The following is a 115343-nucleotide window of genomic DNA, read 5'->3' as shown; positions in this document are numbered from 1 at the left end:
ACCATGTATAAAAAATCAGGATATGAAACAACCTCACAGGCTGACGGAGAGCAGTGAAAGCAGAGTGATTCTTAGGTTCATAGTGATTACCCTTATAAAAAAATCTTTTTTAAGAACCTAAAAATCACTTTATACTTTATATTATCATTCGCTGTACCTGATTCTATCGATTATGGATTCCTTTTTTAATCTGCTTTCAATAATGTAGGTTATCAGTATCTCCACTGAAATAAACACTACAATCACTGCAAGTATAGGTATGAGAGGAAATTTATATTCTGCATAATCGGCCCCTGCCTTTTTAAACAGTTTAAAGCAGAAGTATCCAAGACCAGTTCCAAAAATCACCGACAGTAAGGAGCTTATACCAGCATAGTACATGCCCTCTATCTGAAGCATCTGTCTCAGCTGTTTGTTTGACAGCCCCACTGCCTGGAGCATTCCATACTCTCTTTTTCTTGTGAGTATGCTTGTAATCATGGTATTTATGAGATTCAGAATTCCTATGAGGGCTATTATTCCCGTAAAGCTCATTGCTGTTATCTCTATTGCCATAAACTGATTTTCCAGTTCCTTCTTCCAGTCCGTATTTGACTCATACATTATCCTGCTGTCCCTATTTACTATGGCTTTGAGCCTGCTTTTTATGGCCTCAAATTTACTGCTGTCTATATCTATATAAATGTCAGTTAATTTGTTGTCCCTGTTATCTGCCAGGCTGTCTTTAAATTCTTTCTTTGTAAATACATCCTCATGAGTTATAAATTCATACCCTCCCACAATCCAGCCGGAGCCTGCAATATTGTCACTTAATATACCTGCTACGGTAAACTTTTTATTCATGACCTCTCTCAAATTTCCACTGCTGTCCTTTTTCCTGATTGAAACGGAGATTTTGTCCCCCACCTTGTATTTGCAGTTGATACTGCCATCTTCATTTTTTCTGCCCACTATGAGAACTTCATCTCTGTTTTTCAGATTTTCGCTGGATATATTCCCTCTTATCAGATACTTATTTAACCTGTTCAGCATATAATCATCATATCCATATAGAATGCTGCGTGCATTGTCTACAAAAACATTTAATGTATTTTTCTTGATATAGACATTTTTCACTCCATCCATGCTTTTTATATCATCAATCAATTTTTTATTCAATGGACTTCCGTAGGTATTTGTAACCGAAAGATCAAATTCATATTTAAAATCATGCTTGACCATATTGTCTACATTCATGCTTTTTAAAACACTGCACATTATGATAAATAGAACTCCGCTCATGGTCAGAGAAAGCATGGTCATAATCGTACGCTTCTTATTTCTCCACAGATTCAGCCGTGCAATTTTAGCTATGGATATCTTTTTTAATGAAGCCCTCTCCTTTTTACTGGAACTTATTTTTACACCGCTGTATTTCATGGATTCTACAGGAGATATCTTCGAAGACAGCCTCCCTGGTTTTATAAGAGAGATTGCCACTGCAGCCAGACTTATAAATACACATACAATCACAATGTATGGAGAGGACTTCATTCTTATATTAGAAATCTGTGAAAAAAGATATCCAATCATAAAAACAGCAATGTGGGCAAGTATAATCCCCAGTGGAATTCCTACCACAGACAGCAGAAGTCCCTCCCTGAATATTATCTTTCTGATCTGTTTCCTGGTGGCTCCCACTGCTGCAAGCAGCCCGAACTGTTTTATCCTTTCAATAACGGATATATAAAATATATTATATATGACCACCACTGTCGTCAGAACAACAATTACTGCTATCACGGCAAACGCTGCCAGCATCATAGGATCTCCTCCTGAGGCATCTATATACATGGAGTTTTTGATTATATTTTTGTCTTTTATCCCAATACTATGACCTACGTCAGTGATACTCTTTTCCACGTCTCTGTGGCCTTTTACCCTTACAAAGCAGTCCTTTTTTACATTTGGCAAGTTTTCATATACAAATTTTTTTGACACCAGCCCTGTACTCACGTTTTGCTGCTTGTGCATTGTACTGTCCTTCAATATACCGCTTAGTACAAAGTCTGCAGCTGAAGAGGTATTTCCATATTCAATATGTATGGTTTCCCCTAAAGCACTTTTTACATCTAATTTTTCAAGTACCCATTTTTCCAGGGCTATTTCAGTGCTTTTTTGTGGAAGCCTGCCCTTCTCCAGTTTAATATTTGTCATATCCGCTGCTTTGTAATCTGCATAAATTAAGGATATGTCCGGATAATTGAAATTTTTTCTCTTTACACTCTCAAAGGGAATATACTCTCCTGCACTTTCAATTTTTATGTTGTTCTTCAATATTTGAATCTGCCTGTCATTCACGTTTTTATAGATTCCATGATAATTTCCGGATTGTTCTTCTGTGGAAGCTATTACCATATCTTGAATGCTGTAGATCACTATACCGGAGGCTGTTATGAGACATGCAGCCAGTGCTATGGTTATTATGACAAGAATATTTTTAGTCTTTGAGAATTTCAAATTTTTTCTGGCCAGATTTGATATACAGTTCATTTTACATCTCACCTGCCCTTATTTTTCCATCCTCAATTCTAACTATTCTGTCACCCATCTGGGCGATCTTTTCATCATGAGTTATCATTACAAGTGTCTGATTGTATTTTTCCACTGACATTTTAAGCAGCGACATAACTTCCTGGGCAGTTTTAGAATCAAGGTTTCCCGTAGGCTCATCTGCAAGCATTATGGAGGGCTTGCTGGCAAGGGCCCTGCAGATGGCGGTTCTCTGCTGTTGTCCGCCTGAAAGTGTATTGGGAAGTGAATTTCTTTTATCATATATGTTTAGAGTTTCCATAAGTTCTCTTATATAATTTTCATCCACCTTTTTATTGTCAAGGCCTATGGGCAGCGTCACATTTTCCCATACATTTAAGACCGGCACAAGATTGAAGGCCTGAAATACAAAACCTATATTCCTCCTTCTGAATATGGCCAGATCGTCTTCCTTCATTGAAAATATATCTCTTCCCCCAATATACACATTTCCTGAAGTAGGCCTGTCTAGTCCACCCATCATATGAAGCAGTGTACTTTTTCCCGATCCTGAGGTACCTACTATTACAATAAATTCTCCCTCATGTACAGTAAAACTTATATCATCCACAGCTTTGACCAAATTTTCACCTCTACCGTAGTATTTCTTTAAAGACTTTGTTTCCAATACCTTCATGTTATTACCTCTCTTTTACATTTGATACACAGATCATAACATGGCAATATTACATATCACTTTCAAACTCACTTACACTTTTGTAAGAAAAGACTAAACCTGCTTCCTTTCCCCACTTCTGAATCCACCATGACATTTCCCCCCTGCTGCTCCAGTATCCTCCTGGTAAGATACAGTCCAACTCCGGATCCTTCACATTCCTGAACCACCCTGGAATTTCCCCTATAAAATCTTTTGAAAATCTTGTTGAAATCTTTCTTTGGTATACCTATTCCATTATCCTCTATATCAATTCTTATAAAAAAATTCGTTTCAACCATACTGATATTGATCTTTCCACCTGAATCCGTGTATTTTATAGCATTTTCAAGCACATTGATTATGGCCTCCTTGGTCCACCTGGGATCATGAAAAACAAGATACTCATGAATATCTTCAGCATCTATCTCTATATTTCTATGAAGTGCTTTTGAATATACTCCCTTTATGGATTTATATATTGTATCCTTTATGGATTTTTTCTCTTTTTTAAATGTGATCATGCCTGCTTCAAGTCCTGACAGCTTTATAAGAGATCCTGTAAGCCATTCAAGTTTTAACGTTTCTTCTTTTATGGTATATAAAAATTCTTTTCTTTCATCTGTATTTATATTTTCATCCTCTATTAAAATGGAGTTGAAAAGTTTTATGGAGGATAAAGGTGTTTTAATCTGATGTGATATATCTGTAACAAGGGATTTTATATTTTCCTTTTCCCTATCCAGTTTATTTATATTCAGCTCAAGTATTCTGGTCATTTGATAAAACCCTGAATATATTTTAGATAAAATCCCCTCTTTATCATTATCAGCCTTTATGGAAAATTTGCCGTCTATTATTTTATCAACTACATTTAAAATTTCCTCAAGTTCTTCTATAATCCTCAGACTGCAGTATCTGAAAATACATATGAATCCGGCCAGAGCAAATATAAATACAACCAGATCGTCAATTGCCATAGCATATACATTTTTATTAAATGCAGCATCGTTCCAGGCTTTGACTTCATCATCATATCCATATTTTTTTATGATGCTCTCACCATAATTTAAGTCCTCAGAATTGTATTTTTTTAGCAGAATGGTTTTTACAATTTCCACTTCATCTTCTGGATGTGATCTTGCAAGAGATCCCACCAATTGTACTGTGGAATTCATCTGATCTACATAGATCTTGTTTATCATATAATAATGCAAAAAGCAGACAGCTATGGAAATAAGCATTGTACCTAAAGCCACTGTTATAAATGCCCTTTTAAATAATGGGTTTTCTTTTAAATATTCAATCATTTTTTGCACAGCTCTCTGCCCATACGTATCCTATTCCCCTGACATTTTTTATATATTGAGGATTTGAAGGATCATCTTCTACTTTTTCCCTAAGCCTTCTTATATTTACAGCTATAGTATTTTCATCTATAAAGGTACCGTCTATAGAATAAAGTTTATCCAAAAGCTGATCTTTACTTATTATTTGTCCCGAATTATCCATTAAATATTTCAAAAGTTTTACCTCATTCCTGCTCAGGAACAATTCTTTTCCTTTTTTCAATACCTTCATATCATTAACATAGAAGACTATATCCCCAGATATGATTTTACTGTTTCCTCCTTTATCACAGTTTCTTCTAAGCAAGGCATTTATTTTCGACATCAGTACCATGAGGCTGAAAGGTTTGGCGATATAATCATCTGCACCCAGATCAAGTCCTGTTACAATATCCACTTCCTCATCACAGGCAGTTAAAAAAATAATGAGCAAATCACTATTTTTTCTGATTTCACTGCAAAAATCAAATCCATTTCCATCTGGAAGTCCTACATCAAGAATCATAAGATCGATACTCTTACCATATAATATTTTTTTTGCTTCATCTATACTTCTGGCTGAAAATACTCCATAACCCTCTCTGTCCAATTTGAAACTTATTCCTCTATTCAAGGATCTGTCATCTTCTACAAGCAGTATATTTTTCATATCGGCGTCCTCCATATTTTTACTTAACAAGAATACATTAATATTTTATCATAGGGTTATTTAAATTTGATACCATTGTCACTATAAAAATATTATAATAAAATCAATAGAATATAAACACAAGGAGAAAATTATCATGAACATAACAAGCCACGTCATGAAAAAAATGATAACTTATTTTGGAAATGATGCTAAAAGAATAAATCATGCTCTAAAAGTCTACGGCTTCAGTAAAACCATAGGTGAGCTGGAAGAGTTAAATAAAAATGACCTGCTTATACTGGAAACAGCCGCCATACTGCATGATATAGGAATTAAAGAAAGCGAGAGAAAATACAATAGTTCAGCGGGAAACTATCAGGAAATTGAAGGGCCTCCCATAGCCAGAGAATTGCTTAAAGACATTGACATAGATAAAAATGTACTTGACAGAATATGCTTTTTAATAGGCAGTCACCACAGTTACAATAAAATTGATAAAATAGATTTACAGATATTAATCGAAAGTGATTTTCTGGTAAATGCTTATGAAGACAATATTAAAAAATCTGACATAGAATTTATGGATGAAAAATATTTCAAGACCTCCACTGGCAGGCAATTTCTGCATACAATTTACCTTAAAAAATGAAGTGATTCTTATATGGAGTTTATTTAAATTTTTTTATAAATAAAAAAGGAAATACATAATGTACTTCCTTTTTTGGTGGCTCACCGGGGAATCGAACCCCGGACAACATGATTAAAAGTCATGTGCTCTACCAACTGAGCTAGTGAACCATAAAAAACCCGGCAGCTACCTACCCTGCCACAGGGCTACCCCTGCAGTACTCTCGGCACGATGAAGCTTAACCATCCTGTTCGGAATGGGAAGGGGTGTTACCTTCACGTCATAACCACCAGATCAATCATAAATTGCTATTAACTTCGCATATTTTCGTCAAAATCATTCACTCCGGTGCTCATTTACATAAGTAAACTCTGCTCCCCGTTCATATTTTTCCTCAATCTGCTCGTTACTATCAATTTACTTACTGCAGTCTCCCGCAGTATTTCAACAACATATGTATCCCATATGGAATACTATTGTTCTCTGAAAATTGCACAGTAAGATATATTTTGATCAAGCCCTCGACCTATTAGTATCAGTCAGCTCAACATGTTGCCATGCTTACACCCCTGACCTATCAACCTCGTGTTCTCCGAGGGGTCTTACCAGCTTACGCTGTGGGAAATCTAATCTTGAGGTGGGCTTCACGCTTAGATGCTTTCAGCGTTTATCCCTTCCCGACATAGCTACCCAGCAATGCTCCTGGCGGAACAACTGGTGCACCAGAGGTCAGTCCATCCCGGTCCTCTCGTACTAAGGACAGCTCCTCTCAAATTTCCTGCGCCCGCGACGGATAGGGACCGAACTGTCTCACGACGTTCTGAACCCAGCTCGCGTGCCGCTTTAATGGGCGAACAGCCCAACCCTTGGGACCTACTTCAGCCCCAGGATGCGACGAGCCGACATCGAGGTGCCAAACCTCCCCGTCGATGTGAACTCTTGGGGGAGATCAGCCTGTTATCCCCGAGGTAGCTTTTATCCGTTGAGCGATGGCCCTCCCACGAGGTACCACCGGATCACTAAGCCCGACTTTCGTCCCTGCTCCACCTGTATGTGTCGCAGTCAGGCTCCCTTATGCCTTTGCACTCTAAGAAGGATTTCCGACCCTTCTGAGGGAACCTTTGGGCGCCTCCGTTACTTTTTAGGAGGCGACCGCCCCAGTCAAACTGCCTGCCTAACAATGTCCCGTGACCAGTTTCATGGCCGCCGGTTAGAATTCCAGTACTGTCAGGGTGGTATCCCAAGGGTGGCTCCGCCAGGGCTGGCGCCCCGGTTTCCATGCCTCCCACCTATCCTGTACAGACAATACCGAAACTCAATGCTAAACTGCAGTAAAGCTCTACGGGGTCTTTCCGTCCAATCGCGGGTAGCAAGCATCTTCACTTGCACTACAATTTCGCCGGATTTGTTGTCGAGACAGTGCTCAAATCATTACGCCATTCGTGCGGGTCGGAACTTACCCGACAAGGAATTTCGCTACCTTAGGACCGTTATAGTTACGGCCGCCGTTTACTGGGGCTTAAGTTCATACCTTCGCCTTACGGCTTAGTATTCCCCTTAACCTTCCAGCACCGGGCAGGCGTCAGCCCCTATACTTCAGCTTTCGCTTTAGCAGAGACCTGTGTTTTTGATAAACAGTTGCTTGAGCCTATTCTCTGCGGCCCCTTTCGGGGCACTCCTTATCCCTAAGTTACGGAGTTAATTTGCCTAGTTCCTTAACAACAATTCTTCCGATGGTCTTAGGATTCTCTCCTCACCTACCTGTGTCGGTTTGCGGTACGGGCACTAACCTGCTCCATAGAGACTTTTCTCGGCAGTGTGAAATCGGATACTTCTCCATAATTGGATCCCCATAACACCCCGGCATTGACCGGATGGATTTTCCTTTCCGGCCTGCTTCAGTGCTTAGACACACATCCAATAGTGTGCACATCCTATCCTTCTGCGTCATCCCTTCTGTCAAACGCAAGTTTGCGGTATCGGAATATCAACCGATTGTCCATCACCTACGCCTTTCGGCCTCGGCTTAGGTCCCGACTAACCCTGGGCGGACGAACCTTCCCCAGGAAACCTTAGGTCTTCGACCAATAAGATTCTCACTTATTTCTCGCTACTTATGCCAGCATACTCTCTCCTGTACAGTCCACAGCTCCTTCCGGTACTGCTTCTATCCGTACAGGATGCTCCTCTACCACTCTTTCGAGTCCATAGCTTCGGTGGTAAGTTTTAGCCCCGGACATCTTCGGCGCAGGATCTCTCGACTAGTGAGCTGTTACGCACTCTTTGAATGAGTGGCTGCTTCTGAGCCAACATCCTAGTTGTCTTCGAAATCCCACATCCTTTTCCACTTAACTTACACTTTGGGACCTTAGCTGATGATCTGGGCTGTTTCCCTTTTGACCGCGGATCTTATCATTCGCAGTCTGACTGCCGTCATTCAAGTATATGGCATTCGGAGTTTGATAGGGTTCAGTAACTGTTGTCAGCCCCTAGCCCATTCAGTGCTCTACCTCCATTACTCATTGGCGACGCTAGCCCTAAAGCTATTTCGAGGAGAACCAGCTATCTCCGAGTTCGATTGGAATTTCTCCGCTATCCACAGCTCATCCCATGGTTTTTCAACACCAACGTGGTTCGGTCCTCCACGGAATTTTACTTCCGCTTCAACCTGGCCATGGATAGGTCACCCGGTTTCGGGTCTACAGCATGCAACTAGCCGCCCTTTTAAGACTCGGTTTCCCTTCGGCTCCGCACCTTAAGTGCTTAACCTTGCTGCATACCGTAACTCGCTGGCTCGTTCTACAAAAAGCACATCGTCGCACGTAAAAGTGCTTCGATCGGTTGTGGACACACGGTTTCAGGTTCTATTTCACTCCCCTTCCGGGGTTCTTTTCACCTTTCCCTCACGGTACTTCTTCTCTATCGGTCACCAGGTAGTATTTAGCCTTAGGAGGTGGTCCTCCCTCTTTCCCACAAGGTTTCTCGTGTCTCGTGGTACTCTGGTACAGACTAGAACTTTTTCAGCTTTCACTTACAGGGCTTTTACCTTCTGTGGCGGAGCCTTCCAGCTCTCTTCAGTTAACCTATTGTTCACATTGTCTGTCCGAACCCCAGGAACAAGTTCCTGGTTTGGGCTCTTTCCCTTTCGCTCGCCGCTACTTAGAAAATCGATTTTTCTTTCTCTTCCTCCGGGTACTTAGATGTTTCAGTTCCCCGGGTTTACCTCCCCAACCCTATTTATTCAGCTTGGAGTACAGTGCTTCCACTGTGGGTTTCCCCATTCGGAAATCTTCGGTTCACAGACTATTTGCGTCTACCCGAAGCTTATCGCAGCTTATCACGTCCTTCTTCGGCTCCTGGTGCCAAGGCATTCACCATGCGCCCTTTGTAGCTTGACCTTTTAAAAAATTGCTACTGACTTCCTATGACTACGTCAAATACCTCTCTGCGGTGCTCATTTACATAAGTAAACTCCGCTCCTCATTTGGTCTTTTCCTTGTCATACTCGTCATTACCAATTTTTAATCACTTATGCTTGCCGGTAAATATAAAATGTATTATACAGACAAGTATAATCTACAAAGGTTATTTCTAACCTTAGCTTTACTTTAAATATGAAGTCTTTCGACTTCTATTTTTCTTACTGTGCAATTTTCAAAGAACAACAATTTTGAAGGATATAATCCTTCAAAATTAAACAGAATAAAAATTTCTATTAACTTCGCATCTTTTCGTCAAAACCACTCACTGCGGTGCTCATTTACACAGGTAAACTCTGCTCCTCATTCGCGTTTTTCCTCAATCTGCTCGTTACTATCAATTTTTACAAGTTACTAATTCAAACAAACTACCAACATTTTGAAACAGTATTACTGTTTCATTTCTCCTTAGAAAGGAGGTGATCCAGCCGCAGGTTCTCCTACGGCTACCTTGTTACGACTTCACCCCAATCACTAACCCCACCTTCGGCCGCGCCCTCCTAAGTTAGGCTACGGACTTCGGGTGTTGCCAGCTCTCATGGTGTGACGGGCGGTGTGTACAAGGCCCGGGAACGTATTCACCGCGACATGCTGATTCGCGATTACTAGCAACTCCAGCTTCATGCAGGCGGGTTTCAGCCTGCAATCCGAACTGGGAACAGTTTTTGAGTTTCGCTCCACCTCGCGGTATTGCTTCTCTTTGTTCTGCCCATTGTAGCACGTGTGTCGCCCTGGACATAAGGGGCATGATGATTTGACGTCATCCCCACCTTCCTCCGCGTTAACCGCGGCAGTCTCGTTAGAGTGCTCATCTTAATGTTAGCAACTAACAACAAGGGTTGCGCTCGTTGCAGGACTTAACCTAACATCTCACGACACGAGCTGACGACAACCATGCACCACCTGTCTCCCTGCCCCGAAGGGCTTCGCCTGTCTCCAGGCTATGCAGGGGATGTCAAGTCCAGGTAAGGTTCTTCGCGTTGCTTCGAATTAAACCACATGCTCCGCTGCTTGTGCGGGCCCCCGTCAATTCCTTTGAGTTTTAATCTTGCGATCGTACTTCCCAGGCGGAGTACTTATTGTGTTTACTGCGGCACAGAAGGGGTCGATACCTCCTACACCTAGTACTCATCGTTTACGGCGTGGACTACCAGGGTATCTAATCCTGTTTGCTACCCACGCTTTCGTGCCTCAGCGTCAGTTACAGTCCAGAGAACCGCCTTCGCCACTGGTGTTCTTCCTAATCTCTACGCATTTCACCGCTACACTAGGAATTCCGTTCTCCTCTCCTGCACTCCAGATATCCAGTTTGAAATGCAGCACCCAGGTTAAGCCCGGGTATTTCACATCTCACTTAAACATCCGCCTACGCACCCTTTACGCCCAGTAAATCCGGACAACGCTCGCCACCTACGTATTACCGCGGCTGCTGGCACGTAGTTAGCCGTGGCTTCCTCCTCTGGTACCGTCATTATCGTCCCAGAAGACAGGGCTTTACAATCCGAAGACCTTCATCACCCACGCGGCGTTGCTGCATCAGGCTTTCGCCCATTGTGCAATATTCCCCACTGCTGCCTCCCGTAGGAGTCTGGACCGTATCTCAGTTCCAATGTGGCCGATCACCCTCTCAGGTCGGCTACGCATCGTTGCCTTGGTAGGCTTCTACCCCACCAACTAGCTAATGCGCCGCGGGTCCATCTCAAAGCGGATTTCTCCTTTCATCCAGAATTCATGCGATTTCTGGTGTTATGCGGTATTAATCTCCCTTTCGGGAGGCTATCCCCCTCTTTGAGGCAGGTTACCCACGTGTTACTCACCCGTCCGCCGCTAAGTCGCCCCCGAAGGGGTTCCTTCGCTCGACTTGCATGTGTTAGGCACGCCGCCAGCGTTCGTCCTGAGCCAGGATCAAACTCTCAATTTAAAAGTTTGTCTCTACTCATTTACTTCATTGCTGCATCTCTGCAGCCCAAAAGAATTGCTGGTTTATTTCTTCAAGTTTTCACTTGTTTCTATTCTGTTTAATTTTCAAGGATCATTTCTCTTCTTCTGCCGCCCTTTTGGACAGCTTTTACATTGTATCATCTCATCTATTGTTTGTCAACATTTTTTAATACATTGCAACAACAGATTGAAATAACTAGCTTCTGTTGCCTTTTGTGGACAACGAATGTTATTATATCACAGGTTATTATTCTACAATTTATTCATTCTTCCATATTATAAGCTTATTTTGTCCTTATCTCTTTTTTTCTATTCATTTCTAACTTTTTTATATATAGATACACACGGTTATGTTTATATTAATAACTATAATATTTCAGAATTAATCTTATAAAATGTTATGTGATCCCTCCATTTTCCATTTATAAATAAATAGCTATTATTTATACCCAGTTTACTAAAGCCACATGCTTTAAGTACTCTCTGAGATTTCAGATTATCTACAAGAGTAGATGCCTCTAACCTATGGAGACCAATTTCTTCAAAAGCATATTTTATAACAAGATTCACAGCTTCTTTCATATAGCCTTTTCCTTGTTCGTCTTCATCTATAGAATATCCTACAAAAGCACTTTTAAATACTCCTATTATTATATTTGATATTTGTATTTTACCTATTAATTCCAAATTTTTATATATACCAAAATTTATATTTTTACCATTTAAAAAATCTTTATAACTTTCAATAAGATTCTTCTTTTGCATGTCCAATGTATAAAAATTTTTTTCACGATCAGGCTCAAATTTTTTCAAATAGTCCTTATTTTTTAAATAATAATCGAGAACGTTCTTTGCATCTCTTGGTGTAAGTACTTTAATATTTATGTTCTCCCCACTTATATGTAAACTTCTATCTATACTTATACTTTTAAATCTATTAAAATCCAATCCAAATAATATTTCATTCTTATATTTCGTTCCATTTTTTATACTATTTGATATTATACCCTCAATTTCAAAGCCTAAATCAACGAATGTGTCTATGCTTACATCTTCATCTGTTAATATATTTATCTTATTCAAATTCATATTCTGAAATAACATTTCTACAAGCATACTAAGAGAATCCCTCAACAACTTATAACCTGTATCACCAGATTTATAAAATCTCATTCTAAGCAATCCATATTTATTTGACCTAGAAAAATCAATTATAAATACTCTACCTATGGTTATACCCAAATTATCTCTTATGATATATTCTCTATTGCTGTCATTAACTGAATCAATAGCCACAAATCGTTTCTTTAGCATTTCTACCTCTCCTAATTATAAACTACGTATATTATAGCATAAAAAATGTGGAGTAAAGCGTATACTCTATTCCACATTCAATAAAACTTTATTTTAATTTATGAACAAACAACCCACTTCTAAGCTTAGGTTCAAACCACGTAGATTTAGGTGGCATTACTTTTCCCTCATCTGCAATTTTCATCAATTCTTCCAAGGTAACTGGATACATAGAAAATGCTAATTTATACTCTCCACTGTCTACTTTGTTTTCCAGTTCTTTAAGCCCCCTTATTCCACCTACAAAATCTATTCTGCTATCCTGCCTTGGATCCCTTATTCCCAAAATAGGATCAAGTAAATTGTTTTGAAGAATAGCTACATCTAAACTTGAAACCACATCCTTATTTAAATAAACATCCTGTTTCGCAATAAGTTTATACCATATACCATCCAAATACATTCCATAAGTATGTTTCTCACAAGGTTTATATTGCCCCTCACCCTTATAAATAATTACTTCAAATTTTTCACTTACCTTATTTATATAATTTTCAACTGTAAGTCCATTCAAATCTTTAACTACTCTATTATAGTCTATAATATGCAAATCGGAATCCGGAAAAACTACAGACATGAAAAAGTTGAATTCTTCATCTACAGAATAACTTTTATTTTCTTCTCTTCTTTTAATACCAACTTTTACAGCAGATGCAGCTCTATGATGTCCATCTGCTATATAAAGACTATCTATAGTTTTGAATATATTTTGTATATCCGAGATTGTATTATCATTATCTATAATCCATACTGTATGAATTACCCCATCTTCAGCAGTAAAATTATATATAGGTTTTTTTTGTGTCCATTTTTTTATTATATTATCAATATCCTTATTATATCTGTAAGTCATGAATATAGGTCCTGTATTTGCATCACAATAATCAACATGGTTTATCCTGTCTATCTCTTTGTCCTGTCTTGTATATTCGTGTTTTTTTATATTATTATTTATATAATCATCAATAGAGGTACATCCTACTATTCCTGTCTGACTTTTTCCATTCATAGTTAGTCTATATATATACAAATATGGTTTTTTATCTTGCACAAATACACCTTGAGAAATCAAATTTTGAAGGTTTTCTCTTGCTTTTTCATATACTTTTGTATCATATATATCTATATCCTCATTCAAATCAACCTCAGCCTTGTCTACGTGAAGAAAAGAATATTTATTTCCTTTTACCTCTTCCCTCGCTTCATCACTGCTCATAACATCATAAGGAAGAGCAGCAACTTTTCGAGCCAGATCTTCCCTTGGCCTTACAGCTTTAAATGCCTTTACAATAGCCATCTTATCCTCCAATTAATTCCTATAAACAATAAATTCTATTCATTTATAACTTTTTTACGTACAACATTAAAAAAATTTTCAACTATATTTACTATCTCAATACCAATTCTTTGCTGGGCCTCTTTTGTTGAACCTGCTATATGAGGTGTTACGGATACTCTATCATTATTTATAAGTTCCTGATTTGCTTCCGGTTCATCGCAAAATACATCAATTCCAGCCCCAGCTACTTTTCCAGAGTTGAGTGCATCAATAAGTTCAGCTTCATCTATTACTCCACCTCTAGCACAATTTATTATATATACTCCATCTTTCATTATATTGAACTGTTCCTTTCCAATTATAGCCCTGTTATTTTTACTAAATGGAATATGGACTGATATATAATCTGCCTTTTTTAACAAATCATTTAGCTGATAAAAAGCATAATCATTATATCCCTTAGCTTTCCCTAGCTTATCATAATATATTACTTTCATTCCCATTGCATATGCTCTTTTTGCAACCTCTTTTGCTATTCTTCCAAATCCTACAAGTCCAAGTATCTTACCATATAATTCTACACCTTTGTATTTTTTCTTCTCCCATTTTCCTTGCCTCATGGTAATATTTGAATTATTCACATACCTTGATATTGTAAGCATATGTGCCAAAGTCATCTCTGCTACTGATACACTGCTTGCATTTGGAGTATTATTTACTTGAATTCCATTTTCTCTTGCATATTCCACATCTATATTATCAAGTCCTACTCCTCCCCTTATTACAAGTTTCAGTCTTCCACCTTTTGCAATATCTATAAGAGGTTTTCTTATCTTAGTAGCGGATCTGACTACTATTACATCAAAATTCTTTATCTGCTCTTTCATTTCCTCTTCATCATAATGTTTATCTACAACTTCAAATCCATCCTCTATAAGTTTATCTACAGCTACTTTCTCCATCCCATCACTGACCAATATTCTTATCAATTTAAAACCCTCCCTAAATGATTAAATATTTTTAAAATTACAAATAAATAAATTTCATAATAATTTTATAACTTCAAGATGTCATTTATATTATCTAGCAGTTCCTTTATATCATCCAAAGTAAAATCAGCCATATGTGCTATTCTAAAAGCTTTCCCTTTTAATTTTCCATAACCATTCGATATTTGGAACCCTCTTTCTCCAAGTTGCTTATTCAAATTTCCAATATCAATATCTCTAGTATTTTTTATATTTGTTACGGTATTTGATAAATATCTTTCATCTGAATAAAGCGCAAAATATTTTCTTGCCCATTCTCTTACATATTCGGCCATCTCTAAATGCCTCTTGTATCTATTTTCAAGACCTTCTTCTAGTATTTTGTCTAACTGATAGTCCATAGCAAACATATGTGAAAGTGAAGGAGTTGACGGATATTGATAATCCTTTTTATGGATATAATCATATAATGATAACAAATCGAGATAATATCCCCTAAATTTTATTTTTTTTGCTCTTTCCACTGCTTTTTGTGAAAAAGAACATATAGACATTCCCGGTGGAAGACCCATAGCTTTTTGTGTAGAGGTAAGACATATATCTATTCCTAATTTGTCGACTTCTATCTTTGTGCCTCCCATTGAGCTAACCGTATCAACACACCAAATTACTTCTGGGTATTTTTTTAATACCTCTGCTATTTCCTCAACAGGATTCATAACACCCGTAGAGGTCTCATTGTGAGTTACACACAGAACATCATATTTACCTGTAGAAAGTGCTTTGTCTATTCTATCAACATCTACTCCCTTACCCCATTCTTCTTCAAATAAATCAGATGGTACATTATTGCATTCAGCAATTTTATGCCATCTACTTCCAAATGCTCCTACCGAAAATACAGCAGCTCTTTTCAACGTACTACATCTTATAGCACCTTCCATAAGGCCTGTACCTGAGGAAGTAGAAAGCAAAATTTCCTCTTTAGTGTAAAATATTTTTCTTAATTTGTCACTAATACGTCTTTGAAGTTCTGATGCTTCTTTGCTTCTATGTCCTATCATAGGTGTAGCCATCTTTTCTAATACGTCCTGTTTTACCTCTACTGGTCCTGGAATAAATAATTTTTTATGCATTCTTCTCCCTCCAAAATAAGATTACTTTACTAATGCAAAGTTATATATTGTTAAAGTGATAATATTAAAACTATCTACTATTTTATAGCCTTTATATTCAAAACTATAAATATAAAACAAAACGCGAGTCAATCCTCCCCATAGGGACGATTGACTCGCGTTGCCACCCTTATTGATTACATTAAAATTCAATATAATCCTCTCTTATAAATAACGGATATCTCCCGTACTTACTCATCGTAATAATCCTCTAAGGTGGATTCACTTAAAATAAAAGTATCAGTTTACACCAAATACTGACTCTCTCAAACTTTATCCAAGTTACTTTTCTTGTCATAGGATATAATATATCTTCTAATTTTAGATCTCAAATTTTATTTATGAGATTGTAACTATTATAGAATTTCAAATTTTATATGTCAATACTTTTTTAATATTTTTTTATACATATTTATTATTTGATTTAATTTATATATATGAGTTTCCTAGATATAAGGTGCATAAAATCTATTTATTTATCTCCAATGAACGTAAAATACTTTTTTGAGTTTGATTTATTTTCTTATGTTTATATCTTATTGCATTTATAGGGCAAATATGTATACATCTCATACACAAAATACATTTGCTATTAAATACTGCCCGTCCATTTTCAAATGTTATATTATTTTTAGGACAATTCATAAGGCAGATCCCACATTTACCACATTGTTCTGTAGATGATATATTTTTAGATAGTTTTGGAATAGTCCTTCTAAACACTTTATTAAAAAATTTACTAAAATAAACTCTAATCTCATTATTTGATTCAATTAAAATCTTATTATTCATAAAATTTTTTACAACATAGCTGATTTTTGTTTCTGCTTCCGAAAGTAAACTTTCAATATTATTTTTATCCGGTTCTTTTCCTGCACTAAAATAATAATTGTTTGGCATTTTTATATATATCTGTATCGAAATTTCATATCCTTTTTTTTTAATACATTTTGACATAAAGCATGGTGCGGAAGACGACTTTGTAGCTTGTGTAGAATATACTATTGCTTTAATTTTTCTATGCTGTGGTTTAATTTTATCCAAAAAATCACATACAATTTTAGGTGGAAATTCAGCATGGACTGGAGATCCTACAATTATAAAGTCATTCTTTTTAAAACATTCACTTTGAATTTTATCTTCATCTTCTATATTTACTAATTTTAAATCTACTCCGTAAGTTTTAAAATTATCTCTGAATTTATCTGCTACCCATTTAGTATTGCCAGTGCCGCTAAAGTAATATAAAACACCTTTCATATTAACTCCTTCTAAAATATTAAATTTAATTTTTTCTGTCATGTTTATACTTTTCTTCATATTTTTCTCTATATTTCACCATGATTTCACTTAATATATCACTTGCAGTAGGAGGAGTAAAAGTTATTGCATTGGCTCCAGCTTTTATAGTCTCCCTTATACTTTCATCTGTAAGTCCCCCTGTGGCTATTATAGGAAAAGTAGGATACCGCTCTCTTATATTTCTGACTATTTTATCTGTCTTATCTGCACCAGCTACATTTATTATTGTAGCACCTGCCTCTATTCTTTCTTTAACATTCTCATATTCTGATATCAAAGTTACTATTATAGGTATATCTATTGTATTTCTTATCTCCTGTATAACATTATTTGATGTATTACTATTTACAACGACTCCCATAACGCCTTTAAATTCCGCATCTAATGCTAGATTTACAACTCTTCTTCCGGGTGCAATTCCACCACCTACTCCACAAAATACTGGAATATCAGCAGCTGAAACTATAGCATGAGTTATAAGCGGTTGTGGAGTAAAAGGATAAACTGCAATAACGGCATCAGCATTTGTATTTTTTATAACTGCTACATCTGTACTAAATACAAAAGATTTTAATCTTTTTCCAAATATCCTTATTCCGCTTGCTTCTCTTATAACCTCTGGTAACTGAATAGCATGTCTCTTTAAAATACCTTTGATCTCTGGTACATACTTAGCCATTTGTATACCCCCTTATAACTCTTTATCCGAATTATTTTCTATATCCTCACTTTCATTATCCAATATTCTCAGAACCTTTTTTACTATTTTTTTACCTATAACGTCTTCACTCATCTCATAAATAGCATCCTCAACGTTAGCCCATTTTAATCCTTCAACTTCCGAAGATTTTCTAATCTCTCCTCCATCATATTTAGCCATAAATGTGAGCATAACTATTTCCTTATTGCTTACATATTCGCTTCCAAGATACCTAAGTTCTTTAACCTTAAGCCCTGATTCCTCAAATACTTCTCTATGAACAGTTTCCTCAACTGTTTCACCAGTTGTAACATACCCTGAAAGCAGTACTTTAGAATTCTTATATATATAACTCTGTTTAAGTAGTAATATTTTATCCTTATTTAATACTGCAACTATAATACACGGTTTGGGAGTGTCAAAGTAAAATATATCATCTTTTGGACAATAAGGTACTCCACCTTCATCCCAACTATATCTTTCTTCTAATTTTTTCCCACATATGGGACAATACTTAAATTTCATAATTTTACTGCTATATAAGCAGCTTACACCCCCCTTAAAATAGTGTAACAATTATTTAAAACATACTTTATTATATTATAATAATATATGTAATATTTTTCAAACATAAACTACTTGTTTAATACATGTCTAATAAAGTTTTTTCTATATTTTATAATTTAACCTCTATTTCATCCTTTAAAGTTATTGATCTTTCTCCTACAATACAATTGTAAGCCATTACCTTAACTCCTTTTTTATAGGCTAATCTAAGAGCTTGTCCAAATTCTTTATCTGTTTTATCCTGAGGCGTAAAATAAATAACATCCTGCATTTGAATTAAAAATAAAATAGCAGCTTCTCTTCCAGATCTTTTTACATCTATGAGTTCAAATACATGTTTTCTTCCCCTTTCCGTAGGAGCATCAGGAAATTTAGTTACACCATTTTCTTCAAGAGTGACTCCTTTTACCTCCAAATAGCACTCCTTCATTCCATTTCCTGAAAGTCTAAAATCAAATCTACTGTTACCAAAAGTTTTTTCTCTCTCAATTTTTTCATATTTCACAAAATTATTTATCTTCTTTTTCATTAAAGCTTCGGCAACTACTTTATTTGGTGCCTGTGAATCTATATTTATAAGACTATTATTTTTATACGCTCCTATTAGATCATATTTCGTTTTTCTCTTAAGGTTACTTTCTTCCCTCAATATTACAGATACTCCAGGAATCAAAATTTTCTTACATCTTCCTGTATTTGGAACATGAACAATAGTTTCAAAACCATCTACATCTACATATGCCTCAAATCTATTAGTCCTTTTTATAAATTTGGCTTTTACTATGTTTTTATTGAAATTCAACTTATCATCTCCACAAAAGGTGCTTCAATCAAATATTTTTATCTACAATTATACATCTATATATCAGAAAAACAATTTAAAAACAATTAAGAATATAACTCCTGGTATTCCAAAAAATCCTGCTATAATCGCAGTTATCGCATTTATTCCTATATAAAACCCAAAATAACTTCCTATAAAATTTACAAGTATAAGTAAAAGCGCACCTAACACAGCATTTACAAGTAATTTAAATAATATTTTTATAGGCCATGCAAACACCTTTACCAATATATACAAACCTAAAATAGCAATTAAGAAATACCCTATATATTCAAACTGAAACATTTTCACATCCCCCATATTGTATTGATTCAACTTCTCTATTATTTTTAATTATATGACTATCTATTATTAATTTATATTCTATCAATAAAAAAGTATTAATACAAAATGAGATATGTTAATTTTCTTTTAAGAAGATTTTTTTACAACTTCAGAATTTTTAAACATACTTTCCGTATTTACTTTAATTCCATTTTTCTTGGCTTCATTCAATAAATACATGTACTTAGCTTTTGCAGCCTCCTCCATGTGTATAGCATAATCTACAAGATGCGGTTCTTTTACTGTATCAAAATAAATACTGCATCTTTTTATTTCCTCTCTTGCTCTTTCTATGTCATTTAGTAATTTTCTCTGATTTTTTGTATATTTTGAACTTTTTGAAAGCAAAAATCTAAATATATTTTTTTTATTCATAAAAATCCTCCTAATTTATGTTATGTTTAAATAATTGACATAAATTAGGAGTATTATACAATTTCAATTATATTTCCGTTCTTCCTTCCATAGCCTTTGAAAGTGTAACTTCATCTGAATATTCCAGATCTCCGCCAACAGGAATTCCATGAGCAATTCTAGTAACTTTTACACCAAGAGGCTTTAATATCTTGGATATATACATAGCAGTAGCTTCACCTTCCACATTTGGATTAGTAGCCACTATCACTTCTTTTACTTCTCCGTTCATTCTTCTTACAAGTTCCTTTAATTTTATATCTTCAGGCCCTCTTCCGGCCATAGGAGATATATTTCCATGAAGTACATGATAAACTCCATTATATTCTTTAATTCTTTCTATAGCCATTATATCCTTAGGCTGCTCTACTACACATATTGTTTCTTTATCTCTATTAGGATTAGAACATATATCACATGGATCTGCATCTGTAAAATTTCCACACACAGAACAATATCTTATAGTTCCTCTGGCCTTAACCAATGCATCTGCAAATTCTTTAACTTCGTCTTCCGGTAAATTTAATACATAAAGTGTAAGTCTTTGTGCAGTTTTATAACCTATACCCGGAAGTTTTGCAAATTCTTCAATTAATTTTTCTATAGCTACTGGATAAAAATCCATTATATCCACCTACCTCAATTTAAAACCCCATCTTAAAAGATGGGGATAGTTTAAAACATTCCTGGAATATTGAGTCCTCCTGTTAACTTTTTCATTTCAGAAGCAGTCTGTTCATCTGCATTTTTCAATGCCTCATTGCAAGCAGTAAGCACCAAATCCTCAATCATTTCCACATCATCCGGATCAACTACCTCAGGCTTTATCTTTATACTCTTTATATACTTTTTCCCATTTACTACTGCTGTTACTGCACCGCCGCCAACGGTAGCCGTAAATTCTTTATTTTCAAGCTCTTCCTGCATATCTTTCATCTGCTTTTGCATCTTTTGAGCCTGCTTCATCAAATTATTCATATTTCCCCCACCACCAAAGTTAGGGAATCCGCCTTTTGCCATATAATTTCCTCCTTAAATGAACTAATATTGAACTTAATTATATCATAATTTTAGTTTATCTATAAATCTGTCATTCATCAAGTATTTCCACCATATCTTCTCCAAATGTATCTTTTAGTATTTTTTCTTTAGACATAGGCTCATTTTTCATGTTTTGTCCTTCAATAATATAGTTCACCTTAACTTTTTCTTTCAATACGTCTGAAAATACTAATTCTACAATTTTCTGATTCTCACTTTTTTCAAGTCTTTGCTTATGAAAAGCATAATTTTTGCTATACTTTATAGTTATAATGCCATTTATACATTTTTCCAATTCTCCCGTAGTAAGTGCTGCAAAAATTACCATCTGATGTCTTGCCTTAAAAGATTCAAGTATATCCTTCCATTTCTTCTTTACAATATCCAGAGTTATTTTAGAATGAATATTACCTTCATCTATATTGTTTTCATCATTAATAGTATTCTCATCCTCTAATTCAACATTATTTGTATTATCCTTCTGTTTTGAGTTAATATCACATACAGGATTTGATTGTACCTTTTTATCAGATATTTTTATATTTTTGCTTTTAATATATTCCTCCAATTTATTTAATCTTGATAGTATAATTTCTTTTGAAGTATCATATTCTATCTTGCACATTTTTATAACTGAAAGCTCAAGATAAATTCTACTCTGCTTTACCCATTTGGATTGTTCCTCCGCATCTTGAAGTATTCTTATATTCCTCATTATCTCTTCTACCCTTATTTTTTGGGATTGATCCTTAATCAATTTTACATTTTCCTCGGACATATCTAACACATCTTCAGGATTTTGCGATACCTTAACCATTAAAAGATTCCTAAAGTGAGTTATCATATCTCTTATAAAATTATATATATCCTTTCCACTTAGAACTATATCGTCAATTATCTTCATACAGTCTTCTATATTTCTCTCTATCAGACTATCTACAAGCCTGAATAAATTATCATTTGTAACCAGTCCAAGCATATCAACTACATTTTCATACTTGACTCTACTGTCCCCCATTGATATTGCTTGATCAAGTATACTAAGTGCATCTCTCATAGCTCCGTCACAAATTCTAGATATTAAATTCAAACTTCTATCATCTGCCAGTACACCTTCACTGTCTACAATATATCTAAGCCTTTTAAATATATCAATGCTCTTTATTCTTCTAAAATCAAATTTCTGGCATCTTGATAATATAGTAACTGGAAGCTTTTGAGGATCTGTAGTTGCAAGTATAAATATAACATTTTTAGGAGGTTCCTCTAATGTCTTCAGAAAAGCATTGACTGCTTCCTGAGTAAGCATATGTACCTCGTCCATTATATAGACCTTATATTTTCCTTCCTGTGGCGGATATTTTACATTTTCTATTACATCTTTTATATCTTCAAGCCGCCTTTTTGATGCAGCATCCATCTCAATCACATCAATTGCAGTCCCAGAATTTATTTTCTTACACATATCACATTCATTACAAGGTTCACCTTCTTGTAAATTTCTACAGTTCACTGCTTTGGCTAGAATTTTTGCTGTCGAAGTCTTTCCTGTACCCCTTGTTCCTGAAAATAAATAGGCATGCGCTATTCTATTATTAAGTATCTGATTTTTCAACGTTATAGTTATATGCCCCTGACCTACTACATCATTAAATGTTTTAGGTCTCCATTCTCTATATAGTGCGGTATAAGCCATATTATCACCTTCTTCTATATATTATAATAGCCTTGAGCATAACTCTAAGGCACTCATTTCTCTAGCCCGATAAGGGCTATTTTTTTCTATCACTAAAATTTATATCATAGGATTTCCTCAACTTTTGTCGAATTTTTAAAATATCACATAATAAAAACACTAAAAGGAGGAAATCTCTATGTACCAACGTCAAGAAATCTTTAATATAATTGAGCTTTTCACTTCACAAAACACAATAAACTTCTACACAGATATTTTTGAAAATATTAATTTATCTTCATTACCCGATAGGGTTCCTTCCAAATACGGACCTGTCGGTTTCTCAAGACACGCTCTTTTCAGAGCTTTTATAGTCATGAAATGTGAGAAGTTTGCTCAAATTACTGATCTTAAAGATTTTTTAGAAAATAATTTAATCATTGCACAACTTTGTGGCTTTGACATTCTTAAACCACTTCCTTCATACAGGACCTTTCAAAGGTTCATAAAGAATATCGAAAACTCTTGTTTGAAAGAAATTATGAAACATCAGGTAAATACTCTCAAGAAACTTGGCTTTATAGACAACAACTTTATATCTGTTGATACAACTCCAGTTAAAGCAAACACTAAACTTAATAACCCTAAATGCTTCGCATCAAACAAATTTTCAAAGAAGAATAATCCAAAGTCTGATAAAGATTGTAAACTTGGAGTACATACTGCAAATAATTCCATGAACGTTAAAATCAATGATAACTCCAATAAATCAAGTAAGAAATATGAATTTTACTGGGGTTATAAAAACCACGTTATCTGTGATGCAATATCCGGACTCCCTATAGATGAATATACAAGTACTGCTGATATCAATGAAATTTCTACCTTGACTAAATTTCTTTCAGGTACAAATAGCTGGTTTTCACTTAATGGAAGTTATGTTGTCGCAGATAAAGGCTATGATTCAAAGTTAAATCATAATTTTATAAAAAACAACTTGAAAGGTCTTGCCTTTATTGCCATTAACAAAAGAGGGAAAAAAAATCCTAAATTAACTTCCACTGGCAACATTATTTGTCAAGGCGGTCTAGCCATGCATAAAGATGGACGACAGTATTTTGATTCATACATCAAGCAAAAATTTTGCTGCCCATTTAAAAAATCTAAAGATGATTCACTGTGTCCCTGCAAACATGAAAAATATTTCAATGGCAGGAAAAACAGAGGATGTATCCGTTATATCAGCAAAGGTACTGACTACAGGGCTTCAATTAATCATGAGTCTAAATTTTTTAAAACCATCTACAGCCTGAGGACAGAATCTGAAAGATATAATTCCAGATGGAAAAAGCTTAATAACGAAAGAGCTTATGTCAGAAATATAAATTCTGTATCAAACTTAAATACTGTAGGACATATATGCCTTCTGACAACTGCGATAGCAGCTATAAAATCTGGTAACTCTGATAAAACCAGATCCCTATCGGGATTAAAAAGAATAGCTTAATTTAAAACCTATTATTTTTTAGCATCAACTTTTACCCTAGGGATACTCTGCCAATTTTTATATTGTAATTAATTGTAAAGTATATTTTTCATAAAAAGCTGTAATTTTTATTCTTCAATCAATAATATTTCCTTTTTCTTGTATTTAATTTTTTAGTTATGTTCATGTCTATATATTATAACCTATAAAATTACAGTAGTTAATATACATTTCTAATTATATTAGACCTGAATCTGTAAAACAAAAAGACACCCTAAGGTATCTTTAAAATCAGTTATTTTCAGTTATTTATTAAAGTCGTGCACCTTGCTTCGTCTAACAAATCATAAGCGTTACCCATACAGTTAACTCAAACCAGGTTTTTCCACGGCACACGAAAATTATCACTTACCGCTGCTTCCTTCCGGACCTGACGGGGTTCATGAGTTTCCGTTGCGTAGGGCCCAGTTCTCAACGCCACTTTTATGGGCCAGACCCCACAATTTGTAGCCTAGGCAAGGAATTAAATCCTGCTATAGCGGATTGCAGGTACAGGGCACCGCTAACTCCCCATCTAGCACGACAAAGTTTAAATGGCGGAGAGAGGGGGATTCGAACCCCCGGTAGAGTTTCCCCTACACACGCTTTCCAGGCGTGCTCCTTCAACCTCTCGGACATCTCTCCATAGGTTTACTCATGAAATAACATTTTAAATTATATCTACACTACAACACGAACAACCAATATTATACTAGACAAATAATAATATTTCAATAGGTTAAAAAAATTTTTTCATTGCTATTATTAAATATATATTAAAAATTACTGCTGTTTCAGCTCAAATGCCCTACTTCTTTGTACTTAATATAAATCTTTGATGGACTTATATCCAATTTTAATCCAATGACTTTCCTGAAATGAGTTCTAGGATTTTACCCAGCTTATCTTTTATTATCTTTACATTAACCCTCATTTGAATACAGGGCATAATCATTTCTCGGAATAATTAATATCTTACCTATAAAATTATTTTATAATGGCAAAACTCAAATATCAAAATACATTTGTAGTATAAAAGCCAATTGCCAATATAATTATTGAAGATGTATACTTTTTATAGATCAAAAATTATTGAAACTTTACAACAGGAGGAATCAAACTTGAAAAATCATAGTGAACTTCAGAAAATATTATATTCAATAGATGGAAGTGGATATTCTTCTTATAAAAAAATAAAAGGGGCATATGATTTAGGAGATTATGTACTGTTTATAGATCATGTTCAATCCGATCCATTTGCGCCACCCTCCAAATGTCACGTAAATATTTCCCGGAAAACAGCTGGTTTTCCTGATGAACTTATAAACTCAAAGCATAAGATAACAGCAGTATGCGACTTTTTAACAAGAACTTTTGAAAACAGCATAAAGTATTCAAATAATAGAAAAAATGGAACTGGGAAAAGTGGCTTGATCATTATAGATAGTTGTGGTCAGGAGATGCTTGAAAGAACATCGATAATAATAAAAAAGGACTACATTGATGCCAGGTTCGAAATAGGTCTTCCTGCTGCCGGAAGAAGGGTTTTAGGGAAAACAGCAGACAATATTTTTTCTAATATCATACCTAAAATAGTTGATAATTCACTTATCTACAAAAATATCAACCATAAACCCCTGAAAGATCAGGTAACCTTAATTCTGGATCAGGAATATATAAGAGATGAATTAATAAAAAGAAAACTTGTAGCTTTCATATCCAATGGATCTATTCTGCCCCGTGAAAGTGGTGTATCGGATAAACCATTGTTGAGTAAAGCGGTACCATTTAAGAGTCCCAAAAACTTTGAAACAGAAATGCTACTTCCAAGCAAAAAAACAGTCAGGGGAATGGGAATTCCGGAGGGAATAACCTTGATTGTCGGTGGTGGTTACCATGGAAAATCCACTTTATTGAGGGCACTTGAGTTGGGAGTATACAATCATATACCAGAAGACGGCCGTGAACTCGTCATTACAAGAAATGATGCAGTTAAAATACGTGCGGAGGACGGACGTAGTATTGAAAAAGTAAATATAAGTCCTTTTATAAACCATCTTCCAAACAACAAGGATACCCTTCAATTTTCTACGGAAAATGCAAGCGGAAGCACTTCCCAGGCTGCAAATGTAATGGAAGCTCTTGAAGCAGGCACAAAACTTCTTCTGATAGATGAAGACACTTCTGCAACAAATTTCATGATAAGAGATGGAAGAATGCAGAAGCTTGTATCTAAAGACAAGGAACCTATCACTCCTTTTATTGATAAAATAAGACCATTATACAAAGATTATGGAGTTTCAACTATCTTGATTGTAGGAGGATCTGGTGACTATTTTGATGAAGCAGATCATGTTGTAATGATGGATGAGTACATTCCAAAAGATGTTACAAAAATAGCAAGGGAAATTACAAAGGCAGAAGGTTACAAAAGAGAAAAGTCAGGAGAAAGTAACTTTGGAGATATTACACAAAGAGTGATTGCCAAATATGGATCAATTCAAAAAGAAACCCATAACAAAATCAAAGCCAAAGGCAAACATCTTATTATATACAATAAATCTGCAATTGATTTAAGCGGACTGGAACAACTTGTAGATGACAGCCAGACAAATTGCATTGCGGCAATGCTGGAATTTCTCGAAAAGAAAATAGTGGATGACAAGATAACAATTTCCCAAGCTGTAGATAAACTATTTAAACAGATAGATGATTTCGGAATGGAATCCATTTTTCCATATCAGAATTGTCCGGGTAATCTGGCATTACCAAGGAAATATGAAGTCCATGGGGCAATAAATCGATACAGAGAACTCAATATTAAATAACCTGCAGCAAAAACTGCAGGTAAAATTATATCTTTTAAAGCAATGCTGGTAGCCATCAATCGTGTCTAAAATACTATGATATGCTTCACAATCGGCGCTCTTATCCTCGCCGAAGAAAAAATACACTATCAATACCTCAAGTTTAAGCATAGAAAAAACGTCCTGTTAAGGACGTCTAGAAAAATGTAAAATCGCACATACCTATTTCTTCTCAATTCAACGTGACATTCTACCTGTTCTTCTCACTCCTTGCATAGAAGAACGTACCGACTACAAGACAAACAACAGATACTATAACAGTAGCAGCTATGCTCACAGCAGGACTAAACATCACAACGGCACTGTATTCTTGCGTTCCTGCATACACCACAGCACGGGTAAGATCGAGACTGTATGTCATAGGCAGAATCCTGCTAATCAACCATAGGATTCCACTTGAATGGTTAATCGGGATAATCGCACCACACAGGAACATTTGTGGCATCGTAATCAGCATAGTCACCATATTGGCTATCTTGCGGTCTTTTATCAAGCCGATAGGAACAATTGCCATTGCGCCGGCCGACAGGCACATAAGAGGTGACAGAGCAAGTATGCTAAGAAATTGTGACAATGTGAGCGAAATGCCCATAAGCCCACCAACTATCATCGCACCCAACATACTCGTGGCCGCTGGCAACCAGGAACCAAGGATTTTGCCAATAACGATGGCATACCGCGAAACAGGAGCAACCAGGAGTTCCTCGGAAAAATTACTGTCGTGGTCGTCAACAAGTGAAGCGACACCGTTTGACGTAAAGGTATAGAGCATATTGACCATCATTCCGACAAGCATAAACAAACCGAAGTTGAAACCCAAACCACCCGCCATATTCTGTGTGAGATTGCCACCTATCATACCCATCATGATAATCGGCATTGCAAAGCTCATAACGAGCATACCCGGCGACTTAAACGCCGAGGTGATTTCACGACAGATAAGCGCCCATACAGCACTGATTTCACGGGCAGCACGTGATTGTTTTTTTATAATGACTGCTTCCATATTTACACAACCTCCTTATTCTTATTTAGGAACTCTATATATGCATCCTCAAGTGATGGCATACACACACGCGGCGTAGGGTCAAAGGCAATCTGACGCTTCATTGCGTTTGGTGTACCACAAAATGCGATTTTCCCATTATTAATAAGACAGACATTTGTGGCGTTCTCTGCCTCGTCAATGTAGTGTGTGGTAAGGAAAACTGTTGTACCAAATCTCTCACGCACGGTGTCGATGTAATCCCACAATCCCCTGCGGCTCACTGCGTCAAGCCCTTGCGTCGGCTCATCAAGGAACATCACGTCAGGAGTGTGCATTAAAGTGCGGATTATCTCGAACTTACGCTGCATACCACCGGACAGTTTGCTGACGCGCTTAAAAAGTGAATCCGATATGCCAACGATTTCCGCTAGCTGCCCAACCTGTTCTCGATAGGCCTTTGGCATAAGCTTAAAACTTGGAGAATAAGCGTACATTCCATATAAAGCGGCGTGAAAACGGATATTCTCCTCAGCAGTAAGATTGGTGTCAAGGCTCGGCTTTTGCGAAATAATCCCTATATGCTCACGAACTTGTCGTGCCTGTCTGTCAACATCAAACCCCGCAATTATTACCTGGCCGCTTGTTTTAGCAAGCGTGGTTGTAAGAATTGATATTGTTGTGGTTTTGCCCGCCCCATTGGGTCCGAGGAAGGCAAAAAATTCTCCCTCATCCACGTTGAAACTTATGCCGTTCACAGACGGCGATTTTGCGCCATTATACTGTTTGACAAGATCTTTAACCTCTATGACATTACTCATAAAATTACCTCCATTTGATTTGATGAGTCAATTCTACGTCTTCAAATTAAACGGAGGTTAAACGGAATTGATTATTTTTTGGAAAGCGTTATCGTGAAGGTCGTACCTTTGCCAAGTTCACTTTCTACGTCAATCAACCAACCGTGCAAATCAAGGACTTTCTTAACTATCGAAAGCCCCAACCCATTGCCGCCAAAACTGCGGTCGCGGGCTTTGTCTACCTTATAGAACCGTTCGAATATATGTGGCAGTTCTTCTTGCGGGATACCGCACCCCGTATCGGCAATTTTTATAGATCCGTCTTTCAGTGACACATATAGAATCCCGTCTTGCGGCGTGAATTTAATCGCATTGTGGAGCAAGTTCATCCATACTTGTGAAAGCAGTTCTTCATCACCATTGACCGTGGTTTTCTCTAAATTCACTTCGAGAGTGATATTCTTAGCAGACCAATGCGGTTCAAGCACGAGTATAATATTTTGTAGTTGTTTGTCAAGCCGGAAATCGTGTGGGGTTATTGTTTTGTTATCAAGACTCGACAGTTTCATTAGGTTGTCACTCAGTCCTGACAATCGCTTGCCTTCGGTTTCGATTATTTCGGCATAGCGGCGGCGTTCCTCCTCGGGCAAATCGGTTTTGAGAAGTGCTGCGAACCCACTTATGGATGTGAGCGGCGACTGTATCTCATGGGACACATTTGAAATGAAGTCCGAACGCATTTTGTCGAGGTCACCAAGATTTCTTGCCATATCATTTACGGCTTTCGTAAGCTCATTGAAGTGGATATCTTCGTTTTCGGGGAGTAAAACGGAAAAGTTCCCGTGACTGATTTGTTCCAATGCAGTCAAAGTATTTTCCCAGTAGCCTTGCCGATGGTTATCGTCTTGGTGAATTAAATACATAATCTTCGCCAGCAATGCAAACAGCAAAAAACCTACCCATAGCGAAGCGATAATATCCACGATAACAGGTAAGGTCACCATTAACAGCAGCAGAAAGTGTCCCGCAACAGCACACAGAGTCAGCACCACCGTAAAACCAAGTATACCGAAAATGATTTTCAGCTTGTTGTTCACGCCGTCACCTCCAACCGATAGCCTAAACCTCGCACGGTGACAATCCTGAAACCACTTGTTTCAGCTGGGAAACGCTCGCGCAGCCTCCCGATATGCACATCAAGGGTACGCTCGTTGCCGTCGAAGTTATATCCCCACACATCTTCAATCAGACTGTCGCGGCTAAATGTCCTTCCCGGAAAGCCTGCCAATTTGAAGAGCAGTTCAAACTCCTTCCGAGGAATATCCTCGCCATCGACGGTAAAGCTGTTGCGATTGATGGCCACAGTTCCGATTTGGATAAGCTGCGAACTCTCAATTTTGTAACGTCGCAACAACGCCTTAACACGCATTACAAGTTCCTCGCCCTCGAAAGGCTTTATGAGATAATCGTCTGTACCGACTTCAAAACCTTTTGCCTTGGAACCTAAGTCACCCTTTGCCGTCAGCATAAGGACTGGCATGTCATAATACTTGCGGAGTTCCTTGCACAGCTCATAGCCATTCATTTTGGGCATCATAAGGTCGATAACCGCAAGGTCGGGAGAGGAATCCATTTTTTCGAGCGCGTCGCGCCCGTCTTTGGCTTCAACCACATCAAAGCCATTATTCTTTAAGTGAACACGAACGAGTTCACGGATATTCGGGTCATCGTCCGCGATTAAGATTTTGCTCATATTCATCACTTCACCACCTTGAGAATATTTTACTGCGGCAATGTAAATAGAAGTTAAATAGAACCTTTGTGAAAAGATTCTACAGGTATCTTGTTAATAGTATAATTTAAGTTTTTCACAACATTATTTTAAAAATGTGACAGCATCCTTAGCTTCACATTGAAAACCCCTGTGGTAATTTACAATACTTCTATCCATTAATACTACATTACTATAGATTATAACATGCCGCCAAATGAAGTAACTTATTTATATTATGTGCCATTGCCAATAAAATACTTTCAGATAAAACATTATTCTTACCTTTGCTTAGAAATCTGCGAAATCCCATAGTTCTTGATGAGTAATTGTGATTCATGTAAGAGTAAAGTACAATCTTCAGCATCTGATATGGTGTTGCCTGATTCTGCCTTATACGTAAGTAAGTCGAATACAAATTTATTAAATCCTTCACTCTTCCGAGTGGGAGACTTATTTTTTACGCAAAAAAACTGCCTCACTAGTTTTTTTAGTACGACAGCCTTTTTTGACTCATTAATATTGTATCAATATTAACGTTTGTTTTTGGTGGAGACAGGGGGGCTCGAACCCTCGACCTTACGGATGTGAACCGTACACTCTAACCAGCTGAGCTATACCTCCAAATACATCAATTTATCTCTTATTAATCAGCACTGGGTTTTACATCTGGCGGAAGCGGTGGGATTCGAACCCACGAGACGTTGCCGTCTACCTGATTTCGAGTCAGGCCCGTTATGACCACTTCGATACGCTTCCATATTTAATTTATTACATAATCGGTAATCCTCTATTCATAATCATATGATTCAGAGTCAATCACCTTAGAACTCTCGGAGATCTCTCCAAAATCCCACTAGTTTATTATACAAAAGTAAAATAAATAAATCAAACTAATTATTCTATCTTTTGGATTTAAAAAATTTTTCTAAAATATTACTGCAGCAGTCGTTATAAACCCACTTAACATCTACAAAACTATTAATACTGTTATTTTGAACCAAATTTAAAACAGATCCGCAAGAGCCAAAAGTAGGATTGAAAGTTCCTATATAAAGTTTGTTCATTCTGCATTGGACTATAGCTCCTGCACACATGGGACACGGTTCTAAAGTTACATACATACTGCATCCACTTAACCTCCAATTTCCTATTTTTTCAGAAGCAGCTTTTATGGCAAGTATTTCAGCATGACAGGTAACATCCTTTAATGTCTCCTTAAGATTATGGGCTTTTGCTATTATCTTTTTATCCCTAACTATCACAGCACCTACGGGTACTTCTCCTAGTTTTAATGCATAATTAGCTTCTTTTATTGCTTCCTGCATAAAATCCATTTTATCTCCATATATTATTATAATGTTAACTTTCTATATATTATATTGAAACTTCTACCATTTTCATTTAAACTTAAGCTATAAAAACTATTAATTTTCATATAAAAAATCCTGCAAATCCAATTTACAGGAATACATTAGTTGCTTATATCTGGTGCACCCGAGAGGAGTCGAACCTCCGGCACGCGGTTTAGGAAACCGCTGCTCTATCCTACTGAGCTACGAGTGCATAAATTGCTTTTACTTTAACATTCTATTATATATTACTATCGTTGTCAATTTTTTTGTAAATTTTATAGATACCAATATAAATAAGGAGGTATGAACTATGTTAAATGAATTAAAAAATTTATTCCTAGCTGGAGTCGGTTCTGCAGCATATACCTATGAAAAAGCGGTAAAATTAATTGATGAAATGGTACAAAAAGGAAAAATTACTGTAGAAGAAGGAAAACAGTTATCTGAAGAACTGAAGAAAAATGTTTCTGCAAAAAAAGATCAAATTAAACCTTTAAATAGAGAAGAACTTCTTTCTATACTAAACACCTTAAATTTTGCTTCAAAAGAAGACATAGCATCTATAAATGAGAGATTAAAAAAGATAGAGGAAAAAGTAAATAATAACTAGAGTCCATTTGGACTTTAGTTATTATTCTATAAAATGCAAGAAAAATCATCCAAACGTTTTAAAGAAATTGTGAAGGTATTAGGAAAATATGGATTTAAATTCGTAAGTACCAGGGGAAAAAAATCACCTGAAAACTTGAGAATGGCTTTTGAAGAACTTGGTCCTACTTTTATTAAAATAGGCCAAATTCTTAGTTCAAGACCAGATATACTACCTTCAAAATTCATTGATCAACTCTCAAAACTTCAAGATGACGTGCCGCCGGAAAAATTTGAAGATATAAATAAGGTTTTTTTCAGTGACTTCAATAAAAATATAGAGGAATGTTTTTTTAAATTTGATGAACATCCTTTTGCTTCTGCATCTATTGCACAAGTTCATAATGCCATTTTAAATGATGGTAGACATGTAATAGTAAAAATTCAGAGACCTAACATTAAAGAAAAGATGGAAACTGATATATCCATACTTTATAAAATAATAAAACTCACCAAGAATAAATTTAAAAATTTAATAATTGATCCAGAAGAAGCTATTGATGAATTAAAATTTTCTACAAGCCAAGAACTCAATTTTGATTTGGAAGTAAAAAACATGATAAAATTCAAAAGATTAAATAGCAATGTTGCATTTTGTCATGTACCGTATTTAGTAGAAAATTTATGTAAAAGCAAAGTGATAACTATGGAAAAAATTAATGGCTTTAAAATAAATAATATAGAATTACTAAATAAAGGTGGTTATGACTTAGATGATCTTGGGAAAAAACTTGCGACTTCTTTTTTTAAACAAGTTTTTACTGATGGCTTTTTTCATGCCGATCCACATCCAGGCAATCTATTAATACAGAAAAATAAAATATGTTTTTTGGACTTTGGAATAATGGGCAATATATCTCATTATCTAAAAAAATGTTTAAATAAAATAATTATTTCAATAGTATATAAGGACCTAGACACACTTGTATCAACAATTATGTCCATAGGCATAAAGAAAGGCATTGTAGATAAAAACAGATTGTACGATGATATAAACACGCTTCTTGACAATTATTTATCTACTTCACTTGAAAATATAAAAATTTCTGCTTTAATGACACAGATTTTTGAATGTGCCAAAAATAATAATATAAAATTGCCTAAAGATTTAATACTCTTGGTAAAAAGTTTTATTATAGTAGAAGGAATAGTAAGTGAAATAGCCCCTGAAATTCAGATTCTGGATATTGCCATACCTTTTGTCAAAAGCAGTAACAAATCCTATTTTTTAAATAGCTTTAATTTGGATGATACGTTGATAAACTATTATAATTTTGCTAAAAACTCAGTAAGGATTCCTAAAAAAATAGTAGAATTAATTGATGGTATTTTAAATGGAAGAGCTAAACTTGAGCTTAAGTTTAGTAAAATAGACAATTCTATAAAACAACTGAATAAAATGACAAATAGGCTATCAATATCACTTATATCATGTTCCATGCTAATAAGTTCATCTTTAATTTTAAATTCTAACATAAATCCTAAAATTTATAATGTACCCTTATTAGGATTTACAGGAATGATAATCTCCCTTGCTCTAAGTTTAATAATAATAATATCAATAATAAAATCTGGTAAATTATAAAGTAAAAGAATGCTAATAAATTCTTTTACTCTATAATGATCACTTTATTATACCATTTAATACATAATTTATAATATTATCAACCATATCATTATAATTTTTTTTGTCACTATTTAAATGTTCTTTACTACTATTCGTAAGTTCATATACAGAAAGAGAACATATTGTACCAAATAATGCATATGCCATAGAATAAGTATCACCATTTTTTATAAATCCTTCCTTTATAGCATCATCCAAATATTTTTGTATGTATAGAATATAACTATTTATAGCATCTCTTAGTTCATACTGTCTTGTTTCCTGACCCCAAAGTTGGCTCATTATTACTCTAAAAAAATCCTTTATTTCATATACTAATCCAAGCTGAGTCTTACACAAAACTTTAAGTTTAGAAAGAGAATCTTGCTCATTATTGGCTATATCCTCTATTTCATTCTTTACAATATTCATTCCTTCCTGTATTATATATTTAAATATCTCCTCTTTACTTTTGAAATGATAATATAGAGTTCCTTTAGCAACACCAGCATCAGCAGCTATTGCATCCATTGTAGCTCCATTGTAACCATTTTTAGAAAATATCCTTATAGCTGATTTAAAAATTAAAGTCTTAGTATTACTCATAGATACCACTCCAGATTTTATTATATATTGATTCACCAGTCAGTATAACTACTTAATTATATTACAATATTCAAATACTACAATGACTTATTTATCTTATTTCAATAATAATTTTAATATAAACAGCAATTAAAATCTATAGTTATAAATAAATTAATCATATTATACATAAAAATTACTATAATATCAGAGGTTATCTATAATGATAAAATACTATAATAGAAAATCAAAAAAATATGAAATAGAACAAATTGCAGGTGATAGATATTTAAAATGGACCTATTCTTCTCCTGTTGGAATGAAACTTTTAAATATTATAATTAAGAAAAAAATTTTTTCCAAATTATATGGATACTTTTGCAATAGTATATTTAGCAAAAAAAGAATAAATAGATTTATTACGGATTTCAATATAGACATGAATGAATCTATTAAAAATCAAAATGAATTTAAAAACTTTAATGACTTCTTTACACGAAAGCTAAAGAAAATTGCAAGGCCTATTGATCAAAATAGTAATAATTTGATTTCTCCAGGGGATGGCAGACTTTTAGCCTATTCAAACGTAGATTTAAACAAAATACTACAAATAAAAGGACTTACATACAAACTATACGACTTGATTAAAGATAAAAACAATACTGAAAAATTTAATTCTGGAAGTTTAATCGTATTAAGACTTGCTCCTACTGATTATCACAGATTTCATTTTATAGATAATGGTATATGCGATACTATAAAAAAAATTAATGGTTATTATTATTCAGTAAATCCTTTAGCGTTGAAAAAAATTCCAAATTTATTCTGTCAAAATGAAAGACAGTGGAGTATTTTTCATTCTTATAATTTTGGGGATATACTTTATGTAGAAATAGGTGCAACTTGTGTAGGTTCCATAATACAAACTTATCATCCTTATAAAAAAATTTGCAAAGGTGACGAAAAAGGATATTTCAAATTTGGTGGATCAACTTTAATTTTATTATTTGAAAAAAACAAAATCCTAATTGATAGGGATATACTCAAACAGACAGAAATTGGTTATGAAACAAAAGTGTTAATAGGAGAGAAGATTGGAATAAGGTATATATAACTTAAAAATTAATTTATGATTTTCTTTATATGCTTTTATAAATCCACCATGATGTTTAACTATTTCTCTTACAATGGACAATCCAAGACCACTGCCTTCTTTTTTTCTGGACAAATCATTTTTATACAGTCTTTCAAAAAAATTCTCTATATTTTCATCACTAACTGGAACTTCAGGAATATTTGACACTGAAATCACTGTATAAAAATTGTCATTATATTCTTCCTTACCTATATTGAATTCAACAATTGTACCACCTTTGGAATACTTAAGCGCATTATTTAAAAGATTATTTACTGCCCTTAAAAACAAATTGGGATCTACTTTGATACCAATGGATTCCTGAGGTAATTTGAGGTAAAGCTTCAAACCTCTCTGTATAAATTCCTCTTCCTCTTCTTCAGCCACCTGCCTTGCCAGTTCATTTAACTGCAGCTGTTGTTTTTCCAGTATTATGTCATTAGAAGCCAGTTTTGAATATTCAAAAAAATCATCCAGCATATTCTTTAAATACAATCCTTTTTTGTGTATTATATCTATATAATTATTGAACTCATTCTCTGAATCATATTTACCACTTTTAATCATATCTATATATCCCAGTATAGTGGTTAAAGGCGTTCTCAGATCATGAGATATATTGGTAAAAAATTCATTCCTGTTTTTCTCTTCCTTTTCTATTTTTGAAGCCATATAATTTATGTTTTCAGACAATTCCCTAAGTTCATTTTTATATTTAAGTGGGACTCTATTGGATAAATTACCCTCAGCAATACCACTAACTGTTGATTTTATTTCAGATATATAAGATATACGTCTCCATATGAGTAGGAAAAATACAATTATGAAGATTAAAATTGCCATTGTACCTACAATATTGCTATTATCCAATTTACCATAACCGGTATATATATAATACAGATAATACCCGTCTTTTAGATAATCGCATCTGGTTATTTTTACCAAATTATCCCTATTGACATTTAAAAATTTAAATGATCTTTTTCCATTTTCAATCTGATTATTATCTATATTTTTAATTTCTCTATTGTTCGAAGCTATCACCTTTCCATCTTTTCTCACTATAAAAATAAAATAGGTCATACTATACTCTTTATTCATATATTTCTGTAGTTTTCCTAAATCATTAATATTCATACCTTTCAAATTCCGTTCTACTGGAGCAATCATATTCTCATACACATATTCAGGGGTATCATTATAATTGTTCAAAAAAGAGCCAAGCACAAACTCCCTCAAAAAAACTGCAAGTATAATAGATATAATTACTGAAATAACTGCAGAAAAAGCCAGCTCACTCCTTAATTTAAATATTCTTTTCAATCTTATAACCTACTCCCCATATAGTTTTTATATATTTACCCTGCTTTACACTGTCACCCAGTTTTTCTCTCAGATTCTTAATATGCATGGTTACAGTGTTGTCATTTTCCAAAAAGGTATCCTTCCAAATTATCTCATAGAGCATTCTTGTGGAATATACCCATCCTCTATTTGATGCTAGTGTGTATAAAATCTCATATTCCTTTGGAGTAAGCACAATCTCCACATTATCTTTTTTTACTGTATGTTCCATAGTATTTATTTCTATATCCCTAATTTTCAATATGTGGTTTTGCATGTCATTACCGATTTTAGATCTTCTAAGTATAGCTAACACCCTTAATGAAAGTTCTGTAAAATCAAAGGGCTTTACTATATAATCATCACATCCAGCTATAAATCCCTTTATCTTGTCCATTTGCTGGCCTTTTGCAGTGAGAAGTATAACAGGCAGATTTGAGAATTCTCTGAGTTCAGACAGCATGGTATATCCATCCATTTTAGGCATCATAATGTCCAAAATTATCAAGGAAACTGACTTGGACTTTAAAATTTGCAGCCCTTTCTCTCCGTCAGAAGCATTATATACCGGATAACCTTCCTTTTGAAAATAATTTACAAGCATATTCCTTATGTCATTGTCATCATCTATTATCAATATATTTTCCTTCAAAACAATCACCCAACTTAAAATTATAGCACTTTGGATTTTCAATCAAAATCCCTTTTACCAAAAACATAGCTGCTTAAAAACAGCATGACTAAAGTCCATACCAAACAGATCATCAATACGAAAAACACATTTATACTGCTGGTAAGTTGAACAGAAATATCACCGCCTAAAGTCCCTACTGCATCAACTATATATGGAACAGGTAGAAATTTTACAAAGATCCCGTATTTTGCTGATACAACATATCTGCCTGCAAAACCAAAAATGTACCAGACAGCCGTTCCTCCAACTAACATAAAACTTACAAGGGAGGAAACAAGTGAATTTCTACAGAAAACCGATATGAACAGAATTATCGATATAATAGCCGCTGAAACAATTATTATAATAAACACCAATTCAACAATTGCAGTCCAGAGGGGAATAATTGATCTGCTTCCATTTACATATCTCATCTGTGAAGCCATTGGACTTAACGTAAGAGAACTGTCAAAAACATACTTTGCACCTACATCAAAAGGCAATCTATAATCTGAAAATCCCAGATGAATTCCAGCTTCCAGTATAAATATTATGACACTTATAATCAAAGTACCTGCACTTAAAATCATGGAAGCAACAAATTTGGATATAATAATTTTCTTCCTTGAAATAGGTTTCGTAACCAAATTTTTAATTGTATTTGGGGAATAATCTCCAGACACTATGTCCGACAAAAATACAATGAGAATAAGTAAAAAAAACACCGGTATAAAATATGCCAGAATTTCCATAGCTGAATACATGCCCTTTGGTATAAGCTCACTTTTTTCTATATTATGATTTTTTTCATATTTCAATTGAAGTATCCTATATTCATTTTCATAGTTATTTTCCATTTCCAATTTTTGAATTTGTCCATCCAATTTTGATCTATCATAATTTTTTATTTCATTCAGCTGTTCTTCTTTATCTTTTATTTCCTTCTGAGTACTTACTATATCTCTGGAAAATTCTGCTTTTTTCAATTTTGAATCAGCTTTATCCATGCCAATTTTTTGGTTCACAAGAAGAGCTTTATATTTTTGAATCTGCACTTCCAATGTATTTGTTTTCAAAGTACTTCCCAGCCCAAATATAACTATAAACATAAGAATAAAAGCAATCCAGATTTTCTTTTTAATGACTATTCTTTTTAGCTCCTCCCATACATATTTATTCATCACCACTTTTCTCCATCATCTTTATAAATTTATCTTCAAGATTTTGCTTTAAATCAGAGCAACTTTCAGCTTTGCTGCCTATCTTTTCAACGCCCACAATTTTACCTTTATCTATAAAAACAACCTTTGTACATATACTTTCTATTTCACTTAAAATATGTGAGGATATAAAAACACTTACTCCCTTCTTTTTAGCTAAAGTATTTATGGTATTTTTAAGTTCCACAACCCCGATAGGATCCAAACCATTTGTTGGTTCATCCAATATCAAAAGGGATATGTGTCCCATAAGAGCCTGGGCAATACCAAGTCTCTGTTTCATTCCCAGAGAATATGTTTTTACTTTTTTGTCAATTTTAGCACCTAATTTAGAATATTTTATAACCTCTTCTATCTTATCTTTTGTAACATTTACCATTATGCTGGCTATATAATTTAAGTTTTGTCTTCCTGTCATGTAGCCATAAAACTCCGGTGTTTCCACTATAGCTCCCACCTTCTGAAGTGCTTCTTCTCTTTTAGTTTTAAGATCTTCCCCGCATATTATAATTTCACCTTCATCTGGAAACAACATGCCGGTTATTATTTTAATCAAAGTAGTCTTTCCAGCACCATTTCTTCCCACAAGTCCACAAATTTCACCTGCATCTATAGAAAAAGAATTGTCTTTTAACACTTGCATTTTCCCTCTTCTTTTAAAAATGCCTTTTACTTCAAGTACTTTTTGCACCAATGTAATCTCCTCCTCAAAACAATCTATTTGCTATATTTATTTAAAATTGTAAAATATAAAAGTGTAATTAAAATATATTAAAAATAAATAAAAAATAAATTTTATACTTAACATGAAATAACTCTCGCCTAAAGCTTTGAAAGGAAAATTGAGGAAAAACTCTAAAATTGAATAAAATAATAACCGCTGAAACTTAGTGTTTTCAACGGTTTATGGTGCGCTAGAGAGGATTCGAACCCCCGGCACGCTGGTTCGTAGCCAACTGCTCTATCCAACTGAGCTACTAGCGCACATCAAAACAGGAAATCTAATTTGATATCAGATATCCTAACTATTTAATTATATATTATATAAATTATACAGTCAAATCATTTTAGTATTACTATAGTTTTAGTAGAAACTATATCCACTTTTGTATTAAGTATATTTTTACAAATTATATCACCTACACTTATAGGTGCCCCCACATGAATTCTACTTAACGCTTTAGAACATTCTATCCATAAATTTTTATTTATAGGTTCAGTACTTTTAACCGGAACTACATTACAATTAGCTCCTTTTATCCTAACAATACTTGTAAATATATCACTCTTATCATTAAACATATCTCTATCCACCTACCAACATTAAATTTCATCAAATTCCTTTATCCTGCTTAGTATTATTTTTGAGTCTTTTGAATCTTTAACTATATCTGTCATATTTTTATTAGTTTCCCTTGCTAATATAGAGGCTATCTTATAAAGGCACTGTGACCCCATACAATTTCCAAAAGTAGCTCCTGTTCTCCTCTTTATACCTTCTATAGTACGTGCACCGAGAGGTCTTCTTATTGAATCTACAATCTCACCTTCCGTAACCTCTTGGCAATAGCATATTATTTTACCATATTTTCTATTTAATTTTATTATCTGATTTCTTTCCTCATTTGACATATTCTTAAATCTATAAAATTCTCTTCTTTTATCTACAAAATCCTTTTTAAGGATACAATTTAAATTATTAACTATAGTTTCACATACTATTCTTGCAATTGATGGAGACATAGTTATTTGTCCCCAATTTTTCTCAACAACCTTTATATAGCCTTTATCAACCAAGCTGTCATCTATAATAAGATCATCATTATAGTATTTAGATTTATAAAATACACTTATCTTATTTTCATCTATTTTTCCAAAATATTTTTCTATTATTTTTAACCCTTGAACATAACCTATTTCATTATTTGTAGTTACTCCTAACATTAATGAATTATTATTAGTTGAAATAACATATACTCTTTCACCATTTTTCCCTAAACTAGATAAAACATTATCATATTTATTCCCAATATTTTCTATTAAAAAATAATTTATGTATCCCACTTTTCTTTTCATATTAATTCCACTTTCTATACTATATCCATCTCTTGGAATAGTATTTAATACCATACTACATGTAAACTTATTTTTATTTGTTAAAACTCTAAATCCCTTAGACATAAATTGTATATCCAATACCTCTTCCCCTAATTTAAAATTAACCCCATTATCAGATGCAACTTCTCCATAAGATATGGCAAGATCATACGGTGATATAATACCCGTATTTTTAGAATATATAGCTCTTTTTACTTTTATATTTAAATTAGGCTCAATTTGTGAAATCTGATTTTCATCCAATAAATATATATCTTTAATTCCTCTTTTTAATGCTCTATGATACATTTTTATCAATTTTTCTTCATCTTTTTTATTATCTGCAATTATAAGGTAACCTTTTTTTATAAAATTTATATTAAATTTAGGTGCAATTTCCTTTATAATGCTGTTTCCTATAGATTCCAATCTTGACAACAAAGCAGTTTTAGACTCAATTCCATCATATACAACAGATGAATTTATAAAAGCTACATCATCTGCTATATCATAATCTTTTTCTATTAAAGCTATATTTAAACTATACTTTGAAAGCTCATAGGCAACTGCACATCCCATTATACCTCCACCTAAGATAAGTACATCATAATCCATAGTATACATTCCTTTCAAAGAAACAAATATAATTATACCTTAGTTACTAATATAACAATTATATTATATTACCTTTTACTAACTAAGCATAGATATATTTACAATTTATACTAATTTAAAAAGCCGCCATAAAATTTCTACAGGCAGCTTCTTAGCAACATTCTATTTATTCAATTCATCTATCAATTTTCCAAGTTGATTTATATAATCACCATATTTAGCCCAATCTCCGCTTTTTTGTGAATCTAAAGCCTTATTATATAAATCTTTCACTTCCTTTAATTTTGAAGATTTATCATTTATATCTTTTACGTCCGATTTATTTTGATCCAATTTATTTTGATTATCTTCCTGATTGATATTAAACATCTCTGATATTGCAGTATCTATATTTTGAGATAATAACATTTTATCCCCATAGGAAACTATTACCCTTTTCATCTCTGGTATACTGTCCTTACCACTTGCCCTTAAATATACTGGCTCTATATATAAAAGAGAGGTGTTTATTGGCACTATTATAGTATCACCAAATTGTACTTTAGAACCATCTTTATTCCAAAGAGATAATTCCTGTGATATTGTAGTATCCTGATTCAACCTTTGCTTAAATAAATAAGGACTATATACGGTTTTCTCAGGTGGAAATTTATATAACACCATCTTTCCATAATTATCTCCATCCATCCTAGCTCCAAATAAAGCTGCCATATTATCTTTATTTCTTATATTCAAATATTGGAGTAAAATCATTTCTTCTTTTTCATTACCAGGAAGTTTCATCACTACATATGGCGATTCCATAGAATCTTTATTTCCATTAACCTGTTTCTGATTCTTAGCAACTTCCCATACATCCTCACCATTATAAAATACACTAGGATCTGTAACATGATATTTTCCAATAACATTACATTGTATATTAAACATATCTTCCGGATACTTAAAGTGTTCCTTTATATCAGGTGATAAGCTATTTAAATCTTTAAACAGTTTGGGAAATATCTTGGAATAGCTTTGAACTATAGGGTCACTTTTATCCACAATATAGAAATTAGTAGTCCCATCCAAAGCACTTACCACTACTTTAAATGAATTTCTTATATAATTTATTCCATTATTTTGAGGTTGTGAATATGGGTATCTATCTGAAACAGTATATCCATCTAATACCCAATACAATTTTCCACCACTCATAACTATATAAGGATCTGAATCATAATTTAAAAATGGAGCTATTTTTTTAACTCTATCTTTAATATTTCTATTTATTAATATCTTACTTTGACTATTTATATCTCTTGAAAGTAAAAAATTTACACTCTTTTGGTTCAGTGAAAATAATATTCTATTTAAAAAATTCATTTTTATTCCAGCATTACCTTCATATTTGTTAGTAGCATTATTACTACCTTTGGGATAATCAAATTCATTTATTTTCGTATTTACTATAGCATAATTATCAGTACTCTCCCCAAAATATATTCTTGGATTATCAATCTTTATATCTGTAGAATTTTGAGGTGGCATATCCTTTATGACAAAATTAGGTTGACCAGACGAAGTTACAGAATTAACTTTATTCATTACTATACCATATCCATGTGTATAAATAAGATGTTTGTTCTGCCATGTATTAGGATCTATAGAATTGCTATTTATTTCTCTAGCTCCTAAAAAAACCTGTGTAAACTTTCCATTTATATTATATCTATCTATATCTATATTATTAAAGTTATAATAATATCTTATAATTTGAACTTGATTGTAAAACTCAAGAGTTGGAGCATATGAATTTACCCTAATATTGTTTATAGTATCCATATTATTTTTTACATCATTTTCTGTAAGAGTATCTTTAACAGGAAAAAATTTAGAATCTACATTTTCAATATTAAATGCTTTTCTCGTATAATCAATATTACGCTTTATATATGGCTGCTCTAAAGTTTTTTGATTTGATTTAACTATAAAATTCTGAAATACAACAGAAGATACATTTTCAATGATAACCAAAGCTACAATAATTGATATAGATATTACAATAGGCTTAATTTTTAATTTGATTACACTCACAAATATTACAATTGCAGAAATTATTGATACTAAACATATAATTATATAAAAGAAAAAACTTATATGTATATCTGTATAACCAGCTCCAAAAGTTACTCCTCTATTACTGTAAACAAGATTCACTGACTTTAAAAAATATCCTACTGATACACATACCATTATAAGCGCTGCTAAAACCGCCAATTGTTTTCCAGCAAACCTAGTAATACCACTCTTAATGTCGAAATTATTAAACTTATTTTTAAAATTTTTTCTAAAATCTTTTTGTGATACAAATCTATCATTTAAATTTAAAGCCATATAAATCAAGAAAGTCAATATTCCAAGAAAAATAAGTAGACTTACTAAAGCGCTATAGATAGATTGTATAAGAGGTAATTTAAATACATAAAAAGATACATCTAAATGTAAGATTGGATCTTTAACATTAAATGGAACTGAATTTGTAAATTGTAGAATTCTATACCAATAAATGGATGAAAAAAAATAAGAAATAAAAAGTGATACAATAATATTCAAAAATATAACTATTTTTCTTTGAATATTATCTTTATTTTTATTAACTTCAATAACCCTTTTATACTTCATTATACTAAGTCTTATGCTTTTATAATAAAACCATATACATAAAAAACATATTATAAAAGCTGGTATCATTAATTTTAATGTAGCTTTTATTTGTGTAAAATAAATAGATAAATATCCTACTTCTTTAAACCATTCAATGTTTACTATAAAATTTACAATTCTATCTAAAAATACTACAATTAATCCTAAAACTCCAAATAAAATTATCGAACCTATAATTCCTCTTTTTTTCATAAATAATTCACCTCTTTTAAATTTTATTTTAGACTATTTTATTAAAAAGCATAATTTAGTTAGAAATTAAATATTTTTTATTTTTCAATTCTCTTTTGATATTATCAATAATAAAAGGACTTTCTGCAGAAATAGTATGAAGATGTACTCCACCTGTGAGTACTAGGAGCGGTTCTGAATTTGTTTCCTTAACCTTTGAAATAAAACTTTTAACATCATATATGGATTTTATCATAAGCATTCCTTTAATTTCACCATATATTGAATGTTCTATTATTACATCCTCAACAACTCCACCAAACTTAACAATTGTAGTTAGTTCATCCTCCATTTCATATGATTTATGTGAAACTGCAATCACCTGTTTAATTCTATTATCCTCACTTTTAGGAATTAAATATCCTTCTGGTGTTGCTATAATATTCTTACCTTCTGCCCTTAAAATAGCTATATCCTTAACTATAACCTGTCTTGTAACCCCTAATTCTTCTGCTAAAACATGTCCCTTTTGAGGCTTATTATTACTTTTTAATATATTTTCTATATGTATTCTTCTTTTTTCAGAATTCATAATTACCTCCAATTACTGCTATTTAAAACATATACCAGTTATAATTATATCACAAAACTTAAAATATACTCCGTAAAATTACCATAAAATTACCATAATAATATTCTAATTAATATCATCACAATATCTAAGTATATTAAGTTCAATATTATAATATGTATTTTTATTGTCGTGATTTCTCACTAGATAAATTATGTATTCATTATAACCAAGTTTATGTAATAAATTTGCTCCAAGCTCAGCATGATTATAGTATACACTTATTTTAGACATTTTAGATAAATTACAAATTTTCTTTATCCTACTTCTCGTAATTTTATCTAGTAAAACCATTATAGATTTATCAATAATATTAAACCTTTTAAATATTTTACCTATATCATGTAAAAGTGCTGCTTTTAAAAGCAATTCTGAATTTATATTTCTCTCACTGCAGATTTTTTCTACATCATAAGCTACTTTAATAGAATGTTTTTGTTCTGAAATTGACAATCTATTAAACAATCTTAAGTCATTATCATTTAAGATATTATTCAAAAAAATCATATCATGTTCATTTATATTAGAGCATAAATTCCAATAAAATTGCTTCAACCTATAAAAAAGCAACTTAACACCCCTTTATAATTATTTTTAATTTATTATATCATATATAAATACAACTTAAAAAGCGACTAACAAATATTTGCTAGTCGCTTATGGTGGAGATAAAGAGATTCGAACTCTTGACCCTCTGCGTGCAAGGCAGATGCTCTCCCAGCTGAGCTATACCCCCATATGGTGGACCTTCAGGGACTCGAACCCCAGACCTACCGGTTATGAGCCGGTTGCTCTAACCAACTGAGCTAAAGATCCTAATTTAAAACCCGGCAGCTACCTACCCTGCCACAGGGCTACCCCTGCAGTACTCTCGGCACGATGAAGCTTAACCATCCTGTTCGGAATGGGAAGGGGTGTTACCTTCACGTCATAACCACCAGATATTTGACATAAATCATTAAATATGGAAAACATATGTATACCATATGGAATACTATTGTTCTCTGAAAATTGCACAGTAAGATATATTTTGATCAAGCCCTCGACCTATTAGTATCAGTCAGCTCAACATGTTGCCATGCTTACACCCCTGACCTATCAACCTCGTGTTCTCCGAGGGGTCTTACCAGCTTACGCTGTGGGAAATCTAATCTTGAGGTGGGCTTCACGCTTAGATGCTTTCAGCGTTTATCCCTTCCCGACATAGCTACCCAGCAATGCTCCTGGCGGAACAACTGGTGCACCAGAGGTCAGTCCATCCCGGTCCTCTCGTACTAAGGACAGCTCCTCTCAAATTTCCTGCGCCCGCGACGGATAGGGACCGAACTGTCTCACGACGTTCTGAACCCAGCTCGCGTGCCGCTTTAATGGGCGAACAGCCCAACCCTTGGGACCTACTTCAGCCCCAGGATGCGACGAGCCGACATCGAGGTGCCAAACCTCCCCGTCGATGTGAACTCTTGGGGGAGATCAGCCTGTTATCCCCGAGGTAGCTTTTATCCGTTGAGCGATGGCCCTCCCACGAGGTACCACCGGATCACTAAGCCCGACTTTCGTCCCTGCTCCACCTGTATGTGTCGCAGTCAGGCTCCCTTATGCCTTTGCACTCTAAGAAGGATTTCCGACCCTTCTGAGGGAACCTTTGGGCGCCTCCGTTACTTTTTAGGAGGCGACCGCCCCAGTCAAACTGCCTGCCTAACAATGTCCCGTGACCAGTTTCATGGCCGCCGGTTAGAATTCCAGTACTGTCAGGGTGGTATCCCAAGGGTGGCTCCGCCAGGGCTGGCGCCCCGGTTTCCATACCTCCCACCTATCCTGTACAGACAATACCGAAACTCAATGCTAAACTGCAGTAAAGCTCTACGGGGTCTTTCCGTCCAATCGCGGGTAGCAAGCATCTTCACTTGCACTACAATTTCGCCGGATTTGTTGTCGAGACAGTGCTCAAATCATTACGCCATTCGTGCGGGTCGGAACTTACCCGACAAGGAATTTCGCTACCTTAGGACCGTTATAGTTACGGCCGCCGTTTACTGGGGCTTAAGTTCATACCTTCGCCTTACGGCTTAGTATTCCCCTTAACCTTCCAGCACCGGGCAGGCGTCAGCCCCTATACTTCAGCTTTCGCTTTAGCAGAGACCTGTGTTTTTGATAAACAGTTGCTTGAGCCTATTCTCTGCGGCCCCTTTCGGGGCACTCCTTATCCCTAAGTTACGGAGTTAATTTGCCTAGTTCCTTAACAACAATTCTTCCGATGGTCTTAGGATTCTCTCCTCACCTACCTGTGTCGGTTTGCGGTACGGGCACTAACCTGCTCCATAGAGACTTTTCTCGGCAGTGTGAAATCGGATACTTCTCCATAATTGGATCCCCATAACACCCCGGCATTGACCGGATGGATTTTCCTTTCCGGCCTGCTTCAGTGCTTAGACACACATCCAATAGTGTGCACATCCTATCCTTCTGCGTCATCCCTTCTGTCAAACGCAAGTTTGCGGTATCGGAATATCAACCGATTGTCCATCACCTACGCCTTTCGGCCTCGGCTTAGGTCCCGACTAACCCTGGGCGGACGAACCTTCCCCAGGAAACCTTAGGTCTTCGACCAATAAGATTCTCACTTATTTCTCGCTACTTATGCCAGCATACTCTCTCCTGTACAGTCCACAGCTCCTTCCGGTACTGCTTCTATCCGTACAGGATGCTCCTCTACCACTCTTTCGAGTCCATAGCTTCGGTGGTAAGTTTTAGCCCCGGACATCTTCGGCGCAGGATCTCTCGACTAGTGAGCTGTTACGCACTCTTTGAATGAGTGGCTGCTTCTGAGCCAACATCCTAGTTGTCTTCGAAATCCCACATCCTTTTCCACTTAACTTACACTTTGGGACCTTAGCTGATGATCTGGGCTGTTTCCCTTTTGACCGCGGATCTTATCATTCGCAGTCTGACTGCCGTCATTCAAGTATATGGCATTCGGAGTTTGATAGGGTTCAGTAACTGTTGTCAGCCCCTAGCCCATTCAGTGCTCTACCTCCATTACTCATTGGCGACGCTAGCCCTAAAGCTATTTCGAGGAGAACCAGCTATCTCCGAGTTCGATTGGAATTTCTCCGCTATCCACAGCTCATCCCATGGTTTTTCAACACCAACGTGGTTCGGTCCTCCACGGAATTTTACTTCCGCTTCAACCTGGCCATGGATAGGTCACCCGGTTTCGGGTCTACAGCATGCAACTAGCCGCCCTTTTAAGACTCGGTTTCCCTTCGGCTCCGCACCTTAAGTGCTTAACCTTGCTGCATACCGTAACTCGCTGGCTCGTTCTACAAAAAGCACATCGTCGCACGTAAAAGTGCTTCGATCGGTTGTGGACACACGGTTTCAGGTTCTATTTCACTCCCCTTCCGGGGTTCTTTTCACCTTTCCCTCACGGTACTTCTTCTCTATCGGTCACCAGGTAGTATTTAGCCTTAGGAGGTGGTCCTCCCTCTTTCCCACAAGGTTTCTCGTGTCTCGTGGTACTCTGGTACAGACTAGAACTTTTTCAGCTTTCACTTACAGGGCTTTTACCTTCTGTGGCGGAGCCTTCCAGCTCTCTTCAGTTAACCTATTGTTCACATTGTCTGTCCGAACCCCAGGAACAAGTTCCTGGTTTGGGCTCTTTCCCTTTCGCTCGCCGCTACTTAGAAAATCGATTTTTCTTTCTCTTCCTCCGGGTACTTAGATGTTTCAGTTCCCCGGGTTTACCTCCCCAACCCTATTTATTCAGCTTGGAGTACAGTGCTTCCACTGTGGGTTTCCCCATTCGGAAATCTTCGGTTCACAGACTATTTGCGTCTACCCGAAGCTTATCGCAGCTTATCACGTCCTTCTTCGGCTCCTGGTGCCAAGGCATTCACCATGCGCCCTTTGTAGCTTGACCTTTTAAAAAATTGCTACTGACTTCCTATGACTACGTCAAATACCTCTCTGCGGTGCTCATTTACATAAGTAAACTCCGCTCCTCATTTGGTCTTTTCCTTGTCATACTCGTCATTACCAATTTTTAATCACTTATGCTTGCCGGTAAATATAAAATGTATTATACAGACAAGTATAATCTACAAAGGTTATTTCTAACCTTAGCTTTACTTTAAATATGAAGTCTTTCGACTTCTATTTTTCTTACTGTGCAATTTTCAAAGAACAACAATTTTGAAGGATATAATCCTTCAAAATTAAACAGAATAAAAATTTCTATTAACTTCGCATCTTTTCGTCAAAACCACTCACTGCGGTGCTCATTTACACAGGTAAACTCTGCTCCTCATTCGCGTTTTTCCTCAATCTGCTCGTTACTATCAATTTTTACAAGTTACTAACTCAAACAAACTACCAACATTTTGAAACAGTATTACTGTTTCATTTCTCCTTAGAAAGGAGGTGATCCAGCCGCAGGTTCTCCTACGGCTACCTTGTTACGACTTCACCCCAATCACTAACCCCACCTTCGGCCGCGCCCTCCTAAGTTAGGCTACGGACTTCGGGTGTTGCCAGCTCTCATGGTGTGACGGGCGGTGTGTACAAGGCCCGGGAACGTATTCACCGCGACATGCTGATTCGCGATTACTAGCAACTCCAGCTTCATGCAGGCGGGTTTCAGCCTGCAATCCGAACTGGGAACAGTTTTTGAGTTTCGCTCCACCTCGCGGTATTGCTTCTCTTTGTTCTGCCCATTGTAGCACGTGTGTCGCCCTGGACATAAGGGGCATGATGATTTGACGTCATCCCCACCTTCCTCCGCGTTAACCGCGGCAGTCTCGTTAGAGTGCTCATCTTAATGTTAGCAACTAACAACAAGGGTTGCGCTCGTTGCAGGACTTAACCTAACATCTCACGACACGAGCTGACGACAACCATGCACCACCTGTCTCCCTGCCCCGAAGGGCTTCGCCTGTCTCCAGGCTATGCAGGGGATGTCAAGTCCAGGTAAGGTTCTTCGCGTTGCTTCGAATTAAACCACATGCTCCGCTGCTTGTGCGGGCCCCCGTCAATTCCTTTGAGTTTTAATCTTGCGATCGTACTTCCCAGGCGGAGTACTTATTGTGTTTACTGCGGCACAGAAGGGGTCGATACCTCCTACACCTAGTACTCATCGTTTACGGCGTGGACTACCAGGGTATCTAATCCTGTTTGCTACCCACGCTTTCGTGCCTCAGCGTCAGTTACAGTCCAGAGAACCGCCTTCGCCACTGGTGTTCTTCCTAATCTCTACGCATTTCACCGCTACACTAGGAATTCCGTTCTCCTCTCCTGCACTCCAGATATCCAGTTTGAAATGCAGCACCCAGGTTAAGCCCGGGTATTTCACATCTCACTTAAACATCCGCCTACGCACCCTTTACGCCCAGTAAATCCGGACAACGCTCGCCACCTACGTATTACCGCGGCTGCTGGCACGTAGTTAGCCGTGGCTTCCTCCTCTGGTACCGTCATTATCGTCCCAGAAGACAGGGCTTTACAATCCGAAGACCTTCATCACCCACGCGGCGTTGCTGCATCAGGCTTTCGCCCATTGTGCAATATTCCCCACTGCTGCCTCCCGTAGGAGTCTGGACCGTATCTCAGTTCCAATGTGGCCGATCACCCTCTCAGGTCGGCTACGCATCGTTGCCTTGGTAGGCTTCTACCCCACCAACTAGCTAATGCGCCGCGGGTCCATCTCAAAGCGGATTTCTCCTTTCATCCAGAATTCATGCGATTTCTGGTGTTATGCGGTATTAATCTCCCTTTCGGGAGGCTATCCCCCTCTTTGAGGCAGGTTACCCACGTGTTACTCACCCGTCCGCCGCTAAGTCGCCCCCGAAGGGGTTCCTTCGCTCGACTTGCATGTGTTAGGCACGCCGCCAGCGTTCGTCCTGAGCCAGGATCAAACTCTCAATTTAAAAGTTTGTCTCTACTCATTTACTTCATTGCTGCATCTCTGCAGCCCAAAAGAATTGCTGGTTTATTTCTTCAAGTTTTCACTTGTTTCTATTCTGTTTAATTTTCAAGGATCATTTCTCCAAATAAATTCAAATGCTTGTCGCAATTCCTGCGACTTTTATATAATATCACCTTATTTAAATACTGTCAATATATTTATTAAAATCTTCTATTATTTTTTTAGTATTAATAATAATTCAAACATTAAAAAGACTCAATACCAAAGTTAACCTTAGTATTGAGCCCAAGCATAGATTTGCAATATAAAAATATTATTTAACTATTCATCTTTTTTTATTTCATCACTACAATTTATTTTGGCAATTGCAACTATTTTCTGTTCATCTTCATTTCTCATAAGAGTTACTCCCATAGCATTTCTACTAGTTATAGATATATCTGAAACGTTAATCCTTATTGCAACATTACTATTGTTTATAAGCATTATTTCATCTTCGTCCTTTACAACTCTTGCTCCTACAATAGGTCCTGTCTTATCTGTTATTTTATAGGTTATAATGCCTTTTCCACCTCTTCTATGAAGAGTATATTCAGATATAGGTGTTCTCTTTCCAAACCCATTTTCACCTATTACTAAAACATTCGCATTTTCATCTACAATATCCATAGTTACCACTATATCATTATCTCTTAATGTTATAGCTTTTACTCCAGATGCAGTTCTACCCATTGGTCTTACATCTTTTTCACTAAATCTTATTGCATAACCGTTTCTAGTGAATATTATAACCTCACTATCTCCTGTAGTCATTCTAACACCTATAAGCTCATCTTCATCTCTTAAACTTATAGCATTGAGGCCATTTTTTCTTATAGAAGCATATTTACTTATCTGGGTTTTCTTAATTACACCTTTTTTTGTACCCATTATAAAGTAATTGTTCTCATCAAAATCCCTAAAAGTTATAACTGCTTGAATTTTTTCATCTCTATCTATAGGTATTAAATTAACTAAATTAGTCCCCTTTGCAGTTCTACCAGCCTCTGGGATTTCATATCCCTTTAATTTATATACTCTTCCTTTATTTGTAAAAAATAATATATGGTTATGAGTTGATGTTATAAACATATGCTCTACAAAATCATTTTCTTTTGTAGTAATAGCCTGTATGCCCTTTCCACCTCTTTTTTGAGAAGAATAAGTATTTGCTGCAATTCTCTTTATATATCCAGAATATGTAAGCGTTATTACAACATCTTCCTCTTGGATAAGGTCTTCAATATCTATATCGTCATTACTTAATTGTATATCTGTTCTCCTGTCATCTCCATATTTACTTTTTATTTCATTCAATTCATCTTTTATTATACTTAGCAACAAATGTTCATCTTCAAGTATATCTTTTAGATATCTTATTGTCTTCATAAGTTCACTATACTCATTTTCAATCTTTTCCCTTTCAAGACCAGTAAGCCTTTGAAGTCTCATATCTAAAATAGCCTGGGCTTGCTTTTCAGATAAATCAAACTTTGACATTAGTCCATTTTTAGCATCCTCTGTAGTTTTTGATGATCTAATTAAATTAATTACTTCATCTATGTGATCAAGTGCTATTCTTAATCCTTCAAGAATATGTGCACGTGCTAAAGCTTTATCCAAATCAAATTTTGTTCTTCTCCTTATTACTTCTTTTTGAAAATCTAAATAATATTCTAATATCTGCTTTAAATTCAATATACGCGGTACATTGTCTACAAGGGCAAGCATTATAATTCCAAATGTATCTTGTAGTTTTGTATGTTTATACAATTGATTTAGTATTACGTTAGAATTTGAATCTCTTTTCAATTCTATAACTATTCTCATACCTTCCCTGTCAGATTCATCTCTTATGTCTGATATTCCTTCAATTCTTTTATCTTTTACAAGTTCTGCTATGTTCTCTATAAGTTTTGATTTATTTACTTGATAAGGAAGTTCATTTACTATTATTCTATCTTTTCCATTTTCCTCTTCAATTTCAGCCTTAGCTCTAACTATAATCTTTCCTCTTCCAGTTTCATAAGCATCTTTTATTCCTGACGTTCCAATTATTATTCCAGCTGTTGGAAAATCAGGGCCTTTAATTGATGTCATAATTTCACTTACACTAGCATTCGGATCATCTATAAGCATAATGACACCATCTATAACTTCCCTAAGGTTATGTGGTGGTATGTTAGTAGCCATTCCAACGGCTATTCCTGCAGATCCATTTACAAGAAGATTGGGAAATCTTGAAGGTAAAACTGATGGTTCTTTTTCTTCACCATCAAAATTGGGTACAAAATCAACTGTATTTTTATTAATATCCCTTAGCATTTCTATAGTTATTTTACTCATCCTTGCTTCAGTATATCTCATAGCCGCAGCACTATCACCATCAACTGAACCAAAATTTCCATGTCCATCCACCAATGTATATCTAATGGAAAAATCCTGTGCCATTCTGACAAGTGCATCATATACTGCAGAATCTCCATGAGGATGATATTTACCTAAAACATCTCCTACTATTCTGGCACATTTTCTGTAACCTTTGTCCGGAGACAGCCCCAATTCATACATTGAATAAAGTATCCTTTTATGGACGGGCTTTAAACCATCACGGACATCAGGCAGGGCACGACCTACAATTACGCTCATGGCATAATCTATATAACATTTTTTCATTTCGTTACTTATATCTACGGGTAAAATTTTTCCTTCATCAAACATGAATTACACCTCTCTACTATATATCTAAGTTAACTACTTTTTTAGCATTCTCTATTATAAAATTCTTACGAGGCTCTACTTTATCTCCCATAAGTATAGTAAACATTTCATCTGCAATCATGGCATCTTCTACATTTACTTGAAGAAGCGTCCTTGTTTCAGGATTCATAGTAGTATCCCAGAGTTGTGTGGAATCCATTTCTCCAAGTCCTTTATATCTCTGTATATTTACACTATTGTCTTTTCCTCCCATGTCATTTAAAATCACATCCAATTCCTTATCTGAATAAGCATAGATTTCCTTTTTACCTTTGCTTACTCTATAAAGAGGAGGTTGAGCTATATAAACGTGACCTTGCTCTATTAATTGCTTCATATACCTGTAAAAAAAAGTAAGTAATAAAGTTCTTATATGTGCACCATCTACATCTGCATCTGTCATTATTATTATTTTATAGTATCTTATTTTTGAAACATCAAATTCCTTTCCTATACCACCACCAAAAGCAGTTATCATAGCTCTTATCTCTTCATATCCAAGTATTTTGTCAAGCCTTTGTTTTTCTACATTCATTATTTTGCCCCTAAGAGGCAGTATAGCTTGAAATTTTCTATCTCTTCCCTGCTTTGCGGAACCTCCTGCTGAGTCACCTTCCACTAAATATATTTCGCATTCAGAAGGATGTTTAGAAGAACAATCAGCAAGCTTTCCAGGCAATGATGTATTCTCAAGAACTGATTTACGCCTTGTAATTTCTCTAGCTTTTCTAGCAGCTTCTCTTGCCCTAGATGCCATTAATGATTTATCAAGTATTATCTTTGCTATCTGAGGGTTTTCTTCAAGATAAGTACTCAAGTTTTCTCCCATTATGCTATCTACTATACCTCGCACTTCACTATTCCCAAGTTTTGTTTTTGTCTGGCCCTCAAACTGTGGATTAGCTAATTTTATTGATATAACTGCAGTAAGACCTTCTCTTATATCTTCTCCAGATAAATTTTTATCATTTTCTTTTAAAATACCATACTTTTTAGCATAATCATTAAATACTCTTGTAAGAGCAGATTTAAAACCCGATAAATGAGTTCCACCTTCCACTGTATCTATGTTATTTGCAAAGGCAAATATATTTTCTGTATAACCATCATTGTATTGAATAGCAATATCTAAAGAGTACCCTTCTTTTTTACCTTCCATATAAATTGGTTCTTTTTGTATTACTTGTTTATTTCTATTAAGATATTTTACAAAAGATTTTATTCCACCTTCATAGTGAAAAGTTTCAACTTTATCATTTCTTTCGTCTTCTAAAGTTATTTTTATCCCTTTATTTAAAAAGGCTAATTCTCTAATTCTATTTGCAAGAGTATCATAATCATATTCTATTTCATCAAATATATCAGAATCTGGTTTAAAATAAGTCTTAGTACCATGTTCATCACTATCACCTATAATATCAAGTCCAGTTACTGCTTTGCCTTTTTTAAATACCTGTTTCCATATATGTCCTTCTCTTTTAACCTCTACCTCACAAGTCTCTGATAAAGCATTTACTACAGATGCACCAACTCCATGAAGACCACCTGAAACCTTGTATCCACCTCCACCAAATTTTCCACCAGCATGAAGTATAGTCATTATTACTTCTACAGTTGGTTTTTTCATTTTAGGATGAATGCCAACAGGCATTCCTCTACCATTATCAGATACAGTTATGGAATTATCTCTATGTATAGTAATATTTATTTTTGTACAATATCCTGCTAAAGCTTCATCTATACTATTATCAACTATCTCATATACTAAATGATGAAGACCTCTTGAACTTGTACTTCCAATATACATACCTGGTCTTTTTCTTACAGCCTCTAATCCTTCTAATACCTGTATTTGATTTTCATCGTAAGTTTGTTTATTATCTTTCGGCATTTATATCCTCCTATCCTTTAAGATTCATAATATATAGCTTCTGATCTTTTAGTTAATGTGGACGAAGATATTGGAGATAAATAAATTTTACTTTTTTTATCTACTTCAGCAATAATAAATGATTTTGGTTTATCTTTTGTAATTCTTTGTACAAAACCATCCTCTTCAGCCATTCTTAAAAATTGGCTTGTATCAGAGCTGTACATTGAAGTCTCAATATCGAATATGCCAATTATATCCTTTATAGGTACAACTATATTTTCACCTAAATGTAAAAACATAAATAATCTCCTTTCAGCTGCTAAACTTTAAATATGCCACCATTTTTCACTCTAAATAATTGATTTTCTTTTTTAATATATTTTTTTATATCATTTATTCCTGCACATGTTATAAAGGTTTGAATTTTATTTATTGAACTTAATATGTATTTTTGTCTACTTTCATCTAGTTCAGACAAAACATCATCAAGCAGCAAAACAGGATATTCACCAGTTTTATCCTTTATTATTTCAAGAGAAGCAAATTTAATAGTTAAAACAGATGTTCGCTGCTGGCCTTGTGAACCATAATTTCTAACATCGGCTCCATTTATAATTACATTAAAATCATCCCTATGAGGTCCACAAGATGTACTTCTTTTTTCTATATCATTTTTTCTATTTTTTGTTAAATTATCTAATAAATTTTTTCTAATACTTACTAAATTTGTAATTGAAGTAACATACTTAAACTCTATTTTTTCAACTCCTGAAGTTATATCAAAATGTATACTTTTACCTCTTTTATTTAATTCATTTATATACCTATTTCTAAAATCTACAATTACCTCTCCATATTTCGATAACTGACCATCATATATATCAAGAATATTTTTATCTTTGTCACTCCATTTTTTAAGTAAAATATTTCTTTCACTTAATACTTTATTGTATCTGATGAGATTAAAATAATATTTTTTACTCAATTTACAGAGCTCCATATCTAAAAATTTTCTTCTAAATATCGGAGAATCTTTTATTATTTTCAAATCTTCAGGTGAAAACATTACTACGTTAAAAACTCCCATTAAATCAGACAATTTATTTAATTTTATAGAATTTATATTTATTCCTTTTTTGCCCTCTTTAAATATTTTTATTTCAATTTTTTTATCTAATCCATGTCTAATTATATAAGATTTTATATATGCCTCTTTGCCATTCCAATTTATAAGTTCTTTGTCTTTATTTGTTCTAAAAGATTTACCTATACTACAATAATAAATACTTTCCAGTATATTTGTTTTTCCCTGCGCATTATCACCTATAAATATATTTATTCTTTTGTTTAATTCAATAGTTAGTTCTTTATAATTTCTAAAATTAACAAGCTGCAAATATTTTATATACATACAAAACACCTAGTTTTAATTATATCACAATATAACTATTGCACAATTAATGATATTTTTTGTTATATAATTTTATAATATATACCATTTAATTCTACTATATCCCCTTTTGATATTTTTTTATTTCTTCTATCTTCAATTATACCGTTTAATTTAACTTTTCTATTTTGTATATAAAATTTTGCCTCTGATCCAAGAGAAACAGCTCCACACCATTTTAAAAAAGAGTCAAGTTTTATTATATCAGTATTTATCTTTATTTCTTTCATTTTCTATTATCTCCAATATATTGATTTTTATTTTATTAATTATTTAAAAGTCTAACTGGAAGAATTAAATAAATACAATTATTTTTGTCTTTATCCTTATTTTTTATAATACATGGACTTACATTGCTAGAAAATTCTAACAAAACTTCTTCTTCTTCCATTATTTTTAATACATCCATAAGATATTTTGAGTTAAATGCAATTTGCAAAGGTTGTCCTTGCAAAATTATATTAGTTTCTTCTTTTACCATTCCTAATTGAGAATTAGATGTAATTATAATATTTTTTTCCTCAATATTTAGCTTTATAAGATTAGTATTGCTATCTTTAGCTAAAAGGGATGCCCTCTCAATACAACTTAAAAGTTCTTCTCTTTTAGCTATAACTTTTGAATTGAATTCTTCAGGAATTATAGAATTATATTGTATAAACTCACCTTCTAAAAGCCTTGAAACTATTTTTGTTTTTCCCAAATTAAATAATATGTGATTCGGAGTAAAAGTTATATCTACATTTTCTTCATTATCTTCTAGTATCTTTGAAACTTCGTTCAAAGTTTTTCCTGGAATGACTGCGTTTATCTCATTTTCATTTTTTAGATTTTCTGATCTTAATGCTAGCCTATATCCATCTAATGCAACTAAATTTAAAGTTTCATTTTTTATTTCAAATAAAACGCCGGTAAGAATTGGTCTTGTTTCATCTTGAGCTGTTGCAAATATAGTTTCTTTTATCATATCTTTAAGTATATTTTCAGGTATTGAAAGCATCATATTATCATTTATTTTTGGAAGTTCAGGAAAATCTTCAGTATTCATATTTATTATATTAAAATTTGATTTTTCACATAATATTTGGGTTGAGTTATTATTTGTATTTTCTATATCTATATCATTGTTTGGTAATCTTCTTATTATTTCTCCAAACAACCTTGCATTTAGTACGGTTGATCCACTTTCGTAAATATCAGATGGAATTTTTGTTTCTATAGTTAAATCTATATCTGAACCTGTCAATGTAATTTCATGATCATTTGCTTCTACTAATATTCCATTTAGAATTGGCATTGAAGATCTTCCTGTTATTGCTTTTTGTACTGTAAATATTGCATTTTGTATTTCTGGTTTATTACATTTAAATTTCATTTTTTTCCTCCTTTAATATGTGAAAGTTTTTTACTTTATAATAGATAATTTAGATAATTATTTTAGTAGTAGTAGTAGTAGGGCCTGTGAATATGTTAATAACGTTTGTATGTATTGATAAATAATAAAAAAATAAGAAAAATAATTGTGGATAAATAATTTAAAAAAATTTATTTTATCCACACAATAAAAAAATAAATAAATATAATTTTTTATTCACAGGTATTAGTGAAAAAATTATTAACATATGTTTATAACTATGATTGATTGATTCTTTTTGTTAATTCACTTACTGCATTTTGAAGACTTTCGTCTGTTTTTAAATTTCCAGATATTTTTTCATATGCATGAATTACGGTAGTATGATCTCTGCCACCAAATTCTTCTCCTATTTTTGGAAGTGACATATCAGTTAATTTTCGGCTTAGATACATTGCTATCTGTCTTGGAAAAGCAACATTTCTAGTACGTCTTGCAGATTTAAAATCATCCATTTTTAAGTTATAATAATTTGCTACTACTTCTTGTATAAGTTCTATTGTAACTTGTTTAGATTGTTTACTTGATATAATATCTTTTAATGCTTCGACGGCTAAATCTATGCTTATTTCTTTATTAGTAAGAGATGAAAAAGCAACTATTCTTATGAGAGCACCCTCTAATTCTCTTATGTTTGATTTGATTTTTGTTGCTATATATACCATAACTTCATTTGGTATCTTTAGTTTTTCTACGTCAGCTTTTTTCTTTAATATTGCAATTCTTGTTTCAAAATCTGGTGGTTGTATATCTGCTATAAGTCCCCATTCAAATCTAGAAATTAACCTGTCTTCAAGAGTAGATATTTCTTTTGGAGGTCTATCGCTGGAAAGAATAATTTGTTTATTTGCTTCATATAATGAATTAAATGTATGAAAAAATTCTTCCTGAGTTCTTTCTTTGCCTGCTATAAATTGAATATCGTCTATTAATAATACATCTATATTTCTATATTTGTTTCTGAATTCTACATTTTTATCATCTTTTATGGAATTTACAAGCTCATTTGTAAATTTTTCCGATGAAACGTAAACTACTTTTGATGATGGATTACTTTTTAATATGTAATGTCCTATTGCATGCATTAAGTGGGTTTTTCCCAATCCAACTCCTCCATATATAAATAATGGATTATATGCTTTTGCGGGAGATTCTGCTACTGCAAGGGATGCTGCATGAGCAAATCTATTACTGTTTCCTACGACAAATGAATCAAATGTATATTTTGGATTTAACATGTTTAAAGATTCATTAATTGCTTTTATCTTTTTTTTTGATGTATTATCTAGAGTTAATGCTTCTTCTTGAGATATTAGGAATTCAATATTATATTTTTTTGAAGTAAGGATTTTTAATGCTCTTATTATTTGATCTTTGTATTTGTTATCTAAAACGCCGCGAGTTAAATCATTTGGTACACTTAATTTTATAATATTATCTTCTATCGATAGTGGAGTAATACTTTTTATCCATGTGTTGAAACTTACTTCTGTAATACCATTTTTTATGATATTTAAAGTTTTGTCCCATAAGTCCTGTAAGTAAGTATTCATTCTTTATCCTCCAGTCTTGCATAATAAATTCACAGTATATAAACAATTTATTATAATTACTTTCCATATGTTTATAATAATATTCACATGTTTATAATATTGGTAATATTTTTTTGAATATTAAATTATAAACAAAGATGGTATAATAAAATTAACATTATCAACATACTTATTTTATTAGGATATATATTGAATTAACTTATTCTATTATAAATTTAAATTATTATAAAAACATTTTATCCACATATTTATCAACAGTTGTGGATAAATATGTGGTAAATTAAGTTATACACAGTTCTCTATTTATAATATCAAAATAGAGATACCTATTCAAGAAATTATCCACAAAAATATATATTATGTTAATTTAAAAATTAACAATACTTAATATAGTTTAAAATATTCATTAGATCCTTGACGTAATTTTTAGAGAAGCTTATAATCGTACCAAGATAAAGAATGTTACATGAGCTCATAGTTTAATGAAAATGAAGCAGGGTAAATTATATTGACATTGTATAATAGTGAATATATAATTTAATAGTAAAACTCTAAAATTATTAAATTAATAGGAGTTAAAAACTGTTGAAACAGATACAGATATAGTTTATTAATGATTTAATTGAATCATTAAGGGGCAATATAAATATATAGAAGGGAGGCATAATTACTGCAAATACTATTTTAAGCAGTAGTTAAGATTGTTATGTGGATGACTTATCAGCCAAAGAAAAAACAGAGAAAAAGAGAACATGGATTCAGAAAAAGAATGAGAACTTTATCTGGTAGAAATGTTATTAAAAGAAGAAGACAAAAAGGTAGGAAGAGATTATCAGCATAAGGGCCGCTTTTGTGGCCTTTTTCTGCAATGCAGAAAAAAGAGGAGTACAACTATAATGATTTATAGATTAAAGAAAAATGCAGAATTTAGAATCGTTTATAAGAGAGGAAAATCTTTTTCAAATAATTTATTAGTACTTTACATATATAAAAATAAGAAGGGTTTTAATAAATTAGGTATATCTGTAAGTAAAAAAGTAGGTAAAAGCGTTATTAGGAATAGGATTAAACGATTGATAAAGGAAATAGTTAGATTAGATTGTGATAATTTAAAGATGGGATACAATTTTGTGTTCATAGCTAAAAATGCATCAAATGATAAGAGTTATACTGATATAGAAAGTAGTGTTAAATATTTAATAAGAAAAGCGGGTTTGTATAAATAGATGAAAATAATCTTAATTTATTTAATAAAATTTTATAGAAATTATGTATCACCTTTAAAAAGACCATGCTGCAGATTTTACCCAACTTGTTCACAATATGCTTTACAAGCTATTGAAAAATATGGGGCTATGAAGGGTGGTTTTATGTCTATAATGAGAATATTAAGGTGTAATCCATTATGTAAAGGTGGATATGACCCGGTTAAATAATTTGCCAGGAGGTTAATATGCAATATCTATGCGATGCTTTTGTCCAAATTTTTGAGTATCTACACAATGGAGTAGTTTCAGTAGTTCCAGATCAAAATGTTTCTTATGGTTTGGCTATAATTTTAATGACTATAATAATTAGATTATTGATACTACCTTTAAGTGTAAAGCAAATTAGATCTTCACTAATAATGAATAAAATTCAGCCGGATGTTAAAAAGCTACAGGAAAAATATAAAAAAGACCCTCAAAGGGCACAAAAAGAAATGATGAAACTATATAAGGAAAAAGGTGCCAGTCCTTTTAGTGGCTGTCTTCCACTTCTTATTCAATGGCCGATACTTTTTGCATTGTATTATGTATTCAATCATTTAACTGGGATAAATGGTATTGGTTTTTTATGGATAAGAAATTTAGGAAAACCTGATGTTATTCTTGCAGTATTATCAGGGCTTACTACATTCCTTTCGGGTTTATTGATAATGCCTTCAGATGATAGTGCCCAATCAAATCAAAGTAGGAAAATGAATATAGGTATGGGAATATTTATGATTGTCGTAAGCTGGAAGTTGAAGTCTGCATTAGTACTTTACTGGGTGGTTAGTAATTTGATTCAAATTGCACAGAACTTTGTTATAAAGAAAATTGAAGAGAAAAAGGTTGGTTAATGAAAGTTTAGGGGGTGACTATTTACGGCATGAAGGTTTTAGAAATAACCGGAAAAACAGTAGAGGATGCTTTAAACAATGCATTATTGGACTTGAAAGTAGCTAAAGATAAAGTTGAAATTGAAGTTTTGGATTCTGGTAATAAGGGTATTTTTAATTTGATAGGTTTCAGACCAGCTAAAATAAGGGTTAAAGTAAAAAGGGATTATATTAAAGAAGTAAGAGTTTTTATAAGAAGTATTTTAGATTGCATGAAAATAGAAGCAGAGGTTAGAATAAAAGAAGATAATAATGTAATAAAAATAAATTTATCTGGAGCAGATATGGGTATACTTATAGGATACAGGGGTGAAACTTTAGATTCCTTGCAATACCTTATAAGTCTTATAGTTAATAAAGATCATGATATGGAATATAAGAGGGTAGTTTTAGATACTGAAAATTATAGGTATAAAAGAGAAAGAACTTTAAAAAGACTTGCTAAAAGAGTGGGCGAAAAGGTAAAAAGAACAGGAAAAACTGTAAAATTTGAGCCGATGAATCCTTATGAAAGAAGAATAATTCATTCTGCACTTCAAAATGATTATTATGTTAATACTTATAGTGAAGGTCAGGAACCTTTTAGAAGGGTTGTAGTAAGTTTGAAGAAAGCCTAGGTTTGGCTTTCTTTTTATTTAGATAATAAGCTAAACTTTACTTTTGAGGAAGTGATATTAATGAGAGGGTTTGATACTATTGCTGCAATTGCTACTTCTCCGGGAGAAAGTGGTATATCTATTATAAGAATTTCTGGCAAAAATGCTTTAATGTTAGTAAATGATATATTTAAAGGTAAAAATAATAGAAAATTAATAGATATGAAACCTTATTCTATGAGATATGGTTTTATATTTCAAAAAGATACTGGAGAATTATTGGATGAAGTATTAGTAACATTTATGAAAGCACCAAAAAGTTATACAGCTGAGGATACTGTTGAAATAAATTGCCACGGAGGTATTGTAAGTACAACTAAGATATTGGATGAAGTTATAAAAAATGGGGCAAGGCTTGCAGAACCTGGTGAATTTACGAAGAGAGCATTTTTAAATGGAAGAATTGATTTAAGCCAAGCGGAAGCTGTTATAGATATAATAAGAGCTAAAACTGAAGTGGCCATGAAATCAGCACTTGATCAATCATCTGGAAGTATCTCAAAAAAAATAAATCCATTAAGAGAAAAAATACTTGATTTAATTGCTCATATTGAAGTTACAATTGATTATCCTGAAGAGGATTTGGAAGAGATGACTTGTAAAGATATTTATTCAAAACTTAAAGATGTTATCTATGATATAGATAATATCTTAAAAGGTTCAGATGAAGGAAAGATCATTAGAGATGGTTTAAATACTGTAATAGTTGGAAAACCGAATGTAGGAAAGTCATCTCTTTTGAATGCACTTACAATGGAAAATAGAGCAATAGTAACAGATGTTCCTGGTACTACAAGAGATGTTATAGAAGAACATATAAATATAGATGGAATTCCAATTAAAATAATTGATACAGCCGGTATTAGAGAAACTCAAAATGTAGTTGAAAAAATAGGTGTTGAAAAGTCCAAAGAAAAGATAAATGAAGCTAATTTAGTTATATTAATGCTAGATTCTAGTAAAATTTTTGATAATGAAGATAGAAAAATTGTAGAATATATAAAAGATAAAAAATATATTATAATGTTAAATAAAAGTGATTTGGATAGTAAAATAAATTTAGAATATATTAAAAATCTGAATCCACATTTCATAGTGAAAACATCTTTAAAAACAGGTGAAGGTATAAGCAAAGTGAAATATTTTATAAAAAAATTATTTTTTAGTGGTGAGATAAAATTTGATAATTTTGTTATAACAAATACGAGACATAAAGAAGCTTTAATTAATGCCAAAAGCAGTTGTATGCAAGCTCTTGATACTTTAAATGAAACTCAAGCTATTGATCTTGTTTCTATTGATCTTAGAAATGCTTGGTCAAGTCTTGGTGAAGTTACTGGAGATACTCTTCAAGAGGATATAATTAATAAAATATTCTCAAAATTTTGTTTAGGAAAGTAGGTATATTTCTATGGAATACTTTTCAGAAAAATATGATGTTATAGTAGTAGGTGCAGGACATGCTGGATGTGAGGCAGGGCTTGCTTCAGCAAGAATAGGGTGTAAAACTTTAATCTGTACTATGAATTTAGATAGTGTTGGATTTATGCCTTGTAATCCTAATATAGGTGGTACTGCAAAAGGTCATCTTGTTCGAGAAATAGATGCGTTGGGAGGTGAAATGGGAATAAATATTGATAATACATTTATACAATCCAGAATGTTGAATACTTCTAAGGGTCCAGCTGTACATTCGTTAAGAGCTCAAGCTGATAAAAAACGTTATTCAGAAAGAATGAAATTTATACTTGAAAAGCAAGAAAATTTATATTTGAGACAATTAGAGGTTATTAGTATAAAGGTAGATAATAATAATAAAATATGTGGAGTAGTTACTAAAAATGGTGCATATTTTGAGACTAAAGCTGTCGTTTTAGCTACTGGGACATATTTAAAAGGTAAAGTGATTATTGGAGATGTTAGTTATAATTCTGGACCAAATGGATTTATGCCTGCTAATGATCTTTCTCAAAGTTTAATAGATTTGGGAATAGAATTAAGGCGTTTTAAAACAGGTACTCCTGCTAGAGTAAATAAAAGAAGTGTAGATTTTTCTAAGATGATAGAGCAAAAAGGAGATAAAAATATAGTCCCATTTTCATTTATGAGTGATTTTATGGAAAAGAACCAAGTATCTTGTTATTTAACTTATACTACTAATGATACATTGAATGTTATACGTGAAAATATAGATAGATCTCCACTTTATAATGGTTCCATTAAATCTGTTGGTCCAAGATATTGTCCTTCTATTGAGGATAAAATAGTTAGATTTCCTGATAAAGAAAAACATCAGATATTTATAGAACCTGAAGGAGAAAATACGAATGAGTTATATGTAGATGGTGCATCTACTTCAATGCCTGAAGATGTTCAAATTGCTATGTATAGAACAATATCAGGACTTGAAAATGTAGAATTTTTAAGGACTGGTTATGCTATTGAATATGATTGTATAAATCCTCTTCAATTAAAACTTTCATTGGAATTTAAAAATATTGATGGTCTGTTTGGAGCAGGACAGTTAAATGGAAGTTCGGGTTATGAGGAGGCTGCTTCTCAAGGCTTGATAGCAGGCATCAATGCTGCTCTTAAAGTAAAAGAGAAAAATCCTTTTATTTTAAAAAGATCTGATGGTTACATAGGAGTTCTAATAGATGATCTAGTTACAAAAGGAACAGAGGAGCCTTATAGGATGATGACATCTAGAGCAGAATATAGATTAATACTTAGACAAGATAATGCTGATTTGAGGTTAACACAGCTTGGATATGATATTGGACTTGTTACTGAATTAAGATATAAAAGATTTTTAAAGAGGAAAAAGGCTATATATGATGAAATAGATAGAATTAAGAAAATAAATATTACGCCTAAAAAGTTTGTAATCGAATTTCTGAAATCATTAGGTTCTGCTGAGTTGAAGAAAACTGAAAGTCTATATGATCTTATAAAGAGACCTGAACTTGATTATTTCAAATTAAGATATCTAGATTTAGATAGAAAGGAATTGAGCATAGACGTACAGGAAGAAGTGAATATAATTTCAAAATATGAAGGATATATTACTAAACAGATGGAACAAGTAGCGCAATTTAAAAAGTTTGAAAATAAAGCTATAGCTAAAAATATAGATTATGATAAAATTAAGGGCCTTAGAATTGAAGCTATACAGAAATTGAAAAAAATAGGACCTGCTAATATAGGTCAAGCTTCTAGAATTTCAGGAGTTTCTCCAGCAGACTTGTCTGTTTTAATGATTTACATGGAGAAGGTAAAAAGAGAAAATAATTGATATTGGAGTAAATTGTATTATGGATTATTTTAGTATTATGAAAAAATCCTGTTTGGATGTAGGTATTAGTTTTGATTTACAAAAGTATAGTAAATTTATGAGATATAAAGATTTATTACAGATATGGAATAGGAGAATAAATTTAACGGCTATAAATGAAGAAAATCAAATAATTAAAAAGCATTTTATAGATTGTATAAAAATATTTAAATTTTTGCCTCTTAAAAATGCATTGAATTTTATTGATATTGGTACTGGTGCTGGTTTTCCGGGGGTACCAATAGCTATAATTAAACCTGAGGCAAATATTGTATTACTTGATTCCTTGAGTAAAAGAATAAATTTTTTAAATCAGGTTATAAATGATTTGAATTTAGAAAAGGTTTTTGCAGTTCATGGTAGGGCTGAAGACATGGCAAAGAAGGATGAATATAGAGAGTTTTTTGACATAGCAGTTTCCAGAGCTGTAGCGAATTTAACAATACTTAGTGAATTATGTATCCCATATGTAAAATTAGGTGGTTACTTTGTAGCAATGAAAGGACCATCTGTAAAGGATGAAATTGAAGAAAGTAAGAATTCAATTGCCATATTAGGTGGTAAATTAGAAGATATTATTGAAATACACGATAATGAATTAAGGCATAATTTAGTAGTAATAAAGAAAATAAAAGCTACACCTTTTAAGTATCCAAGAAGATCAGGAATTATTTCAAAAAAGCCATTAAAATAAAAGTATTAATTTGTCGTACGAAAATCATAAAAAGTAGAAGGATTTTAATAAACAATAGAGAAATGTTAACAATAGGAAGTATAAGAGGGATGATTAAGCATGCAAAAAAATATTAATTATATATCTGTTGATTTGATTTCACCTAATATATATCAACCACGTAAATATTTTAATGAGGAAAGCTTATGTGAATTGGCCCAATCCATAAAATCATATGGGATAATTCAGCCACTTTCAGTGAGAAAGATAAATAATGACAAATATGAATTAGTAGCTGGTGAAAGAAGGCTTAAAGCAGCTAAAAAGGCTGGTATTAAAGAAGTACCTGTAATAATAGTTGACATAAGTGATGATGAATCAGCAGCTATAGCCTTACTTGAAAATCTTCAGAGGGAAAACTTAAATTTTTTAGAAGAAGCAGAAGCATACTATAACTTAATAAAAAATCATTCCTATACTCAAGAAAAATTAGCTGAAGTTATAGGAAAGAAACAGTCTACTATTGCAAATAAAATTAGACTTCTTAAATTGAATGAGGAAATAAGATATGTATTGTTGGAAAATAATTTAACTGAAAGACATGCTAGAGCTTTATTAAAACTTCCAACTGTTGAACTTCAAAAAAATGTGCTTAAGACAATATTGAATAAATCATTGAATGTAAAAAAAACTGAAGAGCTAGTTGAAAAGGAATTAGAAAAATTAACAGACAGTGGATTGAAAAAAAAGAGAAAGAAGATAAAAGGAATATTTTCACCAAGAGTGTATGTTAATACTGTTAAACAGGTATTTGATAAATATGGGTTAAAAGCTAAATATTCATCTGAAGAATTGGAAGATGAAATACAAATAACAATAACAATTCCTAAAAAGTGATATTATTTAGAAAAAAAGGATGTTCTTAATTTTTATTTGAACATCCTTTTTTTTATAGAAATGTTTCACGTGAAACATTTCTATAAAAAATTAAGGATGTTTTAAGCAAAAGTCAAAGTAAGCTGCACATATTAAATTTTGCTTTAAAATTATAGCTAGTTAGTCAATTGAACTTTTCATATCTATATATCTAATTGTAATATCGAGTATTTTATAATATTTTGTAGTATTTTAATTAAATTAGCTAAATTACTATTGTAAGTATCTGTTCCTTATTAGATACTTACTATTAAAAACTCTTTAATTATGTGTAATAAAAATATATAATAAAAAATAAGTAGTTTTAATGAAGGTGGTGAATTATGTGAGAGTAATTTCTATATTTAATCAAAAAGGCGGAGTTGGTAAAACAACTACGAGTATTAATATGTCTATATATTTGGCTATAAAAGGATTTAATGTGTTGAACATTGATATTGACCCCCAAGGTAATACTACGAGTGGCCTTGGATTTGATAAAAGTAATGTTAAAGAATCCGTTTATGATATATTATGTTCAGATGCACAAATAGAGAAAGTGATGAAAAAATATGAATTAGTTGATAATTTTTATATAGTTCCATCCACTATGGAATTAGCTGGTGCGGAAGTAGAACTAATTAATATGAAAAATAGAGAAAGTGTATTAAAGCATAAAATTAAATCTATAAATAAAAAATTTGATTTTATTTTTATAGACTGCCCTCCATCTTTAGGTATATTAACAATTAATGCTCTTACATCCTCAGATACAGTTCTAATTCCGATTCAATGTGAATTTTATGCTTTGGAAGGTGTTGGACAACTAGTGAATACATTGCAACTTGTAAAAAGATCTTTAAATCCAGATTTAAAAGTTGAAGGTGTAGTTATGAGTATGTATGATGGTAGGACAAAATTATCTAATGAAGTATCAGCTGAAGTAAAAAAGTATTTTAAAGATAAAGTTTACAATACTACAATACCAAGAAATATAAGATTGGCAGAAGCGCCTAGTTTTGGACTTCCAATAGCTCTTTATGATGATAAATGTAGGGGTGCTAAAGCATATGAAAATTTGGTAAGTGAATTTTTAAAAAGACAGGAGGTGTGAATTTATTGAAAAAAAAATCTGGATTAGGCAGAGGACTTGAAGCATTGATACCAGAAGATATTTTGGATAGTAATGTTTCTTCAGAGAATATAAAAAAAATAAAAATTGTTTCAATAATTCCAAATGGTGAACAACCTAGAAAAAAATTTGATGAAAATAAAATTATTCAACTTTCACAGTCCATAAAAGAACATGGTATAATACAACCTCTTATATTAAAAAAATATGGAGATAAATATATTATAGTTGCTGGTGAACGAAGGTGGAGAGCTGCTAAACTTGCTAATCTCGAAGAAGTTCCGGCTATAATAATGGATTTATCTGATAGTGATATTCTTGAAGTATCTCTTATTGAAAATATACAGAGACAGGATTTAAATCCTATAGAGGAGGCAATTGCATACAAAAAGTTAATTGATGATTTTGGGTTAAAGCAAGATGAATTAGCCAATAAAATAGGAAAGTCTAGAACTGCAGTAACAAATTGCATGAGATTATTAAATTTGGATAATAGAGTCCAAAAATATATAATTGATGGATTAATAACAGAAGGTCATGGTAGAGCTCTATTATCTTTGGAAGATAATAATTTACAATATAAATTGGCTGATAATATAATAAAAAATGGTTTGACCGTACGTCAGATAGAAAAGTATATAAAGAATATTAATTCAGAGGAAAAGGATAATTTTAATGATAAAAATGTAGAAAAATTTAATTTATATTATAAAGATATACAAGAAAAATTAGAATATTTATTTGGTACTAAAGTAAAATTAAATAACAATAGGAATAATAGAGGAAAAATAGAAATAGAATATTATTCACAAGATGATTTAAAGAGAATAATGGATATTTTAAAAATATGAATTTTATTACATTTTATAATTAGATGTTTCATGTGAAACATTCTGACGGAAGGAGAAAATATATGCAGGAGATTTTAAAAATTATAGAAGGGTTTCAATTATATATCTTAGCTGTTCTTTTTGTATTAATTGTAATATTGTTTATAATGATTATTACAGTATTTAAATCCTTAAATAGGGTAGAAAAAAAATATAGAAGGTTTATGAGGGGAGTAGATAATAAAAATTTAGAGAAACTTATAATAGATTATCTTGATAATATAGATGACACAAAAAAGGAAACTGATTTTATGAAACAAAAATTTGAAGAATTAAGTTTAAAATCAAAAAAATGTATTCAGAAATTCTCTATTGTAAGGTATAGAGCTTTTGAAGATGTAGGTAGTGATTTAAGCTTTTCTATAGCATTATTAGATGGAGATAATAATGGAATTATTATTACAGGGATATATGGAAGAAGTGAAAGTACAACATACGCCAAGCCTATAGATAAAGGTATGTCACGATATGAATTGTCAGAAGAAGAGAATCAAGTTTTACGAGAATGTATTAATAAAAAGATATAATATTACATACATAAACAACCTCCTGTTGGGAATAATTATCTTTAAGGAGGTTGTTTATATGAGAATTTATGTTTCAGAAAAACTTTATAGATTAAGTGATGAGTTAAGAAAAAAAGGATATAATATAATATCAAAGAAGGACTGTATAGATTGTATATTTGATGCAATTATCTGTAATTTAAAGGATGGAGAACTAAATAATTTAAATACAAATATAAATATAAAAATAGGGGAAACAATAATAATAGATTGTGGAAGTAAAAAAGTGGATGATATAGAATATATCCTTAATAATAGAATATATAATAATGCAATAATTTAATTAAATATTCTCTATTATTTTATTTTTTGAATTCTCAAGTGATTTTCCACCTACCGTTTTTAATATTGAATGATACACACCTCTAGATATTATTTCTGCAAGTTGCATAACTATAGATAAACGTGTATTTTGGAGTACCATAAATTCCATGGTACCGGATATATTTACTATTCCAGTTATACTTAAATTACCTACAGTTGGAAGAGATTTGTTTACTGCCGAACCTGGACGTAGGGGTTTAGTTTCTATAATTATTTTACCAACATTCTGTAAACTTCCCAGGCAAGCATCTACTGCTATTATGTAATTATCTTTATATTTTGAATTTATTTCTTTAATAGTTTCAACAAGATTTTTTGCATGAATTGGTGATTCAAGATTTCCATAGACATGTATTTTATCTCTTACTAAAAATTTTAGCTTATCGCCTACTAGAGGTCCTAAACTGTCTCCTGTAGACCTATCTGTCCCTATGCATAATATTATAATAGTTTTACCGGATTTTATAATTGGATATATTATGTTGCTCAAACTATCTCTTAAAGTAAATATTGAATTTCTTGAATTTGAGTCTATAATTATTTTCTTAAACATATAAAAACCTCCTATACTACGAATTATAACCATAGGAGGTTTTATTATACATTTAAAAAATATTTATTAGAAATTAATATTATATTACATCTACCTTTTTTAAAATATTATAAAATACAACTAAAAATATACAGAATATCATTCCTATAAGGCCATTTATTTTTAATCCTATAAAAAGAGATGCTAGTACAGCTACAGGATGTATTCCAAGTGAGGACGATACAAGTTTCGGCTCAATTATCTGTCTTACTACTGAAACTATAATATATGATATTATAAGACCGAGAGCAGTAACATAATTCTTAAATACTATCAAATATATTAATGCTAATGGAATGTATATAGTTCCTATACCTAGTATTGGTAGTATATCTGCGATTGCACATATTATACTCAGTACTAAAGTATATTTTACTTTAAATATTAAAAATACTACAAGTGTTTCTAAAAATGTAACAGAAATTATTATAAGATAGGATAAAAGATAATTTCCTAACATCTTTTTTGCTTCTGTATATATAGATATTAATTTATTGGTTTTGTTAGTTGGCAAAAGATTAAGTATTTTGCTTTTTACTTCAACGAAATCTTTAGTAAAAAAATATGTAGAAAGCAAAGTAAATAGTATTACCATAATTATATATGGTATTGTAGCTGCAAAACTTATTATATAAGATACTAACTTTCCTGAAATAGATACAGTTATATTTGATATATTATTTAAAATACCAGAAATATTTTTATTTATTGTATTTATTATATACGGATCAAGATTATTGTAATATTTTTGTAATTTATAAAATGAATTTATGATATTATTTGAGTTATTTGATATATATATTTGAGTGTTTTTACCAAATTGTATTAATTCTTGTGTTATATTTATTACCCCTAGTGATAGAATAAGTATAATTATAGTAAAAAATGTTATTGTAGTTATTAAAGATGATACTGAAGGACTAATTCTAAATTTGTTTGAGATATAGACGGTTGGCTTTTTTAATATAAAAGCACATATTATTGCTAAAACAAAGGGAAGTGTGTAATTGAGGGTTCCAAAGAAGATTATAAATACTGCAGTGTATATAATAAAAAATAATAATATTTTATCTATTTTAGTTATTACTTTGTCCATTTTAGTGTATTTCAACTCCGTTCTTTTATAAATTTGTTATATAGTTTAAGTAGATTATTATGTTATGATAGAGTATATAATACATATTATTGTTTGTCTATATATAATTTGCAAAGTTAACACTGAACTATAATTTATTTATTGAGTATATTATATATCAATATATTATATATGTATACAATATATGGTAATTTTATAAGGAGGATTCAGTTTATTTTAACTGTAATATAATTATGAATAAATATTATATAATAACATTTAAAAATACTAATGATGCCATAAATGGAGAAGAGTTTTTAAGAAGAAAAAAAATAAAAATAGATATTGTACCGACACCTATTTTTATAATTCAAAGCTGTGGTATAAGTATAAGATTAAGCCTGAAAGATATAAGTAAAATTAAATTATTAATGCAAAACAAAGAATTTTTATTTAAAAATATATATTTAAGAGAAGAAGATGGTTATAAATTAATTGATATAGACATGAACATAACTAAAAAATTAAATACAAGAAAAAGGAAATATTATTGATTGAAGAATAAAAATTACAGCTTTTTATGAAAAATATACTTTACAATTAATTACAATATAAAAATTGGCAGAGTATCCCTAGGGTAAAAGTTGATGCTAAAAAATAATAGGTTTTAAATTAAGCTATTCTTTTTAATCCCGATAGGGATCTGGTTTTATCAGAGTTACCAGATTTTATAGCTGCTATCGCAGTTGTCAGAAGGCATATATGTCCTACAGTATTTAAGTTTGATACAGAATTTATATTTCTGACATAAGCTCTTTCGTTATTAAGCTTTTTCCATCTGGAATTATATCTTTCAGATTCTGTCCTCAGGCTGTAGATGGTTTTAAAAAATTTAGACTCATGATTAATTGAAGCCCTGTAGTCAGTACCTTTGCTGATATAACGGATACATCCTCTGTTTTTCCTGCCATTGAAATATTTTTCATGTTTGCAGGGACACAGTGAATCATCTTTAGATTTTTTAAATGGGCAGCAAAATTTTTGCTTGATGTATGAATCAAAATACTGTCGTCCATCTTTATGCATGGCTAGACCGCCTTGACAAATAATGTTGCCAGTGGAAGTTAATTTAGGATTTTTTTTCCCTCTTTTGTTAATGGCAATAAAGGCAAGACCTTTCAAGTTGTTTTTTATAAAATTATGATTTAACTTTGAATCATAGCCTTTATCTGCGACAACATAACTTCCATTAAGTGAAAACCAGCTATTTGTACCTGAAAGAAATTTAGTCAAGGTAGAAATTTCATTGATATCAGCAGTACTTGTATATTCATCTATAGGGAGTCCGGATATTGCATCACAGATAACGTGGTTTTTATAACCCCAGTAAAATTCATATTTCTTACTTGATTTATTGGAGTTATCATTGATTTTAACGTTCATGGAATTATTTGCAGTATGTACTCCAAGTTTACAATCTTTATCAGACTTTGGATTATTCTTCTTTGAAAATTTGTTTGATGCGAAGCATTTAGGGTTATTAAGTTTAGTGTTTGCTTTAACTGGAGTTGTATCAACAGATATAAAGTTGTTGTCTATAAAGCCAAGTTTCTTGAGAGTATTTACCTGATGTTTCATAATTTCTTTCAAACAAGAGTTTTCGATATTCTTTATGAACCTTTGAAAGGTCCTGTATGAAGGAAGTGGTTTAAGAATGTCAAAGCCACAAAGTTGTGCAATGATTAAATTATTTTCTAAAAAATCTTTAAGATCAGTAATTTGAGCAAACTTCTCACATTTCATGACTATAAAAGCTCTGAAAAGAGCGTGTCTTGAGAAACCGACAGGTCCGTATTTGGAAGGAACCCTATCGGGTAATGAAGATAAATTAATATTTTCAAAAATATCTGTGTAGAAGTTTATTGTGTTTTGTGAAGTGAAAAGCTCAATTATATTAAAGATTTCTTGACGTTGGTACATAGAGATTTCCTCCTTTTAGTGTTTTTATTATGTGATATTTTAAAAATTCGACAAAAGTTGAGGAAATCCTATGATATAAATTTTAGTGATAGAAAAAAATAGCCCTTATCGGGCTAGAGAAATGAGTGCCTTAGAGTTATGCTCAAGGCTATAATTGATATTTAAAAGGGTGGGTAAATTTGATGAAGAATGAATTATTATCTATTTTTAATATAACTACTTTTGAGGGTGGAATAAAAATAGGGAATTTTTCTATATCTGAAGAAAAAGTGTATAATTTTATTTACGATATTATTACAGTAGCTATTATATTATTTTTAATGTATATTACTATAAAAGTTGGAAATGTAATTATAAATAGATATGTAAAGAAGCAGAAAAATTTTAAAATTTCTTTAAATGACAGAAAGGCAAAGACTGTTGGAGCCATTTTAAAAAGTATATTAAAATATTTTGTATATTTTTTTGGTATATTTACTATAATTACAGTTATATTCCCAAAAGTTGGGGCAACAGGATTAACTTTTGCAGGGATTAGTGGTGTTGCATTAGGGTTTGGAGCACAAAGTCTGGTTAAAGATGTAATAAACGGATTTTTTATATTGTTTGAGGATCAGTTTTCTGTAGGTGATTACATAAGTATTGATGATAGAAGTGGAACTGTTGAAAGTCTGGAATTAAGAGTTACTAAAATAAGGGATTTCAATGGAGATTTACATATAATACCTAATGGACTTATAACTAAGGTTACAAATCATTCAAGAGGGAATGTAAGAATGACAGTTGATGTAGATATTGCTTATGATGAGGATTCAAATATAGTAATATCTAAAATCGCTGATTTATGTAAGGACTTTGGGAAAGATAGTGAATTTGTTACAGAAGGTCCTAATGTTTTAGGAATAACGGAAGTTAAGGATGGGATTATTACAATAAGAATTATAGGAAAGACAAAGCCCATGAAACAGTTGGATGTGGAGATAAAATTGAGGGAGGAGATTATAAAAGCTTTTAAAAAGTATAATGTAAAAATACCATATAGGGAAATTAAAATTGTAAAGGGGGAGTAACAATTGAAAAAAACTTTTTATATAGGTGATGTAGTTGAAATGAAAAAGGGGCATCCTTGTGGGAGTAATAGCTGGCAAATTATAAGATTGGGAGCAGATATAAAAATAAAATGTCTAGGATGTGGTAGGATAGTTATGCTTCCTAGAAACAAATTTGAGAAAAGTGTAAAGAAAATTATAAAACAAAGTACCTCAGAAAAAAATAAAGATATTATTGATTAAATTACAAATTTATGATAAAATAAAATCTTGTAATCCCTGCTGTGAAAATAGTATAAATCACAGCCGCTAGTCCAGGGGGAGGAGGTGAAAATCTAATGAGAAAATACGAAACTATATTTATATTGCAACCATCATTAGACGAAGAAGCATTTAAGTCTAATGTTGAAAAGTTTAAGGGTGTAATAGAAAATGGCGGAGGAGTAATAGATAACGTTGATATTTGGGGCAAAAGAAAACTTGCATATGAGATAAATAAAATCAATGAAGGATATTATACTTTAATAAATTTTAGTGCTGAACCTGAATTACCAAAAGAATTAGACAGAGTATTCAGAATTACAGATAGTGTTATAAGACACATAATAGTAAATGATGATAAAAAATAGGTGGTGTTTTAATTGAACAGAGTTGTTTTAATTGGGAGATTAACTAAAGATCCCGAGTTAAGATTTACACCAGGTAATGGTACGGCGGTTACCACCTTTACATTGGCCGTTGACAGAAGGTTTTCTAAAGCTAAGGATGGACAGAGAGAAGCTGATTTTATACCCATTGTTGTATGGGGAAAACAGGCTGAATCTACAGCAAATTATATGAGTAAAGGTAAACTTATAGGTATTGGTGGTAGAATTCAAACTGGAAGTTATGAGGCTAAAGACGGCACGAGGAGATATACTACTGAAGTTATTGCAGATGAAGTGCAATTTTTGGAATGGGGAGATAAATCCCAAAGTGTTCCTGGTAGTATGAAAACTTCTCAATCTGATAATTTTGGAAATACTCAAGGTTTTAATGAAAATGATTATGGAGATGATATAACTCCGGTAGATGATGGAGATATACCATTTTAATATGGTAAGGAGGGAAAGTTATGCCTAATAATAGAGAAAATGGAAGAAGAAATTCAGGAAAAATGAGAAGAGCAAAAAGGAAAGTTTGTGCATTTTGTATGGATAAATCTGAATCTATAGATTATAAAGATATAAATAAATTAAGAAAATATGTAACTGAAAGAGGAAAGATTCTTCCAAGAAGAATCTCTGGTAATTGTGCTAAGCATCAGAGAGAGCTTACTGAAGCTATAAAAAGAGCAAGAAATATAGCATTATTGCCGTTTACAACAGAATAATGAGTTTGTGTTGTATGGGATCATTAGCATATATATGTTAATGATCTTTATTTTTATAAAAAGGATAAAGGTGGATATAATTAACTATACAAATGTTATAAATAGATGTGCTTTTGTTGCATAAATCTGTAAAAATTATTAAAATGGATAATAAGAGACAAAAGGGGATGATGGATGTGAAAAGGGAAGATTTCAATATAATGTATAATGTAAAAATAATAGAAGAATTAAAGGCAGATCTTCTATGTACTGTAGGAGATTTTTTTAAACTACTTACAAGAGGAAGTAATGTAATGAATCAAACTATACTGGATTGTATTTCCGGGGCAATAATAATATTGTATTTATTGGCAGGTAGATTAGGATATTCACACACTGCCGTAGATGAAACAATGAAAAAGAAACTAAAGACTGGTATAATTGAAGAAGATGAAATAGAGAAAAATGGAAAGGACCTTACTAAATTATATAATCATATTAAAGAAAGATAGTGGAGGTAGGTATGCAAAATAAAAATTATAATGTAAGAGCTGTAGTAGAAGCAGGATTAATTACTGCTTTTATAGTAGTATTAATGTTGATATGTATATATATACCTGTATTTTCGATTTTTACAAACTTTGTCCTTCCCATACCAATAGCAGTATTATATATCAAACAAAATTATAAAGTTACTCTAATTTCTATTATAGTTAGTGCAATTCTTATATCTATACTATATAATCCAATAACAGCAATATCTTCTATATCCCTTGTAGGCTTATCAGGAATTACATTTGGTTATTGTATTAAGAATAAAAAAAATTTTACTACAACAATTTTATTAACATCGTTAGCTATTTTTATAGGAATGGTTATTTTTCTTGCAGTTTATATAGCAATTATGAGTAATGGAGGAATATATAGCTTTATAAGTGACAGCATAACAAAAATAATTATAAACCCTTTAAAGGAATCTATTAAAATAAATAAAGAAATATATATTAAAATGAAGTTATCTATAGATCAGCTTAGTTATATGGAGAATCTTATATCTTCAATTACCCCTGAATATATAATGAGAATTATTCCAGCATTTATATTGATAAATTCTGTTTTTACAGCTTATTTAAATTATTTAATAGGTAATAGTATACTTAAAAAGTTAAATTTTGATATTGTACATATAAAACCATTTAATAATATATACATGAGTACTAGGATAGGGACTGCAGCAGTACTTATGCTTGTTGTAGGTTTAATTCTTAACAGAAACAATATGGAATTAGCACATTATTTTATAAATTCATCAGGAATAGTATTACAGTTTATATTTATAGTAGATGGGCTTGCTTTAAGTGCATATTATTTAAAACGTAAGACTAATATATCAAATACACTTATTGCTATAATTTTGATAGTAACTATTTTTATTGGATTGTATTTTATTTATATTGTTCTAGGGTTTATAGATATGATAATAGATTTTAGAAAATTAGATCCTTACAGAATTAAAAAAAATAATAAGTAGGAGGATTACTTTATGGAAAGCAGCAATAATCATTTTGTTAAAAATAACAGAATTTATATGATAATAATTGCAATACTTATAATGATTATAATACTGTATAGGCATATAATTATTGGTATAATAGCTGCAGGTCTATATGTATTTCTTATAGTTTACAATGTAAAGAATACAAAGCAGAGGAAAAATGAATGGAAAATATTTATTGAAAAATTTTCTTCTAAATTGGATATAATTACGAGAAATACTCTTGTAAAATTGCCATCCCCATTAGTTATAACAAATATAGATGGTGAAATACTCTGGTATAATCAAAAGTTTTCAGAGATTCTAAAAGACAGAGATATATCAGGAGCAAATATAAATAATATTATAGAAGGATTTAATTTTAAGCAGTCTATAAAGGCAAATATATTTAGGAATGTAAAATTAATTGACAGATACTATAATATATATATAAATAAATTAAGTACTTCAGAAGATTATAAGGATGATATAGTACTTTTATATTTTTATGATACTACAGATTTAGTTAAAATCATGAATTCTATAGATGAAGAAAATTGCACTATTATGTTAATTGAAGTAGACAATTTTGATGATGTACTTAAAACTATTGAAGAAGATAAAAGGCCACTTATAATAGCAGAAATAGAAAGAACCATAAATACTTATGCGCAACAATTAAAAGCTATGGTTAGAAAATATGAACCAAATAAATATATACTTTCAGTTCAAAATAAATATATAAAAGAACAAATGGAAAATAAATTTAAGATATTGGATGTTATGAGAAGAATAGATAAAGGAAATAAAATGCCAATTACTCTTAGTATTGGTGTTGGATACAAAGGAAAGACACCTATTGAAAGTGAAAATTATTCAGCATCTGCAAAGGAATTAGCTCTTAGTAGAGGTGGTGATCAAGCTGTTGTAAAAAATGGAGATAAGCTTTTATTTTATGGTGGTAAAACCCAAGAAGTAGGCAAGAGAACAAAAGTAAAAGCAAGAGTAATAGCACATGCTCTTGTAGGAATGATAAATGATAGTAGTAAGGTATTTATAATGGGGCATAAAAAACCAGATATTGATTGCCTGGGAGCAGCAGTTGGTATTTATAATGTAATAAATGCATTAAAAAAGGAATGCTACATTATATTGGATGATATAAATCTGAGTATAAAACCAATATTTGATAAAATAAAAAATGATGCAGATTATAAAAATGTATTTGTTCATAGTAAAAATTGTCATGAAAAAATAAGTAAAAGTAGTCTTTTAATAATTGTGGATGTTCACAGCAAAAGTTATGTTCAAGACATGAAATTGGTTGAAAAGTTTGATAGAATAGTTATTATAGATCATCATAGAAAGGCTCCAGATTATATAGAAAAGAATATTATAAGTTATATTGAGCCTTATGCCTCATCTACATCTGAAATGATTACAGAGATGTTACCATATATGTTAAGTAGCCCTAAACTAAAGGTTATAGAGGCAGAAGCGCTTTTAGCAGGTATTTGTGTAGATACTAAAAATTTCTATTTTAAAACTGGAGTGAGAACTTTTGAAGCTGCCTCGTTTTTAAGAGAAGCAGGAGCTGACACTATTGATATAAAAAAATTTTTTTCTTATGATTTGGAAACCTATTTGAATAGAGCTGAAATCATACGTTCAGCTCAAATTTATAATAATATTGCTGTAGCTGTATGTCCGGTAAAAATAGAAGATACTGTATTAGCAGCACAAGCTGCGGATGAATTGTTAAACATTACAGGTATTCAAGCTTCCTTTGTTCTTGTTAAAATAAAAGATGAGATATTTATAAGTGGAAGATCTCTTGGTGATGTTAATGTTCAACTTATACTTGAATCTCTAGGCGGGGGAGGGCATATGACAATGGCAGGAGCAAGATTAAAATCTTCCAATGAAGAGGAGGTTTTAAAAATATTGAAAAAGGCTATTGATAATTATATTAAGGAGGTAAAGAATAATGAAAGTTATACTGATAAAAGACGTGAAATCATTAGGTAAAAAAGGTGATGTAGTAAATGCTTCTGATGGATATGTAAGAAATTTTTTATTCCCAAAGGGCTATGCAAAAGAAGCAAATCAAACAAACCTTCATATTTTAAATAATCAAAAAGAAGCAGAGAGAAAACAAAGGCTAGAAGAAGTAGAAGCTGCACAAAAGTTAGCTCAGAAGTTAAAAGGAAAAGAGATAGTACTTCAAGTAAAATCTGGCGAAAATGGAAGATTGTTTGGAGCTATAACTGGTAAAGATATATCTGATAAATTAAATTCAGAATTTGGAATGGAAATTGATAAAAAGAAAATAGTTATGGATAACATAAAAAAAGTTGGAATCTATAATATTGAAGTAAAATTGTATCCTGAAATATCTGCTAAGATAAATGTAGTCATTGAAGGTAAATAAGGAGGAAAATTGGTGAAATTGCAATCTATTGATGGATTAAATAAAGAGATAGAAGGGAATAATATACCTTTAGAAAGTCAAGTTAATACGCTATATGATATAATGAATCAGGTAATTAACGAAAGGACTATAAAGTCTAGAATTAATATATATAAGCTTCAAAGTTATATAAAAAGTAATGATATGTACAGAAAACTATATGCAATAAATAAAATAGTGACTAATGGAAGTGGAATTTCAGAAATACCTGATGAGTCTGATATTGATATAGCACTTGGAGAAACTAATAAGTGTTTGGCAGACCTCCTTACAAGAAGATATGTAAAAAACAGAATTGAACAACAAGTAGAAAAAAATCTTGTTGAAAAGCAAGATAAATATATGGACGAGGTTAGACTTAGTATAATAAAGAAACAAAAAGGTCCTGAAAATGCTAAAACGTTAAAGAGGTATGCTCAACTCGAAGTTTTGGATTCAAAAAAATTAAATAAAAATATACAAGAACTTTTGAGGCCAGAATCTTTTAATGAGATTATAGGGCAGAAAAGGGCAATTCAATCTATATTATCAAAAATAGCATCGCCATATCCACAGCATATAATATTATATGGTCCTCCAGGAGTGGGAAAGACTACAGCAGCAAGAATTGCTCTTGAGGAAGCTAAAAAATTAAAGTATACTCCATTTAATAGAGATGCAAAATTTGTTGAGGTTGATGGCACTACTTTAAGATGGGATCCGAGAGAAATTACTAATCCCCTTTTAGGTTCTGTGCATGATCCCATATATCAAGGTACTAAAAGGGATCTGGCAGAAACAGGAATACCTGAACCCAAACTTGGTCTTGTGACGGAGGCTCACGGTGGTATTCTATTCATTGATGAAATAGGGGAACTTGATGATATGCTTCAAAACAAGCTTTTAAAAGTGCTAGAGGATAAAAGAGTTGAGTTCTCTTCTTCTTATTATGATCCAGATGATGAAAATACACCGAAATACATAAAATACCTTTTTGAAAAAGGTGCACCGGCAGATTTTGTACTTATAGGAGCCACCACGAGAGAACCGACAGAGATAAATTCTGCATTAAGATCTAGGTGTACAGAGGTATATTTTGAGCCTCTTACTGCTTTAGATATACAGGCTATTGTAAAAAATGCATCACAGAAGCTTAATATAGAATTGGAATCCGGAGTGGCAGAACTTATAAGTAGATATACTATTGAAGGAAGAAAAGCTATTAATATATTATCTGATGTCTATGGATATGTTTTGTATAAACATAATTTAAAAAATAGTTTGAAAAGGGATGGAAGTATAAAAATTTCTATAGATGACTTGAATAAAATTATATCTATAGGAAGACTTATACCATTTGACAATTTGGATATAGATAAAAAATATGAAGTAGGGCATATTTATGGATTGGGTGTAAGTGGATATATAGGATCAACTATAGAAATAGAAGCAGTTGCTTTCCAGGCAAAAGAAAAAGGAAAAGGAATAGTAAGATTTAATGATACGGCAGGAAGTATGGCAAAGGATTCTGTATTTAATGCTGCATCAGTAATAAGAGAAATAGCAGATAAAAATATAAGTGATTATGATATACATGTTAATGCTATAGGAGGGGGCAGAATAGATGGACCTTCTGCTGGAGCGGCTATAACAATTTGTATTATAAGTGCACTTTTGAATAAACCTTTAAGGCAGGATATGGCTATTACAGGTGAAATATCTTTAAGGGGTAAAATAAAACCTGTGGGAGGAATATTTGAAAAAGTTTATGGAGCTAGAAGAAAGGGAATGAAGTTAATAGTTATACCAAAAGACAACTTTAAAGAAGTACCAGAAGATATTCCAGATATAAAAGTTAAAGCGGTAGATAATATTAATGAACTTATTAAGATAGTTTTTAAATAGATATGCTAATAAAACTGAGGAGAGATGGTTTTATATGGATGCGCCTTTTAGAAGTATGCCCCACAATATAGAAGCTGAACAGAGTGTAATAGGTTCTATGCTTATAGATAAAACATCCATTGCACAATCCATGGAAATTTTAAAACCTGAAGATTTTTATAAGGATGCGCACAAAGTTATATTTGAATCTATATTGGATTTATATCAGAAAGATATCGCTGTAGATATAATAACTTTGACTGAGAATCTGAAGTCTAAAAATAAATTGGAATCAGCCGGAGGAATAACTTATATAAGCGAACTTGGGGGATCTGTTATCTCAACTGTTAATTTACAATCTTATATAAAAATTGTGAAAGATAAATCCATACTTAGAAATCTTATTAAGTCGTGTACTGGTATAATAGAAGAAAGTTATAAAAATCAGGATGATGTATCTAACATTATTGATTTGGCAGAGAAATCTATTTTTGATTTGTCTAGTGATAGAGACACTTCTGATTTTGAGTCTATAAATACAGTACTTGAAAGAGGCTTTTTAGAAATAGAAAGATTGTTCAATAATAAAGGCCAAACTACAGGAGTAATATCTGGTTTTAGGGAATTGGATGCTAAAACATCAGGATTTCAAAAGGGAGATATGGTACTTATAGCAGCAAGACCTTCTATGGGTAAAACTACATTTGCTTTGAATATAGCAGAGTATGCATCATTAAGGGAAGGAAAGAAAGTAGCTATGTTTTCTCTTGAAATGTCTAAAGAGCAATTGGCTTATAAGTTGTTATGTTCTGAAGCACATGTTGATATGCTAAATCTTAGAACTGGAAATCTAAGCGATAAAGATTGGGAAAATATTGCAAAAGCATCAGGACCACTTGCAGCAGCTGACATATTTATAGATGATACTGCAGCTATATCTATTATGGAAATGAGATCAAAATGTAGAAGGCTAAAAATAGAGCATGGAATAGATCTCATAATCATAGATTATCTTCAATTAATGAATGGAGGTAAAGGTTCTGAAAATAGACAGCAAGAAGTATCTGAAATATCTAGATCAATTAAAGCGCTTGCTAAAGAAATGCAATGTCCAATTATTGCACTTTCACAATTATCGCGTGCTCCAGAGTCAAGAACGGATCATAGACCTATGTTGTCAGATCTTAGGGAGTCAGGGTCCATTGAGCAAGATGCCGATATTGTAATGTTTTTATATAGGGATGAATATTATGATAAAGAAACGGAAGATAGAAATGTAGCTGAATGTATTATTGCTAAGCAAAGAAATGGTCCAACAGGAACTATAAAGTTGGCTTGGCTTGGTCAATTCAGCAAATTTGGTAATCTTGATGTAATTCATCAGGAGTAGATTATTGTAAAATTTAGTAAAAGGAAAGCCATAAAGCCACTGAGAGTCATTTTCTCAGTGGCTTTATGGCTAGTTGTAGTGAAAAGCCTTTTTTAATTTATATCAATTTTAGTGTCTTCTTTAGGTCCTTTTTCAAGTTTTGGAAGATTAATTTTTAAAACTCCATTTTCAAAAGATGCAGATATAGTATTTTTATCTACATTATCAACATAAAAGCTTCTTCTAAATTCACCATAACTTCGTTCTTGTCTTACATAATTTTCATTTTTTTCTTCCCTAGAATTATCTCTTTTAGCTGATATTGTTAAATAGTTGTCACTATAATCTAGATCTATAGATTCTTTTTTTATTCCAGGAAGATCAGCTTCTATTAAATAGGCATCATCAGTTTCTTTGAGATCAACTTTAAATCCATTGCCAAAGCCATGTATATTGAGTGGTGCGAAGAAATCATTGTTGAAAAATGAGTTAAAAAAGTTTTCCAAATCAACTCCTTTTTTTAAAGAATTATCTTTTCTGAATGGAACCATATCAAACATATTAACTACCTCCTAAATTTTATTTAATTATTTTTTTATATTAAGTAATCCTTATTACAGTTATTATAATACAATAATAGTCAAAGAAAGTCAAAGTCGATAAAGTTAAGATTTACCTTCAAATCCTGTAATAATTTGAGTATTATATATATAATTTATTATTAATAAATTATATATATATATACGTCAATATTTTGGAATATTAACGTATATATGAAATAGTAGATTCATATTTATAATTTTTTTGATTAAAATTGTTTTTTGTATTATAATTATAATGTTGTTTGCTCCTATAGCTCAGATGGTAGAGCAATTGATTCGTAATCAAGAGGTCGGAGGTTCGACTCCTCTTGGGAGCACCAGATGGTTTACAGGTAACACAGACCTTCTATTTGTTGTTTGAAATGACAATGAATAGAAGGCCTGTTTTTTATACAGATAAAGTTGAATAAAAAAATAATAGACAAGACTCTGGGCGAAGGTTTCAACGATTATATTTTATATTGTAAAGCTCGAAATCTTAAACTTGCCATAATACATCACTGCAAGGGTATAATCAAGATTATTTATAAATTTTTTAAATCATCAATGAAAATCAAAACAATCACTCCTGAAACTATTCAACAATTTATTTTATTTCTAAAAACTAAAACAAAAGAAAATGAAGTGAGTATAAAAACCAGTATTGTAACATTGAGGGCAATTCTTTATTATTTCATGCGTTTGGATTATATGGAAACTTTCAAAATTCACACTATTAAAGTAGATAAGAAAGTAATAGAAACTTATACAGATGAAGAACTAGCGTTATTACCTAAAAAAACTAATATGAAAAAAAATATATATTATATACTCTCATAAGGTTACTTATATCTATTGGTTTTCCAAGGCCAGCATAGAATACTAAATTATTGTCATTATATAAATTTCTTGTCTTTTAACAGTTTCATCAATACATAATTGAAAAATTAAAAACTTTTATTAGAAAATCTGGGATTTGATAAATATAAAGCAAATAGAAAAGTTGAAAATAAAAAGACAAGAATAATTAAATATGAGGAAATAAAGTATCTATGTTTAAAAATAATGTTGAAAACATGTGAATTTTAGGGAAGTCATTTTCAACTTTCTTAAATTTGCTCTTAAAGAAAATTGTGTACTTGCTTTATTGTAGATAATGTTTATTAGTAGTTGAAAATATGAATCCAATACCTTCGAGTTAATATTTGTTTTCCGTTTACCTTATTTTCAAGTTTATTTTCTAACAGTCCACCATTTTTTTCTATAATTTTGGACGAACCTATATTATCGTCATTGCAAGTAATAAGCACATCATGTAAATTCATAGATTTTGATTTTAATAATGCTTGACGTAATAATTCGGTTCCATAACCTTTATTCCATTTTGAATATCTAACTCCGTATCCAATATGTCCACCACGCTTTAGCAGTTCATCAGTTAATTTGTGACGAATAGAAACTTCTCCAGTAAATTCTCCGTTTTCAATAAGCCAAAAATAATTGCTTGGACATGATCTTCTGGTATGTTATTTCCAGTGCGGTAACGCTGAAATTTATCAAAAATATCACACTGATTTGGATCTGAAAAATCATATGTTTGCACATTGTTTTGTTTATATTCTTTTATAGATTCAACATATGATAAAAAATATTTAACTGATGGCACTACCAATTCTACCTTATCAGACATAATTATTCCTACCCTTCAATATAGTTGTTCTATATCTAAGTATAACTCATATAATGGTAGATTTGTTATTAAAATATAATATTTTAGTTTTGACTCAAAGTGTTCAAGAATATGAAAGACTAATAAATGTATCACTATTTTTGATGAATGTAGAAAGAGAGAGAATATATATTAAAAAGGATAAATGAAAATAAATAAAATTTTTATATATAAATAATGTACGCCTAATATAATTTAAATGGGCAAAAAACACTAATGGATTCTAAACTTTTAATAACTTTGAATCATTGAGTGCATATTAATGTGATAATCGAGCAAAATAAATTTATAAAATCTTTTATAAATGGAATTTTAGGAGGTTTGATTTTTATGAGCAAATTGTATGAGATAAGTGCAAGATACAAGAACATTCAGGAGCTTTTAGATAATCCTGAATGTTCGGATGAAAATGTGAAGAAAGCACTTGATAGTATAGGAGAGGAATTCGATACAAAAGCAGAAAATGTGGCCAAGGTTATAAGTTCCATGTCTGTAGATACAGAGGGAATCAAGAAGGAGATAGAAAGGCTGCAGGAGAGAAAAAAAGCTGTAGAAAATAAAGTGAGTGGACTGAAGAATTATATTTATGAGCATATGCAGGCTACAGGAAAGAAAAAAATCAAAGGTACATTGTTTACACTTTCAATTCAGAAAAATACTCCTAGTTTAAATGTGATAGATGAGGATGCCGTACCTGTGCAGTATAAGATATATCAAGCATCCAAGCTGGACAAGAAGGCTATACTCCAAGACTTGAAGCAGGGAAAAAAAATAGGTGGTGTTGAGATAAAACAGAGTACAAGTTTAAGAATAAAATAGATGAAAAATTGGTTATGGAAAATATAATAATGGTAAGGTAGGATTGGGATATAGGTATAAATAACTCTTTAGTATTTCAACTTATGATTAATGATTTGAATAATCAGTAAAAGATACACAGATAGAGTACTACCCATGTACCACAAGTTATTTTTTGAGGCTTTTAATTTGTTCTCTAAGATCCTTGATTTGAATTTGATTTTCTTTTAAGGATTTGAGATTATCCTGTTGAGCAGCAATGATAAGTATATTAGCTGCAATGGCAGTTAAAAAATTACCTAATACGTTATTATCGCTAGATGATTTTCCTTCTGTAAGTTCAATAGCAATCAAATTTGATAAAATAGATAATTCTTCAGGTGTTATTGAGTCAAAAATTGACATTATAATTCACCTCAAAATTAGTATATTAAACTATTTAAATATAGTTACATTTATAATATAAAGAAAAAGCCAGGGGTGAAGTCCTGGCATGAAGATATTAATAAAAGAGCATAAAAATATTTTTTGGTATAGGAATTTTTATGGAAGAATTTAAACACTGGGGATTTATCATCCCCAGCATAAAGGTAAATATCAATATTCTTTTAGTAAGATATTTTAGGTTATGTAAAACTTAAAATATTTAGAGAAATAGATACATTGATAACCTTATATAAATATGATGTGCAGAATTTAATTTATTATTCTGATAATTTTAGGTATTTACTATTTTACAATAAAAATGACAGGTATAATACAAGAAGTATTAGGTTTTGAAAATTGCACTAAAAAAACCAGGGATAAAAGTCCCTGGCAAAAATGTAAAAATTATTGGGGTATCTCAAATATCATGTGCAGAAATCAATTTATTATACATGGAAAATTAAAAAACAGGTAAAAATATGACAGAAAAGAGCATTATGAAAGAAATTGAAAAGTTCAAGAATAAGCTGGAAATATCTAATAACAAAGCTCCCTGTAGCTTATACTGTAAATAAAGTAAATTCCAATATATTATGTGATGGCATTTCAACTAGAGATTGGGTGCTATTTATTTTAACTTGTGATTAATATATTCTTAACAGTATAAAGTTAAAATAATAATTAAAGTTACAACCTAGATAACATTTATTATAATAGTTCCCTATAACAAAGTAGGCATTTTGCAATAGCACCTCGAATGCCTACTTTTTTTGTTTATTTATAGAGTAATATGTTTTATTATAGACAATCAATAAATATATGAAATAATTTTGTCAAGAGATAAACTTTTATAGTACGATATTATGTGTAAAAATTTTATTTTAAGTGTATAAAGTATTGCTAGTACTGTTCCAACTGGTGGATAGAATACAGTTGGAACAGTTAAATATAAATATTTCAAGAGATATGGTTTAGTATAAGAATACTGACTATGGTCTTTCTCTTATAAAAAAGTAAAAAGACTATCTTAAGTTATGAATATATAAGTTGTTCTAATTCCTTACAATCATTTTTTAATTGAGTATCTAAAAGTCATTTATTTTATTGTGTATTATTAATAAATCGTTGTATGGATTTTAGGTTGTCTTTTTTTACATTTAGACTTCTTTCCATAAAATATTTTAGATCATCATCCTCTACCATGGGAACATTACTATTTAGCTTTCTTAATGTTTCATATGGTTCTAGTTTCGTAGAGTGCATAATATCACCTCCAAGATTAATTACAAGACTTAGTTTGGCAATAAAATATAGATATTATGCATATATGTCTTTTAATATATTTATAATTCTATTGATAAAGTAAATATATGTAGAAATGTTATTAATATTTTAGCAATATTAGAATGTTAATAAATTATAAAATAATTTCTGCCCATTAATTTATTAGTTTAGACACAACAAAAAGGTCAATGTATTCTATATGATGTTCATTATATTTAAATTTAGTTAATTAATATAACACCTTATTGTAACAATGTAACTATATAATAGATAAATAAATATATGAATGGATTTATGATATGACAGCATATTATAAGGAATGGAGCTTGATTATGGATATCGAACTTAATATGAATTCAACAAAATATAGAAGCTGTTATTTTGACAATTTAAAATTCCTTCTGATTACTTTAGTAGTAATTGGACATACTATTGAGCCATTGATTGGCTTATATTCAAATGCCAAATTAATATATAATTTTATATATTCTTTTCATATGCCTCTTTTTGTTTTTATTTCAGGCTATTTTTCAAAAAATATCAATAGTGATAAAAAAAATTTTTTAAAAATTAATAGTATCTTTATAGCTTATATTATTTTTCAATTACTATATTCTTTATTTAATATATATATACTTAAAATAGAGAGCTTTAAGATTACTTTTATTTATCCATATTGGATTATGTGGTATCTTCTTTCACTTTTTACATGGAATCTGATATTACCATATTTTTCTAAAGTTAGATATCCTATTATAATAGCAATTGCTGTTTCTATATTATGTGGATATGATAGTAATATTGGATACTATTTAAGTTTATCAAGAACTATAATATTTTTTCCATATTTTTTAGTAGGTTACTTTTGCCAAAGATGTCATATAGATATCATAAAAAAATATATTAGAAAAAAGTATGCTATTTTGGGTTTATTCATTATTTTTCTACTAATGTATTTATTAAATGATATAATTGATTATAGATGGTTCTATGGTAGTTTCACATATGAACAATTAAATAGTTTAATTTATCCTAAGTATGTAGTACGTATACTTACATATATCTTAGCTACAGCTATATCTGTTTTTGTGTTAATTTTAATTCCAAACAAAAATTTGTTTTTTACAAAATTTGGTTCGAGAACTGTGGCTGTATATGTCTTTCATGGTTTCATTATTAAGATATTAGTTAAATACAACTTTTTTGATTATATAAATTCTTTTATAAGTGAAGTATTTATTATCATACTTTCACTTCTTATTGTAATAGTGCTTTCTTCCAAATTTATTAATAAAATTACTAAAATAATACTTCATCCGGAAATTTTTAAACAAATAAATTTGAATAAAATTTAAGATAAGATTGTATTAGTACTAGTTAATGTATTTTTTTACTTCATTTTTCCATATTAGATATCCATGACCATTTAAATGAGTTCCATCATAAGTATATTTACTTGATAATTTATTGTATTTTACAAATTTATGAAATAAATCTATATATATAATTTTATTATTACTTAATTTTTGCAATTCTTCATTTAAGAGTGTAACGTCTTTATTGGACTTAATATGGTTATTGGGCAAGATGCTTTCAATGTAAATAATCGTATTTGGAGAATTATTCCTTATTTGATTTAAAATTTGTTTATAATTACTCAATATATATGCAATATCTTTTTTATGTAAAAGATCATTAATTCCTATCATCAAAAATATTTTTTTAGGGTATCCCTTAGTAATTGTATTTACCCTATTTAGAACACCATTTGTAGTATCTCCATCAATACCTCTATTTTTTATATTGGGATTATTAAATATTTCCTCCCATTCAGATCTATTTGTAAGGCTATCTCCTAAAAATATAATGTCTCCGCTTTTTATGTTTAAAGTTTCAAATTGACTTTGCTTTGATAAATAATATGCATTTTTTGTGATAATTTCTTTTTGTAAAATCTGTGGCTTATGATTCCTATAAATTACATATATACTAGAAAATATAAGAAGTATATTCAATAATATAGATATAAAGCATATAATATTCTTTTTTCCCATCTTTATGCCTCCATACTAATATCCATATTAATTACAGTACTTAATAGAAATTACTTTTTTATAGTATATCTGATATATAGATAATTGTCCAATACATTTAAAGCTATTTCAATATTGATTTTTACAGTATAGTTATTGGGACTGTCACTAATTTGACATATAGATATAATAATATATAGTAGTATGTATATTTTATATACTACTATATTTAAATAATATTTAATATTTGTAACTAATGAGGAGGTACTATAATTTGTACTTTAATTCAATACAGTTTCTAATTTTTTTCCCAATAGTAACCATTGTTTATTTTCTTATACCACATAAGGTACGATGGGTGTGGCTTCTTATAGCAAGTTATTATTTTTATATGAGTCATAATCCTAAATATGTGTTTTTAATTATTATATCTACAATAATTACATATACTAGCGGACTACTAATAGAAAAAGCAAATAAAGTAAAGATAAAAAAATTATTGGTATTCCTGAGTATATCAAGTAATGTGGGTATTCTAGCACTGTTTAAATATTATAATTTTTTTACTACAATTATTGTACGTTTTTTTTCTCAATTTAATATTACTATAAATGTGCCATCGTTTGATTTTTTATTGCCATTAGGAATTTCATTTTACACATTTCAGGCCTTAAGCTATACCATCGATGTATATAGGAAAGATATTAAGGCAGAAAAAAATTTGGCGAAGTATGCTTTATTTGTATCATTTTTTCCTCAATTGTTGTCAGGACCCATTCAGAAATCAAAGAACTTCATACATCAAATTAATGAAAAACATTATTTTGATTATAATAGAGTAAAAAATGGACTACTTTTAATGTTATGGGGATATTTTCAAAAAATTATGATTGCAGATAGATTAGGGCAAGTAGTAAATACGGTATATAGTAGTCCCGGGAATTATAGAGGATTTGAGATAATAATAGCCACGGTATTTTTTGCTTTTCAGCTTTACTGTGATTTTTCATCATATTCTAATATAGCAATAGGTGCAGCTGAAGTTATGGGATTCAGGTTATCCAAAAATTTTGAAAGACCATATTTTTCAAAATCAATAAGGGAATTTTGGAAACGATGGCATATGTCACTTACTAGTTGGTTTATGGATTATTTATACTTCCCATTAGGAGGAAGTAGATGCAGTAAGTTAAGAACTTACTTTAATGTTATGGTTGTATTCTTGGTAAGTGGTCTGTGGCATGGTGCAGGTTTTACTTTTATAATTTGGGGATTTCTACATGGAATGTATTATGTGATTGGAAATATACTTAGTCCTATAAAAAAGAATATCATAAAAAAATTCAATATCAAAACAACTACCTTTGTATATAAATTAATTCAAGTAGTGATTAACTTCGTATTAATTGATTTTGCATGGTTGTTCTTTAGAGCAACTTCATTTAGAAATTCTATCATATTAATAAAAAATATGTTATATTTTAATCCATCAATATTTGTAGATGGTTCGTTGTACAAACTTGGGTTAGATCAACCTAATTTTTTAGTTGCATTATTTGGACTGATTATAATTTTTGTAGCAGATTTAATGCAAAGAAAAGTAAGTCTGAGAGATGAATTGTTAAAAAAGAATATTGTATTGAGATGGTCCGTATATTTAACATCAATAGTAGTTATATTAATATTTGGTATATATGGAGAAGAATATAATGTTCAACAGTTTATATATTCTAGATTCTAGGAGGCACACTTGTGATTAAAAAGGCGATTATAAAATTTTTAATTCTTTCTACTTTTTTAGTGTTTATAATTTATCTTATTACGCCATTATTTATATTAAAAACAAATCATCGTGGTAAATTAATTGAAGGATTGTATAATCATACAGGGGATGCCTATGATGTTGTTTTAATGGGAGGAAGTCATATGAATAGTGGAATAGACCCTAATATACTATGGCATTATTATGGAATAACAAGTTTTAATTATGCTACAGGTGGGCAATCTATAGATGTAACTTATTATATTTTAAAGGAAGTTTTGAAAAATCATAAGAATCCTATTGTAGTAGTTGATGCTTATTATTTGACAAGAACTGCCGAGTATGGTGATAAAGGATATATAAGTAATGCCATTGATAATATGAAGTTTTCTTTAAATAAGATAGACCTAATTAGAAATTGTACACCACTTAGGGATAGAGTAAGTTACATATTTCCAATTTTAAAATACCATTATAGATGGAATGAATTAACACATAGGGATTTAAACTATAATAGTGCTGAGGAATATTATGCAAAAGGATTTTCTGCTGGAACCAAGATATATGGGAAGGATGATTCAACTTATAATCAAAATTCAAAAACAATTTCTGAAACAGTAAATCTTCCACCTAAATCAGAACTTTATTTAAATAAGATTATACAACTATGTAAAAATAATGGTTTAAAATTAATTTTGGTAAATACACCTTGTGATTATAATGCGGATTCTGGATCAAACGCTTGGTCTAAGCAGAAGGCTAAATTGTTTAATAAAGTCATGGAAATTGCGAAAAAAAATGATATTCAGTTTATAAATTATAACGATAAAATGGACGAAATAGGATTTGATTTCAAAAATGAAATGTATAACTCAGATCATTTAAATATTAAAGGCTCTATTAAGGTTAGTAAGGATTTTGGAAATTTCTTAAAAGAGAATTATAAATTGAAAGATCATCGTAATGATGGTAGGTATTATCAATGGAATATTGACTACAAATATTCGCAAGCAGCAAAATATACGTCAGATAAAGATGCAATAGTAAAGTAATAGCTATTTTGTTGACATAAAAATGTATTTCATATATAATTAAGGCAAAAATTAGTTTCCTATGAAGAGTTCAGTAATAATACTACAAATTTAAGAGAATCAGTATTTTGGTGCAAACTGATATTGTAACATTATGAATCCAGCTTGGAGGTAGTTGTTAAATTCAGCTCGGTATAACCGTTATATTTTCAAGAGAATCAGATATTGTCTGGTTAAATTAGGGTGGCAACGCGGAGATTTTCGTCCCTTTATAGGGATAGAAACTCCTTTTTTGTGTTTATAAATTTAAGGAGGACTGTATAGATGTTAGATTTAAAAAGAATAAGAAATAATCCAGAGGAAATAAAAAAACTTTTATCAAATAGAGGAGAAGATTTTGATTTGTCTGATATAGATGAAGTTGTAGAGCTAGATCAGAATAGAAGGAATATTTTAGTTGAAGTTGAAGAATTGAAAAAAAATAGAAATGAAGCATCATCTAATATAGCCAAAATGAAAAAAAATGGAAAAAATGTAGATGATCTTTTGTCTGAAATGAAAAGACTATCTGAAAAAATAAAGGAATATGATGTTAATCTTTCAAAGATTGATGATAAAATACAATATATAATGCTTAGAATACCTAATATACCGAATCCACAAGTTCCAGATGGAAAATCTGATGCTGATAATGTAGAGATAAGACGGTGGCATGAACCAACTAAATTTGATTTTGAACCTAAAGCACATTGGGATATTGGTGTAGATCTGAATATACTGGATTTTGAAAGAGCTGGAAAAGTTTCGGGTTCAAGATTTACTTTTTATAGAGGATTGGGAGCAAGACTTGAAAGGGCAATTATAAGTTATTTTTTAGATGTCCATACTGAAAAACATGGATATGAAGAAATATTGCCGCCATATATGGTTAATAGAACAAGTATGACAGGTACAGGTCAGCTTCCAAAATTTGAGGAAGATGCTTTTAGAATTGCAAATAATGACTACTTTCTAATACCTACAGCTGAAGTTCCAGTAACAAATTTATATAGGAATGAAATTTTAAAAGGTGATGATTTACCTATAAAACATGTAGCCTATAGTGCATGTTTTAGATCAGAAGCAGGTTCTGCAGGAAGGGATACTAGGGGACTTGTAAGACAGCATCAATTTAACAAAGTTGAACTTGTTAAATTTGCAAAGCCAGAACAATCTTATGAGGAACTTGAAAAGTTAACAAAAGATGCTGAGGATGTACTTCAAGGATTGAAATTACCATATAGAGTAGTAAGAATATGTAAAGGTGATCTTGGTTTTACAGCGGCACTTAAATATGATATAGAAGTTTGGATGCCAAGTTATAATAGATATGTAGAAATATCAAGCTGTAGTAATTTCGAGGATTTTCAGGCAAGACGTGCAAATATAAAATATAAAGAAACTCCAAAGGATAAGCCTAAATATGTTCATACCTTAAATGGTTCAGGAGTAGCTATAGGGAGAACTGTTGCGGCTATACTTGAAAATTATCAGAAAAAAGACGGAACTGTTGAGATACCGGAAGTACTTAAGCCTTATATGGCAGGAAAAGAAGTAATAAAGTAAATTAATGAAAGTCCATTAAAGAGCAATACTTTTTTGGACTTTTTTACTTTAGATTTTGCTTGACAGTTTAATGTTTCTATATTATAATAATTTCTGTTGTTGTCATTACAGTAGAGGCATCTGAATAATATAAAATGATATGGAAAGATGGTCGAGTTGGTTTAAGGCACCGGTCTTGAAAACCGGCGTACGGGTGACCGTACCAAGGGTTCGAATCCCTTTCTTTCCGCCATTTAATTTATTTTGTAGGACATGGAGAAATACTCAAGTGGCTGAAGAGGCGCCCCTGCTAAGGGCGTAGGTCGGGTGACCGGCGCGAGGGTTCAAATCCCTCTTTCTCCGCCATAGGTTCCATTAAGATTTATTAAAATGTATTCAATCAAGGAAGTTATCCAGTAAACTGGTTGCTTCTTTTTTTCGTTCTTCAGATACATGAACATAAGTTTTTTGTTTATAATTAATATGTGAGAGGATGCAAAGAAAATTAGATTTATATTTTTTAATTTTGGCCCCTTTAATTATTAAGTACATTACGTATATATATATGACTATTTATTAAATGAATAGTTCCCCGCTTGAAGCCCCGGTTAATTCTGGGGTTTCACCTTTTTAAAAATAAATATATCAATCCCGTCAATATGGAAATTGATATATTTTAAAAATCTATAATTCAGCTATAATATTACCTGTTTCAGTTAAATCGTATCCCCCTATTCCAAGCAGCTCAGATTTAAATTCATCTGAGCGTATTATATCTATTATTGTTTTAAATGGGGATTTATCTATATCTTCTTTTTTTATGACCAATTCATATCTTTCTTTCTGGAGCGGTATAAAATCTATGTTTTTAACTTGAAGACTTGTTTTTTCATTACCTAAAGCTAAATCTGCCCCTCCTCTTGCTACAGTACTTGCTACAGCAAGATGAGAAAAACATTCTCTATTGTATCCGTTTATGGATTTTCCATCTATATTAAGTAAACGAAGGTGTTCATCCAATAGAATTCTGGTTCCACATCCTTTTTCCCTATTTATTATAGTTAAATCAGATCTCTTTAAGTCATTCCAGTCCTGAATTTTTTTTGGGTTTCCCTTGGATACGTAAAAACCCTGCATTCTACAAGCTAAATGGATTATTACTGTAGGGATACCAGGAATTAATCTTCTTACAAAAGGAATATTGTACTGTCCTGACTCTCCATCCCATAGATGTGCTGTGGCCACCTGTATTTTGCCAAGATATAGAGCTAATAATCCGTTATAGCTTCCTACATATGAACGGAAAGTTCTAATATTAGGTGAGTAAAGTTCTATATATCTAGATAAAATATCAAGAAGTACATCCTGACCGCATATTATAAAATCATTACTGTTACCAATATTTTGTTGAGAAAAAATATCTACATATTCCAGATTGTCGTTTTTGACGGGATTAAATTGAATGGTCTTGATATTTTTAGTCTTATTCTTGTAGTTTTCTACATCCTTTAGGTCTACCCTAATTTTTTTACCAACCTTGTAGCCATTTAATTCGCCTCTTTTAATTAATTCGTAAACTGTATTTTTAGCTATTTTTAACATTTCAGCCACTTCTTGTGGAGTTAAAGCTGTATTCTCTAACATAAAGTTACCTCCTCTCATATATGAGTATGATAAAGAGTCAGCAAAAAGTAATATATAATTTTAAGTTTATGTATTATTTATAATGATTTTAATACATATCCCATAAAAATACAACTTTATTTAATTGGAGCTATATTTTTTATAATAAAAATAATATCTACATATTATATAAGATTATAAAATGAGATAAAACATAATAAATTTTATAACTAAGTTATTATATAATACAACATAAATAAATATGACAGTATAAAATTTATTAGAAAACGTTATCGGTGAATAGTTATTAAAATAATAATTAATTCGGTTTTATTTAATAATATAACATTTACAATAGGCATATTTTAATAAATTGCTAAAAAAAGTATTGTATTTTTGAATTAAATGTGATATATTTGGTTATAAATTATTAAGGACTTTAATTTTGAGGCATAAAATTTAAGTTTTAAAAATCTAAAAATAAGGGAGAATGGAAAATGAGACAAGTAGCTATTTATGGAAAAGGTGGAATAGGAAAATCCACAACAACACAAAATCTTACTTCAGGACTGGCAGAGATGGGAAAGCATGTTATGGTAGTAGGATGTGACCCTAAGGCAGATTCTACTAGGCTTCTTTTGGGTGGACTAGCTCAAAGAACAGTTCTCGATACATTGAGAGAAGAGGGAGAAGATGTTGATCTGGATTCAATATTGAAGACAGGTTTTGGAGGAATAAAATGTGTTGAATCCGGCGGGCCGGAGCCTGGAGTTGGATGTGCAGGAAGAGGAATAATAACTTCAATAAATATGCTTGAGCAGCTTGGAGCATATACCGACGATCTGGATTATGTTTTCTATGATGTACTTGGAGATGTTGTATGTGGAGGATTTGCAATGCCAATACGTGAAGGAAAAGCACAGGAAATATATATAGTAGCCAGCGGTGAAATGATGGCAATGTATGCAGCAAACAACATATCAAAAGGTATAAGCAAGTTTGCAAATGCAGGTGGAGTAAGATTAGGCGGTATCATATGCAACAGCAGAAAGGTTGCAAATGAGTATGAATTGCTTGATGCATTTGCTAAAAAACTGGGAAGTCAGTTGATATACTTTGTACCGAGAAGTCCGGAGGTTACAAAAGCAGAAATAAACAAGCAGACTGTCATCCAGTATGATCCAAAAGCTAAACAGGCAGATGAATACAGAGCATTGGCTAAGGCTATAGATGGAAATGACATGTTTGTAATACCAAAGCCTATGGCACAGGAAGATCTGGAAGCAATAATGATGGAATATGGTCTTATGGATGCATAAATATGAATGTAGAATTTAGAAAAGAAAAGTTTAGAAAAGGGAATGTATCTCTTGAATCATAATTTAAATTAAAGAGATACACAAAAAAATATTAGAATCAGCTAAATTCTAATAACTATTATATTTTAACACAGAAAAGGGGAGTGTTCAATAATGTTAATGGTAAAAGCTATTATAAGACCGGAAAAAGTTACAACTGTGCTTTCTGAATTATGTGATGCTGGATTTCCTGCAGTTACTAAATTTGATGTAGTTGGTAGAGGTAAACAAAGAGGAGTAAAAGTCGGCGAGGTATTTTATGATGAAATTCCAAAACAGATGCTGCTTATAGTAATAAAAGACGAGGATAAAGACGATATTGTAAAAATCATTACTAAAAATGCTAAAACTGGTAGCAGGGGAGCCTTTGGAGATGGAAAGATATTCATAGCTCCTGTAGAAGAAGTATATACGATAAGTTCAGGTACAAGCGGATTATAAAAGGAGGAATGCAGTATGAAAGAAGTTATTGCTATCATTAGAATGAATATGGTAGGTAAGACAAAGGATGCTCTTGCCGAAGCTGGATTTCCTTCTATTACATGTAAAACAGTACTTGGACGGGGGAAGAAAAAAGTAAATTTTTCTTTAATAAAAAGTTATGTATCTGAAGAAGATGTAGTAGCTGAAACTGATAAAAAAGTTATAGAACAGATATCCGAGGTTCATAGATTGATTTCAAAGAGATTAATTGTAATATTGACAAAGGATGAGGATGCAAAAAAAGTTGTAGATACTATAATAGAAACAAATAAAACAGGAAATCCTGGCGATGGAAAAATATTTGTCTCAAATGTTACAGATGCCTTAAGAATAAGGACAGAAGAAACAGGGGATGCAGCTATTTAATTTTTATGAAAGGATGATTTTATGAAAAAGGAATTAAGTCAGATTATTGATGAAGTTTTAGAACCATATCCGGCTAAAACATATAAGAAAAGAAAAAAGCATATTGTTGTAAAAACGGAAGAGGACCAGAGTCCGGTTATTGCAGCTAATATAAGAACCATACCAGGAGTAATTACAGGAAGAGGATGTTGCTATGCTGGATGTAAGGGAGTTGTTATGGGACCTATCAAAGATATGGTTCACATAACTCATGGACCAGTAGGATGCTCTTTTTATACCTGGGGCGGAAGAAGATTTAAATCAAAGCCAGAAGAAGGTGGACAAAATTTCAATGAATATGTTTTTGGTACTGATATGCAGGAGCAAAATATAGTATTTGGTGGAGTCGGCAAATTACAGAAAGCTATAGACGAAGCAGTTGAAATTTTTCATCCAAAGGCTGTAGGAATATATGCAACATGCCCTGTTGGACTTATTGGAGATGATATACAGGCAGTTGCAGCTGCATCACAGAAAAAGTACGGTATACCAGTACTTGCTTTCAGCTGTGAGGGTTATAAAGGAGTAACTCAGTCAGCAGGCCATCATATAGCAAACAATACTGTTATGAGTGATATAATCGGGACAGGAACTCATGAGCATAAAAAATACTCCATAAATTTACTTGGAGAGTACAATATTGGCGGAGATTCATGGGAAATTGAAAGAATTCTCAATAAGATAGGATATAATGTTGTAGCAACGCTTACCGGTGATGCAAGTTATGAACAAATTCAGAATGCACACACGGCAGATGTTAATTTGGTTCAGTGTTACAGGTCAATTAACTATATAGCTGGCATGATGAATACTAAATATGGTATTCCATGGATCAAATGTAACTTCATAGGTGTTAAAGGTACGATTGATACTTTAAGAGAATTGGCAAAGGTCTTTGATGATCCATATCTGTACAAGAAAACAGAAGAGGTAATTGAGGAAGAGCTCGGTGAAATTGAAGCAGATATAAATTATTATAGAGAAAAACTCAAAGGAAGAACAGCTTGTTTATATGTTGGAGGTTCAAGGGCTCAGACATATCAGGTATTGCTTGAGGATCTTGGAATAAAAACTATTCTTGCAGGACATGAATTTGGTCATCGAGATGACTATGAAGGAAGTGAGGTCATTCCGACGATAAAAGTAGATGCAGATAGTAAGAATATACCTGAAATAACAGTCCATAAGGACGAAGAAAAATATCATGTCATAATTCCTAACGAAAGAGCTGAGGCTCTTAAGGCAGAAGGACTTCCTCTGGAATATTATGGCGGTCTTGTAAAGCAAATGGATAATGATACTATAATGATAGATGATATAAATGGTCATGAATTGGAAAAATTCATAAAAGAACTTCATCCTGACATGTTTTTGACAGGAATAAAAGAAAAATATGTTATTGAAAAGATGGGTGTATTGTCAAGACAGCTTCATTCTTATGATTATACAGGTCCATATGCAGGATTTAAAGGTGCAGTAATATTTGCAAGGGAACTTGCAAGAGGAGTTCATACACCAGCATGGAAGTATTTGACTCCACCATGGAAAAAAGAACCATTGATAGATGGAGAAGTAGCTGATGAAGTAGCTGTTTCAGGAGGTGGAAAATAATGTTAGATGCAACACCAAAAAAATTAGTAGAAAGAAAGGCTTTAAGAATAAATCCAGCTAAGACCTGTCAGCCAGTTGGAGCTATGTATGCAGCTTTCGGAATTCATAATTGTCTGCCGCACAGTCACGGATCACAGGGATGCTGTTCTTATCACAGGACGGTTCTTTCAAGACATTTTAAAGAGCCTGCAATGGCTTCTTCAAGTTCATTTACAGAAGGAGCTTGTGTATTCGGGGGAGGAGCAAATATCAAAACAGCAGTAAAAAATATATTTGCAATGTATAATCCGGATATAATAGCTATACACACAACATGTCTTTCAGAAACAATAGGAGATGACTTGCCTACTTACATGAGAGATATGCAGATACCTGAAGGAAAGTATGTTATTCATACTAATACTCCAAGTTATGTTGGATCCCATGTTACTGGATTTTCAAATATGGTAAGAAGCATGGTTGATTATCTTTCAGTTAACAGCGGAAAGAAAAACGGCAAAATCAATATAATACCTGGATTTGTAGGACCTGCCGACATGAAAGAAATGAAGAGAATATTCAAGCTTATGGATATTCCATATATAATATTCCCTGATACTAATGGAGTATTTGATGTTCCAAATACAGGAGATTATAAAATATTTCCTAAGGGCGGAGCAAAGATTGAAGATATAATAGATGCAGGAAATTCAGATTCAACTATAGCTTTTGGAAGTTTTGCTTCAGAAGATGCAGCTAAGAAGCTTGAAACAAAGTGTAAAGTACCTTTTAATACACTGGAAGCTCCTATTGGAATTGATGCAATGGATGAACTTTTGATGAAATTGGTCAAATTGACAGGAAAGGCTGTACCTGAAGAATTAGAAGAAGAAAGAGGTCAGCTGCTTGATCTTATGCTTGACAGCGCTCAGTATTTCAATGGTAGGAAAGTAGCTATAGCAGGAGATCCTGATGTTGTTATTTCATTGACTCAATTTGTACTGGCATTGGGTATGATACCAAAATACGTTATAACAGGAACTCCAGGCAAAGCATTTGAGAACAAAATCAATGCAATGCTGGACAAGACTGGAGTAGAAGGTATAGTTAAAGCCAATACAGATTTGTTTGAATTACACCAGTTGATAAAAAATGGAGGAGTAGATTTGCTGATAGCAAATACTTACGGGAAATTCATTGCAAGGGAAGAAGATATACCATTTGTTAGATTTGGATTCCCAGTAATGGACAGATATGGACATCAGTATACTCCAAAAGTTGGATATAGCGGTGCAATAAAGCTGGTTGAATCAATGTGTAATGCTATGCTGGACAAAGTAGAAAGAGAATGTGCAGAAGAAGACTTTGAAGTAGTAAGGTAAAGAAATTAATTGTTTTGAATTCAGGATGTTTTCATCCTGAATTCACTTTAAATAAGGCTTTTGGAGGCGGTTTTATGGAAAATAGGAAAGCTGAAATTATAGAAGATAGAAAAGAATTTGTCTGTTACAATTCAAAAGATAATGAAAATAAAATTAAGTGTGATCAGAATAGTGTATCTGGTGCGGTAAGCCAGAGAGCCTGTGTGTATTGTGGTGCAAGGGTAGTTCTAAATCCTATAACGGATGCCTTCCATTTAATTCATGGACCAATAGGATGCGCAGCATATACATGGGATTTAAGAGGGAGCTTGAGCAGTGGTTCCGAATTGTTTAGGAATAGTTTTTCTACGGATTTAAGTGAAACAGATATTATATTTGGAGGAGAAAGAAAGCTGAGAGATTCTGTTGATGAAATTGTAAAAAAATTTCATCCAAAGGTTATTTTTATATACGCAACCTGTATAGTTGGTGTTATCGGTGATGACATAGATGCAGTCTGTAAAATGGCGGAAAAAAAATATTCAATAAGGGTTATACCTGTAAAATCTCCTGGATTTTCTGGAAATAAGTCCACAGGCTATAGAGCTGCATGTGATGCAATAATAAAACTTATAGGTGATAAGAAAAGCTCAAAAAAAGTAAATGGAATCAACTATCTGGGTGATTTTAATTTGGCGGGAGAAGTATGGGTGGTAGAAAATTATTTAAAAAGAATAGGTATTGACATTGTATCCAAGCTAACAGGTGATGGAAAATATGATGAGATAATAAAAGCTCCTGAAGCTAAACTGAATATAGTTCAATGTGCAGGTTCCATGGGATATCTTGCAAAGAGAATGGAAGAGCTGTATGATATTCCATTTATAAAAACAAGTTTTGTTGGATTGGAAGATACAGAGAATTCACTGATTCAAATTGCGAGCATCATAGGTGATGAGAATACAGTACGAAGAGCGGAAGAACTTATAAAATATGAAGAGGAGAAAATACAGCCTGAACTTGAATATTACAGGGGAAGGCTGAAGGGTAAAAAAGCTGCCATATATGTTGGCGGTGGTTATAAAGCAATATCTCTTATAAAGCAGTTTAGAGACCTGGGCATGGAAACTGTTATGGTAGGAACTCAGACAGGTAAACCTGAAGACTATGAAATAATTGAAAAGATTACGAATGAAGGAACTGTAATACTTGATGATGCAAATCCTTATGAACTTGAAAAATTTATGGTTGAGAAAGGTGCGGATATTCTGGTAGGTGGAGTTAAAGAGAGACCTCTTGCCTATAAGCTTGGAGTTGCATTTTGTGACCATAATCATGAAAGGAAGCATATACTTGGAGGATTTCAGGGGGCAGTAAATTTTGCAAAAGAAATAGATTTGACTATAAATAGTCCTGTTTGGCAGTATATTTAAAATAAATTTTGAGGAGATGATTGAGGATGAGTAACAAAAAACTGGTAAATGTAGATATAAACCCATGTAAAATGTGTATGCCGATGGGTGGAGTTATGGCATTTAAAGGTATAGAAAACAGTATGGTAATATTACATGGATCCCAAGGTTGCAGTACTTATATTAGAAGGCATATGGCTACCCATTACAATGAGCCTGTAGATATAGCATCATCTGCTCTTACTGAACAGGGTACTGTATATGGGGGTGCCAAGAATTTAAAAAAAGGTTTAAAGAACATGATTAAAATGTACGATCCGACCACTATCGGGATACTTACAACTTGTCTGGCAGAAACTATTGGAGAAGATACTAAAAGAATAGTAGAAGAATTCTATGAAGAAGAAAAAAATAATGAAAAAATTAAAAATATAAGGATAATAACCGCACCTACACCTGGTTATGGTGCTACGCAGGCTGAAGGATATTTTGTTGTTCTTAGAAAAATTGTAGAACAGATTTGTGAAAAGTCAGAAAAGAATGGAAAATTAAATATAATATGTGCTAATTTAAATCCAGGAGATGTAAGAAATATAAAGAGAATACTGGATGATTTCAAAGTAGGATATACTATTTTGCCGGATGTATCAAATACACTCGATTCCCCGCATAATGAAAAATATAGAAGAATACCTAAAGGTGGTACTAAGATAGATGACATAAAAAAAATGCCGGGAGCCTTGGCCACAATTGAAATGGGGAGTACGATATCAGATGATAATTCTCCGGGAGTATATCTTAGAGACAAATTCGGGGTGCCGCTTTACAAATGTGGAATACCAATAGGACTTAGAAATACAAATGAATTTGTTTCATTAATATCGAAAATAACAGGTTTTTCTATACCTGAGGATTATATAACTCAAAAAGGCAGATATTTGGATGCCATGATAGATAATCATAAATATACAGGTGAAGCACGGGTAATTTTATATGGTGAACCGGAGCTTGTATATGCAACTGCAAGGTTATGCCTGGAAAATGGAATACTTATCAAGATGGTTGGAATGGGATCTAAAAATGAAGCTTTGAGGAAGAAGCTTAAAGAAGAGCTGAAAGTTCAAAAAGAGGATTCCATTGTGCTTGATGATACTGATTTTGGGACCATGGAAAGTTATGCAAAAAAATTACAGGTGAATTTATTGATAGGAAATTCTGATGGAAGAAGGATGGCCAGAAAGTTAGGGCTTAAGATAGTAAGAATTGGATTCCCTATTCATGATAGAGTCGGAGGACAAAGACAGATAATAACAGGATATAATGGTTCGGCCTTTTTAATAGACAGTGTGGCAAATGTCATGCTTGAGCATACACAGGATACTTATAGGGAGAAAGCTTATAATGATTTTTATGCACCTATTGCAGAAATGAAAAATGAGGAGAAAAAAGATATGAAAACAAACGATGAAGTAAAGTTGAATAGTGACAAGACCTGTACACACCCATGTTTTGGGGACAACGCACATAAATTTGCAAGGATGCATATACCTGTAGCACCAAAATGTAATATAAGCTGTAATTACTGCAGCAGAAAATATGACTGTGCAAATGAGAGCAGGCCTGGAGTTACAAGTGAAGTCCTGAGCCCTCAGCAGGCACTTGAGAAATTCAAATTGGTAAAGAGCAAAATGAAAAATTTGACTGTTGTAGGAATAGCAGGTCCGGGGGATGCTCTTGCAAACTTCGATGAAGTAAAAAAATCTCTTGAACTCATAAGAAAAGAATCACCGGAAACTACTTTTTGTTTATCTACTAATGGACTTATGCTTCCTTTTTATGCAAATCAGCTCATAGAACTTGGTGTATCACATGTCACAGTAACTATGAATGCAGTAGATAAAAAAATAGGAGCTAAAATATACAGGGAAGTCAATTATCTGGGCCATAAATATATAGGAGAAGAGGCAGCGGAGATACTTTTAACCAATCAGCTTACTGGACTTAAGTATTTGTGCTCGAAGGGCATAATCTGCAAAGTCAATATAGTTATGCTGAAAGGAATAAATGATAAGCATATTAAGGAAGTTGTTCAAAAGGCCAGAGTATGTGGAGCATATATGACAAACATAATGCAGATGATACCAGTTCAGGGAAGTAAATTTGAAGATTTACCTCTAGTCTCCAATGTGGAATTAAATGAAATGAGAAAAAAATGTGAGATAGATTTGAAACAGATGTATCACTGTAAACAGTGCAGAGCAGATGCGATAGGAACTCTTGCACAGGATTGTTCCATAGATTTTAGAGATATGGAATGCGGAAGCTGTGCAGGGAAATGTTCAAGTAAAAAGGAGAAAAATACAGTTGAAGATGCAAAATATAGATTTGCAATTTCATCTAAATCAGGCATTAATATAGACCAGCATTTTGGACATACTACAGAATTTTATATTTATTCTTATGATTCTGGTACTATAAGATTTTTGGAAAAAAGGAACGTTGATAAATATTGTATAGGATCAGATGATTGTGATGAGCATGAAGATAAAATTTCAAAAATTATTAGAACAATAGGTGATTGTAATGCTGTACTTGCACTCCGGGCTGGGTTTGAACCAAAAGAAAAATTGGGAGCAAGAGGAATTGAATTTATTGAAATGTATGATTCTATAAACAAGGGAATTATAAAAGCTGTTAAAAAAATGAAAGAGAATAAAATATTAGAGGGAGAAATTAATGTAGGGTAGTCAGTTAATATTATAGAGTACAGTTGATTTTTATATCCTCTAGGATTGAGAAGGTGATATATATGTCCATTATAGTTAAAAATAGAAAAAAAATTATTATAGATAGAACTTTACCTGAAGTTGTAAAGAGATTAAAAGAAGTTAATAACAATGTTTCAATAAGATTTCTTGCTCTGTTAAAAAATTTAGGGGTAGATATGATAGAAATTGATAGATGTGTTTTAAACGGAATAAAAAATATTCCACAAGATTTGGACTATATATACAGGGTTGAAGATGTTTCAGATATATATTTTATGGATGGATGCGGGATTGATTTTAAATATATAGTTATAGATTATAAAAAAAGCCTGACCTTAAGTGAAGATGCCTTGAATATCTTAAAGGATAAAAAAATAATGCTTGAAGTAGATATTAAAATTTTAGATGAATTGTATGAAAGAGGAGACTCTTCAATTGTAGATAAGCTTAATTTGGAATGTTTAAGAATAAAACATATAGTAAAATATGATATTTGTGGCTGGGGCAGATTAATAAGTGATATAAAGGAAAAATTTCATGTGAATGTGGATCTGTGTGCAGATAGTAGATATTACATGGCTACGGCTATAAGCATTGAAGCTTGCATGGATGGAGCAGATTCTGTTACTGCAGTTTTCAATGGACAAATTTATGGATTTGCATCTTTAGAAGAAGTTGTTGTGGGACTTAAAGTTATAAAGAATGGACAGGTATATGGAAATTTAAAATTGATAGGTGAAATGGCAAAAATTTATACTGAATTATCCCATGAAAAAGTATATCGTATGAAGGCGGTAATAGGAGAGGATATTTTCAAGTATGAGTCCGGTATTCATGTAGATGGAATTGAAAAAAATCCAGTTACTTATGAGCCTTATAACCCTTATGATATTGGAGAAAAAAGAACCATGTATATAGGTAAGCATTCCGGGAAGAAAGCTGTAATAATCAGACTTCAGGAATTGAATATAGATTGCAGGGATATAGATATGGATGGGCTTTTGAAAAAGGTAAGGGAAATAAGTATAAAACTGAAGAGAAATATTTTTGATGATGAATTAATACAAATTTATAATGATTTTAAAAATAGATGTCTGAGATGAGGTGATGGAGAATGGATGTTAATGTTGTAGATACAACTCTAAGAGACGGTGAGCAGAAAGCTTGCGTGGCTTTAGGAATTGATGAAAAGCTAAAAATAGCGAAAATTATAAATGATATGGGTATTAGTCAGATAGAAGCAGGTGTACCTGCCATGGGTGGAGATGAAAAAAAGAGCATAGAGAAGATTGTAGAACTAGATCTAAAAAGTAAAATATCCTCATGGAATAGGATGGATATTAAAGATATAAATGAATCTATGGATTGTGGGGTTGATATAATTCATATATCCATTCCCTCATCAGATATACAAATTAAATCTAAATTGGGGAAAGATAGAGATTGGGTTATAGAAAATATAAAAAGATGTGTTGCTTATACAGTCGATAAAGGATATGAAACGACTATAGGATTAGAAGATGCAAGCAGAGCGGATATAAATTTTTTAATTAAGCTGTGCGAAACTGTCTTTGAGTTGGGGGTCAAGAGGATAAGATATGCAGATACTGTAGGAATTTTGTACCCACGAAAGATATTTTATCATATAAAAAAGCTTATGCAAGAAGTACCCGTAGAAATAGAAATACATGCACATAATGATTTTGGCATGGCAATAGCTAATTCTCTGGGAGCTGCAGAAGCTGGAGCAAAATTTGTGAATTGTACTGTTACAGGTATTGGTGAGAGAGCTGGAAATTGTGACTTCATAAAGTTTGTTACAGTACTTGATAAATTAGATGGGAAAAGAATATATTCAAAGAATTTCGAGGATTTGATTAGAATGGAACAAAATATTAGAGAAATAATAAATTGTGCTTAATATAATTGAATTTATATCATAACAATAAGGCCGTAAATAGTATTTTTTATTTACGGCCTTATTGTTATAAACTAAAGTTTATTGTATTAACACGAATTTTAATACCAGTTTTTTAATAAACATTCGTATTTTTATTGACTGAAATACTCAGTTCTGATAACATGATAGTGGAGTGATGCGTTTTGAAAAATAAATATGATATTATAATAGTTGGGGCGGGCCCTGCTGGGATATTTACTGCTTTGGAAATCACTAAACTAAATAAAAGTTTAAATGTAATTATAATAGATAAAGGAAGAAATATAGAAGATAGAAAGTGTCCGGAAAGAATAACAGGAAAATGCCTAAAATGTAACCCATGTGCTATAACCTTTGGGTGGTCAGGGGCCGGAGCTTTTTCTGATGGAAAGCTTTCTTTAAGTCCTGAAGTTGGAGGTAGGATACTGGATTATTTTTCAGAAGATGAATCTAGAAAGTTGATAAAATATTGTGATGACATATATTTAAAATTTGGAGCAAATAAGAAAGTATATGGTTTAAATAATGAAAAGGTGGATAAAATCAAATATGAATCCAGTAAATATAATATAAGACTTATAGAGTGCCCTGTTAGACATTTAGGAACAGAGCTTGCTTATGATGTCCTTAAAAAAATGTATTGCCATCTGTTGGAAAATACAAATACTGAATTTAGTGAACTTACAAATGTTAAGGAAGTACTTATAGAAGATGGAAAGGCAAAAGGAGTTAGAATCGAAAGGAAAGGTAAAATTCAAGATATAGAAGGTAAATATGTGGTTGTTTCTCCTGGAAGAGGGGGAGCAGAATGGTGGAGTTCAGAATCTAAAAAACTTAATTTGAGAACTATTAATAATGCAGTAGATATTGGAGTTAGAGTAGAAGTTCCAAATTCTATAATGGATCATTTGACCAAGGATTTATATGAAGCTAAACTAGTATATTATTCGGATACTTTTGACAATAAAGTTAGAACTTTTTGTATGAATCCAGGAGGAGTGGTTTCAGAAGAGTATTATGATGATGGAACTATAGCAGTTGTAAATGGACACAGCTATTCTGAAAAAGAGCTGAGAACAGACAATACTAATTTTGCAATGCTGGTTTCTACATCATTTACAGAACCATTTGACAGGCCAATAACTTATGGCAAGTATATTGCGGAACTTGGTAATATGCTAACTGGAGGTGGAATAATGGTTCAAAGGTTAGGAGATCTTTTAAATGGAAGAAGGACGGATTATTCGAGGTTGAAAAAATCCACAACCATTCCTACATTAAAATCAGCGGTACCGGGAGACCTCAGCTTTGTACTTCCACAAAGGCATCTCACATCTATAGTTGAATCATTGAAAGCTTTTGATAAGATAGCTCCTGGACTTTATAGTAAAAATACTCTTCTTTATGGAGTTGAAGTGAAATTTTATTCGAGTAAGTTTGATACAAACAACAGGTTTGAAACTAAAATAGAGAATCTCTATACCATAGGTGATGGCGCAGGAATTACAAGAGGGCTTATGCAGGCGTCTACTACGGGAGTGGTTGTTGCAAGGGACATATCAAAAAAAGAACAATAGGAAAGTTATTTGGTATATAAAGATGATATATATAAATAATGAGGAGGAAATTTTATGTCAGCATTTATTGTTTTAGGATCCCAATGGGGAGATGAAGGAAAAGGAAAGATGACAGACTATCTTGCTGAAAAAGCGGATGTAGTCGTTAGATTTCAGGGAGGTAATAATGCAGGTCATACGGTTGAAGTGAAAGATAAGCAGTATAAGCTTCATCTTATACCTTCAGGAATACTTTATAAAGATAAAATCAATATAATAGGAAACGGTGTAGTTTTAGATCCTAAGGCTCTTTTTGAAGAAATAGAATATTTGAAGAAGAATGGAGTAGAAGTTACGAGCAACAATCTTATGATAAGTGATAGAGCACATCTTATAATGCCATATCATAAAATATTGGATAGTGTCAAGGAAAAATCCAGAGGTAAAGGCGATATAGGAACTACAGGAAAGGGCATTGGCCCTTGTTATACTGACAAGATGGAGAGGAGCGGTATAAGAGTGTGTGATCTTCTCCATAAAGATGTATTTTCTACTAATTTAAAAAAGAATATAGACATAAAAAATGCCATAATATCTAAAGTCTACAGTGGAGATATGCTTGATTTTGATTCCATATATAATGAATATATCATTTATGCAGAGAAGTTAAGACCTTTTGTCAAGGATATATCTGTAGAAATATACAACAATATAAGAAAAGGAAAACAAATATTGTTTGAAGGGGCTCAGGGAACTCTTCTTGATATAGATTATGGTACATATCCTTATGTAACTTCCTCCAGTACAATTGCCGGTGGAGTTTGTATTGGAGCTGGACTTGGACCAAATATGATAAATGGAGCTATAGGTATAGCAAAAGCGTATACAACAAGAGTTGGAAAAGGACCATTTCCAACAGAATTAAATGATAATGTAGGCAATTGGATAAGAGAACAGGGACATGAATATGGAGTTACTACAGGAAGAGCAAGAAGATGCGGATGGCTTGATCTGGTAATACTTAAAACCAGCAGCAGAGTTTCCGGACTTACAAGTTTTGCAGTCACAAAAATTGATACACTTGCTGGACTTGATAAAATAAAGGTATGTACTGGATACAAATTCAATGGTGAGATTATAGATTATGTACCTGCGAGCCTTGAAGATCTTGCAAAATGCGAACCTGTATACGAGGAATTTGATGGCTGGGATGAGAATATAAAAGATGCGAGAGACTATAATTCCCTCCCTGAAAATGCAAAAACATATATAAAAAAGATAGAACAATTCACAGATACAAGGGTTTCTATAGTATCCGTAGGTCCAGGAAGGGATCAGACAATAAAGATATCTGAAATATAGTAGAATATAGGAGTTAATTAAAGAAGTTTTTGGATGTATACTTATACCAAAAGCTTCTTTAATTGTAAGCATAAAAATTTTGTGATAAAATTATTAATATATTTTACTATGGGGGGTAGCTATTTTGAATACAACATATAAAGAAAAAGAATTTCAGGTGAATTATTACGAAATAGATTTTAAGGAAAAGTTACTTATAACGAGTATTATGAATTATTTTGATGATACTGCCACTGAACAGTCACAGAACATGGGCAGAGGGCTTGGTTATATGAAGGAACATAGAATAGCCTGGGTAATTTACAAGTGGGACATATATGTCAATAGATATCCGCATTTTCGTGAAAAAATAAAGGTTAGAACCTATGCGAGATCCTTTCGAAAATTTTATGGCTACAGAACTTTTGAAATTATTGATAAAGATGAAAATATAATTTGTAGAGCCAATTCAGTATGGTTGCTCATAGATATTGACAAAAGAAGGGTCAAGAGGATAACAGATGATATGTACTCTATATATGGTGTGACTAAACAAGATAATGAGCCTCTCGCAATAGACAATATAAATCTGCCAGATAAATTTGATTTTGAAAAGTATTTTGATGTCAGGTATAGTGATATAGATACAAATAGACATGTAAACAATGTAAAATATGTTGACTGGGCTATAGAAACAGTACCCTTGGATATTGTAGAAAATTATTCAATAGAAAATATAAATATAAGTTACAAAAAAGAAGCAATTTATGGTGGCAAAATAAAATCCTCAACAAAAATTGAGGAAGAAAATGGCAAATACCTCGGACTACATAAGATATCAGATGCTGATGGAAACGAGTTATGTACTATAAAAACATTGTGGAGAAAATAATTACAATGATATTATGAGTCTTTTGCAGCATTTCTAGCAGATATGACTCCAGAACTCCAGCACCATTGAAGGTTAAATCCACCGCAGTCTCCATCTACATCTAAAATTTCACCTGCAAAATAAAGATCTTTTACTATATTTGATTCCAGAGTTAAAGGATTTACTTCAAGAGTATTTATTCCTCCAGCTGTTACTTGAGAATTTCTGAAGGAATTGGTATCATATACGATAAAGGTCCACGACTTCAATAAAGCATATATGTTGTTTTTTTCCTTCCAGTTTAAATTTAATGCAGGTTTATGTATATTATCTAATAAAGCTTCCTTTAAGATGATGGGTATCAATCTTTTATTTATTATTCCTATGAAAGAATTGTAAACACTTCTGTAGTTTAAGGTCCCCCAATGATTTTCAAGCAAGGATATTAAATCATTTTTGTTTAAGTTAGGAAACATATCTATTCTTATTGATATGTTTTTTTTATAAAATAGCCCTCTTGAAGCAAGACCACTTATCTGAAGTATGGGAGGACCTGATATTCCATAGTCTGTAAAGAGTATTTCGCCATACTCCTTTCTCATTGATTTTCCATCTATCAATAATTCACAGGAACCATTGAACTTTATTCCGGATAATGCTTTAAGATGCTTGCATTTTAGCTTTAACTGCACGAGAGAAGGTACGGGAGGTATTATATTATGACCCAGCTTTTTTGAAAGTAAAAATCCAGATCCATCCGAGCCGGTATTGGCTGCAGATTTTCCTCCAGTACATAATATAAGTTTATGGCATTTAAATATTTCATTGTTACATATTATTTTAAAGACGTTTTTTCCCTTAATTATTGATTTAACTTTAGAATTTAGGTACACAGGGATTTTTCTATCTTCTAAGGCCATTAAGAATATATCTAGTACGGAAGAGGCCTGGAGGGACATGGGATATGTTTTACCATCCTCTAGTGTAACGAGAGGAAGCCCTAATAAATTAAAAAAATCAATAGTATCCTTGGAGTTGAATTTAGAAAGTATATCTTTAAAAAAATAATTGTTGCTGCTGTGATAATTATTAAGGGATAGTTTTGTATTTGTTATGTTGCATCTTCCATTTCCAGTAATCAAGATTTTCTTGCCTATTCTATTTGAACCCTCTAATACAGCAGTATCTTTTCCCATATCCATTGCAGTAATTGCTGCTGTCAATCCTGCAGCACCACCACCAATTATAATTATTTCATGAAACAAATTAAACCACTTCCTTTGTAATGTATCCTAATTTATATTTTATTATAACATCAATATAATTTTGAATGTCAATACCTCAGATGTAGTTCACAATTTATCTATTAACATTTATAGCTTTTTTATTTATAATAGATTGTAAAAAACTTGGAGATGATAAAATGAAAATAAGCCATGAATGCTGGCAATGTGGATGTGAAAAATTGAATTATGAGGGTTCTGTGTACTGCATATTTGACAATACGTCGGGTACAGTTATTATGAAAGATGAGCGTGATAAATGTTCATTTATTGATAAAAACAGTAGTGTTTTTGAGGATGTTTATAATGAATTTCAAAATAAAACTTTAGAGCAATAGTATAAAAAGGCAAAGGGCTTTTTAGGACAACTTGAAAGCTCTTTTTAAAACCTGTATAGTGAAAAGTAATTTTCGCCGAAAACTAGTATTATATGATATTATGTTACTAGGGTATTTACTAGGAGGTGAATAATATTGCTAAAAATATACGCTGTATCAGATTCTATTGGTGAAACTGCAGAACAGGTGGCAAGAGCTACTGCATATCAGTTTTCTGAAACCGTGCAGGTTAGGAAAGTACCTTATGTTAAGAGTTATGAGAACGTGAATGACTTTATAAACAGTTTAGAGAGTAGAGAAGATATACTTATAATATCTACTATAGTTCTGGTAGATGTAAGAGAGTTTTTAACTCATAGGTGTATTGAGTGTGGAATACCTATAAATAATATACTTGGACCATGTATAAGTATGGCTGCCAGAATTTTAAAAACAATACCTGATTATAGACCCGGAGCTGTTTGGAGAATGGATACTAAATACTATAAGAAGATTAAAGCAATGGAATTTGCAGTCCAATATGATGATAGCAAGAATAACGTTGGAATAAAATATGCAGATGTCATATTGATTGGGCTTTCTAGAACTTCTAAAACTCCGATTTGTATGTATCTTGCAAATAAAGGAATAAAAGCTTTGAATATACCGCTTATGCCTGAGATCCCAGTTCCAAAAGAGTTGTTTGAAGTCAATAGAAGAAAGATAGTAGCACTCACAATCGATCCAATACAACTTATAGAAATACGAAAGCGTAGATTAGATAGTTATCATAGATGTTTTACAAATATAAAGTACGCAGATGAAGAAAGGATACTTCAAGAACTGGATTTTTCTGATAAACTTATAAAGAGGCTAAATTGTAAAGTAATAGATGTAACTAAAAGGGCGATCGAAGATACGGCACTAATGATAATGGATTATATAGGCTATACAGATGGAAATTCTTATTAATCAATTAAATATTCTATATTAAAATTTAAGGAAAACATGAAAAAAGTGTTGACACTTTATGAAATATTTTGTATTATAAGATATGTCGGGTCGCGCGAGAGGCTTGACTAACAACGGCCCCTTGGTCAAGTGGTTAAGACACCACCCTTTCACGGTGGTAACAGCAGTTCAAGTCTGCTAGGGGTCACCATTTATGTGGGCGCATAGCTCAGCTGGGAGAGCATCTGCCTTACAAGCAGAGGGTCACAGGTTCGAGCCCT

At 32.1% G+C, this 115343-nt stretch carries 103 protein-coding genes, 13 tRNA genes, 6 rRNA genes, 1 other RNA gene, 1 pseudogene and 2 other annotated features (2 of these 126 cut by a window edge); of the genes and pseudogenes, 58 read left to right on the top strand and 66 right to left on the bottom strand.

The window, feature by feature from the left end; all coding sequences use genetic code 11:
* On the top strand, positions 1–57 hold the end of the coding sequence (locus tag ACSVC9_RS14965) for an MDR family MFS transporter (RefSeq protein WP_446898210.1). The gene continues 1398 nt to the left of window position 1, outside the view; only the last 57 of its 1455 coding nucleotides appear in the window; the start codon falls outside the window, past its left edge; the stop codon is at positions 55–57.
* Positions 58–144: 87 nt separating this feature from the next.
* Here the strand turns inward: ACSVC9_RS14965 and ACSVC9_RS14960 are convergent, their stop codons facing one another.
* The 4 genes from ACSVC9_RS14960 to ACSVC9_RS14945 all read right to left on the bottom strand — a co-directional run bounded on the left by ACSVC9_RS14960 (position 145) and on the right by ACSVC9_RS14945 (position 5224).
* Positions 145–2532, bottom strand: coding sequence for an ABC transporter permease (locus ACSVC9_RS14960; RefSeq protein WP_446898209.1), 2388 nt, complete (start codon positions 2530–2532; stop codon positions 145–147).
* A 1-nt stretch (position 2533) separates the two neighbouring features.
* Positions 2534–3208, bottom strand: a complete 675-nt coding sequence (locus tag ACSVC9_RS14955; protein WP_446898208.1) for an ABC transporter ATP-binding protein — start codon at positions 3206–3208, stop codon at positions 2534–2536.
* 68 nt (positions 3209–3276) lie between these two features.
* On the bottom strand, positions 3277–4536 hold the full coding sequence (locus tag ACSVC9_RS14950) for a sensor histidine kinase (protein ID WP_446898207.1): 1260 nt from the start codon (positions 4534–4536) through the stop codon (positions 3277–3279).
* Positions 4529–5224, bottom strand: a complete 696-nt coding sequence (locus tag ACSVC9_RS14945; protein ID WP_446898206.1) for a response regulator transcription factor — start codon at positions 5222–5224, stop codon at positions 4529–4531. Before ACSVC9_RS14945 ends, ACSVC9_RS14950 begins: the two co-directional genes overlap by 8 nt.
* A gap of 136 nt (positions 5225–5360) precedes the next feature.
* Here ACSVC9_RS14945 and ACSVC9_RS14940 point away from each other — a divergent pair, with 136 nt between their 5' ends.
* On the top strand, positions 5361–5855 hold the full coding sequence (locus ACSVC9_RS14940; RefSeq protein ID WP_446898205.1) for an HD domain-containing protein: 495 nt from the start codon (positions 5361–5363) through the stop codon (positions 5853–5855).
* Positions 5856–5928: 73 nt separating this feature from the next.
* Here the strand turns inward: ACSVC9_RS14940 and ACSVC9_RS14935 are convergent.
* From ACSVC9_RS14935 to dnaX, 17 genes are all read right to left on the bottom strand, one after another.
* Positions 5929–6004 (bottom strand) — tRNA-Lys (locus tag ACSVC9_RS14935).
* A 7-nt stretch (positions 6005–6011) separates the two neighbouring features.
* Positions 6012–6128, bottom strand: a 5S ribosomal RNA gene (rrf, locus tag ACSVC9_RS14930).
* Positions 6129–6343: 215 nt separating this feature from the next.
* Positions 6344–9232, bottom strand: a 23S ribosomal RNA gene (locus tag ACSVC9_RS14925).
* 493 nt (positions 9233–9725) lie between these two features.
* Positions 9726–11234 (bottom strand): 16S ribosomal RNA (locus ACSVC9_RS14920).
* The 16S, 23S and 5S rRNA genes sit together here with 1 tRNA gene alongside, the layout of an rRNA operon.
* 386 nt (positions 11235–11620) lie before the next feature.
* Complete coding sequence (locus ACSVC9_RS14915; protein WP_446898204.1) at positions 11621–12568, bottom strand: GNAT family N-acetyltransferase; 948 nt, start codon at positions 12566–12568, stop codon at positions 11621–11623.
* An 88-nt stretch (positions 12569–12656) separates the two neighbouring features.
* Positions 12657–13904, bottom strand: coding sequence for a DUF1015 domain-containing protein (locus ACSVC9_RS14910; protein ID WP_446898203.1), 1248 nt, complete (start codon positions 13902–13904; stop codon positions 12657–12659).
* 35 nt (positions 13905–13939) lie between these two features.
* Positions 13940–14875 (bottom strand): D-2-hydroxyacid dehydrogenase, encoded by a 936-nt coding sequence (locus tag ACSVC9_RS14905; RefSeq protein ID WP_446898202.1) that lies wholly within the window; start codon positions 14873–14875, stop codon positions 13940–13942.
* A 65-nt stretch (positions 14876–14940) separates the two neighbouring features.
* Positions 14941–16011 carry a pyridoxal-phosphate-dependent aminotransferase family protein gene (locus tag ACSVC9_RS14900; RefSeq protein WP_446898201.1) on the bottom strand — a complete coding sequence of 357 codons (1071 nt, stop codon included), beginning with the start codon at positions 16009–16011 and terminating at the stop codon, positions 14941–14943.
* A gap of 139 nt (positions 16012–16150) precedes the next feature.
* Positions 16151–16357: a binding site (T-box leader), on the bottom strand.
* 161 nt (positions 16358–16518) lie between these two features.
* On the bottom strand, positions 16519–17310 hold the full coding sequence (locus ACSVC9_RS14895) for an EFR1 family ferrodoxin (RefSeq protein ID WP_446898200.1): 792 nt from the start codon (positions 17308–17310) through the stop codon (positions 16519–16521).
* A gap of 25 nt (positions 17311–17335) precedes the next feature.
* Complete coding sequence (locus ACSVC9_RS14890) at positions 17336–18031, bottom strand: hydrolase (protein ID WP_446898199.1); 696 nt, start codon at positions 18029–18031, stop codon at positions 17336–17338.
* Positions 18032–18043: 12 nt separating this feature from the next.
* Complete coding sequence (locus ACSVC9_RS14885) at positions 18044–18577, bottom strand: NAD(+) diphosphatase (RefSeq protein ID WP_446898198.1); 534 nt, start codon at positions 18575–18577, stop codon at positions 18044–18046.
* Between the two features lie 151 nt (positions 18578–18728).
* Positions 18729–19421: a DNA/RNA nuclease SfsA gene (gene sfsA / locus ACSVC9_RS14880; protein ID WP_446898197.1), complete on the bottom strand. Its 693-nt coding sequence runs from the start codon at positions 19419–19421 to the stop codon at positions 18729–18731.
* A gap of 63 nt (positions 19422–19484) precedes the next feature.
* Positions 19485–19748 (bottom strand): pro-sigmaK processing inhibitor BofA family protein, encoded by a 264-nt coding sequence (locus ACSVC9_RS14875; RefSeq protein WP_446898196.1) that lies wholly within the window; start codon positions 19746–19748, stop codon positions 19485–19487.
* A gap of 126 nt (positions 19749–19874) precedes the next feature.
* Positions 19875–20162: a DUF2508 family protein gene (locus tag ACSVC9_RS14870; RefSeq protein WP_446898195.1), complete on the bottom strand. Its 288-nt coding sequence runs from the start codon at positions 20160–20162 to the stop codon at positions 19875–19877.
* A gap of 67 nt (positions 20163–20229) precedes the next feature.
* Positions 20230–20826: a recombination mediator RecR gene (gene recR, locus ACSVC9_RS14865; protein ID WP_446898194.1), complete on the bottom strand. Its 597-nt coding sequence runs from the start codon at positions 20824–20826 to the stop codon at positions 20230–20232.
* 50 nt (positions 20827–20876) lie between these two features.
* A complete protein-coding gene (locus tag ACSVC9_RS14860) occupies positions 20877–21221 on the bottom strand; it encodes a YbaB/EbfC family nucleoid-associated protein (RefSeq protein WP_446898193.1) in 345 nt (114 codons plus the stop codon).
* A 70-nt stretch (positions 21222–21291) separates the two neighbouring features.
* Entirely contained in the window at positions 21292–22938 is a 1647-nt protein-coding gene (gene dnaX, locus ACSVC9_RS14855; protein ID WP_446898192.1) for a DNA polymerase III subunit gamma/tau, read from the bottom strand.
* A gap of 178 nt (positions 22939–23116) precedes the next feature.
* Between dnaX and ACSVC9_RS14850 the strand changes: the two genes are divergently transcribed.
* The gene (locus tag ACSVC9_RS14850) at positions 23117–24424 is read left to right on the top strand and encodes a transposase (RefSeq protein WP_446897050.1); all 1308 of its coding nucleotides are present in this window, start codon (positions 23117–23119) and stop codon (positions 24422–24424) included.
* A 297-nt stretch (positions 24425–24721) separates the two neighbouring features.
* Here the strand turns inward: ACSVC9_RS14850 and ffs are convergent.
* Positions 24722–24986: signal recognition particle sRNA large type (gene ffs, locus ACSVC9_RS14845), an RNA gene on the bottom strand.
* Positions 24987–24997: 11 nt separating this feature from the next.
* Positions 24998–25087, bottom strand: a tRNA-Ser gene (locus ACSVC9_RS14840).
* Between the two features lie 476 nt (positions 25088–25563).
* Between ACSVC9_RS14840 and ACSVC9_RS14835 the strand changes: the two genes are divergently transcribed.
* On the top strand, positions 25564–27270 hold the full coding sequence (locus ACSVC9_RS14835; RefSeq protein WP_446898191.1) for an ABC-ATPase domain-containing protein: 1707 nt from the start codon (positions 25564–25566) through the stop codon (positions 27268–27270).
* Between the two features lie 229 nt (positions 27271–27499).
* Here ACSVC9_RS14835 and ACSVC9_RS14830 read toward each other — a convergent pair whose 3' ends face one another.
* The 9 genes from ACSVC9_RS14830 to ACSVC9_RS14790 all read right to left on the bottom strand — a co-directional run bounded on the left by ACSVC9_RS14830 (position 27500) and on the right by ACSVC9_RS14790 (position 32431).
* Positions 27500–28315 carry an ABC transporter permease gene (locus ACSVC9_RS14830; RefSeq protein WP_446898190.1) on the bottom strand — a complete coding sequence of 272 codons (816 nt, stop codon included), beginning with the start codon at positions 28313–28315 and terminating at the stop codon, positions 27500–27502.
* A 2-nt stretch (positions 28316–28317) separates the two neighbouring features.
* The gene (locus ACSVC9_RS14825) at positions 28318–29115 is read right to left on the bottom strand and encodes an ABC transporter ATP-binding protein (RefSeq protein WP_446898189.1); all 798 of its coding nucleotides are present in this window, start codon (positions 29113–29115) and stop codon (positions 28318–28320) included.
* 71 nt (positions 29116–29186) lie between these two features.
* Positions 29187–30191, bottom strand: coding sequence for a sensor histidine kinase (locus ACSVC9_RS14820; protein WP_446898188.1), 1005 nt, complete (start codon positions 30189–30191; stop codon positions 29187–29189).
* The gene (locus ACSVC9_RS14815) at positions 30188–30847 is read right to left on the bottom strand and encodes a response regulator transcription factor (protein WP_446899872.1); all 660 of its coding nucleotides are present in this window, start codon (positions 30845–30847) and stop codon (positions 30188–30190) included. The genes ACSVC9_RS14820 and ACSVC9_RS14815 overlap by 4 nt, the downstream gene beginning before the upstream one ends.
* A 211-nt stretch (positions 30848–31058) precedes the next feature.
* Positions 31059–31301 (bottom strand): hypothetical protein, encoded by a 243-nt coding sequence (locus ACSVC9_RS14810; RefSeq protein ID WP_446899885.1) that lies wholly within the window; start codon positions 31299–31301, stop codon positions 31059–31061.
* Positions 31302–31412: 111 nt separating this feature from the next.
* Positions 31413–31489, bottom strand: a tRNA-Val gene (locus ACSVC9_RS14805).
* 46 nt (positions 31490–31535) lie between these two features.
* Positions 31536–31624 (bottom strand) — tRNA-Ser (locus ACSVC9_RS14800).
* A 143-nt stretch (positions 31625–31767) separates the two neighbouring features.
* Entirely contained in the window at positions 31768–32202 is a 435-nt protein-coding gene (locus tag ACSVC9_RS14795) for a nucleoside deaminase (RefSeq protein ID WP_446898187.1), read from the bottom strand.
* A gap of 152 nt (positions 32203–32354) precedes the next feature.
* Positions 32355–32431, bottom strand: a tRNA-Arg gene (locus tag ACSVC9_RS14790).
* Positions 32432–32530: 99 nt separating this feature from the next.
* On the opposite strand from ACSVC9_RS14790, the gene ACSVC9_RS14785 reads away from it, so the two are divergent.
* Entirely contained in the window at positions 32531–32830 is a 300-nt protein-coding gene (locus ACSVC9_RS14785) for a phasin family protein (RefSeq protein WP_446898186.1), read from the top strand.
* A gap of 33 nt (positions 32831–32863) precedes the next feature.
* Positions 32864–34453 carry an ABC1 kinase family protein gene (locus ACSVC9_RS14780; RefSeq protein WP_446898185.1) on the top strand — a complete coding sequence of 530 codons (1590 nt, stop codon included), beginning with the start codon at positions 32864–32866 and terminating at the stop codon, positions 34451–34453.
* Positions 34454–34492: 39 nt separating this feature from the next.
* Here the strand turns inward: ACSVC9_RS14780 and ACSVC9_RS14775 are convergent, their stop codons facing one another.
* A complete protein-coding gene (locus ACSVC9_RS14775; protein WP_446898184.1) occupies positions 34493–35080 on the bottom strand; it encodes a TetR/AcrR family transcriptional regulator in 588 nt (195 codons plus the stop codon).
* 202 nt (positions 35081–35282) lie between these two features.
* On the opposite strand from ACSVC9_RS14775, the gene ACSVC9_RS14770 reads away from it, so the two are divergent.
* Positions 35283–36173 carry a phosphatidylserine decarboxylase gene (locus ACSVC9_RS14770; protein WP_446898183.1) on the top strand — a complete coding sequence of 297 codons (891 nt, stop codon included), beginning with the start codon at positions 35283–35285 and terminating at the stop codon, positions 36171–36173.
* On the opposite strand, the gene ACSVC9_RS14765 is transcribed toward ACSVC9_RS14770, so the two are convergent.
* The 22 genes and pseudogenes from ACSVC9_RS14765 to dnaA form a co-directional block, all read right to left on the bottom strand.
* The gene (locus ACSVC9_RS14765; protein WP_446898182.1) at positions 36138–37517 is read right to left on the bottom strand and encodes a sensor histidine kinase; all 1380 of its coding nucleotides are present in this window, start codon (positions 37515–37517) and stop codon (positions 36138–36140) included. The two genes, ACSVC9_RS14770 and ACSVC9_RS14765, sit on opposite strands and share 36 nt — an antisense overlap.
* Positions 37501–38190 carry a response regulator transcription factor gene (locus ACSVC9_RS14760; protein ID WP_446898181.1) on the bottom strand — a complete coding sequence of 230 codons (690 nt, stop codon included), beginning with the start codon at positions 38188–38190 and terminating at the stop codon, positions 37501–37503. The genes ACSVC9_RS14765 and ACSVC9_RS14760 overlap by 17 nt, the downstream gene beginning before the upstream one ends.
* Positions 38191–38228: 38 nt before the next feature.
* The gene (locus ACSVC9_RS14755; protein ID WP_446898180.1) at positions 38229–39392 is read right to left on the bottom strand and encodes an ABC transporter permease subunit; all 1164 of its coding nucleotides are present in this window, start codon (positions 39390–39392) and stop codon (positions 38229–38231) included.
* 90 nt (positions 39393–39482) lie between these two features.
* Positions 39483–40074 (bottom strand): annotated as a pseudogene (locus tag ACSVC9_RS14750) (ABC transporter ATP-binding protein); the annotation flags it as partial.
* A gap of 264 nt (positions 40075–40338) precedes the next feature.
* Positions 40339–40415: transfer RNA gene (locus ACSVC9_RS14745), tRNA-Arg, on the bottom strand.
* 78 nt (positions 40416–40493) lie between these two features.
* Positions 40494–40733, bottom strand: a complete 240-nt coding sequence (locus ACSVC9_RS14740) for a DUF1667 domain-containing protein (protein WP_446898179.1) — start codon at positions 40731–40733, stop codon at positions 40494–40496.
* Positions 40734–40754: 21 nt separating this feature from the next.
* Positions 40755–42143: an FAD-dependent oxidoreductase gene (locus ACSVC9_RS14735; RefSeq protein WP_446898178.1), complete on the bottom strand. Its 1389-nt coding sequence runs from the start codon at positions 42141–42143 to the stop codon at positions 40755–40757.
* Between the two features lie 162 nt (positions 42144–42305).
* Positions 42306–45041 carry a UPF0182 family protein gene (locus ACSVC9_RS14730; RefSeq protein WP_446898177.1) on the bottom strand — a complete coding sequence of 912 codons (2736 nt, stop codon included), beginning with the start codon at positions 45039–45041 and terminating at the stop codon, positions 42306–42308.
* 55 nt (positions 45042–45096) lie between these two features.
* Entirely contained in the window at positions 45097–45612 is a 516-nt protein-coding gene (locus tag ACSVC9_RS14725; RefSeq protein ID WP_446898176.1) for a 3H domain-containing protein, read from the bottom strand.
* 105 nt (positions 45613–45717) lie between these two features.
* A complete protein-coding gene (locus ACSVC9_RS14720; RefSeq protein WP_446898175.1) occupies positions 45718–46158 on the bottom strand; it encodes an HDIG domain-containing metalloprotein in 441 nt (146 codons plus the stop codon).
* Between the two features lie 153 nt (positions 46159–46311).
* Positions 46312–46387, bottom strand: a tRNA-Ala gene (locus ACSVC9_RS14715).
* Between the two features lie 3 nt (positions 46388–46390).
* A tRNA-Ile gene (locus ACSVC9_RS14710) sits at positions 46391–46467 on the bottom strand.
* 9 nt (positions 46468–46476) lie between these two features.
* Positions 46477–46593, bottom strand: a 5S ribosomal RNA gene (rrf, locus tag ACSVC9_RS14705).
* Between the two features lie 88 nt (positions 46594–46681).
* A 23S ribosomal RNA gene (locus ACSVC9_RS14700) occupies positions 46682–49570 on the bottom strand.
* A gap of 493 nt (positions 49571–50063) precedes the next feature.
* Positions 50064–51572: ribosomal RNA gene (locus ACSVC9_RS14695) — 16S ribosomal RNA — on the bottom strand.
* Between the two features lie 320 nt (positions 51573–51892).
* Positions 51893–54331 (bottom strand): DNA gyrase subunit A, encoded by a 2439-nt coding sequence (gene gyrA / locus ACSVC9_RS14690; RefSeq protein ID WP_446898174.1) that lies wholly within the window; start codon positions 54329–54331, stop codon positions 51893–51895.
* 16 nt (positions 54332–54347) lie between these two features.
* On the bottom strand, positions 54348–56261 hold the full coding sequence (gene gyrB, locus ACSVC9_RS14685) for a DNA topoisomerase (ATP-hydrolyzing) subunit B (RefSeq protein ID WP_446898173.1): 1914 nt from the start codon (positions 56259–56261) through the stop codon (positions 54348–54350).
* A 17-nt stretch (positions 56262–56278) separates the two neighbouring features.
* A complete protein-coding gene (gene remB, locus ACSVC9_RS14680; protein WP_446898172.1) occupies positions 56279–56542 on the bottom strand; it encodes an extracellular matrix regulator RemB in 264 nt (87 codons plus the stop codon).
* Positions 56543–56562: 20 nt separating this feature from the next.
* Positions 56563–57654 carry a DNA replication/repair protein RecF gene (gene recF, locus ACSVC9_RS14675; protein WP_446898171.1) on the bottom strand — a complete coding sequence of 364 codons (1092 nt, stop codon included), beginning with the start codon at positions 57652–57654 and terminating at the stop codon, positions 56563–56565.
* Positions 57655–57716: 62 nt separating this feature from the next.
* The gene (gene yaaA, locus ACSVC9_RS14670; RefSeq protein WP_446898170.1) at positions 57717–57923 is read right to left on the bottom strand and encodes a S4 domain-containing protein YaaA; all 207 of its coding nucleotides are present in this window, start codon (positions 57921–57923) and stop codon (positions 57717–57719) included.
* A gap of 35 nt (positions 57924–57958) precedes the next feature.
* Positions 57959–59068: a DNA polymerase III subunit beta gene (gene dnaN, locus ACSVC9_RS14665; RefSeq protein WP_446898169.1), complete on the bottom strand. Its 1110-nt coding sequence runs from the start codon at positions 59066–59068 to the stop codon at positions 57959–57961.
* 257 nt (positions 59069–59325) lie between these two features.
* The gene (gene dnaA, locus ACSVC9_RS14660; protein ID WP_446898168.1) at positions 59326–60660 is read right to left on the bottom strand and encodes a chromosomal replication initiator protein DnaA; all 1335 of its coding nucleotides are present in this window, start codon (positions 60658–60660) and stop codon (positions 59326–59328) included.
* A 706-nt stretch (positions 60661–61366) separates the two neighbouring features.
* Here dnaA and rpmH point away from each other — a divergent pair.
* The 13 genes from rpmH to ACSVC9_RS14595 all read left to right on the top strand — a co-directional run bounded on the left by rpmH (position 61367) and on the right by ACSVC9_RS14595 (position 71252).
* Positions 61367–61501, top strand: coding sequence for a 50S ribosomal protein L34 (gene rpmH, locus ACSVC9_RS14655; RefSeq protein ID WP_182089634.1), 135 nt, complete (start codon positions 61367–61369; stop codon positions 61499–61501).
* Positions 61502–61556: 55 nt separating this feature from the next.
* Positions 61557–61886 (top strand): ribonuclease P protein component, encoded by a 330-nt coding sequence (gene rnpA, locus ACSVC9_RS14650; RefSeq protein ID WP_446898167.1) that lies wholly within the window; start codon positions 61557–61559, stop codon positions 61884–61886.
* The gene (gene yidD, locus ACSVC9_RS14645) at positions 61887–62096 is read left to right on the top strand and encodes a membrane protein insertion efficiency factor YidD (RefSeq protein ID WP_446898166.1); all 210 of its coding nucleotides are present in this window, start codon (positions 61887–61889) and stop codon (positions 62094–62096) included. It begins immediately after the preceding gene.
* Positions 62097–62113: 17 nt separating this feature from the next.
* On the top strand, positions 62114–62764 hold the full coding sequence (gene yidC, locus ACSVC9_RS14640; protein WP_446898165.1) for a membrane protein insertase YidC: 651 nt from the start codon (positions 62114–62116) through the stop codon (positions 62762–62764).
* 29 nt (positions 62765–62793) lie between these two features.
* Entirely contained in the window at positions 62794–63420 is a 627-nt protein-coding gene (gene jag / locus ACSVC9_RS14635; RefSeq protein WP_446898164.1) for an RNA-binding cell elongation regulator Jag/EloR, read from the top strand.
* Positions 63421–63480: 60 nt separating this feature from the next.
* The gene (gene mnmE, locus ACSVC9_RS14630; RefSeq protein WP_446898163.1) at positions 63481–64860 is read left to right on the top strand and encodes a tRNA uridine-5-carboxymethylaminomethyl(34) synthesis GTPase MnmE; all 1380 of its coding nucleotides are present in this window, start codon (positions 63481–63483) and stop codon (positions 64858–64860) included.
* A 10-nt stretch (positions 64861–64870) separates the two neighbouring features.
* On the top strand, positions 64871–66754 hold the full coding sequence (gene mnmG, locus ACSVC9_RS14625; protein WP_446898162.1) for a tRNA uridine-5-carboxymethylaminomethyl(34) synthesis enzyme MnmG: 1884 nt from the start codon (positions 64871–64873) through the stop codon (positions 66752–66754).
* 19 nt (positions 66755–66773) lie between these two features.
* Positions 66774–67487, top strand: coding sequence for a 16S rRNA (guanine(527)-N(7))-methyltransferase RsmG (gene rsmG / locus ACSVC9_RS14620; protein WP_446898161.1), 714 nt, complete (start codon positions 66774–66776; stop codon positions 67485–67487).
* A gap of 99 nt (positions 67488–67586) precedes the next feature.
* Positions 67587–68363, top strand: a complete 777-nt coding sequence (gene noc, locus ACSVC9_RS14615; protein ID WP_446898160.1) for a nucleoid occlusion protein — start codon at positions 67587–67589, stop codon at positions 68361–68363.
* A gap of 364 nt (positions 68364–68727) precedes the next feature.
* The gene (locus tag ACSVC9_RS14610; protein WP_446898159.1) at positions 68728–69495 is read left to right on the top strand and encodes a ParA family protein; all 768 of its coding nucleotides are present in this window, start codon (positions 68728–68730) and stop codon (positions 69493–69495) included.
* 5 nt (positions 69496–69500) lie between these two features.
* The gene (locus tag ACSVC9_RS14605; protein WP_446898158.1) at positions 69501–70364 is read left to right on the top strand and encodes a ParB/RepB/Spo0J family partition protein; all 864 of its coding nucleotides are present in this window, start codon (positions 69501–69503) and stop codon (positions 70362–70364) included.
* A gap of 62 nt (positions 70365–70426) precedes the next feature.
* Positions 70427–70930, top strand: a complete 504-nt coding sequence (locus ACSVC9_RS14600; protein WP_446898157.1) for a DUF4446 family protein — start codon at positions 70427–70429, stop codon at positions 70928–70930.
* 58 nt (positions 70931–70988) lie between these two features.
* Positions 70989–71252 carry a YkuS family protein gene (locus ACSVC9_RS14595; protein ID WP_446898156.1) on the top strand — a complete coding sequence of 88 codons (264 nt, stop codon included), beginning with the start codon at positions 70989–70991 and terminating at the stop codon, positions 71250–71252.
* Here the strand turns inward: ACSVC9_RS14595 and yyaC are convergent, their stop codons facing one another.
* Together yyaC and ytvI are read right to left on the bottom strand one after the other, a co-directional pair.
* The gene (gene yyaC, locus ACSVC9_RS14590) at positions 71253–71846 is read right to left on the bottom strand and encodes a spore protease YyaC (protein WP_446898155.1); all 594 of its coding nucleotides are present in this window, start codon (positions 71844–71846) and stop codon (positions 71253–71255) included.
* 79 nt (positions 71847–71925) lie between these two features.
* Positions 71926–72981, bottom strand: a complete 1056-nt coding sequence (ytvI, locus tag ACSVC9_RS14585) for a sporulation integral membrane protein YtvI (RefSeq protein WP_446898154.1) — start codon at positions 72979–72981, stop codon at positions 71926–71928.
* Between the two features lie 233 nt (positions 72982–73214).
* Between ytvI and ACSVC9_RS14580 the strand changes: the two genes are divergently transcribed.
* A complete protein-coding gene (locus ACSVC9_RS14580; RefSeq protein WP_446898153.1) occupies positions 73215–73514 on the top strand; it encodes a DUF3343 domain-containing protein in 300 nt (99 codons plus the stop codon).
* Positions 73515–73632: 118 nt separating this feature from the next.
* Here ACSVC9_RS14580 and ACSVC9_RS14575 read toward each other — a convergent pair whose 3' ends face one another.
* A complete protein-coding gene (locus ACSVC9_RS14575; RefSeq protein WP_446897050.1) occupies positions 73633–74940 on the bottom strand; it encodes a transposase in 1308 nt (435 codons plus the stop codon).
* Positions 74941–75122: 182 nt separating this feature from the next.
* Between ACSVC9_RS14575 and ACSVC9_RS14570 the strand changes: the two genes are divergently transcribed.
* The 11 genes from ACSVC9_RS14570 to ACSVC9_RS14520 all read left to right on the top strand — a co-directional run bounded on the left by ACSVC9_RS14570 (position 75123) and on the right by ACSVC9_RS14520 (position 84597).
* Entirely contained in the window at positions 75123–76010 is an 888-nt protein-coding gene (locus ACSVC9_RS14570) for a mechanosensitive ion channel family protein (RefSeq protein ID WP_446898152.1), read from the top strand.
* Between the two features lie 3 nt (positions 76011–76013).
* On the top strand, positions 76014–76232 hold the full coding sequence (locus ACSVC9_RS14565) for a DUF951 domain-containing protein (RefSeq protein ID WP_446898151.1): 219 nt from the start codon (positions 76014–76016) through the stop codon (positions 76230–76232).
* A 95-nt stretch (positions 76233–76327) separates the two neighbouring features.
* The gene (gene rpsF, locus ACSVC9_RS14560) at positions 76328–76618 is read left to right on the top strand and encodes a 30S ribosomal protein S6 (protein WP_446898150.1); all 291 of its coding nucleotides are present in this window, start codon (positions 76328–76330) and stop codon (positions 76616–76618) included.
* Positions 76619–76630: 12 nt separating this feature from the next.
* Entirely contained in the window at positions 76631–77083 is a 453-nt protein-coding gene (locus ACSVC9_RS14555) for a single-stranded DNA-binding protein (protein ID WP_446898149.1), read from the top strand.
* A gap of 20 nt (positions 77084–77103) precedes the next feature.
* Positions 77104–77361, top strand: a complete 258-nt coding sequence (rpsR, locus tag ACSVC9_RS14550) for a 30S ribosomal protein S18 (RefSeq protein WP_446898148.1) — start codon at positions 77104–77106, stop codon at positions 77359–77361.
* Between the two features lie 176 nt (positions 77362–77537).
* A complete protein-coding gene (locus ACSVC9_RS14545) occupies positions 77538–77852 on the top strand; it encodes a MazG-like family protein (protein WP_446899871.1) in 315 nt (104 codons plus the stop codon).
* 11 nt (positions 77853–77863) lie between these two features.
* On the top strand, positions 77864–78871 hold the full coding sequence (locus tag ACSVC9_RS14540) for a YybS family protein (RefSeq protein WP_446898147.1): 1008 nt from the start codon (positions 77864–77866) through the stop codon (positions 78869–78871).
* 12 nt (positions 78872–78883) lie between these two features.
* A complete protein-coding gene (locus ACSVC9_RS14535) occupies positions 78884–80902 on the top strand; it encodes a DHH family phosphoesterase (RefSeq protein ID WP_446898146.1) in 2019 nt (672 codons plus the stop codon).
* On the top strand, positions 80862–81305 hold the full coding sequence (gene rplI / locus ACSVC9_RS14530; RefSeq protein WP_446898145.1) for a 50S ribosomal protein L9: 444 nt from the start codon (positions 80862–80864) through the stop codon (positions 81303–81305). The genes ACSVC9_RS14535 and rplI overlap by 41 nt, the downstream gene beginning before the upstream one ends.
* A 12-nt stretch (positions 81306–81317) precedes the next feature.
* The gene (gene lonC, locus ACSVC9_RS14525) at positions 81318–83228 is read left to right on the top strand and encodes a Lon family ATP-dependent protease (RefSeq protein ID WP_446898144.1); all 1911 of its coding nucleotides are present in this window, start codon (positions 81318–81320) and stop codon (positions 83226–83228) included.
* A gap of 34 nt (positions 83229–83262) precedes the next feature.
* Positions 83263–84597 (top strand): replicative DNA helicase, encoded by a 1335-nt coding sequence (locus ACSVC9_RS14520; RefSeq protein WP_446898143.1) that lies wholly within the window; start codon positions 83263–83265, stop codon positions 84595–84597.
* Between the two features lie 92 nt (positions 84598–84689).
* Here the strand turns inward: ACSVC9_RS14520 and hsp18 are convergent, their stop codons facing one another.
* Positions 84690–85136, bottom strand: coding sequence for a heat shock protein Hsp18 (gene hsp18 / locus ACSVC9_RS14515; protein ID WP_446898142.1), 447 nt, complete (start codon positions 85134–85136; stop codon positions 84690–84692).
* Positions 85137–85422: 286 nt separating this feature from the next.
* On the opposite strand from hsp18, the gene ACSVC9_RS14510 reads away from it, so the two are divergent.
* Positions 85423–85498, top strand: a tRNA-Thr gene (locus ACSVC9_RS14510).
* Between the two features lie 82 nt (positions 85499–85580).
* Positions 85581–85997, top strand: a complete 417-nt coding sequence (locus ACSVC9_RS14505) for a phage integrase SAM-like domain-containing protein (RefSeq protein WP_446898141.1) — start codon at positions 85581–85583, stop codon at positions 85995–85997.
* Positions 85998–86320: 323 nt separating this feature from the next.
* On the opposite strand, the gene ACSVC9_RS14500 is transcribed toward ACSVC9_RS14505, so the two are convergent.
* Together ACSVC9_RS14500 and ACSVC9_RS14495 are read right to left on the bottom strand one after the other, a co-directional pair.
* A complete protein-coding gene (locus ACSVC9_RS14500; protein ID WP_446899870.1) occupies positions 86321–86611 on the bottom strand; it encodes a GNAT family N-acetyltransferase in 291 nt (96 codons plus the stop codon).
* Complete coding sequence (locus ACSVC9_RS14495) at positions 86596–86847, bottom strand: hypothetical protein (RefSeq protein ID WP_446898140.1); 252 nt, start codon at positions 86845–86847, stop codon at positions 86596–86598. Before ACSVC9_RS14495 ends, ACSVC9_RS14500 begins: the two co-directional genes overlap by 16 nt.
* A gap of 369 nt (positions 86848–87216) precedes the next feature.
* Between ACSVC9_RS14495 and ACSVC9_RS14490 the strand changes: the two genes are divergently transcribed.
* Positions 87217–87705, top strand: coding sequence for a siphovirus Gp157 family protein (locus tag ACSVC9_RS14490; RefSeq protein ID WP_446898139.1), 489 nt, complete (start codon positions 87217–87219; stop codon positions 87703–87705).
* Between the two features lie 147 nt (positions 87706–87852).
* On the opposite strand, the gene ACSVC9_RS14485 is transcribed toward ACSVC9_RS14490, so the two are convergent.
* Positions 87853–88089 carry a hypothetical protein gene (locus ACSVC9_RS14485; protein ID WP_446898138.1) on the bottom strand — a complete coding sequence of 79 codons (237 nt, stop codon included), beginning with the start codon at positions 88087–88089 and terminating at the stop codon, positions 87853–87855.
* Positions 88090–88617: 528 nt separating this feature from the next.
* On the opposite strand from ACSVC9_RS14485, the gene ACSVC9_RS14480 reads away from it, so the two are divergent.
* A complete protein-coding gene (locus tag ACSVC9_RS14480; protein ID WP_446898137.1) occupies positions 88618–88758 on the top strand; it encodes a hypothetical protein in 141 nt (46 codons plus the stop codon).
* Positions 88759–89211: 453 nt separating this feature from the next.
* On the opposite strand, the gene ACSVC9_RS14475 is transcribed toward ACSVC9_RS14480, so the two are convergent.
* A complete protein-coding gene (locus ACSVC9_RS14475; RefSeq protein ID WP_446898136.1) occupies positions 89212–89373 on the bottom strand; it encodes a hypothetical protein in 162 nt (53 codons plus the stop codon).
* 320 nt (positions 89374–89693) lie between these two features.
* Here ACSVC9_RS14475 and ACSVC9_RS14470 point away from each other — a divergent pair, with 320 nt between their 5' ends.
* Entirely contained in the window at positions 89694–90749 is a 1056-nt protein-coding gene (locus ACSVC9_RS14470; RefSeq protein WP_446898135.1) for an acyltransferase family protein, read from the top strand.
* A gap of 18 nt (positions 90750–90767) precedes the next feature.
* Here ACSVC9_RS14470 and ACSVC9_RS14465 read toward each other — a convergent pair whose 3' ends face one another.
* Entirely contained in the window at positions 90768–91448 is a 681-nt protein-coding gene (locus ACSVC9_RS14465; protein WP_446898134.1) for a GDSL-type esterase/lipase family protein, read from the bottom strand.
* Positions 91449–91701: 253 nt separating this feature from the next.
* Between ACSVC9_RS14465 and ACSVC9_RS14460 the strand changes: the two genes are divergently transcribed.
* The 5 genes from ACSVC9_RS14460 (at position 91702) to ACSVC9_RS14440 (ending at position 96170) form a co-directional block, all read left to right on the top strand.
* A complete protein-coding gene (locus ACSVC9_RS14460) occupies positions 91702–93168 on the top strand; it encodes an MBOAT family O-acyltransferase (RefSeq protein WP_446898133.1) in 1467 nt (488 codons plus the stop codon).
* A gap of 11 nt (positions 93169–93179) precedes the next feature.
* Positions 93180–94241 (top strand): hypothetical protein, encoded by a 1062-nt coding sequence (locus ACSVC9_RS14455; RefSeq protein WP_446898132.1) that lies wholly within the window; start codon positions 93180–93182, stop codon positions 94239–94241.
* A gap of 52 nt (positions 94242–94293) precedes the next feature.
* Positions 94294–94492 (top strand) — a binding site (T-box leader).
* Positions 94493–94544: 52 nt separating this feature from the next.
* Positions 94545–95825 (top strand): serine--tRNA ligase, encoded by a 1281-nt coding sequence (gene serS, locus ACSVC9_RS14450; RefSeq protein ID WP_446898131.1) that lies wholly within the window; start codon positions 94545–94547, stop codon positions 95823–95825.
* Positions 95826–95966: 141 nt separating this feature from the next.
* Positions 95967–96057, top strand: a tRNA-Ser gene (locus tag ACSVC9_RS14445).
* A 22-nt stretch (positions 96058–96079) separates the two neighbouring features.
* Positions 96080–96170: transfer RNA gene (locus tag ACSVC9_RS14440), tRNA-Ser, on the top strand.
* Positions 96171–96488: 318 nt separating this feature from the next.
* Here ACSVC9_RS14440 and ACSVC9_RS14435 read toward each other — a convergent pair.
* The gene (locus ACSVC9_RS14435; protein ID WP_446898130.1) at positions 96489–97448 is read right to left on the bottom strand and encodes a substrate-binding domain-containing protein; all 960 of its coding nucleotides are present in this window, start codon (positions 97446–97448) and stop codon (positions 96489–96491) included.
* Between the two features lie 476 nt (positions 97449–97924).
* Here ACSVC9_RS14435 and nifH point away from each other — a divergent pair, with 476 nt between their 5' ends.
* The 12 genes from nifH (at position 97925) to ACSVC9_RS14375 (ending at position 112532) form a co-directional block, all read left to right on the top strand.
* Positions 97925–98746, top strand: a complete 822-nt coding sequence (gene nifH, locus ACSVC9_RS14430) for a nitrogenase iron protein (RefSeq protein ID WP_446898129.1) — start codon at positions 97925–97927, stop codon at positions 98744–98746.
* 153 nt (positions 98747–98899) lie between these two features.
* Positions 98900–99226, top strand: coding sequence for a P-II family nitrogen regulator (locus ACSVC9_RS14425; RefSeq protein WP_446898128.1), 327 nt, complete (start codon positions 98900–98902; stop codon positions 99224–99226).
* 15 nt (positions 99227–99241) lie between these two features.
* On the top strand, positions 99242–99634 hold the full coding sequence (locus ACSVC9_RS14420) for a P-II family nitrogen regulator (RefSeq protein WP_446898127.1): 393 nt from the start codon (positions 99242–99244) through the stop codon (positions 99632–99634).
* 21 nt (positions 99635–99655) lie between these two features.
* Positions 99656–101284, top strand: coding sequence for a nitrogenase molybdenum-iron protein alpha chain (nifD, locus tag ACSVC9_RS14415; RefSeq protein ID WP_446898126.1), 1629 nt, complete (start codon positions 99656–99658; stop codon positions 101282–101284).
* Positions 101284–102645: a nitrogenase molybdenum-iron protein subunit beta gene (gene nifK / locus ACSVC9_RS14410; protein ID WP_446898125.1), complete on the top strand. Its 1362-nt coding sequence runs from the start codon at positions 101284–101286 to the stop codon at positions 102643–102645. The genes nifD and nifK overlap by 1 nt, the downstream gene beginning before the upstream one ends.
* A gap of 74 nt (positions 102646–102719) precedes the next feature.
* A complete protein-coding gene (gene nifE / locus ACSVC9_RS14405; protein ID WP_446898124.1) occupies positions 102720–104057 on the top strand; it encodes a nitrogenase iron-molybdenum cofactor biosynthesis protein NifE in 1338 nt (445 codons plus the stop codon).
* A 26-nt stretch (positions 104058–104083) separates the two neighbouring features.
* Entirely contained in the window at positions 104084–106783 is a 2700-nt protein-coding gene (gene nifB, locus ACSVC9_RS14400) for a nitrogenase cofactor biosynthesis protein NifB (RefSeq protein WP_446898123.1), read from the top strand.
* Between the two features lie 62 nt (positions 106784–106845).
* Positions 106846–107907 carry a homocitrate synthase/isopropylmalate synthase family protein gene (locus ACSVC9_RS14395; protein WP_446898122.1) on the top strand — a complete coding sequence of 354 codons (1062 nt, stop codon included), beginning with the start codon at positions 106846–106848 and terminating at the stop codon, positions 107905–107907.
* Between the two features lie 11 nt (positions 107908–107918).
* Positions 107919–108725 carry a homocitrate synthase gene (locus ACSVC9_RS14390; protein WP_446898121.1) on the top strand — a complete coding sequence of 269 codons (807 nt, stop codon included), beginning with the start codon at positions 107919–107921 and terminating at the stop codon, positions 108723–108725.
* Between the two features lie 182 nt (positions 108726–108907).
* On the top strand, positions 108908–110320 hold the full coding sequence (locus ACSVC9_RS14385; RefSeq protein ID WP_446898120.1) for an NAD(P)/FAD-dependent oxidoreductase: 1413 nt from the start codon (positions 108908–108910) through the stop codon (positions 110318–110320).
* Between the two features lie 54 nt (positions 110321–110374).
* A complete protein-coding gene (locus ACSVC9_RS14380) occupies positions 110375–111661 on the top strand; it encodes an adenylosuccinate synthase (RefSeq protein WP_446898119.1) in 1287 nt (428 codons plus the stop codon).
* 124 nt (positions 111662–111785) lie between these two features.
* Positions 111786–112532 carry an acyl-[acyl-carrier-protein] thioesterase gene (locus ACSVC9_RS14375; RefSeq protein WP_446898118.1) on the top strand — a complete coding sequence of 249 codons (747 nt, stop codon included), beginning with the start codon at positions 111786–111788 and terminating at the stop codon, positions 112530–112532.
* 11 nt (positions 112533–112543) lie between these two features.
* Here ACSVC9_RS14375 and ACSVC9_RS14370 read toward each other — a convergent pair whose 3' ends face one another.
* Positions 112544–113776, bottom strand: a complete 1233-nt coding sequence (locus tag ACSVC9_RS14370; protein WP_446898117.1) for an NAD(P)/FAD-dependent oxidoreductase — start codon at positions 113774–113776, stop codon at positions 112544–112546.
* Between the two features lie 158 nt (positions 113777–113934).
* Here ACSVC9_RS14370 and ACSVC9_RS14365 point away from each other — a divergent pair, with 158 nt between their 5' ends.
* The 4 genes from ACSVC9_RS14365 to ACSVC9_RS14350 all read left to right on the top strand — a co-directional run.
* The gene (locus tag ACSVC9_RS14365) at positions 113935–114132 is read left to right on the top strand and encodes a hypothetical protein (RefSeq protein ID WP_446898116.1); all 198 of its coding nucleotides are present in this window, start codon (positions 113935–113937) and stop codon (positions 114130–114132) included.
* Between the two features lie 135 nt (positions 114133–114267).
* The gene (locus ACSVC9_RS14360; RefSeq protein ID WP_446898115.1) at positions 114268–115083 is read left to right on the top strand and encodes a pyruvate, water dikinase regulatory protein; all 816 of its coding nucleotides are present in this window, start codon (positions 114268–114270) and stop codon (positions 115081–115083) included.
* 115 nt (positions 115084–115198) lie between these two features.
* A tRNA-Glu gene (locus ACSVC9_RS14355) sits at positions 115199–115273 on the top strand.
* Positions 115274–115280: 7 nt separating this feature from the next.
* Positions 115281–115343 (top strand) — tRNA-Val (locus ACSVC9_RS14350) (it continues 13 nt past the right edge of the window).

It is taken from the genome of Clostridium sp. LBM24168 (assembly GCF_052953915.1).
The sequence above is the reverse complement of the archived record's forward strand: the minus strand, read 5'-3'. Positions and strand labels throughout refer to the sequence as shown.

What these genes read in the sequence shown, in the direction of transcription:
- ACSVC9_RS14895 (WP_446898200.1), bottom strand. Translation starts at nt 17,310, where the DNA reads ATGAAAGGTGTTTTATATTACTTTAGCGGCACTGGCAATACTAAATGG.
- mnmE (WP_446898163.1), top strand. Translation starts at nt 63,481, where the DNA reads ATGAGAGGGTTTGATACTATTGCTGCAATTGCTACTTCTCCGGGAGAA.
- ACSVC9_RS14395 (WP_446898122.1), top strand. Translation starts at nt 106,846, where the DNA reads ATGTCCATTATAGTTAAAAATAGAAAAAAAATTATTATAGATAGAACT.
- ACSVC9_RS14740 (WP_446898179.1), bottom strand. Translation starts at nt 40,733, where the DNA reads ATGTTTAATGATAAGAGTGATATATTTACAAGTATTGTTAGGATAAAA.
- yidD (WP_446898166.1), top strand. Translation starts at nt 61,887, where the DNA reads ATGAAAATAATCTTAATTTATTTAATAAAATTTTATAGAAATTATGTA.
- nifK (WP_446898125.1), top strand. Translation starts at nt 101,284, where the DNA reads ATGTTAGATGCAACACCAAAAAAATTAGTAGAAAGAAAGGCTTTAAGA.
- rpsR (WP_446898148.1), top strand. Translation starts at nt 77,104, where the DNA reads ATGCCTAATAATAGAGAAAATGGAAGAAGAAATTCAGGAAAAATGAGA.
- ACSVC9_RS14495 (WP_446898140.1), bottom strand. Translation starts at nt 86,847, where the DNA reads ATGTCTGATAAGGTAGAATTGGTAGTGCCATCAGTTAAATATTTTTTA.
- ACSVC9_RS14785 (WP_446898186.1), top strand. Translation starts at nt 32,531, where the DNA reads ATGTTAAATGAATTAAAAAATTTATTCCTAGCTGGAGTCGGTTCTGCA.
- ACSVC9_RS14720 (WP_446898175.1), bottom strand. Translation starts at nt 46,158, where the DNA reads ATGATTTTTTTGAATAATATCTTAAATGATAATGACTTAAGATTGTTT.
- ACSVC9_RS14365 (WP_446898116.1), top strand. Translation starts at nt 113,935, where the DNA reads ATGAAAATAAGCCATGAATGCTGGCAATGTGGATGTGAAAAATTGAAT.
- ACSVC9_RS14955 (WP_446898208.1), bottom strand. Translation starts at nt 3,208, where the DNA reads ATGAAGGTATTGGAAACAAAGTCTTTAAAGAAATACTACGGTAGAGGT.
- ytvI (WP_446898154.1), bottom strand. Translation starts at nt 72,981, where the DNA reads ATGGACAAAGTAATAACTAAAATAGATAAAATATTATTATTTTTTATT.
- ACSVC9_RS14475 (WP_446898136.1), bottom strand. Translation starts at nt 89,373, where the DNA reads ATGCACTCTACGAAACTAGAACCATATGAAACATTAAGAAAGCTAAAT.
- serS (WP_446898131.1), top strand. Translation starts at nt 94,545, where the DNA reads ATGTTAGATTTAAAAAGAATAAGAAATAATCCAGAGGAAATAAAAAAA.
- dnaX (WP_446898192.1), bottom strand. Translation starts at nt 22,938, where the DNA reads ATGGCTTATACCGCACTATATAGAGAATGGAGACCTAAAACATTTAAT.
- ACSVC9_RS14470 (WP_446898135.1), top strand. Translation starts at nt 89,694, where the DNA reads ATGACAGCATATTATAAGGAATGGAGCTTGATTATGGATATCGAACTT.
- ACSVC9_RS14860 (WP_446898193.1), bottom strand. Translation starts at nt 21,221, where the DNA reads ATGGCAAAAGGCGGATTCCCTAACTTTGGTGGTGGGGGAAATATGAAT.
- ACSVC9_RS14485 (WP_446898138.1), bottom strand. Translation starts at nt 88,089, where the DNA reads ATGTCAATTTTTGACTCAATAACACCTGAAGAATTATCTATTTTATCA.
- ACSVC9_RS14870 (WP_446898195.1), bottom strand. Translation starts at nt 20,162, where the DNA reads ATGAATAAAAAAAATATATTTAGATTTTTGCTTTCAAAAAGTTCAAAA.
- remB (WP_446898172.1), bottom strand. Translation starts at nt 56,542, where the DNA reads ATGTTTTTACATTTAGGTGAAAATATAGTTGTACCTATAAAGGATATA.
- ACSVC9_RS14850 (WP_446897050.1), top strand. Translation starts at nt 23,117, where the DNA reads ATGTACCAACGTCAAGAAATCTTTAATATAATTGAGCTTTTCACTTCA.
- ACSVC9_RS14570 (WP_446898152.1), top strand. Translation starts at nt 75,123, where the DNA reads ATGAAGAATGAATTATTATCTATTTTTAATATAACTACTTTTGAGGGT.
- yyaC (WP_446898155.1), bottom strand. Translation starts at nt 71,846, where the DNA reads ATGTTTAAGAAAATAATTATAGACTCAAATTCAAGAAATTCAATATTT.
- ACSVC9_RS14595 (WP_446898156.1), top strand. Translation starts at nt 70,989, where the DNA reads ATGAGAATTTATGTTTCAGAAAAACTTTATAGATTAAGTGATGAGTTA.
- rpmH (WP_182089634.1), top strand. Translation starts at nt 61,367, where the DNA reads ATGTGGATGACTTATCAGCCAAAGAAAAAACAGAGAAAAAGAGAACAT.
- gyrA (WP_446898174.1), bottom strand. Translation starts at nt 54,331, where the DNA reads ATGTTTGATGAAGGAAAAATTTTACCCGTAGATATAAGTAACGAAATG.
- ACSVC9_RS14910 (WP_446898203.1), bottom strand. Translation starts at nt 13,904, where the DNA reads ATGGCTATTGTAAAGGCATTTAAAGCTGTAAGGCCAAGGGAAGATCTG.
- ACSVC9_RS14535 (WP_446898146.1), top strand. Translation starts at nt 78,884, where the DNA reads ATGGAAAGCAGCAATAATCATTTTGTTAAAAATAACAGAATTTATATG.
- recF (WP_446898171.1), bottom strand. Translation starts at nt 57,654, where the DNA reads ATGTATATAAAATATTTGCAGCTTGTTAATTTTAGAAATTATAAAGAA.
- nifE (WP_446898124.1), top strand. Translation starts at nt 102,720, where the DNA reads ATGGAAAATAGGAAAGCTGAAATTATAGAAGATAGAAAAGAATTTGTC.
- ACSVC9_RS14885 (WP_446898198.1), bottom strand. Translation starts at nt 18,577, where the DNA reads ATGAAATTTAAGTATTGTCCCATATGTGGGAAAAAATTAGAAGAAAGA.
- ACSVC9_RS14900 (WP_446898201.1), bottom strand. Translation starts at nt 16,011, where the DNA reads ATGCATAAAAAATTATTTATTCCAGGACCAGTAGAGGTAAAACAGGAC.
- ACSVC9_RS14490 (WP_446898139.1), top strand. Translation starts at nt 87,217, where the DNA reads ATGAGCAAATTGTATGAGATAAGTGCAAGATACAAGAACATTCAGGAG.
- rplI (WP_446898145.1), top strand. Translation starts at nt 80,862, where the DNA reads ATGAAAGTTATACTGATAAAAGACGTGAAATCATTAGGTAAAAAAGGT.
- ACSVC9_RS14780 (WP_446898185.1), top strand. Translation starts at nt 32,864, where the DNA reads ATGCAAGAAAAATCATCCAAACGTTTTAAAGAAATTGTGAAGGTATTA.
- ACSVC9_RS14390 (WP_446898121.1), top strand. Translation starts at nt 107,919, where the DNA reads ATGGATGTTAATGTTGTAGATACAACTCTAAGAGACGGTGAGCAGAAA.
- ACSVC9_RS14770 (WP_446898183.1), top strand. Translation starts at nt 35,283, where the DNA reads ATGATAAAATACTATAATAGAAAATCAAAAAAATATGAAATAGAACAA.
- nifB (WP_446898123.1), top strand. Translation starts at nt 104,084, where the DNA reads ATGAGTAACAAAAAACTGGTAAATGTAGATATAAACCCATGTAAAATG.
- rnpA (WP_446898167.1), top strand. Translation starts at nt 61,557, where the DNA reads ATGATTTATAGATTAAAGAAAAATGCAGAATTTAGAATCGTTTATAAG.
- dnaN (WP_446898169.1), bottom strand. Translation starts at nt 59,068, where the DNA reads ATGAAATTTAAATGTAATAAACCAGAAATACAAAATGCAATATTTACA.
- rsmG (WP_446898161.1), top strand. Translation starts at nt 66,774, where the DNA reads ATGGATTATTTTAGTATTATGAAAAAATCCTGTTTGGATGTAGGTATT.
- ACSVC9_RS14465 (WP_446898134.1), bottom strand. Translation starts at nt 91,448, where the DNA reads ATGGGAAAAAAGAATATTATATGCTTTATATCTATATTATTGAATATA.
- nifD (WP_446898126.1), top strand. Translation starts at nt 99,656, where the DNA reads ATGAAAAAGGAATTAAGTCAGATTATTGATGAAGTTTTAGAACCATAT.
- ACSVC9_RS14435 (WP_446898130.1), bottom strand. Translation starts at nt 97,448, where the DNA reads ATGTTAGAGAATACAGCTTTAACTCCACAAGAAGTGGCTGAAATGTTA.
- ACSVC9_RS14755 (WP_446898180.1), bottom strand. Translation starts at nt 39,392, where the DNA reads ATGAATAAATATGTATGGGAGGAGCTAAAAAGAATAGTCATTAAAAAG.
- ACSVC9_RS14380 (WP_446898119.1), top strand. Translation starts at nt 110,375, where the DNA reads ATGTCAGCATTTATTGTTTTAGGATCCCAATGGGGAGATGAAGGAAAA.
- yaaA (WP_446898170.1), bottom strand. Translation starts at nt 57,923, where the DNA reads ATGAAAGAAATAAAGATAAATACTGATATAATAAAACTTGACTCTTTT.
- ACSVC9_RS14940 (WP_446898205.1), top strand. Translation starts at nt 5,361, where the DNA reads ATGAACATAACAAGCCACGTCATGAAAAAAATGATAACTTATTTTGGA.
- dnaA (WP_446898168.1), bottom strand. Translation starts at nt 60,660, where the DNA reads ATGAATACTTACTTACAGGACTTATGGGACAAAACTTTAAATATCATA.
- ACSVC9_RS14815 (WP_446899872.1), bottom strand. Translation starts at nt 30,847, where the DNA reads ATGAGCAAAATCTTAATCGCGGACGATGACCCGAATATCCGTGAACTC.
- ACSVC9_RS14580 (WP_446898153.1), top strand. Translation starts at nt 73,215, where the DNA reads ATGAATAAATATTATATAATAACATTTAAAAATACTAATGATGCCATA.
- ACSVC9_RS14575 (WP_446897050.1), bottom strand. Translation starts at nt 74,940, where the DNA reads ATGTACCAACGTCAAGAAATCTTTAATATAATTGAGCTTTTCACTTCA.
- rpsF (WP_446898150.1), top strand. Translation starts at nt 76,328, where the DNA reads ATGAGAAAATACGAAACTATATTTATATTGCAACCATCATTAGACGAA.
- jag (WP_446898164.1), top strand. Translation starts at nt 62,794, where the DNA reads ATGAAGGTTTTAGAAATAACCGGAAAAACAGTAGAGGATGCTTTAAAC.
- nifH (WP_446898129.1), top strand. Translation starts at nt 97,925, where the DNA reads ATGAGACAAGTAGCTATTTATGGAAAAGGTGGAATAGGAAAATCCACA.
- hsp18 (WP_446898142.1), bottom strand. Translation starts at nt 85,136, where the DNA reads ATGTTTGATATGGTTCCATTCAGAAAAGATAATTCTTTAAAAAAAGGA.
- ACSVC9_RS14945 (WP_446898206.1), bottom strand. Translation starts at nt 5,224, where the DNA reads ATGAAAAATATACTGCTTGTAGAAGATGACAGATCCTTGAATAGAGGA.
- ACSVC9_RS14795 (WP_446898187.1), bottom strand. Translation starts at nt 32,202, where the DNA reads ATGGATTTTATGCAGGAAGCAATAAAAGAAGCTAATTATGCATTAAAA.
- ACSVC9_RS14875 (WP_446898196.1), bottom strand. Translation starts at nt 19,748, where the DNA reads ATGTTTCAGTTTGAATATATAGGGTATTTCTTAATTGCTATTTTAGGT.
- ACSVC9_RS14425 (WP_446898128.1), top strand. Translation starts at nt 98,900, where the DNA reads ATGTTAATGGTAAAAGCTATTATAAGACCGGAAAAAGTTACAACTGTG.
- ACSVC9_RS14520 (WP_446898143.1), top strand. Translation starts at nt 83,263, where the DNA reads ATGGATGCGCCTTTTAGAAGTATGCCCCACAATATAGAAGCTGAACAG.
- gyrB (WP_446898173.1), bottom strand. Translation starts at nt 56,261, where the DNA reads ATGCCGAAAGATAATAAACAAACTTACGATGAAAATCAAATACAGGTA.
- ACSVC9_RS14725 (WP_446898176.1), bottom strand. Translation starts at nt 45,612, where the DNA reads ATGAATTCTGAAAAAAGAAGAATACATATAGAAAATATATTAAAAAGT.
- yidC (WP_446898165.1), top strand. Translation starts at nt 62,114, where the DNA reads ATGCAATATCTATGCGATGCTTTTGTCCAAATTTTTGAGTATCTACAC.
- mnmG (WP_446898162.1), top strand. Translation starts at nt 64,871, where the DNA reads ATGGAATACTTTTCAGAAAAATATGATGTTATAGTAGTAGGTGCAGGA.
- ACSVC9_RS14890 (WP_446898199.1), bottom strand. Translation starts at nt 18,031, where the DNA reads ATGGCTAAGTATGTACCAGAGATCAAAGGTATTTTAAAGAGACATGCT.
- recR (WP_446898194.1), bottom strand. Translation starts at nt 20,826, where the DNA reads ATGGATTTTTATCCAGTAGCTATAGAAAAATTAATTGAAGAATTTGCA.
- ACSVC9_RS14730 (WP_446898177.1), bottom strand. Translation starts at nt 45,041, where the DNA reads ATGAAAAAAAGAGGAATTATAGGTTCGATAATTTTATTTGGAGTTTTA.
- ACSVC9_RS14915 (WP_446898204.1), bottom strand. Translation starts at nt 12,568, where the DNA reads ATGCTAAAGAAACGATTTGTGGCTATTGATTCAGTTAATGACAGCAAT.
- ACSVC9_RS14825 (WP_446898189.1), bottom strand. Translation starts at nt 29,115, where the DNA reads ATGAGTAATGTCATAGAGGTTAAAGATCTTGTCAAACAGTATAATGGC.
- ACSVC9_RS14960 (WP_446898209.1), bottom strand. Translation starts at nt 2,532, where the DNA reads ATGAACTGTATATCAAATCTGGCCAGAAAAAATTTGAAATTCTCAAAG.
- ACSVC9_RS14540 (WP_446898147.1), top strand. Translation starts at nt 77,864, where the DNA reads ATGCAAAATAAAAATTATAATGTAAGAGCTGTAGTAGAAGCAGGATTA.
- ACSVC9_RS14830 (WP_446898190.1), bottom strand. Translation starts at nt 28,315, where the DNA reads ATGGAAGCAGTCATTATAAAAAAACAATCACGTGCTGCCCGTGAAATC.
- ACSVC9_RS14775 (WP_446898184.1), bottom strand. Translation starts at nt 35,080, where the DNA reads ATGAGTAATACTAAGACTTTAATTTTTAAATCAGCTATAAGGATATTT.
- ACSVC9_RS14420 (WP_446898127.1), top strand. Translation starts at nt 99,242, where the DNA reads ATGAAAGAAGTTATTGCTATCATTAGAATGAATATGGTAGGTAAGACA.
- ACSVC9_RS14950 (WP_446898207.1), bottom strand. Translation starts at nt 4,536, where the DNA reads ATGATTGAATATTTAAAAGAAAACCCATTATTTAAAAGGGCATTTATA.
- ACSVC9_RS14735 (WP_446898178.1), bottom strand. Translation starts at nt 42,143, where the DNA reads ATGGATTATGATGTACTTATCTTAGGTGGAGGTATAATGGGATGTGCA.
- noc (WP_446898160.1), top strand. Translation starts at nt 67,587, where the DNA reads ATGCAAAAAAATATTAATTATATATCTGTTGATTTGATTTCACCTAAT.
- ACSVC9_RS14600 (WP_446898157.1), top strand. Translation starts at nt 70,427, where the DNA reads ATGCAGGAGATTTTAAAAATTATAGAAGGGTTTCAATTATATATCTTA.